At 50.8% G+C, this 115,343-nt stretch carries 104 protein-coding genes, 6 tRNA genes and 1 other RNA gene (2 of these 111 running past the window's edge); 81 read left to right on the forward strand and 30 right to left on the reverse strand.

What is annotated here, in order from left to right; all coding sequences use genetic code 11:
* On the forward strand, positions 1-28 hold the 3' portion of the coding sequence (locus M2371_RS01085) for a YfcL family protein (RefSeq protein WP_172893555.1). The gene continues 248 nt to the left of window position 1, outside the view; the window shows 28 of its 276 coding nt (coding positions 249-276); its start codon lies beyond the left edge, outside the window; the stop codon is at positions 26-28.
* A 100-nt stretch (positions 29-128) separates the two neighbouring features.
* Here M2371_RS01085 and mnmC read toward each other — a convergent pair whose 3' ends face one another.
* Entirely contained in the window at positions 129-2,129 is a 2,001-nt protein-coding gene (gene mnmC, locus M2371_RS01090; protein WP_259266673.1) for a bifunctional tRNA (5-methylaminomethyl-2-thiouridine)(34)-methyltransferase MnmD/FAD-dependent 5-carboxymethylaminomethyl-2-thiouridine(34) oxidoreductase MnmC, read from the reverse strand.
* 157 nt (positions 2,130-2,286) lie between these two features.
* Here mnmC and fabB point away from each other — a divergent pair, with 157 nt between their 5' ends.
* Positions 2,287-3,504, forward strand: coding sequence for a beta-ketoacyl-ACP synthase I (gene fabB, locus M2371_RS01095; protein WP_172893557.1), 1,218 nt, complete (start codon positions 2,287-2,289; stop codon positions 3,502-3,504).
* 79 nt (positions 3,505-3,583) lie between these two features.
* Entirely contained in the window at positions 3,584-4,765 is a 1,182-nt protein-coding gene (locus M2371_RS01100; RefSeq protein ID WP_034497305.1) for an MFS transporter, read from the forward strand.
* Positions 4,766-4,798: 33 nt separating this feature from the next.
* Here M2371_RS01100 and flk read toward each other — a convergent pair whose 3' ends face one another.
* Entirely contained in the window at positions 4,799-5,803 is a 1,005-nt protein-coding gene (gene flk, locus M2371_RS01105) for a flagella biosynthesis regulator Flk (RefSeq protein WP_259266674.1), read from the reverse strand.
* A gap of 101 nt (positions 5,804-5,904) precedes the next feature.
* On the opposite strand from flk, the gene pdxB reads away from it, so the two are divergent.
* The 15 genes from pdxB to hisP all read left to right on the forward strand — a co-directional run bounded on the left by pdxB (position 5,905) and on the right by hisP (position 20,045).
* Positions 5,905-7,041 carry a 4-phosphoerythronate dehydrogenase PdxB gene (gene pdxB / locus M2371_RS01110; protein WP_259266675.1) on the forward strand — a complete coding sequence of 379 codons (1,137 nt, stop codon included), beginning with the start codon at positions 5,905-5,907 and terminating at the stop codon, positions 7,039-7,041.
* Between the two features lie 70 nt (positions 7,042-7,111).
* Entirely contained in the window at positions 7,112-8,125 is a 1,014-nt protein-coding gene (locus M2371_RS01115) for an aspartate-semialdehyde dehydrogenase (RefSeq protein WP_259266676.1), read from the forward strand.
* A complete protein-coding gene (truA, locus tag M2371_RS01120; RefSeq protein ID WP_259266677.1) occupies positions 8,125-8,940 on the forward strand; it encodes a tRNA pseudouridine(38-40) synthase TruA in 816 nt (271 codons plus the stop codon). The genes M2371_RS01115 and truA overlap by 1 nt, the downstream gene beginning before the upstream one ends.
* Before the next feature lie 26 nt (positions 8,941-8,966).
* A complete protein-coding gene (locus M2371_RS01125) occupies positions 8,967-9,626 on the forward strand; it encodes a DedA family protein (RefSeq protein ID WP_034497296.1) in 660 nt (219 codons plus the stop codon).
* Positions 9,627-9,764: 138 nt separating this feature from the next.
* Complete coding sequence (gene accD / locus M2371_RS01130; RefSeq protein WP_034497292.1) at positions 9,765-10,685, forward strand: acetyl-CoA carboxylase, carboxyltransferase subunit beta; 921 nt, start codon at positions 9,765-9,767, stop codon at positions 10,683-10,685.
* Between the two features lie 66 nt (positions 10,686-10,751).
* Positions 10,752-12,020, forward strand: a complete 1,269-nt coding sequence (gene folC, locus M2371_RS01135) for a bifunctional tetrahydrofolate synthase/dihydrofolate synthase (RefSeq protein ID WP_259266678.1) — start codon at positions 10,752-10,754, stop codon at positions 12,018-12,020.
* Positions 12,010-12,738 (forward strand): cell division protein DedD, encoded by a 729-nt coding sequence (gene dedD / locus M2371_RS01140; RefSeq protein ID WP_034497287.1) that lies wholly within the window; start codon positions 12,010-12,012, stop codon positions 12,736-12,738. The genes folC and dedD overlap by 11 nt, the downstream gene beginning before the upstream one ends.
* A gap of 165 nt (positions 12,739-12,903) precedes the next feature.
* Positions 12,904-13,392 (forward strand): colicin V production protein, encoded by a 489-nt coding sequence (cvpA, locus tag M2371_RS01145; RefSeq protein ID WP_034458856.1) that lies wholly within the window; start codon positions 12,904-12,906, stop codon positions 13,390-13,392.
* A 34-nt stretch (positions 13,393-13,426) separates the two neighbouring features.
* Positions 13,427-14,944, forward strand: coding sequence for an amidophosphoribosyltransferase (gene purF, locus M2371_RS01150; RefSeq protein WP_034497284.1), 1,518 nt, complete (start codon positions 13,427-13,429; stop codon positions 14,942-14,944).
* A gap of 111 nt (positions 14,945-15,055) precedes the next feature.
* The gene (locus M2371_RS01155) at positions 15,056-15,625 is read left to right on the forward strand and encodes a UbiX family flavin prenyltransferase (protein WP_034497282.1); all 570 of its coding nucleotides are present in this window, start codon (positions 15,056-15,058) and stop codon (positions 15,623-15,625) included.
* A 300-nt stretch (positions 15,626-15,925) separates the two neighbouring features.
* Positions 15,926-16,708, forward strand: a complete 783-nt coding sequence (argT, locus tag M2371_RS01160) for a lysine/arginine/ornithine ABC transporter substrate-binding protein ArgT (RefSeq protein WP_115627721.1) — start codon at positions 15,926-15,928, stop codon at positions 16,706-16,708.
* Between the two features lie 296 nt (positions 16,709-17,004).
* A complete protein-coding gene (hisJ, locus tag M2371_RS01165; RefSeq protein WP_172893564.1) occupies positions 17,005-17,787 on the forward strand; it encodes a histidine ABC transporter substrate-binding protein HisJ in 783 nt (260 codons plus the stop codon).
* A gap of 74 nt (positions 17,788-17,861) precedes the next feature.
* The gene (locus tag M2371_RS01170) at positions 17,862-18,548 is read left to right on the forward strand and encodes a histidine ABC transporter permease HisQ (RefSeq protein ID WP_115627722.1); all 687 of its coding nucleotides are present in this window, start codon (positions 17,862-17,864) and stop codon (positions 18,546-18,548) included.
* Positions 18,545-19,261, forward strand: a complete 717-nt coding sequence (locus M2371_RS01175; RefSeq protein ID WP_259266679.1) for an ABC transporter permease — start codon at positions 18,545-18,547, stop codon at positions 19,259-19,261. The genes M2371_RS01170 and M2371_RS01175 overlap by 4 nt, the downstream gene beginning before the upstream one ends.
* Before the next feature lie 10 nt (positions 19,262-19,271).
* Entirely contained in the window at positions 19,272-20,045 is a 774-nt protein-coding gene (gene hisP / locus M2371_RS01180; RefSeq protein WP_064560078.1) for a histidine ABC transporter ATP-binding protein HisP, read from the forward strand.
* Between the two features lie 36 nt (positions 20,046-20,081).
* On the opposite strand, the gene M2371_RS01185 is transcribed toward hisP, so the two are convergent.
* From M2371_RS01185 to yfcG, 3 genes are all read right to left on the reverse strand, one after another.
* Complete coding sequence (locus M2371_RS01185; protein WP_259266680.1) at positions 20,082-20,975, reverse strand: TIGR01777 family oxidoreductase; 894 nt, start codon at positions 20,973-20,975, stop codon at positions 20,082-20,084.
* A gap of 22 nt (positions 20,976-20,997) precedes the next feature.
* Positions 20,998-21,357 carry a dihydroneopterin triphosphate 2'-epimerase gene (folX, locus tag M2371_RS01190; RefSeq protein ID WP_259266681.1) on the reverse strand — a complete coding sequence of 120 codons (360 nt, stop codon included), beginning with the start codon at positions 21,355-21,357 and terminating at the stop codon, positions 20,998-21,000.
* 101 nt (positions 21,358-21,458) lie between these two features.
* Positions 21,459-22,088 (reverse strand): GSH-dependent disulfide bond oxidoreductase, encoded by a 630-nt coding sequence (yfcG, locus tag M2371_RS01195; protein ID WP_172893566.1) that lies wholly within the window; start codon positions 22,086-22,088, stop codon positions 21,459-21,461.
* A gap of 151 nt (positions 22,089-22,239) precedes the next feature.
* Here yfcG and yfcF point away from each other — a divergent pair, with 151 nt between their 5' ends.
* The 3 genes from yfcF to yfcD are packed head-to-tail and all read left to right on the forward strand — an operon-like array spanning position 22,240 to position 24,094.
* The gene (gene yfcF, locus M2371_RS01200) at positions 22,240-22,884 is read left to right on the forward strand and encodes a glutathione transferase (protein WP_259266682.1); all 645 of its coding nucleotides are present in this window, start codon (positions 22,240-22,242) and stop codon (positions 22,882-22,884) included.
* A gap of 56 nt (positions 22,885-22,940) precedes the next feature.
* Positions 22,941-23,492: a phosphodiesterase gene (gene yfcE, locus M2371_RS01205; RefSeq protein ID WP_259266683.1), complete on the forward strand. Its 552-nt coding sequence runs from the start codon at positions 22,941-22,943 to the stop codon at positions 23,490-23,492.
* A 56-nt stretch (positions 23,493-23,548) separates the two neighbouring features.
* Positions 23,549-24,094, forward strand: coding sequence for an NUDIX hydrolase YfcD (yfcD, locus tag M2371_RS01210; RefSeq protein WP_034497261.1), 546 nt, complete (start codon positions 23,549-23,551; stop codon positions 24,092-24,094).
* An 81-nt stretch (positions 24,095-24,175) separates the two neighbouring features.
* Here the strand turns inward: yfcD and pta are convergent, their stop codons facing one another.
* Complete coding sequence (gene pta, locus M2371_RS01215; RefSeq protein ID WP_034497259.1) at positions 24,176-26,317, reverse strand: phosphate acetyltransferase; 2,142 nt, start codon at positions 26,315-26,317, stop codon at positions 24,176-24,178.
* Between the two features lie 81 nt (positions 26,318-26,398).
* Positions 26,399-27,601, reverse strand: coding sequence for an acetate kinase (gene ackA, locus M2371_RS01220; protein WP_034497257.1), 1,203 nt, complete (start codon positions 27,599-27,601; stop codon positions 26,399-26,401).
* Positions 27,602-27,936: 335 nt separating this feature from the next.
* Here ackA and yfbV point away from each other — a divergent pair, with 335 nt between their 5' ends.
* The 4 genes from yfbV (at position 27,937) to M2371_RS01240 (ending at position 31,549) form a co-directional block, all read left to right on the forward strand.
* Positions 27,937-28,392 (forward strand): terminus macrodomain insulation protein YfbV, encoded by a 456-nt coding sequence (gene yfbV / locus M2371_RS01225; RefSeq protein ID WP_034497254.1) that lies wholly within the window; start codon positions 27,937-27,939, stop codon positions 28,390-28,392.
* Positions 28,393-28,468: 76 nt separating this feature from the next.
* Complete coding sequence (locus tag M2371_RS01230; RefSeq protein ID WP_034497251.1) at positions 28,469-28,963, forward strand: YfbU family protein; 495 nt, start codon at positions 28,469-28,471, stop codon at positions 28,961-28,963.
* On the forward strand, positions 28,956-29,636 hold the full coding sequence (locus M2371_RS01235; protein ID WP_115627728.1) for a sugar phosphatase: 681 nt from the start codon (positions 28,956-28,958) through the stop codon (positions 29,634-29,636). Before M2371_RS01230 ends, M2371_RS01235 begins: the two co-directional genes overlap by 8 nt.
* 80 nt (positions 29,637-29,716) lie before the next feature.
* Positions 29,717-31,549, forward strand: coding sequence for an SLC13 family permease (locus M2371_RS01240; protein ID WP_172893569.1), 1,833 nt, complete (start codon positions 29,717-29,719; stop codon positions 31,547-31,549).
* 126 nt (positions 31,550-31,675) lie between these two features.
* Here the strand turns inward: M2371_RS01240 and yfbR are convergent, their stop codons facing one another.
* Entirely contained in the window at positions 31,676-32,275 is a 600-nt protein-coding gene (gene yfbR / locus M2371_RS01245; protein WP_034497235.1) for a 5'-deoxynucleotidase, read from the reverse strand.
* Between the two features lie 79 nt (positions 32,276-32,354).
* Complete coding sequence (gene alaA, locus M2371_RS01250) at positions 32,355-33,569, reverse strand: alanine transaminase AlaA (protein ID WP_034497233.1); 1,215 nt, start codon at positions 33,567-33,569, stop codon at positions 32,355-32,357.
* Positions 33,570-34,580: 1,011 nt separating this feature from the next.
* Here alaA and lrhA point away from each other — a divergent pair.
* From lrhA to M2371_RS01350, 20 genes are all read left to right on the forward strand, one after another.
* Complete coding sequence (gene lrhA / locus M2371_RS01255; protein WP_034497231.1) at positions 34,581-35,516, forward strand: transcriptional regulator LrhA; 936 nt, start codon at positions 34,581-34,583, stop codon at positions 35,514-35,516.
* 629 nt (positions 35,517-36,145) lie between these two features.
* On the forward strand, positions 36,146-36,589 hold the full coding sequence (nuoA, locus tag M2371_RS01260; RefSeq protein WP_034497229.1) for an NADH-quinone oxidoreductase subunit NuoA: 444 nt from the start codon (positions 36,146-36,148) through the stop codon (positions 36,587-36,589).
* A gap of 15 nt (positions 36,590-36,604) precedes the next feature.
* The gene (nuoB, locus tag M2371_RS01265; RefSeq protein ID WP_034458804.1) at positions 36,605-37,279 is read left to right on the forward strand and encodes an NADH-quinone oxidoreductase subunit NuoB; all 675 of its coding nucleotides are present in this window, start codon (positions 36,605-36,607) and stop codon (positions 37,277-37,279) included.
* A 90-nt stretch (positions 37,280-37,369) separates the two neighbouring features.
* Entirely contained in the window at positions 37,370-39,181 is a 1,812-nt protein-coding gene (nuoC, locus tag M2371_RS01270; RefSeq protein ID WP_115627733.1) for an NADH-quinone oxidoreductase subunit C/D, read from the forward strand.
* A gap of 2 nt (positions 39,182-39,183) precedes the next feature.
* Positions 39,184-39,684 (forward strand): NADH-quinone oxidoreductase subunit NuoE, encoded by a 501-nt coding sequence (gene nuoE, locus M2371_RS01275; RefSeq protein ID WP_172893572.1) that lies wholly within the window; start codon positions 39,184-39,186, stop codon positions 39,682-39,684.
* Complete coding sequence (nuoF, locus tag M2371_RS01280; RefSeq protein WP_034497222.1) at positions 39,681-41,021, forward strand: NADH-quinone oxidoreductase subunit NuoF; 1,341 nt, start codon at positions 39,681-39,683, stop codon at positions 41,019-41,021. The genes nuoE and nuoF overlap by 4 nt, the downstream gene beginning before the upstream one ends.
* A 62-nt stretch (positions 41,022-41,083) precedes the next feature.
* Positions 41,084-43,807 (forward strand): NADH-quinone oxidoreductase subunit NuoG, encoded by a 2,724-nt coding sequence (gene nuoG, locus M2371_RS01285; RefSeq protein WP_259266684.1) that lies wholly within the window; start codon positions 41,084-41,086, stop codon positions 43,805-43,807.
* Positions 43,804-44,781 carry an NADH-quinone oxidoreductase subunit NuoH gene (nuoH, locus tag M2371_RS01290; protein ID WP_172893574.1) on the forward strand — a complete coding sequence of 326 codons (978 nt, stop codon included), beginning with the start codon at positions 43,804-43,806 and terminating at the stop codon, positions 44,779-44,781. Before nuoG ends, nuoH begins: the two co-directional genes overlap by 4 nt.
* 14 nt (positions 44,782-44,795) lie before the next feature.
* The gene (nuoI, locus tag M2371_RS01295; RefSeq protein ID WP_034458795.1) at positions 44,796-45,338 is read left to right on the forward strand and encodes an NADH-quinone oxidoreductase subunit NuoI; all 543 of its coding nucleotides are present in this window, start codon (positions 44,796-44,798) and stop codon (positions 45,336-45,338) included.
* Between the two features lie 12 nt (positions 45,339-45,350).
* Positions 45,351-45,908 carry an NADH-quinone oxidoreductase subunit J gene (gene nuoJ / locus M2371_RS01300; RefSeq protein WP_172893575.1) on the forward strand — a complete coding sequence of 186 codons (558 nt, stop codon included), beginning with the start codon at positions 45,351-45,353 and terminating at the stop codon, positions 45,906-45,908.
* Positions 45,905-46,207 (forward strand): NADH-quinone oxidoreductase subunit NuoK, encoded by a 303-nt coding sequence (nuoK, locus tag M2371_RS01305; RefSeq protein ID WP_034458791.1) that lies wholly within the window; start codon positions 45,905-45,907, stop codon positions 46,205-46,207. The genes nuoJ and nuoK overlap by 4 nt, the downstream gene beginning before the upstream one ends.
* The gene (nuoL, locus tag M2371_RS01310; RefSeq protein WP_259266685.1) at positions 46,204-48,045 is read left to right on the forward strand and encodes an NADH-quinone oxidoreductase subunit L; all 1,842 of its coding nucleotides are present in this window, start codon (positions 46,204-46,206) and stop codon (positions 48,043-48,045) included. Before nuoK ends, nuoL begins: the two co-directional genes overlap by 4 nt.
* 79 nt (positions 48,046-48,124) lie before the next feature.
* Positions 48,125-49,654 carry an NADH-quinone oxidoreductase subunit M gene (gene nuoM, locus M2371_RS01315; protein ID WP_172893577.1) on the forward strand — a complete coding sequence of 510 codons (1,530 nt, stop codon included), beginning with the start codon at positions 48,125-48,127 and terminating at the stop codon, positions 49,652-49,654.
* A gap of 6 nt (positions 49,655-49,660) precedes the next feature.
* On the forward strand, positions 49,661-51,118 hold the full coding sequence (gene nuoN, locus M2371_RS01320) for an NADH-quinone oxidoreductase subunit NuoN (protein WP_034497210.1): 1,458 nt from the start codon (positions 49,661-49,663) through the stop codon (positions 51,116-51,118).
* Positions 51,119-51,249: 131 nt separating this feature from the next.
* Positions 51,250-52,668, forward strand: coding sequence for a deoxyribodipyrimidine photo-lyase (phrB, locus tag M2371_RS01325; protein WP_259266686.1), 1,419 nt, complete (start codon positions 51,250-51,252; stop codon positions 52,666-52,668).
* Positions 52,669-52,678: 10 nt separating this feature from the next.
* Positions 52,679-53,422: a type 2 GTP cyclohydrolase I gene (locus M2371_RS01330; RefSeq protein ID WP_172893579.1), complete on the forward strand. Its 744-nt coding sequence runs from the start codon at positions 52,679-52,681 to the stop codon at positions 53,420-53,422.
* A gap of 20 nt (positions 53,423-53,442) precedes the next feature.
* Positions 53,443-54,099, forward strand: coding sequence for a 5-oxoprolinase subunit PxpB (pxpB, locus tag M2371_RS01335; RefSeq protein WP_259266687.1), 657 nt, complete (start codon positions 53,443-53,445; stop codon positions 54,097-54,099).
* Entirely contained in the window at positions 54,093-55,025 is a 933-nt protein-coding gene (gene pxpC, locus M2371_RS01340) for a 5-oxoprolinase subunit PxpC (protein ID WP_259266688.1), read from the forward strand. Before pxpB ends, pxpC begins: the two co-directional genes overlap by 7 nt.
* A gap of 17 nt (positions 55,026-55,042) precedes the next feature.
* Positions 55,043-55,834: an endonuclease VIII gene (gene nei, locus M2371_RS01345; RefSeq protein ID WP_259266689.1), complete on the forward strand. Its 792-nt coding sequence runs from the start codon at positions 55,043-55,045 to the stop codon at positions 55,832-55,834.
* A gap of 92 nt (positions 55,835-55,926) precedes the next feature.
* The gene (locus M2371_RS01350) at positions 55,927-56,559 is read left to right on the forward strand and encodes a hypothetical protein (protein WP_259266690.1); all 633 of its coding nucleotides are present in this window, start codon (positions 55,927-55,929) and stop codon (positions 56,557-56,559) included.
* 78 nt (positions 56,560-56,637) lie between these two features.
* Here the strand turns inward: M2371_RS01350 and M2371_RS01355 are convergent, their stop codons facing one another.
* Positions 56,638-57,924: a citrate synthase gene (locus M2371_RS01355; RefSeq protein ID WP_034497193.1), complete on the reverse strand. Its 1,287-nt coding sequence runs from the start codon at positions 57,922-57,924 to the stop codon at positions 56,638-56,640.
* A 643-nt stretch (positions 57,925-58,567) separates the two neighbouring features.
* Between M2371_RS01355 and sdhC the strand changes: the two genes are divergently transcribed.
* From sdhC to sucD, 8 genes are all read left to right on the forward strand, one after another.
* Positions 58,568-58,972 (forward strand): succinate dehydrogenase cytochrome b556 subunit, encoded by a 405-nt coding sequence (gene sdhC / locus M2371_RS01360; RefSeq protein WP_034497190.1) that lies wholly within the window; start codon positions 58,568-58,570, stop codon positions 58,970-58,972.
* The gene (sdhD, locus tag M2371_RS01365) at positions 58,966-59,313 is read left to right on the forward strand and encodes a succinate dehydrogenase membrane anchor subunit (protein ID WP_120066215.1); all 348 of its coding nucleotides are present in this window, start codon (positions 58,966-58,968) and stop codon (positions 59,311-59,313) included. Before sdhC ends, sdhD begins: the two co-directional genes overlap by 7 nt.
* Positions 59,313-61,079, forward strand: coding sequence for a succinate dehydrogenase flavoprotein subunit (sdhA, locus tag M2371_RS01370; protein ID WP_259266691.1), 1,767 nt, complete (start codon positions 59,313-59,315; stop codon positions 61,077-61,079). The genes sdhD and sdhA overlap by 1 nt, the downstream gene beginning before the upstream one ends.
* A gap of 15 nt (positions 61,080-61,094) precedes the next feature.
* Entirely contained in the window at positions 61,095-61,811 is a 717-nt protein-coding gene (locus tag M2371_RS01375; RefSeq protein ID WP_034497183.1) for a succinate dehydrogenase iron-sulfur subunit, read from the forward strand.
* A 205-nt stretch (positions 61,812-62,016) separates the two neighbouring features.
* On the forward strand, positions 62,017-64,824 hold the full coding sequence (gene sucA, locus M2371_RS01380) for a 2-oxoglutarate dehydrogenase E1 component (RefSeq protein ID WP_172893584.1): 2,808 nt from the start codon (positions 62,017-62,019) through the stop codon (positions 64,822-64,824).
* Between the two features lie 14 nt (positions 64,825-64,838).
* Complete coding sequence (gene odhB / locus M2371_RS01385; protein WP_115627746.1) at positions 64,839-66,065, forward strand: 2-oxoglutarate dehydrogenase complex dihydrolipoyllysine-residue succinyltransferase; 1,227 nt, start codon at positions 64,839-64,841, stop codon at positions 66,063-66,065.
* A 110-nt stretch (positions 66,066-66,175) separates the two neighbouring features.
* Complete coding sequence (sucC, locus tag M2371_RS01390; protein ID WP_034497176.1) at positions 66,176-67,342, forward strand: ADP-forming succinate--CoA ligase subunit beta; 1,167 nt, start codon at positions 66,176-66,178, stop codon at positions 67,340-67,342.
* Positions 67,342-68,214, forward strand: coding sequence for a succinate--CoA ligase subunit alpha (gene sucD / locus M2371_RS01395; protein WP_259266692.1), 873 nt, complete (start codon positions 67,342-67,344; stop codon positions 68,212-68,214). The genes sucC and sucD overlap by 1 nt, the downstream gene beginning before the upstream one ends.
* A gap of 108 nt (positions 68,215-68,322) precedes the next feature.
* Here sucD and M2371_RS01400 read toward each other — a convergent pair whose 3' ends face one another.
* The 4 genes from M2371_RS01400 to M2371_RS01415 all read right to left on the reverse strand — a co-directional run bounded on the left by M2371_RS01400 (position 68,323) and on the right by M2371_RS01415 (position 74,167).
* The gene (locus M2371_RS01400) at positions 68,323-68,865 is read right to left on the reverse strand and encodes a hypothetical protein (RefSeq protein ID WP_172893585.1); all 543 of its coding nucleotides are present in this window, start codon (positions 68,863-68,865) and stop codon (positions 68,323-68,325) included.
* A 15-nt stretch (positions 68,866-68,880) separates the two neighbouring features.
* On the reverse strand, positions 68,881-70,929 hold the full coding sequence (locus M2371_RS01405; protein ID WP_259266693.1) for a M23 family metallopeptidase: 2,049 nt from the start codon (positions 70,927-70,929) through the stop codon (positions 68,881-68,883).
* 43 nt (positions 70,930-70,972) lie between these two features.
* A complete protein-coding gene (tssI, locus tag M2371_RS01410; RefSeq protein ID WP_259266694.1) occupies positions 70,973-73,177 on the reverse strand; it encodes a type VI secretion system tip protein TssI/VgrG in 2,205 nt (734 codons plus the stop codon).
* 273 nt (positions 73,178-73,450) lie between these two features.
* Positions 73,451-74,167, reverse strand: a complete 717-nt coding sequence (locus M2371_RS01415; protein ID WP_259266695.1) for a GntR family transcriptional regulator — start codon at positions 74,165-74,167, stop codon at positions 73,451-73,453.
* A gap of 184 nt (positions 74,168-74,351) precedes the next feature.
* Here M2371_RS01415 and mngA point away from each other — a divergent pair, with 184 nt between their 5' ends.
* The 21 genes from mngA to pnuC all read left to right on the forward strand — a co-directional run bounded on the left by mngA (position 74,352) and on the right by pnuC (position 91,318).
* Positions 74,352-76,271 (forward strand): PTS 2-O-a-mannosyl-D-glycerate transporter subunit IIABC, encoded by a 1,920-nt coding sequence (gene mngA, locus M2371_RS01420; protein ID WP_259267248.1) that lies wholly within the window; start codon positions 74,352-74,354, stop codon positions 76,269-76,271.
* Between the two features lie 25 nt (positions 76,272-76,296).
* A complete protein-coding gene (mngB, locus tag M2371_RS01425; RefSeq protein ID WP_259266696.1) occupies positions 76,297-78,939 on the forward strand; it encodes a mannosylglycerate hydrolase in 2,643 nt (880 codons plus the stop codon).
* A 712-nt stretch (positions 78,940-79,651) separates the two neighbouring features.
* Positions 79,652-81,220, forward strand: a complete 1,569-nt coding sequence (gene cydA / locus M2371_RS01430) for a cytochrome ubiquinol oxidase subunit I (protein WP_259266697.1) — start codon at positions 79,652-79,654, stop codon at positions 81,218-81,220.
* Positions 81,221-81,235: 15 nt separating this feature from the next.
* Positions 81,236-82,375 (forward strand): cytochrome d ubiquinol oxidase subunit II, encoded by a 1,140-nt coding sequence (gene cydB, locus M2371_RS01435; RefSeq protein ID WP_034497152.1) that lies wholly within the window; start codon positions 81,236-81,238, stop codon positions 82,373-82,375.
* Between the two features lie 14 nt (positions 82,376-82,389).
* Positions 82,390-82,503, forward strand: a complete 114-nt coding sequence (gene cydX, locus M2371_RS01440) for a cytochrome bd-I oxidase subunit CydX (protein ID WP_064512614.1) — start codon at positions 82,390-82,392, stop codon at positions 82,501-82,503.
* Positions 82,503-82,796 carry a cyd operon protein YbgE gene (gene ybgE / locus M2371_RS01445; protein ID WP_034497148.1) on the forward strand — a complete coding sequence of 98 codons (294 nt, stop codon included), beginning with the start codon at positions 82,503-82,505 and terminating at the stop codon, positions 82,794-82,796. The genes cydX and ybgE overlap by 1 nt, the downstream gene beginning before the upstream one ends.
* 147 nt (positions 82,797-82,943) lie before the next feature.
* Positions 82,944-83,348: a tol-pal system-associated acyl-CoA thioesterase gene (ybgC, locus tag M2371_RS01450; RefSeq protein WP_034497145.1), complete on the forward strand. Its 405-nt coding sequence runs from the start codon at positions 82,944-82,946 to the stop codon at positions 83,346-83,348.
* Complete coding sequence (gene tolQ, locus M2371_RS01455; protein ID WP_072009447.1) at positions 83,345-84,031, forward strand: Tol-Pal system protein TolQ; 687 nt, start codon at positions 83,345-83,347, stop codon at positions 84,029-84,031. The genes ybgC and tolQ overlap by 4 nt, the downstream gene beginning before the upstream one ends.
* 10 nt (positions 84,032-84,041) lie before the next feature.
* Positions 84,042-84,473: a colicin uptake protein TolR gene (gene tolR / locus M2371_RS01460; protein ID WP_034497142.1), complete on the forward strand. Its 432-nt coding sequence runs from the start codon at positions 84,042-84,044 to the stop codon at positions 84,471-84,473.
* 28 nt (positions 84,474-84,501) lie between these two features.
* The gene (tolA, locus tag M2371_RS01465; protein WP_259266698.1) at positions 84,502-85,752 is read left to right on the forward strand and encodes a cell envelope integrity protein TolA; all 1,251 of its coding nucleotides are present in this window, start codon (positions 84,502-84,504) and stop codon (positions 85,750-85,752) included.
* A 127-nt stretch (positions 85,753-85,879) separates the two neighbouring features.
* Positions 85,880-87,172 carry a Tol-Pal system beta propeller repeat protein TolB gene (gene tolB, locus M2371_RS01470; RefSeq protein ID WP_034497136.1) on the forward strand — a complete coding sequence of 431 codons (1,293 nt, stop codon included), beginning with the start codon at positions 85,880-85,882 and terminating at the stop codon, positions 87,170-87,172.
* Positions 87,173-87,198: 26 nt separating this feature from the next.
* Positions 87,199-87,720, forward strand: coding sequence for a peptidoglycan-associated lipoprotein Pal (gene pal / locus M2371_RS01475; RefSeq protein WP_034497134.1), 522 nt, complete (start codon positions 87,199-87,201; stop codon positions 87,718-87,720).
* A gap of 9 nt (positions 87,721-87,729) precedes the next feature.
* A complete protein-coding gene (gene cpoB / locus M2371_RS01480) occupies positions 87,730-88,521 on the forward strand; it encodes a cell division protein CpoB (RefSeq protein WP_259266699.1) in 792 nt (263 codons plus the stop codon).
* 164 nt (positions 88,522-88,685) lie between these two features.
* Positions 88,686-88,761: transfer RNA gene (locus tag M2371_RS01485), tRNA-Lys, on the forward strand.
* 44 nt (positions 88,762-88,805) lie between these two features.
* Positions 88,806-88,881 (forward strand) — tRNA-Lys (locus M2371_RS01490).
* A 45-nt stretch (positions 88,882-88,926) separates the two neighbouring features.
* Positions 88,927-89,002, forward strand: a tRNA-Lys gene (locus M2371_RS01495).
* 14 nt (positions 89,003-89,016) lie between these two features.
* Positions 89,017-89,142: non-coding RNA, RtT sRNA (locus M2371_RS01500), on the forward strand.
* 34 nt (positions 89,143-89,176) lie between these two features.
* Positions 89,177-89,252: transfer RNA gene (locus M2371_RS01505), tRNA-Val, on the forward strand.
* Between the two features lie 3 nt (positions 89,253-89,255).
* Positions 89,256-89,331, forward strand: a tRNA-Lys gene (locus M2371_RS01510).
* A 185-nt stretch (positions 89,332-89,516) separates the two neighbouring features.
* Positions 89,517-90,578: a quinolinate synthase NadA gene (gene nadA, locus M2371_RS01515; RefSeq protein ID WP_034497112.1), complete on the forward strand. Its 1,062-nt coding sequence runs from the start codon at positions 89,517-89,519 to the stop codon at positions 90,576-90,578.
* A gap of 23 nt (positions 90,579-90,601) precedes the next feature.
* The gene (gene pnuC / locus M2371_RS01520) at positions 90,602-91,318 is read left to right on the forward strand and encodes a nicotinamide riboside transporter PnuC (protein WP_115627750.1); all 717 of its coding nucleotides are present in this window, start codon (positions 90,602-90,604) and stop codon (positions 91,316-91,318) included.
* On the opposite strand, the gene zitB is transcribed toward pnuC, so the two are convergent.
* Entirely contained in the window at positions 91,319-92,251 is a 933-nt protein-coding gene (zitB, locus tag M2371_RS01525; RefSeq protein ID WP_259266700.1) for a CDF family zinc transporter ZitB, read from the reverse strand.
* Positions 92,252-92,374: 123 nt separating this feature from the next.
* Positions 92,375-92,752, reverse strand: coding sequence for a YbgS-like family protein (locus M2371_RS01530; RefSeq protein WP_034497105.1), 378 nt, complete (start codon positions 92,750-92,752; stop codon positions 92,375-92,377).
* 320 nt (positions 92,753-93,072) lie between these two features.
* Here M2371_RS01530 and aroG point away from each other — a divergent pair, with 320 nt between their 5' ends.
* Positions 93,073-94,125, forward strand: a complete 1,053-nt coding sequence (gene aroG, locus M2371_RS01535; protein ID WP_259266701.1) for a 3-deoxy-7-phosphoheptulonate synthase AroG — start codon at positions 93,073-93,075, stop codon at positions 94,123-94,125.
* A gap of 63 nt (positions 94,126-94,188) precedes the next feature.
* Here aroG and gpmA read toward each other — a convergent pair whose 3' ends face one another.
* From gpmA to modE, 7 genes are all read right to left on the reverse strand, one after another.
* The gene (gene gpmA, locus M2371_RS01540) at positions 94,189-94,941 is read right to left on the reverse strand and encodes a 2,3-diphosphoglycerate-dependent phosphoglycerate mutase (protein ID WP_034497101.1); all 753 of its coding nucleotides are present in this window, start codon (positions 94,939-94,941) and stop codon (positions 94,189-94,191) included.
* 209 nt (positions 94,942-95,150) lie between these two features.
* On the reverse strand, positions 95,151-96,191 hold the full coding sequence (galM, locus tag M2371_RS01545) for a galactose-1-epimerase (RefSeq protein ID WP_259266702.1): 1,041 nt from the start codon (positions 96,189-96,191) through the stop codon (positions 95,151-95,153).
* Positions 96,185-97,333 (reverse strand): galactokinase, encoded by a 1,149-nt coding sequence (galK, locus tag M2371_RS01550; RefSeq protein WP_259266703.1) that lies wholly within the window; start codon positions 97,331-97,333, stop codon positions 96,185-96,187. Before galK ends, galM begins: the two co-directional genes overlap by 7 nt.
* Positions 97,334-97,336: 3 nt before the next feature.
* Positions 97,337-98,383 carry a galactose-1-phosphate uridylyltransferase gene (gene galT, locus M2371_RS01555; RefSeq protein ID WP_259266704.1) on the reverse strand — a complete coding sequence of 349 codons (1,047 nt, stop codon included), beginning with the start codon at positions 98,381-98,383 and terminating at the stop codon, positions 97,337-97,339.
* Between the two features lie 9 nt (positions 98,384-98,392).
* Positions 98,393-99,409: a UDP-glucose 4-epimerase GalE gene (galE, locus tag M2371_RS01560; protein WP_259266705.1), complete on the reverse strand. Its 1,017-nt coding sequence runs from the start codon at positions 99,407-99,409 to the stop codon at positions 98,393-98,395.
* Between the two features lie 212 nt (positions 99,410-99,621).
* Positions 99,622-101,103 (reverse strand): molybdate ABC transporter ATP-binding protein ModF, encoded by a 1,482-nt coding sequence (modF, locus tag M2371_RS01565; protein ID WP_259266706.1) that lies wholly within the window; start codon positions 101,101-101,103, stop codon positions 99,622-99,624.
* Positions 101,104-101,179: 76 nt separating this feature from the next.
* Positions 101,180-101,971 (reverse strand): molybdenum-dependent transcriptional regulator, encoded by a 792-nt coding sequence (gene modE, locus M2371_RS01570; protein ID WP_259266707.1) that lies wholly within the window; start codon positions 101,969-101,971, stop codon positions 101,180-101,182.
* Positions 101,972-102,099: 128 nt separating this feature from the next.
* On the opposite strand from modE, the gene M2371_RS01575 reads away from it, so the two are divergent.
* Complete coding sequence (locus M2371_RS01575; protein WP_034497082.1) at positions 102,100-102,249, forward strand: AcrZ family multidrug efflux pump-associated protein; 150 nt, start codon at positions 102,100-102,102, stop codon at positions 102,247-102,249.
* Positions 102,250-102,295: 46 nt separating this feature from the next.
* Here the strand turns inward: M2371_RS01575 and M2371_RS01580 are convergent, their stop codons facing one another.
* Positions 102,296-103,576, reverse strand: a complete 1,281-nt coding sequence (locus M2371_RS01580; protein ID WP_034497080.1) for a DUF445 domain-containing protein — start codon at positions 103,574-103,576, stop codon at positions 102,296-102,298.
* Between the two features lie 246 nt (positions 103,577-103,822).
* Here M2371_RS01580 and umuD point away from each other — a divergent pair, with 246 nt between their 5' ends.
* Together umuD and M2371_RS01590 are read left to right on the forward strand one after the other, a co-directional pair.
* Entirely contained in the window at positions 103,823-104,176 is a 354-nt protein-coding gene (gene umuD / locus M2371_RS01585) for a translesion error-prone DNA polymerase V autoproteolytic subunit (protein ID WP_051873723.1), read from the forward strand.
* A 2-nt stretch (positions 104,177-104,178) separates the two neighbouring features.
* Positions 104,179-105,459 carry a Y-family DNA polymerase gene (locus M2371_RS01590; RefSeq protein WP_172893598.1) on the forward strand — a complete coding sequence of 427 codons (1,281 nt, stop codon included), beginning with the start codon at positions 104,179-104,181 and terminating at the stop codon, positions 105,457-105,459.
* On the opposite strand, the gene M2371_RS01595 is transcribed toward M2371_RS01590, so the two are convergent.
* The 4 genes from M2371_RS01595 to M2371_RS01610 all read right to left on the reverse strand — a co-directional run bounded on the left by M2371_RS01595 (position 105,424) and on the right by M2371_RS01610 (position 110,215).
* Positions 105,424-107,532 (reverse strand): EAL domain-containing protein, encoded by a 2,109-nt coding sequence (locus tag M2371_RS01595; RefSeq protein ID WP_259266708.1) that lies wholly within the window; start codon positions 107,530-107,532, stop codon positions 105,424-105,426. The genes M2371_RS01590 and M2371_RS01595 overlap by 36 nt on opposite strands.
* A 518-nt stretch (positions 107,533-108,050) precedes the next feature.
* Positions 108,051-108,127 (reverse strand) — tRNA-Pro (locus M2371_RS01600).
* A 77-nt stretch (positions 108,128-108,204) separates the two neighbouring features.
* A complete protein-coding gene (gene yejM / locus M2371_RS01605) occupies positions 108,205-109,968 on the reverse strand; it encodes an LPS biosynthesis-modulating metalloenzyme YejM (RefSeq protein WP_034497073.1) in 1,764 nt (587 codons plus the stop codon).
* A 19-nt stretch (positions 109,969-109,987) separates the two neighbouring features.
* Entirely contained in the window at positions 109,988-110,215 is a 228-nt protein-coding gene (locus M2371_RS01610; RefSeq protein WP_034458713.1) for a YejL family protein, read from the reverse strand.
* A 138-nt stretch (positions 110,216-110,353) separates the two neighbouring features.
* Here M2371_RS01610 and yejK point away from each other — a divergent pair, with 138 nt between their 5' ends.
* Complete coding sequence (gene yejK / locus M2371_RS01615) at positions 110,354-111,361, forward strand: nucleoid-associated protein YejK (RefSeq protein ID WP_115627764.1); 1,008 nt, start codon at positions 110,354-110,356, stop codon at positions 111,359-111,361.
* Between the two features lie 49 nt (positions 111,362-111,410).
* Here the strand turns inward: yejK and rplY are convergent, their stop codons facing one another.
* The gene (rplY, locus tag M2371_RS01620; protein ID WP_034497069.1) at positions 111,411-111,695 is read right to left on the reverse strand and encodes a 50S ribosomal protein L25; all 285 of its coding nucleotides are present in this window, start codon (positions 111,693-111,695) and stop codon (positions 111,411-111,413) included.
* 126 nt (positions 111,696-111,821) lie between these two features.
* Positions 111,822-113,582 (reverse strand): DEAD/DEAH box helicase, encoded by a 1,761-nt coding sequence (locus M2371_RS01625; protein WP_259266709.1) that lies wholly within the window; start codon positions 113,580-113,582, stop codon positions 111,822-111,824.
* Positions 113,583-113,768: 186 nt separating this feature from the next.
* Between M2371_RS01625 and rsuA the strand changes: the two genes are divergently transcribed.
* Positions 113,769-114,476 carry a 16S rRNA pseudouridine(516) synthase RsuA gene (gene rsuA / locus M2371_RS01630; RefSeq protein WP_259266710.1) on the forward strand — a complete coding sequence of 236 codons (708 nt, stop codon included), beginning with the start codon at positions 113,769-113,771 and terminating at the stop codon, positions 114,474-114,476.
* A 15-nt stretch (positions 114,477-114,491) separates the two neighbouring features.
* A protein-coding gene (locus M2371_RS01635) for a Bcr/CflA family multidrug efflux MFS transporter (protein ID WP_259266711.1) crosses the window boundary here: on the forward strand, positions 114,492-115,343 show its 5' portion. Its footprint extends 345 nt past the window's final position; 852 of the gene's 1,197 nt are visible here — the first part of the coding sequence; its start codon is at positions 114,492-114,494; the stop codon falls past the right edge of the window.

Here is a 115,343-nt window from a genome sequence, read left to right on the forward strand (position 1 = left end):
CAACTTGTACCAGAAAGCGCAATTCTAAGTTACCCCCTCACCCTAACCCTCTCCCCAAGGAGAGGGGACTGTTCGGTGTTCTCCCTCTCCCATGGGAGAGGGCTGGGGTGAGGGCGTTAAACCCTCATCTATTTAACTTCTTTCCCCTTCAGCAGCTTCCGCACCCAGAATCGATTCGGATTCAGAGCCGCCAGCGTTTCGCCATCCATGGGAACAGGTTCATCGCATATCTGCGCTGCCAGAATTTCTGCCGCCAGTGGTGCACTGCATAACCCTCTTGAACCCAACGCCGCCAACATAAACAGATTGGGATAGACCGGTGCAGCTTCGGCATTTTCACGGTTTTCGCAAAGTGTCGCATAGGCTTCAAGCGTGGCGTCATAGCGCGGAACGCTGCCGATAATCGGTATGTGATCGCGTGTCGCACATCGCACTCCACACCGGGCCTCACCCGCTGAGACATCGACTTCCTTCGGCCATTCCACATCCGGCAGACAATTCAACAAACGTTGACGGTTATACTGCTGATCTTCATCGTTATAGCGCATTTCTTCCACGCCACGATGATAGCTTGCACCGATACAATGCTGCTGATTGTGTGGATTTTGCGGCGTCAGATAACCGTCGTAACACAGCACCTGGCGTAATTCAGAAAGCGACGGGCGGGTTGGAATATGGCTCACCTGGCCGCCAACAGCGGAGAACGGCAGTTTAGCGGTTTGCGCGAATTTACTGATTTTGAAACCGTTGGCCATGACCACAATCGCATGGCGCTTTGCTTCCTGTTCAGCAAACGCTAATTCCCATCCTTCAGGTGTTTGCGTCAGTTCTTCGACATGATGCTGGTAATGGGTTTTAAGCCCCATTTGTTCTGCCAGCGCCAGCACGCCTGCGGTCAATTGCGCGGGGCACAACCAGCCTCCGAGCGGATAGGTTGCGCCACCATGCCCGGTTTCCAGGCCACAAAGTTTTGCAGCAGTTTGTGCATCAACGGCATGAACCAGTCGCTCAGGAAATTCGAGGCTCAGCATCTGTTCGATTTTATGCTGACTCTTCTCATCCCAACCCAGTTGCGTCACGCCACACCACTCGTGATCAAACTCAACAGGCAACGAGTCGTATAAACGACGGGCAAAGGTGAACGCCGCGCTGAAAAAGTTTGTTAGCGAAGCGTCGTGCGTATTCAGCAAGGGATACAACGCGCCCTGACGATTACCGGAAGCGCCAAGTGCCGGGGCGATATCTTCGCAGTAAAGCGTGACCTGCCAGCCACGGCGTAGCAAGGCGAGTGAGAGCAGGGCGCTGGCTACGCCGCCGCCAACAATAGCGACCTCTTGCCCTTGCGCTGCTGGTCGGGCATACCACGGAGCGAGTGCTGGCGTTTCAAGCGCTCGTTCCATTACACCCGTCAGCATTTCGCGCTTGCGTCCAAAACCTTTCGTTTTGGTCATAGTGAAACCCGCATCAATCAGGCCACGACGCACAAATCCGGCGCAGGTGAATGTCGCCAGCGTGGCGCCAGGTCTCGCCAGTTTTGCCATGGTGTTAAACAGGTTTTGCGTCCACATGTCCGGGTTTTTTGACGGCGCAAAACCGTCAAGGAACCAGGCATCGACCTGATTATTTAATGTGTCATCTAATTGCGGGATCAGTTCGTTAATATCCCCGAACCACAGGTCGAGAGTCACGCGTCCATCAGCGAGTAAAATACGGTGGCAACCGGCAATCGGAAGTGGCCACTGTTGCTGAAGTTGCTGCGCAAAATCGGCCAGTTCGGGCCAATGCGCATGAGCGGCGTGTAAATCTTCGGCAGTGAGAGGGAATTTTTCAAAACTAATAAAGTGCAGGCGCTTGAGCGTGGCTTGAGGCTGGTTTTTGCAAAAATCTTCAAAAGCTTGCCATAAAGTCAGGAAGTTAAGTCCGGTGCCAAAACCGCTTTCACCAACGATAAATAGCGAGCGATCGTGGGTTATGAAGCGTTCCGATAATCGGTTCCCACCAAGAAAGACATAACGAGTTTCCTCCAGTCCATTATCATTAGAGAAGTACACATCGTCGAATTCTCGGGATACAGGTGTACCCTCTTCGTTAAAGCCAAGGTTGGCAGATTGTATAGGGGACGGTTTCACGTAAGTTACTCGTCTGGCAGGCGGTGAAACGATCATAACGATGTGTGCGAAGCGGCGCAAATTTCAGACTGAATTGGCTGATCGGACTTGTTCGGCGTACAACTGTACGCTATTGTGCCATTCGAAATCCTAAATAGTGTAGTGAAAGAGGTATTGAATGAAACGTGCAGTGATTACTGGTCTGGGCATTGTTTCCAGCATCGGTAACAACCAGCAGGAAGTCCTGGCATCTCTGCGTGAAGGTCGCTCGGGGATCACTTTCTCTCAAGAATTCAAAGATTCTGGAATGCGCAGCCACGTGTGGGGTAACGTTAAACTGGACACCACCGGCCTGATTGACCGTAAAGTGGTCCGTTTCATGAACGATGCCTCTGTCTATGCTTACCTTTCAATGCAGCAAGCTATTGAAGATGCTGGTTTGAAAGAAGAAGTTTATCAAAGCAACCCGCGTGTGGGCCTGATTGCAGGTTCCGGTGGGTCGTCTAAATCTCAGGTATTCGGTGCAGACGCAATGCGTAGCCCGCGCGGCCTGAAAGCGGTGGGTCCTTACGTTGTGACCAAAGCGATGGGTTCTGCGGTTTCCGCATGCCTCGCGACTCCGTTCAAAATTCACGGCGTGAACTACTCGATCAGCTCCGCATGTGCGACTTCTGCGCACTGTATCGGTAATGCTGTTGAGCAAATTCAGCTGGGCAAACAGGACATCGTTTTTGCTGGTGGCGGCGAAGAGCTGTGCTGGGAAATGGCCTGTGAGTTCGATGCCATGGGCGCGCTGTCTACTAAATACAACGAAACGCCGGACAAAGCATCCCGTACCTATGATGCGAGCCGTGACGGTTTCGTTATCGCAGGCGGCGGCGGTATGGTTGTGGTCGAAGAACTGGAGCACGCTCTGGCTCGTGGCGCACACATCTACGCTGAAATCGTTGGCTACGGCGCAACTTCTGATGGCGCAGACATGGTTGCACCATCTGGTGAAGGCGCAGTACGTTGCATGAAGATGGCAATGCACGGTGTTGATACTCCGATTGACTACCTGAACACACACGGGACTTCCACACCAGTTGGTGATGTGAAAGAACTGGGCGCAATCAAAGAAGTCTTCGGTAACCACTCACCGTCGATGTCTGCGACCAAAGCAATGACGGGTCACTCTCTGGGTGCCGCTGGCGTTCAGGAAGCCATCTACTCTCTGCTGATGCTGGAGCACGGTTTCATCGCGCCAAGCATTAACATCGAAGAGCTGGATGAGCAGGCTGCTGGCCTGAACATCGTGACTGAAACTACCGAGCGTCAACTGAACACTGTTATGTCTAACAGCTTCGGTTTCGGTGGGACTAACGCCACACTGGTGATGCGTAAAGTTAAAGCTTAATTCCGGTGAAGTTAATAAACGGGGTGCCTTGTGCGCCCCGTTTTTTTTTGCATAATGACGACTGCCAAGGAGTAGCAGTATGTCCTCAATAAATGATTCTCAGCTTCAAAACAATAAATCTGAAAATAAGTCCCTATTTAGCCTGACCTTTGCGGTGTTCCTCACCTATATGACGGTGGGTCTCCCGCTGCCAGTGATTCCACTTTTTGTCCATCACGAGCTTGGCTTCGGCAATACCATGGTAGGGATCGCTGTTGGGATCCAGTTCCTCGCGACGGTTTTGACCCGAGGTTATGCCGGGCGTCTGGCCGACCAGCAAGGTGCGAAACGCTCGACCATGCAAGGGATGTGCGCCTGTGCTTTCGCTGGGGTGGCCTATTTGCTGGCTGCGTTGTTGCCCGTTGATGCGATGGCAAAATTCGGTTTACTGATAGTGGGGCGTTTGATTCTTGGCTTTGGCGAAAGCCAATTACTGACCGGAAATCTGACCTGGGGTTTAGGCCTGGTTGGCCCGACTCGCTCCGGCAAAGTGATGTCCTGGACCGGGATGGCGATTTATGGCGCATTAGCGGCGGGGGCACCCATTGGCTTGCTGTTAAACAGCCAATGGGGATTCGTGGCGCTGGGCGTATCAACTATCGCGTTGCCTTTGGTGGCGTGGGCGTTTAACGGACGCGTTCGCGCAGTGCCTGCGCATAAAGGCGAGCGTCCTTCTCTGTTTGCCGTGATTGGCCTTATCTGGAAACCAGGGCTCGGACTTGCATTGCAGGGCGTGGGTTTTGCGGTAATCGGCACCTTTGTCTCACTCTACTTTGCGTCGAACGGCTGGGCGTGGGCGGGCTTTACGCTCACCGCATTTGGCGGCGCGTTTGTGCTGATGCGTGTTCTGTTTGGCTGGATGCCGGACCGTTTTGGTGGTGTGCGAGTCGCGTTAGTGTCACTGGCGATTGAAACCATCGGGCTGGTTTTGCTGTGGCAAGCACCGGGCGCAGGTATTGCGTTAATAGGCGCTGCGTTAACCGGCTGCGGTTGTTCGCTGATTTTCCCGGCGCTGGGAGTTGAAGTGGTTAAACGCGTTCCGGCACAAGTGCGCGGTACGGCACTTGGCGGATATGCGGCGTTTCAGGATATCTCGTACGGTGTCGCCGGGCCACTGACCGGGCTGCTGGCAACTTCGATGGGATACCCATCTGTATTTTTAGCTGGGGCGATTTCGGCGGGCGTGGGGATTGTTGTTACGCTAATCGCTTTTCGCAAGTAACCTTCAATTGCCACCCGTCGCGGGTGGCAAATTTCATATCACTATCCACAACAAAAGCATCACCACAACCAGCGCGATAAGCGCTAATCCTGGTCGCGCACTTATCGCTTTCATCGGCTCGATAAACGGTGCCCAGATTGGGCTGGCTATCGGCTGAATGTGATGCACTTCAAGCGCTGATGGCTGGCGTTCGGCGCGTTTTAATAACACCTGATTCAAAATATCCTGCACCTGCGCGGTGGTCAGTAACGTTTGCGGTGTAGCCTGAAAACGTTGCTGCGAATAGTCCGTTATCTCTTTCCATTCAGCGGGTTCGAGCGGCTGCTTTAAAGCCGCCTGAATAGTATGTAGCGTCGGCGTATTTTGCTGACTTAATGTCTGGCGTGCCTGCAACCAGGTGGTTAGCAGCGCGAAATGCCTGGCCGGGATCAGCTCACCCGTTTTCACTCCTGAAAGCTCAAGCATTGACTGCCAGATTAACTTACTGGACTCGCCAGTTGCGGCAGCGAGTTTAGCGACCTGTTTATTTAGTGAATTATGTTCAGCGGGCAACAATGGGCGATCGGTTGCCTGGCGCTGTTGCGGTTGCGGAATAGCCAACTGGTTATTTTGCAACAGCGTGAGTACGCTTTTTAATTGTTCTGGCGTGAGCTGGCTGAGGGCCGTCTGCCCAAAATTCTGGCGAATATAATCGCTTACGGCCTGGCGGTTATTCCCCTGGGACAGAAGCTCACTGAGCTGCTGAACAACCTGGCGCGTGCCGTGAGTCGTTTGGGCATTATTCAGGCGCTGATTAAGATTTTGTTCAGCTGCGGGGAAGTGGCGCGACAGTAAAGGCGTTTCGCTTTTTAGCCCGAGGTCGTGTTTCAGACCCGCCCACACTTCGGCGCTTTGCTGCTGATTTAGCGCAACAATACGGGTAATCAAACGTTCCAGTACGGTACGTTGCTGAGTGGAAAGCGGAAACTCGCCTGCCGCAGAATGTGTGGAGGGCGGTTCCCCCGGAGGACGCGCAGTCGCCCCCTGAATGGGTTGCATAGTCTTAATCCTTTGTCAGCCCCCGGCTCAAGTATGCCAGGACGCCAGATTATGGCACACTATCGGGCTTATTCTCGACGATTAACCAACAGGTAACTAACGTGAAAATCCTCGTTGACGAAAATATGCCTTATGCACGCGAATTGTTCAGCCGTCTTGGCGATGTCACCGCCGTTCCTGGGCGCCCAATTCCCGTGTCTGAACTGGCCGATGCCGATGCATTAATGGTGCGCTCAGTGACTAAAGTGAATGCTGATTTACTCGATGGTAAAGCAATCAAGTTTGTTGGTACGGCGACGGCGGGCTGTGACCACGTTGACGAAACTTATCTTGAGAGCGCGGGTATCGCTTTTTCAGCAGCACCGGGTTGCAACGCTATCGCGGTAGTTGAATACGTCTTTTCTTCGCTATTAATGCTCGCAGAACGTGATGGTTTCCAGTTGACTGGCCGCACGGTGGGCATTGTTGGTGTGGGTAACGTGGGTTCGCGTTTGCAGGCGCGTTTAGAAGCCTTTGGTGTGCGTACGCTGCTTTGCGATCCCCCTCGCAGCGATCGTGGTGAACCCGGTGATTTCCAGCCGCTGGAAACACTGGTTCGTGAAGCCGATGTGTTGACCTTCCACACGCCGCTGTTTAAAGACGGCCCGTACAAATCGCTGCATTTAGCCGATGAAAAACTCATCTCCAGCCTCAAGCCTGGCTCAATTCTGATTAACGCTTGCCGTGGCCCGGTGGTTGATAACGCCGCGTTGCTGAAATGCCTGGAGAACGGCCAGGATCTGAGTGTTGTGCTCGATGTCTGGGAACCGGAGCCTGAGCTCAACGTCGCATTGCTCGATAAAGTGGATATCGGTACCGCTCACATTGCGGGTTATACGCTGGAAGGTAAAGCGCGTGGCACCACGCAAGTGTTCGAAGCATTCAGTGAATTTATCGGTCAGAAGCAGCAAGTGGCTTTAGACACGTTGCTGCCTGCACCTGAATTTGGCCGTATTACCCTGCATGGCCCGCTCGATCAAGCGACACTCAAAAGACTGGTTCATCTGGTGTATGATGTGCGCCGCGATGATGCACCGCTGCGTAAAGTCGCGGGTATTCCTGGTGAGTTTGACAAGTTACGCAAAAACTATCAGGAACGTCGTGAATGGTCGTCGCTCTATATTCAGTGTGATGATGAAGCGGCAGCAACAATGCTGCAAAAGCTAGGCTTTGGCGCTATCTATCACGCGGCGCGTTAAAACAATCCTTCTCATCTTCCCGGTGCTGCTATCGGGGAGATACTGCTATTTAAGTCTGGAGTAAACCAACATGTCTGAAGGCTGGAATATTGCCGTTTTAGGTGCCACGGGTGCCGTAGGCGCAGCTGTGATTGAACTGCTTGCTGAGCGCCAGTTCCCGGTTGGTGAATTGCATGCCCTCGCACGTAATGAAAGTGCGGGCGAAAATATTCGTTATGAAGGCAAAACCGTGATGGTTCAGGATGCTGAATCATTTGACTGGACTCAGGTTCAGCTCGCTTTCTTTGTGGCGGGTGCAGAAGCGTCAGCGCGTTATGTCGAAGAAGCGACTAACGCCGGTTGCCTGGTTATCGACTCAAGTGGCTTGTTCGCCATGGAACACGACGTACCATTGGTGGTGCCAGATGTGAACCCATTCGTGCTGGGTGAATACCGCAATCGCAATCTGGTGGCCGTGGCTGACAGCCTGACCAGCCAGTTGTTGACCGCATTGAAACCGCTTATCGAACAAGGTGGTTTATCCCGTATTCAGGTCACTAATTTACTGGCCGCTTCTGGTCGTGGCAAAAGTGCAGTCGATGCGCTGGCCGGGCAGAGCGCTCGTCTACTGAACGGTTTGCCAATTGAAGACGCCGATTTGTTTGGTCGCCAATTAGCGTTCAACATGCTGCCGTTAATGCCTGATGCAGAAGGCAGCATTCCTGTCGAACGCCGCTTAGTGAACGAAGTGCGCAAAGTCTTGCAGGATGAAGGCGTGATCATTTCTGCAAGCTTCGTCCAGGCGCCTGTGTTTTACGGCCACGCGCAAATGGTGAACTTTGAAGCTATGCGCCCGCTTGCCTCTGAAGAAGCGCGTGACGCATATATTCAATTTGAAGATATCGAACTTTCTGAAGAGGGCGATTTCCCGACTCAGGTTTCCGATGCTTCCGGCAGCTCGCACCTTTCCATCGGCTGTATCCACAACGATTACGGTATGCCAGAACAAATTCAATTCTGGTCTGTTGCCGATAACGTTCGCTTTGGCGGCGCACTGATGGCAGTGAAAACAGCTGAAAAATTAGTGCAGGAGTATATGTACTAATGTCCGACGAGTTGCTGCAAACCCCGCTTCGCAGAATTGCACTTGGCATTGAATACGACGGCAGTAAGTATTACGGCTGGCAGCGCCAGAACGAAGTGCGCAGCGTGCAGGAAAAGCTTGAAAAGGCGCTTTCGAAAGTGGCGGATGAGCCAATCAACGTATTCTGTGCCGGACGAACCGACGCAGGCGTTCATGCCACCGGCCAGGTTGTGCATTTCGAAACGCGTATGGATCGTAAAGACGCGGCATGGACGCTGGGTGTAAATGCGAATTTACCTGGCGACATTGCCGTGCGTTGGGTTAAAAATGTGCCCGATGATTTTCATGCCCGCTTTAGTGCAACGGCGCGCCGTTATCGTTATGTCATTTATAACCAGCGTCTGCGCCCGGCTGTGATGTCTCAAGGTGTCACGCATTTTTACCATCCGCTGGATGCCGATCGTATGCATCGGGCGGCGCAATGCTTGCTGGGCGAGAATGACTTTACCTCGTTCCGCGCAGTGCAATGCCAGTCGCGCACGCCGTGGCGTAACCTGATGCACATCAACGTGACCCGTTACGGTGCTTACGTGGTGGTGGATATCAAAGCCAATGCGTTTGTTCATCATATGGTACGAAACATTGTCGGCAGCCTGATGGAAATCGGCTGTGGCAATCAGGCAGAAAACTGGATGGCGGAATTACTGGCAGCAAAAGATCGCAAGCTGGCAGCTGCAACCGGTAAAGCAGAAGGCTTGTACTTAGTTTCTGTGGACTACCCTGAACATTTTGAGTTGCCTAAACCCCCAATGGGACCCCTTTTTTTGGCAGACTGACGCCAGACGAAATAGGTAGATAGCATATGGAATTTATCCGCTTCATTATTGATTTTATTTTGCACATTGATGTGCATTTGGCGGAGTTGGTAGCGCAGTATGGTGTCTGGGTTTATGCCATTCTGTTTTTGATTTTGTTCTGTGAAACCGGTCTGGTTGTCACACCGTTCCTGCCGGGTGATTCATTGTTGTTTGTGGCAGGTGCGCTGGCGGCGTTGCCAACTAACGATCTGAATGTTCACACCATGGTGATTTTGATGGTTATCGCCGCGATTATTGGCGATGCGGTGAACTACACTATTGGGCGGCTTTTTGGCGAAAAGCTATTCAGTAACCCGAACTCTAAAATCTTCCGCCGTAGTTATCTTGATAAAACACACGCTTTTTACGAGCGTCATGGCGGAAAAACGATTATCCTCGCGCGCTTCGTACCGATTGTGCGAACTTTCGCACCGTTTGTCGCAGGCATGGGGCATATGTCTTATCGCCATTTTGCGATGTATAACGTTGCCGGTGCGTTGCTGTGGGTACTGCTGTTTACCTACGCAGGCTACCTGTTCGGCGATTTGCCGATTGTGCAGGAAAACCTGAAATTACTGATTGTGGCGATTATTGTATTGTCGGTATTGCCGGGCGTGGTTGAGATTATTCGCCACAAACGTGCGGCCAAACGCCTGCAAAAGTAACCCCATCGCGCGGTTCGACCACTTTTTTATCCAAAGTCGCGGGCCGTTATGTTTTAATGAGCACCATTTATGGTCTGGGGCAGCTAGTTCTGCCACAGAAAAACTGGCATCGACCAGGTTCAAGCAGAAAGGTCATCAATGAGCTGGATTGAACGAATTCTCAATAAGAGCAATATCACCCCTACCCGTAAGGCGAGTATCCCTGAAGGGGTGTGGACGAAATGCGACAGCTGTGGCCAGGTTCTGTACCGTGCCGAACTGGAACGCAATCTCGAAGTCTGCCCAAAATGCGATCACCACATGCGTATGTCTGCGCGCGATCGCTTGCACAGCCTGTTAGATGAAGGCTCGATGTTTGAATTGGGTAGTGAGCTTGAGCCAAAAGATATCCTCAAGTTCAAAGACTCTAAAAAATATAAAGACCGTCTGGCATCTGCTCAGAAAGAAACCGGCGAGAAAGACGCGCTGGTGGTCATGAAAGGTACGCTCTACAACATGCCAGTTGTGGCTGTGGCGTTTGAGTTTGCTTTCATGGGCGGTTCCATGGGTTCTGTTGTGGGCGCGCGTTTTGTTCGTGCTGTGGAACAGGCTCTGGAAGATAACTGCCCAATGATCTGCTTCTCCGCTTCCGGTGGCGCACGTATGCAAGAAGCGCTGATGTCACTGATGCAGATGGCGAAAACCAGTGCTGCGTTGGCAAAAATGCAGGAACGCGGTCTGCCGTATATTTCGGTTCTGACTGACCCAACAATGGGTGGCGTTTCGGCAAGCTTCGCGATGCTGGGCGATCTGAACATTGCTGAACCAAAAGCTCTGATCGGCTTCGCGGGTCCACGTGTTATCGAGCAAACCGTTCGTGAAAAACTGCCGCCGGGCTTCCAGCGCAGTGAGTTCCTGATTGAAAAAGGGGCGATCGACATGATCGTTCGCCGCCCGGAAATGCGCCTGAAACTGGCAAGCATTCTGGCAAAACTGACAAATCAGCCAGCGCCGAATCCGGAAGAGCCGCGTGAACCGATTGTGGTTCCGGCCGCACCGGAAGAAGGTCACGAGGCCTGATAGTTAATAAGGGCAGGCCAAACAGGTCCTGCCCTTTTTCTTGAACCGTAGCGTAGAGCGGGCATCATGGAAAAAACTCAAACTCCTCAAGCCACGTCGCCCCTGGCCACGTGGCTTTGTTATCTGGAAAACCTCCATTCTAAAACCATCGAGCTTGGCCTTGAGCGCGTAAAAAAAGTTGCCGCAACGCTTGATGTGCTGAACCCCGCGCCAACGGTGTTTACCGTGGCGGGAACCAACGGCAAAGGCACAACCTGCCGTACCCTGGAAAGGGTGTTGATGGCGGCTGGTTACAGCGTCGGTGTTTATAGCTCGCCGCATCTGGTGCGTTACACCGAGCGTGTGCGCGTGCAAAGTGAAGAGCTGGACGAGGCATACCACACGGCGGCATTTGCACAAATTGAAGCCGCGCGTGGCGAGACATCGCTGACCTATTTTGAGTACAGCACCTTGTCGGCGCTACTGTTGTTTAAGCAACTGGCGGTGGATGTGGTGATCCTTGAAGTGGGTCTGGGCGGGCGTCTTGATGCCACCAATATTATCGATGCCGATGTGGCGGTAGTGACCAGTATCGCGCTGGACCACACCGACTGGCTGGGGCCAGATCGTGAAAGCATAGGACGTGAAAAAGCGGGTGTGTTCCGTGGCGGGAAACCAGCAATCGTCGGTGAGCCTGATATGCCGCATACCATTGCCGATGTGGCGACGGAGAAGGGCGCTCAATTGCTGCGCCGTGGCGTGGACTGGTCTTATCACGTTGGTGAGAATAGCTGGAGCTTCAAGGACAGCCAGGGCGAACTGAGCGGATTACCGTTGCCGTTAGTTCCGCAGCCGAATGCGGCGACGGCACTGGCGGCGTTGCGTGCCAGCGAGCTAAATGTCAGCAATGAGGCTATTATTCAAGGCATTAAAGAAGCGACGTTACCGGGGCGATTCCAGGTGATTTCGCGTGAGCCGTTGGTGATCCTTGATGTGGCGCACAACCCTCATGCGGCGGCGTATTTGGCCGGGCGTCTGGAGCAACTTCCAAAACGCGGGCGCGTGTTGGCCGTTATCGGGATGCTGCATGACAAAGACATCGCGGGCACGTTGGCATGTTTGTCGCCTCAGGTTGATAGCTGGTATTGTGCTCCATTAGAAGGCCCACGCGGTGCCACGGCGGAACAACTGATTGAACATCTCGGTCAGGGCGAAGTCTATGGCAGTGTGGAGCAAGCCTGGCGTGCCGCAATGAAGGCCGCCACAGAAAATGATACCGTGCTGGTGTGTGGTTCATTTCATACAGTAGCCCACGTAATGGAAGCGTTGGACGCGGAGAAAGCAGGTGGCGAGTAAGTTTCAAAATCGATTAGTCGGAACCATTATTCTGGTCGCACTGGGGGTCATTATCCTGCCAGGGCTGCTTGATGGTCAGAAAAAGCATTATCAGGACGAGTTTGCAGCGATTCCTTTGGTTCCAAAACCGGGTGACACCGATGAGCCAGACATGCTGCCTGCCGCGACTCAGGCACTGCCTTCGCAACCCCCTGAAGGGGCGGCCGAAGAGGTGAGAGCAGGCACAGCGGCAGCACCTGGACTTGATATCGCTTCTTTGCCTGGGGACGGAGCTGCGGGTATTGATGAAGTGCCTGTCAGCCGTGAGCAGCCGAAGCCAAAACCTGTGGCTGAGAAACCAAAACCTAAGCCGGTTGAAAAACCACAGAGCAAAGCTTCCGTTGATCAAACCGAAGAACGTCTGGCAATGATGAACGAACAGCCTCCGGAGCCTGCAAAACCAGCGAAGCAAGAAACTGCCGAGCAAGCACCGACCGGCAAAGCTTACGTCGTGCAACTGGGTGCCTTGAAGAATGCCGACAAAGTGAATGAAATTGTTGGTAAACTACGCGGCGCTGGGTTCCGTGCTTATACCTCACCGTCAACGCCAGTTCAGGGTAAAGTCACCCGAATTCTGGTAGGGCCGGATGCCTCGAAAGACAAACTTAAGTCTTCATTGGGCGAGCTAAATTCGCTTTCCGGGCTGAATGGTGTGGTGATGACTTACACGGCCAGATAAACCCGCATAGGCGGGATTTAGGGCAAATTTTTAATGGCGTTGAGCATTTTTTCAACGCCATTATTTATTTACGCGAGGGAAGGAAATCCCTACGCAAACGTTTTCTTTTTCTGTTAGAATGCGCCCCGAACTGGACGTCAGGGCGATTTGTCGTGGGATTTGTTCATGGTTTGGATAGATTACGCCATCATTGCGGTCATCGGCTTTTCGGCTCTGATTAGTGTTATTCGTGGGTTTGTGCGTGAAGCGTTATCGCTAGTAACCTGGGGCTGTGCTTTCTTTGTCGCCAGTCATTACTACACTTACCTTTCTGTCTGGTTCACTGGCTTTGAAGACGAACTGGTACGTAATGGAATAGCTATCGCGATACTGTTTATCGCGACACTCATCGTCGGTGCGATAGTCAATTATGTGATTAGCGCGCTGGTTGAGAAAACCGGCCTGTCGGGTACAGACAGGGTGTTGGGGATTTGCTTTGGTGCGTTACGTGGAGCACTGATCGTCGCCGCCATTCTGTTCTTTCTTGATACGTTCACTGGTTTTTCCAAGAGTGACGACTGGCAAAAGTCGCAGCTTATCCCGCAATTCAGTTTCATCATCAGATGGTTTTTTGACTATCTGCAAAGCTCGTCAAGTTTCTTGCCCCGGCCATAAGGCAGGGGTTGTGGCTTAATGAGGAAAAGACAACATGTGCGGTATTGTCGGTATCGCCGGTTTTATGCCGGTAAACCAGTCTATCTATGACGCGTTAACGGTGCTTCAACACCGTGGGCAGGATGCCGCAGGCATCGTCACCATTGATGCCTTAAATTGTTTTCGTCTGCGTAAAGCCAATGGGCTGGTGAGCGATGTGTTCGGTGCCATTCACATGCAACGCTTGCAGGGAAACATGGGTATCGGCCACGTACGTTACCCGACTGCGGGTAGCTCTAGCGCTTCTGAAGCCCAACCTTTCTACGTTAACTCTCCGTACGGCATTACTCTTGCACACAACGGCAATCTGACTAACGCCCACGAACTGCGCCAAAAGTTGTTCGAAGAAAAGCGTCGTCACATTAACACCACTTCCGATTCTGAAATCCTGCTCAATGTTTTTGCCAGCGAGCTGGATAACTTCCGCAACTATCCGCTGGAAGCAGACAACATTTTCGCCGCGATTGCCGCAACCAACCGCCAGATTCGTGGTGCGTACGCTTGTGTCGCGATGATTATCGGCCACGGTATGGTGGCGTTCCGCGACCCTAACGGTATTCGTCCGTTGGTGATGGGCAAGCGCGATTTGAATGATGGCCGCACCGAATATATGGTGGCCTCCGAAAGCGTCGCCCTTGATACGCTGGGCTTTGAGTTCCTGCGCGATGTTGCGCCGGGCGAAGCGGTGTACATCACCGAAAAAGGCCAGTTGTTCACACGCCAGTGTGCTGACAACCCGACCAGCAATCCATGCCTGTTCGAGTACGTTTACTTTGCGCGCCCGGACTCGTTCATCGACAAAATTTCCGTTTACAGCGCCCGCGTTGAAATGGGTAAAAAGCTCGGTGAGAAAATTGCTCGCGAATGGGAAGATTTGGATATCGACGTGGTTATCCCGATTCCAGAAACATCCTGCGATATCGCGCTGGAAATCGCCCGTATTCTCGACAAGCCGTACCGTCAGGGTTTTGTGAAAAACCGCTACGTAGGCCGCACGTTCATCATGCCAGGCCAGCAACTGCGTCGTAAATCTGTGCGTCGTAAACTGAATGCTAACCGCGCTGAGTTCCGCGATAAGAACGTGCTGCTGGTGGATGACTCCATCGTGCGCGGCACCACTTCTGAGCAAATTATCGAGATGGCACGTGAGGCCGGTGCGAAGAAAGTTTACCTCGCGTCAGCGGCACCGGAAATTCGTTTCCCGAATGTGTACGGCATCGATATGCCAAGTGCTAACGAACTGATTGCTCATGGCCGTGAAGTTGACGAGATCCGTCAGTTGATTGGTGCCGATGGTCTGATTTTCCAGGATCTGAACGATCTGATTGAAGCGGTTCGCGTTGAGAATCCGGATATCACGCAGTTTGAATGCTCGGTGTTCAACGGTATCTATGTGACCAAAGATGTGGATCACGAATACCTTGAGTATCTTGAGTCACTGCGTAATGACGATTCACAAGCGATTGCCCGTCAGAACGAAGTTGAAAACTTAGAGATGCACAACGAGGGTTAAAGCCATCCTCACCGTAACCCTCTCCCGGAAGGAGAGGGTTACCATTTCTTGCATCCCTGCCCATCTTGCGGCAAAGTCAGCCCAGATAAACTCCTCGGGCGAATGAAAAATATGAAACGGTTAATTGTTGGGATTTCAGGTGCCAGTGGCGCAACTTACGGTGTGCGACTGCTTCAGGTACTGCAACAATTACCGGACATCGAAACGCATCTTATCCTGAGCAATGCAGCCCGCCAGACACTCGCGCTGGAAACCGATATTTCCTTACGAGAAGTTCAGGCCTTTGCCGATGTGGTTCACGACTCGCGTGATATCGCCGCCAGCCTTTCTTCTGGCTCTTTTAAGACACACGGCATGGTGATATTGCCTTGTTCAATCAAAACCCTTTCTGGCATTGTTCACAGCTATACAGATGGCTTGTTAACGCGTGCAGCGGATGTCGTGCTCAAAGAGCGTCGCCCGTTGGTGCTTTGCGTGCGTGAAACGCCGCTGCATCTTGGGCATTTGCGCCTGATGACCCAGGCTGCAGAAATGGGCGCAGTGATAATGCCCCCGATGCCTGCGTTTTATCATCGGCCACAAAGCGTGCAGGACATTATCGACCAGACGGTGAACCGGGTCATCGATCAGTTCGATATTGAGTTACCACAAGATTTGTTTACTCGCTGGAGCGGCGCATAAGCGTGATGCGCCAGTGTGGTGCATCACAAAACCCTGCGCCTCATTATGAGGCGTTTTTGTAACCCCGATCACTTCCAGAACATTTATCCGCTATTTTCCACCGCGAATGCTTTTTCCTCATACCAGACCTGCTATCTTTCATTCTTGTGACAGAGTTGTAACTTTTATTTAACACGATATTGCCCACTTTCTTTCACGCAAGAAAAAGTGGCATGAGAACTGCAACTCTTAAACAGCTACACAAAACAAATACAACACGACGTTACACATAATAAGATAAGTCAAACTTGGGAGTTACGTATGAAAAAGCAAGTTCTCGCTCTGTCTTTACTGCTTGGCCTGAGCGCCACCGCAAGCGTCTTCGCAGCACTTCCGCAGAGTATTCGTCTTGGAACGGACACGACCTACGCGCCGTTTTCTTCTAAAGATGCGAAAGGGGATTTTGTTGGTTTCGATATCGATCTTGGTAATGAGCTGTGTAAGCGCATTAATACTAAATGTACCTGGGTCGCAAGTGACTTCGATGCACTGATTCCTTCACTTAAAGCGAAGAAAATTGACGGTATCATTTCCTCGCTTTCCATCACTGAAAAACGCCAGAAAGAGATTGCCTTCTCAGACAAACTTTATGCTGCTGATTCGCGCCTGATTGCTGTTAAAGGCTCCCCGGTTAAACCGACTCTGGATTCCCTCAAAGGTAAACACATCGGTGTACTGCAAGGATCGACACAAGAAGCGTATGCCAACGCTGAATGGCGCAGTAAAGGTGTCGATGTGGTGCCTTACGCAAACCAGGATCTGATCTATTCCGATCTGGCTGCTGGCCGCCTGGATGCTGCATTCCAGGATGAAACTGCAGCAAGCGAAGGCTTCCTGAAACTGCCTGCGGGTAAAGGCTATGAGTTTGCAGGCCCATCGGTAAAAAACAAACAGTACTTTGGCGACGGCACCGGTATTGGCTTGCGTAAAGACGACGCTGAACTGAAAGCGGCCTTTGATAAAGCGCTGGCAGATATGCGCAAAGACGGTACTTACGACAAATTTGCGAAGAAGTACTTCGATTTTAATGTTTACGGTGAATAAGTTTATCCCGTAGTCTGTAGCCCGGTTATGCTTTGGCGCAACCGGGCTGAATAGAATTGCAATCCAGTTTAAGTTGTCTGCACCCGTTTAGTGCAGTAATTTATCTCTGCACCAAAATGGTGGTTTGCTTGCATCTTGTTGGTGCAGCGTGTTTTTCCTGTTTTGAGACGCGTGGCAATGCTGCGCCATAATGGGGGAAAAAACATTATATTGAGATGCATAACCTGGCATGGAACATGCAATTTTATCCGGTTGAAAAGCAATCGCGCATAAAAACAGTGACTTCGAGGATAATTATGAACAAGCAGATCATCGCTCTTTCTTTGGTACTGGCATTTTCCAGTGTTTCCACAGCATTCGCCGCTATTCCCAAGAATTTACGTATTGGTACTGACCCAACTTACGCCCCGTTTGAGTCGAAAAACGCTCAAGGGGAATTAGTGGGTTTTGATATCGATTTGGCAAAAGAACTCTGCAAACGCATCGAAACTAATTGTACCTTCGTGGAAAACCCACTGGATGCGCTGATCCCTTCGTTGAAAGCGAAAAAAATTGACGCGATTATGTCGTCACTTTCCATCACTGAAAAGCGCCAGCAAGAGATTGCCTTCACCGACAAACTGTACGCAGCAGATTCCCGTTTAGTGGTCGCGAAAGGCTCCCCAATTCAACCTACCCTTGAATCCCTCAAAGGTAAGCGTGTCGGCGTTCTGCAAGGCACAACTCAAGAAACCTTTGGTAATGAGCACTGGGCACCTAAAGGTATCGAAATTGTTTCTTACCAGGGGCAGGATTCAATCTATGCGGACCTGACTGCGGGTCGTATTGACGCAGCATTTCAGGACGAAGTTGCCGCCAGCGAAGGTTTTCTGAAGCAACCTGTCGGCGCGAATTACCAGTTTGGTGGCCCGTCAATCAAAGACGAAAAGCTCTTTGGTGTTGGCACCGGTATGGGGCTGCGTAAAGACGATACCGAATTACGTGCAGCGCTCAATAAAGCGTTTGCCGAAATGCGTAAAGACGGAACTTACGAGAAGTTAGCGAAGAAATACTTCGATTTCGATGTTTACGGTGGTTAACAGTCACCAGTGGTTAAACCTGCCCTGAATGGGCAGGTTAAGTTTGTGCAGACACTGACGACAGGATACGCACCATGTTGTACGGTTTTTCTGAAGTAATATTTAAAGGGGCGCTCGTCACGCTGGAACTGGCGTTAAGCTCCGTTATCCTCGCCGTTATTATTGGCCTGGCTGGAGCCGGTGCTAAATTATCCAAAAACCGCCCGTTAGCCATATTGTTTGAAGGCTACACCACGCTGATTCGCGGCGTGCCTGACCTGGTGCTGATGCTGCTGATTTTCTATGGTCTGCAAATGGCGCTTAATGTCTTAACCGATTCGCTAGGCGTTGCCCAGTTTGATATCGACCCAATGGTTGCCGGTATCATTACGCTTGGTTTTATCTACGGTGCCTATTTTACCGAAACCTTCCGCGGTGCTTTTATGGCTGTGCCGAGAGGGCATATTGAAGCGGCAACCGCCTTCGGATTTACCGGCTCGCAAACTTTCCGCCGCATTCTCTTCCCGGCCATGATGCGTTATGCGTTACCGGGTATTGGGAACAACTGGCAGGTTATTTTGAAAGCCACCGCGCTGGTTTCTCTTTTAGGCCTTGAAGATGTGGTGAAAGCGACACAGCTTGCCGGGAAAAGCACCTGGCAGCCATTCTACTTTGCGATTGTTGCCGGGATCATCTACCTGTTCTTTACCACGGTATCGAATGGCGTATTGCTCTGGCTTGAACGCCGTTATTCCGTTGGCGTTAAAAGGGCGGAGCTATGATAGAAATCATTCAGGAATACTGGAAAGCCTTGCTGTGGACTGACGGATACCGCTTTACCGGCGTGGCAATCACACTCTGGTTGCTGATTTCGTCGGTGGTGATGGGGGGCATTCTGGCGCTATTTTTGGCTATCGGACGGGTGTCGAGCAACAAATATATCGCTTTCCCAATCTGGCTGTTTACCTACATTTTCCGTGGTACGCCGTTGTATGTCCAGTTGCTGGTTTTCTATTCCGGTATGTACACGCTGGAAGTGGTGAAAGGCACTGTGCTGCTCAATGAGTTTTTCCGCAGTGGCCTGAACTGCACCGTGTTGGCGTTGACGTTAAACACTTGTGCGTACACTACAGAAATTTTTGCCGGAGCGATTCGTGCCGTTCCATACGGTGAAATTGAAGCCGGTCGCGCTTACGGTTTCTCGCCATTCAAAATGTATCGCTGCATTATTTTGCCTTCCGCGCTGCGTATTGCGCTGCCTGCGTACAGCAACGAAGTGATTTTGATGCTGCACTCCACGGCGCTGGCATTCACCGCTACCGTACCGGATCTGCTGAAGATCGCCCGTGATATCAACTCCGCAACCTACCAGCCGTTTACCGCCTTCGGGATTGCTGCGGTGTTGTACCTGTGTATTTCTTATGTGCTGATTAGATTGTTCCGCAAGGCTGAGCAACGCTGGTTGCAGCATATTAAACCAAGCTCAACACATTGAGTGTGCAATGATGACTGATAAAAAATTAAGCGTTACCGACCTGCACAAGCGTTATGGCCAACATGAAGTGCTGAAAGGCGTCTCTTTACAGGCCAATGCTGGCGATGTGATTAGCATTATTGGTTCTTCCGGTTCAGGGAAAAGTACCTTTTTGCGCTGCATTAACTTCCTCGAAAAACCGAGTGAAGGGACGATTGTTGTCAATAACCAGAACATTAATCTGGTGCGTGATACCGATGGGCAGCTCAAAGTTGCCGATAAAAACCAGCTCCGTTTACTGCGCACGCGCCTGACGATGGTATTCCAGCATTTCAACTTGTGGAGCCACATGACGGTACTGGAAAACGTCATGGAAGCGCCGATTCAGGTGCTGGGCCTGAGCAAGCAAGAAGCGAAAGAGCGTGCGATTAAGTATCTGGCGAAAGTGGGCATTGACGAGCGTCAGCAGGTGAAATATCCGGTGCATCTTTCCGGCGGGCAGCAACAGCGCGTGTCTATCGCCCGTGCATTGGCGATGGAACCAGAAGTATTACTGTTTGATGAACCGACTTCCGCGCTCGACCCTGAGCTGGTGGGTGAGGTGCTGCGTATCATGCAAAAACTCGCGGAAGAAGGGAAAACCATGGTGGTGGTGACGCATGAGATGGACTTTGCGCGCCACGTTTCAAACCATGTGATTTTCCTGCATCAGGGGTTAATCGAGGAAGAAGGGACGCCGGAAGAGTTGTTTGGTAACCCGAAAAGCGCCCGTTTACAGCAGTTCCTGTCGGGATCGCTTAAGTAACACCGAAAGTCCCGCCGTTGCGGCGGGACTTAAATTTCACCGCACCACATCCCCAAGCGCCTCTTCCAGATCATACCAACGGAAGCCAAACCCGGACTCTTCGAGCCGTTTAGGCAGTGCTCGTTGCCCGCCTAACACCAACACCGAAGATTCACCCATCATCAGTCTGACCGCCGTAGCAGGTGCGCGCATAAACGCCGGCCGTTTCAGCACATGGCCCAGCGCGTGAGAGAATTGTTCGTTGCGAACCGGGTAGGGCGAAACCATATTGAACGGCCCGCGCAAATCGTTATCCAGCAGCCACAAAATGCCATTCACCATATCATCGATATGAATCCACGCCAGATACTGTCGTCCGTCGCCCATCGGGCCGCCGAGACCCAGGCGGAATATCGGTAATAGTTTACCCAAAATCCCGCCTTTGGGTGCTAACACCACGCCAGTGCGCAGCAAGCAGACACGAGTATGCTCGCTCTGTGCGCCGCAGGCGATTTGCTCCCAGCGGGCGCAAAGCTTATGGGTAAATTCATTGTGCGGTGGTTCATCTTCGTTGACGACCACTTCGCCGAGGTCGCCGTAATATCCAGCGGCAGACCCGGAGATAAATACCGCAGGCGGCGTCTGGCTTGCTTTAAACATCTCGACCAGGCGTTCGGTGATTTGCCAGCGGCTTTGGCAAAGGCGCTGTTTTTGTGATTCCGTCCAACGCTTGTCGGCAATCGGTTCACCTGCGAGATTGATTACCGCGCCAAAACCATCAAGATTGTTATGCTCACTCAATCCTTTCCACAGCGTGACTTTGGGATCAAATAACACCCTGGCTTTGTCGGGGGTGCGAGTCACAACGGTCACTTCGTGCCCCAATTCCAACAAACGCGGTATCAGATGGCTGCCAATCAAGCCGGTTCCGCCGGTAATCAGTATCTGCATGCTCGTCTCCAGCTGTTTTTGACTACCTCCGCCAGCTCATGGTCATAGAGACCGAATCGGCGTAACGCAGTGCGTGAAGTTTATCGATTTCTACTTCAGCATAAGATACCCACGGATGATCGCATGCGATGTCGAGCACATCCTGAGTTAATTTTTCCAGCAACGAGAAGCGATGATTCTCAATCAACTGGATGATTTGTTTAGTGATGGTGCGGTAATTCAGCGCATCGTTGATGTCTTCACTGGCGCGGGCTTTGTCTGCCGGGTAGTGAATCGCGACGTTAACGACGATATCCTGACGGTTGGCAATTTCTTCTTCTTTGATGCCGATGAAAGTGCGCAGGCGTAAGTTTTTGATTCGAATAATTGCGTCTGGCGACATTGCAGGTTTCCTTCAAGTATCTATTTCTGGTTATTTCCTGTTGCAGACTATACCCAAAAGAGATGAGGAAAAACATTGCGCCCATAGCGGGCGCACAGATGTTAGCTTTTCTGAGCCTGCTCATAGGCCCGTTCGGTTGCCGGGCGCGAACGAATACGTTCAAACCAGTTTTGCACCGCCGGGAAATTCGCCAGATTAATGCGCTGGCGCTCATGAGAAACCGTCCACGGGTAAGTGGCGATATCGGCAATACTGTATTCATTACCGCCCAGCCATGGGGTTTTCTCGAGCTGTTTGTTGAGGACACCATACAGACGCTGAGTTTCCACCTGGTAACGTTCAATGGCGTAAGGAACAGGCTGGGGTGCAAAATGATTAAAGTGATGATTTTGGCCGAGCATTGGGCCAAACCCTCCTACTTGCCAGAATAACCATTGCAGCGTGTGGGTGCGTTCACGCAGATCTTTGCTTAATAGCTCGTTGGTCTTTTCTGCCAGATAAAGCAGGATTTCGCCTGATTCAAAGATACTCAGTGGGCCGCCGCCGTCTGCCGGATGGTGGTCGATTATCGCCGGGATTTTATTGTTCGGTGAAATCGCCAAAAAGGCGGGCTGAAACTGATCTCCTTTGCCAATATCTATACGGTGAAGGGTGTAATCCAGCCCCGTTTCTTCCAGAAAAAGCGTGATTTTGTGGCCGTTTGGTGTCGGTGCATAGTAAAGGTCAATCATGTTATGCCCATCCTGATGTCAGCATTTTTCGTAAACCTATGGAGTATAGACTTTTTGAAAAACTTGCCGGGTGGATGAGTTTTGTTCAAGTGACAGAATTCATCTTCCGCTATATGTTCAATAACCTGGAAAGCTAAATTATGGGGATGTTATGAGCCAGCCGACAATCACACTTTGGTCCGATGCTAACTTTTTTAGTCCGTATGTCATGTCCGTTTATGTTGCACTGAAAGAGAAAGGTCTGAGCTTTACTCTGCAAACGGTTGATTTAAATAGCGGGCAAAATCTGCAACCAGGCTGGAAAGGTTATGACCTTACGCGACGCGTTCCGGTGCTAGCGGTCGATGACTTTTTGCTGACTGAATCCTCCGCTATTGCTGAGTATCTTGAAGACCGTTTCGCGCCTCCTACCTGGGAGCGTATTTATCCCCATGATCTCGAAAAACGCGCTCGGGCCAGACAAATTCAGGCGTGGTTACGCAGCGACTTAATGCCTATTCGTGAAGAGCGTTCCACCGACGTGGTTTTTGCCGGCGTGAAGAAAACCCATCTGACCGAGAAAGGGCAGGCGGCGGCGCAAAAACTCATCGCGGCGGTAGAAAATTTACTCCCCGTCGGCCAGCAAAATCTTTTTGGCGAATGGTCGATTGCTGATACCGATTTGGCACTGATGCTAAATCGCTTGATTCTCAATGGCGATGAGGTCCCGGAGCGTTTGCAGGAATATGCCGCGTTCCAGTGGCAGCGAGCATCCGTACAGCGTTTTCTGGCACTTTCCGCAAAGCATTCTGGCTGATTAGCCCCATAATTCGTTATGATAATTTTGCTTATCACTAACAGGAATGTGGTTTTATGAAGCTGATGTTTGCCTCAGATATTCATGGTTCGCTGCCTGCAACCGAGCAGGTGCTGGCTCATTTTGAACGCAGCGGTGCTAAATGGCTGATATTACTGGGCGATATGTTAAATCACGGGCCAAGAAATGCTTTGCCGGTGGGTTACAATCCTGGTGCCGTTGCGGAGCGCTTTAACAGCATTGCCGATAAAATTATTGCAGTGCGCGGCAACTGTGACAGCGAAGTGGATCAGATGCTGCTACATTTTCCGATTACAGCCCCATGGCAACAAATATTGATGGCCGAGCAGCGTTTATTTATCACCCACGGCCATTTATACAACCCGGATAAACTGCCGCCGCTGGCAGAAAATGATGTGTTGGTTTTTGGTCACACTCATCTGCCATTGGCTGAAAAGCAAGACTCGATTTATCTGTTCAATCCTGGCTCCGTGAGTATCCCAAAAGGTGGGTTTGAAGCGAGTTACGGGATGCTAAACGATGGTGTTCTGAGCGTTCACGCACTGAATAACGATGGGGTTATTGCACAGGTAGAGATTACCCCGTAACTTACCGCTTGTTGAACATAACGCGCCATAAGAGCGCCCTGAATAAGGTTTCCCCAATGGCGGAACAGAGTCATTTTGTTGGCATGGAATGGGTAGACATTGTCAGTGAAGACAATGAAGTCATCGCGCAGGCAAGTCGTGAGCAAATGCGTGCGCAGCGCTTGCGCCATCGCGCGACTTATATCGTCGTGCACGACGGTATGGGTAAAATCTTGGTGCAACGTCGCACTGAGACAAAAGATTTTTTACCGGGCATGCTCGACGCAACTGCGGGTGGCGTGGTTCAGGCTGATGAACAGTTACTGGACTCAGCTCGTCGCGAGGCAGAAGAAGAGTTGGGCATTGCCGGTGTGCCGTTCGCAGAGCATGGGCAGTTCTACTTTGAGGATGCCAACTGCCGCGTTTGGGGAAGCTTGTTTAGCTGCGTATCACACGGCCCGTTTGCGTTGCAGGAAGATGAAGTCAGCGAAGTGTGCTGGATGTCCCCTGAAGAAATTACCGCACGTTGTGATGACTTCACGCCTGACTCTCTGAAAGCCCTGGCATTGTGGATGACACGCAACGCTAAAAATGAATCCCAACATGCCGCTGCTGCGGAGTAATTGATTCGATTTTTCTCGGAACATCGCCAATAAAAAAGGCCGCTAATGCAAATTAGCGGCCTTTTTGCTTCTCAGCAGAACTTAGTCTTGTTGAGAAGACTGAATCGCAGTCAGAGCGATGGTGTAAACGATATCGTCTACCAGTGCGCCACGAGACAGGTCGTTAACGGGTTTACGCATACCTTGCAGCATTGGCCCGATGGAGATCAGGTCTGCTGAGCGCTGTACCGCTTTATAGGTGGTGTTACCGGTGTTCAGGTCTGGGAAGATGAACACGGTAGCGCGACCCGCAACCGGTGAGTTTGGCGCTTTGGATTTAGCAACGTCAGCCATAACCGCGGCGTCGTACTGCAACGGACCGTCGATGACCAGGTCAGGACGTTTTTCTTGAGCAATACGCGTAGCTTCACGTACTTTCTCAACGTCGCTACCCGCACCAGAAGTACCGGTGGAGTAAGACAGCATTGCAACGCGTGGGTCGATACCGAATGCAGCAGCGGAATCCGCAGACTGAATAGCGATTTCTGCCAGTTGCTCAGCAGTTGGATCCGGGTTGATCGCGCAGTCACCGTAAACATAAACCTGTTCTGGCAGCAGCATGAAGAACACAGAAGAAACCAGAGAGCTACCTGGTGCAGTTTTGATCAGCTGTAACGGAGGACGAATGGTGTTCGCAGTGGTGTGAACCGCACCGGAAACCAGGCCGTCAACTTCGTCTTGCTCAAGCATCAAAGTACCCAGCACCACGTTGTCTTCCAGTTGCTCACGCGCAACGGCTTCGGTCATGCCTTTGCTCTTACGCAGCTCAACCAGACGTGCAACGTAGCTCTCGCGAACCACTTCTGGATCAACGATTTCGATGCCAGCACTCAGTTCAACGCCTTGCGCAGCAGCAACGCGGGTGATTTCATCCGGGTTACCCAACAGCACGCAAGTTGCGATACCACGTTCAGCGCAGATAGATGCCGCTTTCACGGTACGTGGCTCTTCGCCTTCTGGCAGCACAACACGTTTGCCGGCTTTACGAGCAAGCTCGGTCAGCTGGTAGCGGAATGCTGGCGGAGACAGACGACGGCTGCGCTCGGAAGTTGCAGTCAGAGATTCAATCCAGTTTGCATCAATGTGGCTAGCCACATATTCCTGCACTTTCTCGATACGCTGATGGTCGTCAGTTGGGACTTCCAGGTTGAAGCTTTGCAGGCTCAGGGAGGTCTGCCAGGTGTTGGTATCAACCATGAACAGCGGCAGGCCGGTGGCGAATGCACGCTCACACAGTTTGCTCACGCGTGGGTCCATTTCGTAACCACCGGTCAGCAGAACGGCACCGATATCCACGCCATTCATTGCTGCCAGGCACGCTGCAACCAGCACATCTGGACGGTCTGCGGAAGTCACCAGCAAAGAACCTGGACGGAAGTGTTCCAGCATGTGCGGAATGCTACGTGCACAGAAGGTCACAGACTTCACGCGACGGGTTTTGATGTCGCCTTCGTTGATGATGGTTGCGTTCAGGTGACGCGCCATATCAATCGCGCGAGTGGCAATCAGATCAAAGCTCCATGGCACACAGCCCAGAACTGGCAGCGGGCTGTCAGCGAACAGTGCTTTAGGATCGATGTTCGCGATGCTCGCTTTAGTGGAGTCATCGAAAATTTCAGACAGATCAGGACGGGTACGACCCTGCTCATCAACTGGGGCATTCAGTTTGTTAATGATAACGCCAGTGATGTTGGTATTTTTGCTACCACCGAAACTGCTACGAGCCAGTTCAATACGTTCTTTCATCTGCTCTGGGGAGTTGTTACCCAGGGACATCACGAAGACGATTTCAGCGTTCAGCGTTTTAGCGATTTCATAGTTCAAAGACTGAGCAAACTGGTGCTTACGAGTCGGAACCAAACCTTCTACCAGAACCACTTCAGCGTCTTTGCTGCTGGCGTGGAAGTTGGCGATGATCTCTTCCATCAGCACGTCTTGTTGGTTGCTCGACAGCAGCGACTCAACGTGGTTCATGTGCAGTGGCTCAGCAGTAGGGATGCTGGAGTTAGCACGAACGATGCTGGTGGTTTGATCTGGAGTATCGTCACCCGTGCGTGGTTGAGCGATAGGTTTGAAAACGCTTAGGCGAACGCCTTTTTGTTCCATAGCACGGATAACACCCAGGCTGACGCTAGTCAGGCCGACGCTAGTTCCGGTAGGGATCAACATAATTGTACGGGACACGGTATAACCTCTTTGTTGCACAAGCGGGGCTTGTGAGACTCAGAAAACAACACCGCCAGCGAAGGCTGGCGGTAAGGAGAATCAAGCGGTCAGGCGAGATGCATCCTGAGCGATAACCAGTTCTTCGTTGGTCGGAATGACCACCGCAGCACGGGTACCCTCTTTGTTGATGAAGCCTGATTTGCCAAAGCGTGCAGCCAGGTTGCGTTCGTGGTCAACTTCGAAGCCCAGAACACCCAGTTTGCCCAGAGACAGTTCACGTACCATTGCTGCGTTTTCACCGATACCACCAGTGAACACAACTGCATCCAGACGACCGTCCATCAGCGCAGTATAAGAGCCGATGTATTTAGCCAGACGGTGACAGAACACGTCCATAGCACGTTTAGCATCTTCTTTAGTGGTGTAGTTGTCTTCAACATAACGGCAGTCGCTGGTGACTTCAGTCAGACCCAACAGACCAGATTCTTTGGTCAGCATTTTGTTGATGTCATCAACGCTCATGCCCAAAGAGTCATGCAGGTGGAAGATAATCGCAGGATCGATGTCACCAGAACGGGTGCCCATTACCAGGCCTTCCAGTGGAGTCAGACCCATAGAGGTGTCTACACACTTGCCGTTACGAATAGCAGAAACGGAACCGCCGTTGCCCAGGTGGCAAGTGATAATATTCACTTCTTCCACTGGCTTGTTCAGCATTTTCGCGGCTTCTTGAGTCACATAGTAGTGGCTGGTGCCGTGTGCGCCGTAGCGACGAACGCCGTGCTCTCTGTACAGTTTGTACGGCAGAGCATAGAGATAAGATTCTTCTGGCATGGTCTGATGGAACGCGGTGTCAAACACAGCAACGTTTTTATCAGCCAGTTTAGGGAAAGATTTCAATGCTTCAGCAATACCGATCAGGTGTGCCGGGTTATGCAGAGGTGCAAAAGAAGCAGTATCTTTGATACCCTGAATCACGGTCTCGTCGATAACGACGGAGCTGGTGTACTTCTCGCCGCCGTGAACAACACGGTGGCCGATAGCAGTCAGCTGCTCGGACAATTCAGGTTTTTGTGCCAAAATGGTATTAACCATAAAGTTCAGAGCTTCGCTGTGAGCGGCGCCTGCACCCAAAGCCGCTTCTTGTTTACCGCCATCCATTTTCCACTTGATACGTGCTTCAGGAAGATGGAAACATTCGGCTAAACCAGAGAGGTACTCGTCACCGTTTACAGCATCAATAATTGCGAATTTCAGTGAAGAGCTACCGCAGTTCAGAACCAGTACTAGCTTACTCGACATGGAAGTACCTACTTTTATACGTGGCTAAAAAAACGTCATTTAGTCTCTCAGCGTAGCGCATGATGAGACAGACATTTATGATTAACGTCATGCCGAAAGCGTTTTTTTGGCATGACGAAGAAATACTCTAGAGTTTACGCCATATTGCGTGATATTTCGGCATTGGCGAACTGAGCAAAAAATTGACAACCTGCGGTTTCCCTTCTACGGCCATCAAGGCCGGCACAGGATACCTGATTGCGATGGTTAAAGACAAAAGATTTTGAACCATGTAATTTAGAGTTGTTAAATTGCACAAAAATTTTATTTTTTATATGTGAAGTTGAGGTAACGTCATGTCGACACCCCAAAACAGCCACGCAAGCTGGTTCAGTATGTTCAGTCGCGGGCAGCATTATTCTAAGACCTGGCCTGTCGATAAACGCCTCGCGCCGATCTTCGTTGAAAACCGCGTTATCCGCGCCACGCGCTTCGCCATCCGCTTTATGCCTCCGCTCGCTGTCTTTACGCTGACCTGGCAAATTGCCCTTGGTGGCCAACTTGGCCCCGCCGTCGCTACCGCGTTGTTCGCCTGTAGCCTGCCGATGCAAGGTCTGTGGTGGTTAGGAAAACGTTCCGTCACCCCACTGCCGCCATCCATCCTTAATTGGTTTTACGAAGTGCGTGGCAAACTACAGGAAGCCGGACAGGCGTTATCGCCGATTGAAGGCAAGCCTGATTACCAGGCGCTGGCCGAAGTTCTTAAACGTGCGTTCAAGCAGTTGGATAAAACTTTTCTTGATGATTTGTAAAATCCCTGCCGTTTCGCATATATAGAAAGGATTATTTTTCGTAGGGCAATCTACCCTGCGCAACAGGAGCTAAGAAATGGAAATGACTAACGCCCAGCGACTGATTTTATCTAATCAGTACAAAATGATGACCATGCTCGATGCGGACAACGCCGAGCGTTATCGTCGGCTGCAAACGATCATTGAGCGTGGCTATGGCCTACAAATGCGTGAGCTGGACAGGGAGTTTGGCGAGCTGACGGAAGAAACCTGCCGCACGGTTATCGACATCATGGAGATGTACCACGCGCTGCACGTTTCCTGGACCAACCTGAAAGACAACCAGCAAATCGACGAACGCCGCGTCACCTTCCTCGGTTTTGATGCGGCCACAGAAGCACGTTTCCTGGGTTACGTTCGTTTCATGGTGAATATTGAAGGCCGTTACGCGCATTTTGATGCGGGTACGCACGGCTTTAACGCGCAGACCCCAATGTGGGAAAAATACCAACGGATGTTGAAAGTGTGGCAATCCTGCCCACGTCAGTATCATTTGAGTGCGAACGAGATCGCGCAAATTATTAATGCCTGAGGGGAGACTTGTCGTGAAGTGCAAAGGTTTCTTGTTTGATTTGGATGGGACTCTGGTTGATTCCCTGCCAGCAGTCGAGCGTGCATGGATTAACTGGGCAAAGCGTTTCGATATTTCGCCGCAAGAAGTATTGGGCTTCATTCATGGCAAACAGGCGATTACTTCGCTGCGTCACTTTATGGCGGGTGCCTCTGAAGAAGAGATCCAGCAAGAATTCTTGCGTCTGGAAAAAATTGAATCCGAAGACACCGACGGTATTGTCGCTTTGCCTGGCGCTGTTGAACTGTTGACTCACCTGAACGAAGCAGGCATTCCATGGGCAATTGTGACGTCGGGCTCGTTACCGGTCGCCTCTGCTCGCCGTGCTGCGGGTGGGCTACCGGCACCAGAAGTGTTGGTGACGGCTGAACGTGTAGCGCGTGGAAAACCAGAGCCAGATGCTTACCTGCTCGGTGCGCAATTACTTGAGCTTGAGCCTGAAGAGTGCGTGGTGGTGGAAGATGCCCCAGCGGGTGTGCTTTCTGGTCTTGCGGCGGGTTGCCACGTCATTGCGGTCAACGCCCCGGCAGATACGCCACGCCTTGCGCATGTTGATTATGCATTGCACTCGTTAACTGAGTTGCTGGTGCAGAAGTTGCCAGACGGTACAGTTGAAGTGCTTAGAAAACACTAAACACATGATTTAGCCCCGCGATAGCGGGGCTTTTTTATGGCAAGATTTTTACCCCCTGAGACAACCACAAAGGAATTGTTTTGAACTCAGAATTGATTTGGGTCTTATCGCTATTAGCGATTGCGGTAGTGTTATTCGCCACCGGCAAAGTGCGTATGGATGCGGTTGCTTTGCTTGTCATCATTGCATTTGTCCTCAGCGGTACACTGACTCTTAGCGAAGCCTTTTCTGGTTTTAGCGACCCCAATGTTATTTTGATTGCAGCGCTTTTTATCATTGGCGATGGACTCGTTCGAACCGGCGTTGCCTCAAAAATGGGCTCCTGGTTGGTGGATGTCGCAGGCAGCAGTGAAACAAAAATGTTGGTTTTGCTGATGTTAACGGTGGCGGGCCTCGGCGCGTTCATGAGTTCAACGGGCGTGGTAGCAATATTTATTCCCGTGGTTCTCAGTGTGTCCATGCGCATGAAAACGTCACCATCACGCCTGATGATGCCGCTGAGTTTTGCCGGGTTGATTAGCGGCATGATGACGCTTGTCGCCACGCCACCAAACCTGGTGGTAAACAGTGAACTGCTACGCGAAGGTTTACAGGGTTTCCACTTCTTTAGCGTGACGCCAATTGGCCTGGTCATTTTGCTGCTGGGTATCGGCTATATGCTGATCGCGCGGTTTGCATTAAACGGGCAGAAAAAAGATGACGGCAGACAAGACTGGAGACGCCGAACTTTCCGCGACCTGATCAAAGATTATCGGCTTACGGGGCGTGCGCGTCGTCTGGCGATTCGCCCTGGTTCGCCAATGGTGGGTCGCCGTCTTGATGATTTAAAACTGCGTGAGCGTTATGGTGCCAATGTAATTGGCCTTGAGCGTTGGCGTAAATTCAGACGGGTTATCGTCAATGTTACGGGCGTCACTGAATTTCGCGCGCGCGACGTGCTGTTGATTGATATGTCTGCTTCTGAAGTCGATCTGCGCGAGTTTTGTAGCGAACAGATGCTTGAGCCGATGGTGCTGCGCGGTGAATATTTTTCAGACCAGGCGCTGGATGTGGGGATGGCGGAAGTCTCGCTGATCCCTGAGTCTGAGTTAATCGGGCAAACGCTGCGCGAAATCGGCTTCCGTACGCGCTACGGCCTGAATGTCGTCGGGTTACGCCGTAATGGCGAAGCGATGGAAGGCTTGCTGGTGGATGAAGCCTTACAGCTTGGCGATATCTTGCTGGTGGTTGGCGACTGGAAACTGATCAGCCAATTGCAACTCAAAGGCCGCGATTTCCTGGTGCTTAACTTACCTGTGGAAGAGGGTGAAGCCTCGCCTGCGCATAGTCAGGCTCCGCACGCTATTTTCTGCCTGGCGTTGATGGTGGCGCTGATGCTGACCGATGAAATCCCCAATACTATTGCCGCTATTATTGCCTGTTTGCTGATGGGTAAATTCCGCTGTATCGATATGGAAAGTGCTTATAAAGCGGTGCATTGGCCAAGCATCATCTTGATTGTCGGCATGATGCCGTTTGCGCTTGCGCTGCAAAAAACGGGTGGGGTGAACTTGATTGTGGATGGTTTGATGCGTCTTGGGGGCGGCTACGGCCCGCACATGATGCTGATCTGCCTGTTCGTGATGTGCGCCGCAATTGGGCTATTCATCTCCAATACCGCCACCGCCGTGTTAATGGCGCCTATCGCGCTGGCGGCGGCAAAATCAATGGGGGTTTCGCCTTATCCCTTTGCGATGATTGTCGCACTTGCCGCCTCTGCTGCGTTTATGACTCCGGTATCTTCACCGGTTAATACGCTCGTTCTGGGGCCGGGAAATTATAAGTTCAGCGATTTTGTGAAGATGGGTGTGCCATTTACGGTGATTGTGATGGTAGTAAGCGTGGTGATGGTGCCGATGCTGTTCCCATTCTAATACCCCTCATACTTGAAGCCGCATCTTTGTTGGCTGCGTTCACAAACCCCAGTCACTTACTTTTGTAAGCTCCTGGGTTTTGCTCTCTTGCCGCCTTGATGCAACTCCAATTATTTTGGGTATAGACTAAAGCGGTGAATCCTGGCTAATCTCATCGAGTGACAGCTGGAAGCTCGGTACAAACACCTTCATGAAATAGTCCATTTCTTCGCTGTGGCGGTCCGCCAGGGTTTTTTCGAGTCGGCTTTTCGCCAGCAAAAACTCGTTATTCCCGGCAGACAGTTCTTCAAGACATTTCAGGTAGGCGCATAGCGCATCAGCTTGTTTCACAATCGCTCTTTCTTCATCGCTACTGCGATGCTCATCGATAAGCGGCGCCCAGATATCACGTAACTCTTCCGGCACCATATCAATGAGTTTCTGCTGTGCAATTTTCTCGATGGCTTTGTATTCGTGGGCAATCTGTGAGTTGAAATATTTTACGGGAGTGGGCAAATCTCCGGTTAAAACTTCGCTGGCGTCGTGATACATCGCCAACAGCGCAACATGTTCGGCGTTAATTTTCCCGTTAAATTTACGGTTTTTAATCACTGCCAGGGCATGAGCGACCATCGCGACTTGTAAGCTATGCTCCGAAACATTTTCGGTACGCACATTACGCATCAGCGGCCAACGATTGATTAATTTCAGACGTGAAAGATGGGCGAAGAAATGGCTCTGGCTCATAGGTACACTCGGTGTCTACTACAAAGAAAACCATTGTGCAGGGGGGTAGGGGAAGATGCAAACATCTCCCCCTCAAGGTTTACTGGTGGTAGTGCCCCAGGAAACGGCCAAATTTATTGATTGCCATTTCCAGTTCGTCAACGCGCGGTAAAGTCACAATACGCACGTGATCCGGCCACGGCCAGTTAAATGCAGTTCCCTGAACCAACAGCACTTTTTCTTGCAGCAAGAAATCCAGCACCATTTTTTGGTCATCATGGATGTTAAAACGTTTCGCATCGATTTTCGGGAACATATACAGCGCACCGCGTGGCTTCACACACGAGACACCCGGGATATCGTTAATCAATTCCCATGCGCGATTGCGTTGCTCATACAGACGCCCGCCAGGCGCGATAAATTCACTGATACTCTGATAGCCGCCAAGTGCCGTCTGGATCGCATGTTGAGCCGGAACGTTGGCGCACAGACGCATCGACGCCAGCATTTCCAGACCTTCAATATAACCTTTAGCGTGTTTTTTCGGTCCGTTCAGTACCATCCAGCCCTGACGGAAGCCCGCGACGCGGTAAGTTTTGGACAAACCATTAAAGGTGACAGTCAGCAAATCAGGTGCGAGAGCAGCAATCGAATGGTGTTGGGCTTCGTCGTAAAGAATCTTGTCGTAAATTTCATCAGCAAAAATAATTAAATTATGCTGACGAGCGATCTCCACGATTTCCAGTAGCAGTTCTTTAGAGTAGACCGCGCCGGTTGGGTTGTTCGGGTTAATAATCACAATCCCGCGTGTACGAGGTGTGATTTTAGCTCGAATATCATCAAGATCCGGGAACCAATCGGAAGACTCATCACATAAATAATGAACAGCTTTACCGCTGGAAAGTGAAACTGCAGCCGTCCATAAAGGATAATCCGGAGCAGGAACCAGCATCTCATCGCCGCTATTGAGCAAGGCTTGCATGGATTGCACAATCAGCTCAGATACACCGTTCCCGATATAGATGTCTTCAACCGTCACATCCCGCATGTCACGTGCCTGATAGTGCTGCATGATTGCTTTGCGTGCGGAGTAAAGTCCTTTTGAGTCGCAGTAACCTTGCGCTGTAGGCAGGTTACGAATCACATCGACAAGAATTTCATCCGGTGCATCAAAACCAAATGGCGCAGGGTTGCCGATATTCAGTTTGAGGACTTTATTCCCTTCTTCTTCAAGGCGTTTTGCCTCTTTGAGCACGGGGCCACGGATGTCATAACAGACGTTATCAAGTTTGCTGGATTTTTCGATAGGGGACATGAACCTGACCTTAAATGTTAGCGTCACTTCCTGCCGTGGAAGCGACCAGGCATCAATGTACTCCTGCCACGCGCAGATTTGAAGGTGGGCGAAGCGCTGAACTGTAATTAATCTTCTGAATTTTTGAGATAGTGATAAAGCCAGGTGAATGATGTTTTTGTAGTGTTATGTGTCGTAATATGTGCATTTATCAATTAAAAATATAATAAAATGAGGTGTTTTCAAGTCTATTAACTACCTATGTGTGTGAGGTTTCAGCAGGTAATGCTGTGTCAATTGCGAATTTAATTGAGTAATAGTTAAGGAAAATTGAATATTCATGCTTAAGGTTAAAATGAATACATTAGAGTGAGTTAATAATATGTATAAAAAAATAACAACCGATATTATTAATATAAATAGTTAATAGAGTTGAATTTCTTCTCATTTACCTTGAAAGAAAATGTCCAATTTTGGTAATAATCGGTAGAAGAAAGAATTAAAAAAGAGAATGAGATCAGATAATTCGCAACAAAAGTTATGAGATGGGACGATTTGCGGTAAGATATCCTACAGTTAATGGTGGGTGTTTCTTGTTGAATATTACGCAACTCTATGTTTTGTTGTGGGTTAGTGTGCGGTCATCACACCCGGCTAATTACCCTTGTTGTGTGGTAACATTAAGAAGATTTTCATCAGTCATACACTCGTTGATGTTGTGCATCGAATAAATAAAACTCATTATTGAAGTGGATTTACAATAATTACTCAGTTTTAATTTACGCGACTAGTACGTTAAGACGAATGTTTGTATGTTGTTTACGCCAGTATAATAACTCCCGGAATACGCGCTGCACATTATTGGTGCGTGTCACCCAGGGTTAGTGAAAATAAAAAAGTCAGAGCGACTGTCAGGATGATGGTGCAGCCCTACGGGGACGTTCTGTAAAAGGGAATTGCTTTATCTTTTTGATAAATCACAGCAATAAAACTAAGGCAGACTCGTAAGAGCAACCTACTAGTGAAAAAATTATGATTAACGCAAATCGTCCGATATTAAATCTCGACCTCGATCTGCTAAGGACTTTTGTTGCCGTAGCGGATCTCAATACCTTTGCTGCGGCGGCAGTTGCGGTGTGCCGTACTCAATCGGCAGTAAGCCAGCAGATGCAGCGTCTTGAACAGTTAGTAGGGAAAGAGCTTTTTGCACGTCATGGCCGTAATAAGCTGCTGACAGAGCATGGAATCCAGCTTCTGGGCTATGCGCGAAAAATTCTGCGTTTCAATGATGAAGCTTGTACCTCGCTGATGTTTAGTAATTTGCAGGGCGTGCTGACCATCGGCGCCTCTGATGAAACAGCGGATACTATTCTTCCATTCCTGCTTAATCGGATAAGTTCCGTTTATCCAAAGCTTGCGTTGGACGTGCGGGTTAAACGTAATCCGTTCATGATTGAAATGCTCAACCAGCAGGAAGTTGACTTAGTTGTTACGACAGCGAAGCCCGCGCATTTTGAATCCATTGTTTTACGCACTTCACCGACATTATGGTATTGCGCGGCAGATTATGTCTTCCAGAAAGGTGAAACCGTGCCTCTAGTGATGCTCGACGATCCGAGTCCTTACCGGGATATGATGCTGGAGCATTTGAATGCAGAGCGCATTCCGTGGCGTATTGCTTACGTTGCTTCAACGCTTTCAGCGGTACGTGCGGCCGTTAAAGCAGGTCTGGGTGTTACTGCTCGCCCTGTTGAAATGATGAGTCCTGAGCTGCGCGTACTCGGTAGTGCTGATGGCTTACCCGTGATGCCAGAGACCCAATATCTGTTGTGCCGCAATATGCAAACGACCAATGATTTGGCACAGGCTATTTTTAGTGCGCTGGAATCCAACCCAAACCCCTATCGGTATTTGGCTTCATCAGATGAAGATGATGGCACCGTGTTAATGGAACGCGATTTCGAGTAACGCATGGCAGGTTGTTGGTAACAAAATATGAAATTCGAAAACAGGTCACTGAGTTTGTTTTTAAGCTCAGTGGCTTGTTTTTTAATCAACGCAAGATAAGTTTATTGCTATTTTGTAAAAACATGTTTTAAAACAAACCACTCCGCACCTCCCTCACTGACTGCCTTCATCCACCGTCTTCTGAATCAACTCGTGTTTAAATGTTAAAAAATAGGCCGCAATGTTGTTGGTTTTTGATATGGATTAACAAAAGCGTGTCTCAGATCAAGAAAATACTCCCTATAGGGGGGATGAATAGTTGAGATTTCCTGCCAAAATAGAACAGTAGTTATTTTTTTCCACGATTACGGACACGATTCACCATCAATAATACCGAGTTAATCACTCGGGGTTACTAACGTTTAAGGCACTAAATGTTAATGAAGGTGGTGTCATGTAAATTAATGTGTGGATACTTTTGTTAAAGTTGACAAAAGGTTATAGAAAGGAGTAAAAAACCCCATCAATTTGCTGGTAAAGTTTTGATTCCAGCAGTTATTGTAAGGTTTATTGTTCCTCCCCATGAATCGATGTGGTGTTCATCTGCCAGCAAGAGCAGAGACTTTGGCGCCACTTTTGATGAGTAAGCAATGAGTATGTCAACATCCACTGAAGTTATCGCTCACCATTGGGCGTTCGCAGTTTTTCTTATTGTTGCCATTGGCCTGTGTTGCGTAATGCTTCTCGGGGCCTGGTTCCTTGGCGGGAGAGCTAAGGGTCGGCACAAAAACACTCCCTTCGAGTCAGGTATCGACTCAGTTGGTACAGCGCGCTTACGTCTATCCGCCAAGTTTTACCTGGTCGCCATGTTCTTCGTCATCTTCGACGTGGAAGCCTTGTATCTCTATGCGTGGTCAGTGTCCATCCGTGAAAGTGGATGGGTAGGCTTCGTCGAGGCCGCAATTTTCATTTTAGTGTTACTGGCAGGCCTGGTGTATCTGGTGCGTATTGGCGCGCTTGACTGGACACCTGCGCGTTCGCGCCGTGCCCAAATCAACCCGGAAACCGACAGTATCACTAACCGTCAGCAGTAACAGCGAGGCAATAAGATGGACTATACGCTCACCCGCATAGACCCCGACGGTGAGAACGACCGTTACCCCCTGCAAAAACAGGAGATCGTAACCGATCCTCTTGACCAAGAAATCAACCGTAGCGTGTACATGGGCAAGCTCGAACATGCCATGCACGATATGGTGAACTGGGGTCGTAAAAACTCAATTTGGCCTTATAACTTTGGCCTTTCTTGCTGCTACGTTGAGATGGTGACCTCGTTTACCGCCGTGCATGACGTGGCACGTTTTGGTGCCGAAGTATTGCGTGCTTCTCCGCGTCAGGCTGACCTGATGGTGATTGCAGGAACCTGCTTTACCAAAATGGCTCCCGTCATCCAGCGTCTTTATGACCAAATGCTCGAACCAAAATGGGTCATCTCAATGGGTGCCTGCGCCAACTCCGGCGGCATGTACGACATCTATTCTGTGGTGCAGGGTGTGGATAAATTCCTGCCGGTTGATGTTTACATCCCTGGCTGCCCACCGCGTCCGGAAGCTTACATGCAGGCTCTGATGCTGCTGCAAGAATCTATTGGTAAAGAACGTCGTCCGCTCTCGTGGGTAGTTGGCGATCAAGGTGTGTATCGCGCCAATATGCAATCCGAGCGCGAACGTAAACGTGGTGAGCGTATTGCTGTCACCAACTTGCGGACGCCAGACGAGATTTAATTTGCGCCTGTGGTCGGCGTGAGTTTACTTCGCATATCAATAATATTAGCGCGAAGCCGCTGACCAACAGTCACCACAGTACCATTTGCAATGGTGAGAATTATGACCGATTTAACTGCGCATGATGCCAACCAGCAAGCCTGGCAAACCCGTGACCATCTTGATGATCCGGTTATTGGCGAACTGCGTAACCGTTTTGGGCCGGATGCCTTCACTGTTCAGCCAACCCGCACTGGTGTTCCGGTGGCCTGGGTTAAGCGTGAACAATTACTGGAAGTTGTCGATTTCCTGAAAAGACTGCCAAAACCTTACGTCATGCTGTTCGACTTGCATGGTATGGATGAGCGTCTTCGTACTCACCGCGACGGTTTACCGGCTGCGGATTTTTCCGTTTTCTACCACCTGATTTCTATCGATCGCAATCGCGACATCATGCTCAAGGTGGCGCTGTCTGAAAACGACCTGAACGTGCCAACGATAACCAAACTGTTCCCTAACGCTAACTGGTATGAGCGTGAAACATGGGAAATGTTTGGCATTACCTTTAATGGACACCCGCACCTGACGCGCATCATGATGCCGCCAACGTGGGAAGGCCATCCGCTGCGTAAAGACTACCCGGCGCGTGCCACCGAGTTCGATCCGTTTGAATTGACCAAACAGAAAGAAGACCTCGAGATGGAAGCGTTGACCTTCAAGCCTGAAGATTGGGGCATGAAGCGCAGCAGTGAACATGAAGACTTCATGTTCCTGAACCTCGGTCCTAACCACCCATCTGCTCACGGTGCATTCCGTATTGTCCTGCAACTCGACGGTGAAGAAATTGTCGATTGCGTTCCGGATATCGGCTATCACCACCGTGGCGCTGAGAAAATGGGTGAGCGCCAGTCCTGGCACAGCTACATTCCCTACACCGACCGTATCGAGTACCTCGGCGGCTGCGTAAACGAAATGCCCTACGTGCTGGCGGTTGAAAAACTGGCGGGTATCAAGGTTCCTGAACGCGTAGACGTTATCCGCGTCATGCTGTCCGAACTGTTCCGTATCAACAGCCACTTGCTGTACATCTCTACGTTTATTCAGGACGTGGGCGCGATGACGCCAGTGTTCTTCGCCTTTACCGACCGTCAGAAAATCTATGACCTGGTCGAAGCGATTACCGGTTTCCGTATGCACCCGGCCTGGTTCCGTATCGGCGGTGTGGCACATGACTTGCCAAACGGTTGGGAGCGCTTGCTTAAAGAGTTCCTCGACTGGATGCCGAAACGACTGGATTCCTACGAGAAAGCTGCGCTGCGCAACACCATCCTTAAAGGCCGTTCTCAGGGCGTTGCTGCTTATGGCAAGAAAGAAGCGCTGGAGTGGGGCACTACCGGTGCTGGCCTGCGTGCTACCGGTGTCGATTTCGATATCCGTAAAGCTCGCCCTTACTCTGGTTATGAAAACTTCGACTTCGAAATCCCGGTCGGCGGTGGCATCAGTGACTGCTACACCCGCGTGATGTTGAAAGTTGAAGAACTTCGCCAGAGCTTGCGCATTCTTGATCAGTGCCTGAAAAACATGCCTGCTGGCCCGTTCAAAGCTGACCATCCGCTGACAACGCCGCCGCCGAAAGAGCGCACGCTGCAACATATCGAGACCCTGATCACTCACTTCCTGCAGGTTTCGTGGGGCCCGGTTATGCCGGCTAACGAATCCTTCCAGATGATTGAGGCGACGAAAGGGATTAACAGTTACTACCTGACCAGCGACGGCAGCACCATGAGCTACCGTACCCGCATCCGCACCCCGAGCTTTGCGCACTTGCAGCAAATCCCGTCGGCGATTCGTGGCAGCCTGGTTTCTGACCTGATTGTCTATCTGGGTAGTATCGATTTTGTAATGTCTGATGTGGATCGCTAACTATGCACGATAAACAACAACCCCAGGCTGAAGCTTTTGAACTGAGTGCGGCCGAGCGTGATGCGATTGAGCACGAAAAACATCATTATGAAGATGCTCGCGCAGCGTCTATCGAAGCGCTGAAAATTGTACAGAAACAGCGTGGCTGGGTGCCCGACGGCGCTATTTATGCCATCGCTGACGTGCTGGGCATTCCTGCCAGTGACGTAGAAGGTGTTGCGACATTCTATAGCCAGATTTTCCGCCAGCCGGTGGGCCGCCACGTTATCCGCTATTGCGATAGCGTGGTTTGCCATATTACGGGCTATCAGGGTATTCAGTCGGCTATCGAAGCAAAACTAAACATCAAACCGGGTCAAACCACGTTTGATGGTCGCTTTACCCTGCTGCCAACTTGCTGTCTGGGCAACTGCGACAAAGGGCCGACCATGATGATTGATGAGGACACTCACAGCCATCTGACGCCGGAAGCGATCCCTGATTTGCTGGAGCAGTACAAATGAAAACCGTTATTCGTACTGCCGAAACCCATCCGCTGACATGGCGGTTGCGCGATGACAAACAGCCAGTCTGGCTGGATGAATATCGCAGCAAAAACGGCTACGAAGGTGCTCGTCTTGCGTTGACTGGCCTTGCACCAGATGAAGTCGTTAACCGTGTTAAAGACGCTGGCCTGAAAGGGCGCGGCGGCGCAGGCTTCTCCACGGGTTTAAAGTGGAGCCTGATGCCAAAAGACGAGTCCATGAACATCCGTTACCTGCTGTGTAACGCCGATGAAATGGAACCCGGTACTTATAAAGACCGCTTGCTGATGGAGCAACTGCCGCACCTTTTGGTTGAAGGCATGTTGATTTCTGCTTTCGCTCTCAAAGCGTATCGCGGATACATCTTCCTGCGTGGCGAATACATTGAAGCGGCGGTGCATCTGCGCCGTGCGATTGCAGAAGCCACCGAAGCGGGCCTGCTTGGCAAAAATATTCTCGGTTCTGGTTTTGATTTTGAGCTGATCGTACACACCGGTGCCGGGCGTTATATCTGTGGTGAAGAAACCGCATTGATTAACTCCCTGGAAGGGCGTCGTGCAAACCCACGTTCAAAACCACCATTCCCTGCGTCAAGCGGCGTGTGGGGTAAACCGACCTGCGTCAACAACGTTGAAACGCTGTGTAACGTCCCGGCGATTCTGGCGGATGGCGTTGAGTGGTACCAGGGCATTTCTACCAGCAAAGACGCTGGTACTAAGCTGATGGGCTTCTCGGGTCGTGTGAAAAACCCTGGCGTTTGGGAATTACCGTTCGGCACCACGGCACGTGAAATCCTCGAGGATTACGCGGGCGGTATGCGCGATGGACTGAAATTCAAAGCCTGGCAGCCGGGTGGGGCAGGGACTGACTTCCTGACCGAATCACACCTCGATTTACCGATGGAATTCGAAAGCATCGGCAAAGCAGGCAGCCGTTTGGGTACTGCACTGGCGATGGCCGTAGACCATGAAATTGGTATGGTTCCGCTGGTTCGTAACCTGGAAGAGTTCTTTGCCCGCGAATCTTGCGGCTGGTGTACACCGTGCCGTGATGGTTTGCCGTGGAGCGTAAAAATTCTGCGTGCGCTGGAGCGTGGCGAAGGCCAGCCAGGGGATATCGAAACACTTGAGCAACTGTGTCGATTCCTTGGTCCAGGTAAAACCTTCTGTGCGCATGCGCCAGGTGCGGTTGAGCCATTGCAGAGCGCGATTAAATATTTCCGCGAAGAATTCGAAGCAGGCATTGCCAAACAAGATTTCGGTAACACCCGTGCCATTAGTGGCATTCAGCCGAACTTGTTAAAAGCACGCTGGTGATATCTGCGCCGATAAAGGTGCAGGTAAGAAAAATTTTATAATTAACTGGAAGCATGCTGACTATGGCTACGATTCATGTAGACGGCAAAGAATATGAGGTAAACGGGTCAGACAACCTGCTACAAGCATGTCTGTCACTCGGCCTCGATATTCCTTATTTTTGCTGGCACCCGGCGCTAGGCAGCGTCGGTGCTTGCCGCCAGTGCGCGGTGAAGCAATATCAGAACGCAGAAGATCTTCGTGGCCGCCTGGTGATGTCTTGTATGACACCGGCCTCGGACGGCACGTTCATCTCTATTGATGACGGTGAAGCAAAAGAATTCCGTGAAAGCGTCGTGGAATGGTTGATGACCAACCACCCACACGACTGCCCGGTTTGTGAAGAAGGCGGCAACTGCCACTTGCAGGATATGACGGTCATGACCGGTCATAGCTTCCGTCGCTATCGCTTCACCAAACGTACTCACCGTAATCAGGATCTCGGCCCGTTCATCTCTCACGAAATGAACCGCTGTATCGCCTGTTACCGCTGCGTGCGTTATTACAAAGATTACGCTGACGGCACCGACCTGGGTGTTTATGGCGCGCACGATAACGTCTACTTCGGTCGCCCGGAAGACGGTACGCTTGAGAGCGAATTCTCCGGTAACCTGGTAGAAATCTGCCCGACCGGCGTGTTCACGGACAAAACTCACTCCGAGCGTTACAACCGTAAGTGGGATATGCAGTTCGCGCCGAGCATTTGCCAGCAGTGCAGCATCGGGTGTAACACCAGCCCGGGTGAGCGCTACGGTGAATTGCGTCGTATCGAAAATCGCTATAACGGTACCGTGAACCACTACTTCCTGTGTGACCGTGGCCGCTTCGGTTATGGCTACGTCAACCTGAAGGATCGTCCACGTCAGCCGATCCAACGTCGTGGCGACGATCTGATCACCCTGAACGCAGAACAAGCGATGCAGGGCGCGGCAGATATTCTGCGCCAGTCGAAGAAAGTGATCGGTATCGGATCCCCACGTGCCAGCGTAGAAAGCAACTTTGCGCTGCGCGAGCTGGTTGGTGCGGACAACTTCTACACCGGTATCGCAACCGGTGAACAAGCACGTTTGCAACTGATGCTCAAAGTGCTGCAAGAGAGCGGCATTCATACTCCGGCACTGCGTGAAATCGAATCATACGATGCGGTTCTGGTGCTGGGCGAAGACATTACCCAAACCGGTGCACGTGTTGCGCTGGCTGTGCGTCAGGCCGTGAAAGGCAAAGCGCGTGAAATGGCAGCAGCGCAGAAAGTGGCTGACTGGCAGATTGCCGCAATCCTGAACATTGGTCAGCACGCCAAACACCCACTGTTTGTCACCAACATCGACAGCACTCGTCTGGACGACATCGCCGCATGGACTTACCGTGCGCCGGTTGAAGATCAGGCGCGTCTGGGCTTCGCAATCGCCAACGCGCTGGACAGCAGTTCTCCAGCAGTTGAATTGGATCGCGACCTGAAAAACAAAGTCGACGTTATCGTGCAAGCGCTGGCGGGTGCGAAAAAACCATTGATCGTATCCGGTACTAACGCCGGTAGCGAAGCGGTGATTCAGGCGGCAGCCAACGTGGCTAAAGCACTGAAAGGCCGTGGTGCCGATGTCGGTATCACTATGGTCGCTCGCGCGGTTAACAGCTTAGGCCTCGGCATGATTGGCGGCGGCTCGCTGGAAGAAGCGTTAAGTGAACTGGAAAGCGGTGCGGCCGATGCGGTCGTGGTGCTGGAAAACGATCTGCATCGTCATGCTTCTGCGGCGCGTGTTGACGCAGCACTGAGCAAAGCTCCGTTGGTGATGGTTATTGACCATCAACGCACGGCGATTATGGACAAAGCCCACCTGGTGCTGTCCACCGCAAGCTTTGCTGAAAGTGACGGAACAGTGATTAACAACGAAGGCCGCGCACAGCGTTTCTTCCAGGTTTATGACCCGTCTTACTACGACCATTCAGTGGTGATGCTCGAAAGCTGGCGCTGGTTGCACTCTCTGCACAGCACGGTTCAAAGCCGTGAAGTGGACTGGACGCAACTCGACCACGTTATCGACGCGTGCGTGAAAGCGCTGCCGCAACTGGCCGGAATTAAAGATGCGGCACCAGATGCCAGCTTCCGTATTCGTGGTCAGAAACTGTCGCGTTCTCCAATCCGCTCCAGTGGTCGTACGGCGATGCGTGCGAACATCAGCGTGCATGAACCGCGCCAGCCGCAGGATAAAGACACCATGTTTGCCTTCTCTATGGAAGGGAACAACAGCCCGTCGGCTAACCGCCAGCAAATTCCATTTGCGTGGGCGCCAGGCTGGAACTCACCGCAGGCATGGAACAAATTCCAGGCCGAAGTGGGTGGCAAACTGCGTCATGGTGACCCGGGTGTACGTCTGATTGAAGCGTCCGAAACAGGGATTGATTACTTCACTGACGTGCCGGAAATCTTCCATGCCGAAGAAGGGAAATGGCGTATCGCGCCTTACTACCATCTGTTTGGCAGCGATGAAATGTCCCAACGTTCTCCGATATTCCAGAGCCGCATGGCCGAGCCGTATATCAAGCTCAATCCGGCAGACGCTGCAAAACTGGGCGTGAATGCGGGAAGCCTGATTTCGTTTAGTTACGAAGGCCAGACGTTGAGTCTGCCGCTGCAACTTTCCGAGGGTCTGGCAGCAGGGCAGGTTGGTTTACCGATGGGGATGCCTGGCATTGCTCCGGTACTGGCAGGTGCTCGTCTTGAAAATCTCCAGGAGGCTGGCCAATGAGTTGGTTAACACCGGATGTTATCGACATTCTGCTGAGCATTCTTAAAGCGGTCGTAATCCTGCTGGTAGTAGTGACTTGCGGCGCGTTCATGAGCTTTGGTGAACGTCGTTTGCTGGGCCTGTTCCAGAACCGTTACGGACCGAACCGTGTTGGCTGGGGCGGCTCGCTCCAGTTAGTCGCGGACATGATCAAGATGTTCTTTAAAGAAGACTGGACCCCGCGCTTTGCGGACCGTGTCATCTTTACCCTGGCACCGATGATTGCCTTCACCTCGATGCTGCTGGCCTTTGCGATTGTGCCGGTCAGCCCGAACTGGGTGGTTGCCGACCTGAACATTGGTATTTTGTTCTTCCTGATGCTGGCAGGCCTCGCGGTTTACGCGGTGCTGTTCGCTGGCTGGTCAAGTAACAACAAATACTCACTGTTGGGCGCAATGCGTGCTTCTGCGCAGACACTGAGCTACGAAGTGTTCCTCGGTCTTTCCCTGATGGGCGTTGTTGCGCAGGCGGGATCGTTCAATATGGGCGATATCGTTGATAACCAGGCGAATCTGTGGAACGTGATTCCGCAGTTCTTTGGCTTTATCACCTTTGCCATCGCAGGCGTTGCGGTATGCCACCGTCACCCGTTTGACCAACCGGAAGCGGAGCAAGAACTGGCAGATGGTTACCACATCGAATATTCAGGCATGAAGTTCGGCCTGTTCTTTGTGGGTGAGTACATCGGCATCGTTACCGTTTCAGCCCTGATCGTCACCCTGTTCTTTGGTGGCTGGCATGGCCCATGGTTACCACCGTTCATCTGGTTCGCGCTGAAAACCGCGTTCTTCATGATGATGTTCATTTTGATCCGTGCATCGTTGCCTCGTCCGCGTTATGACCAGGTAATGTCATTTGGCTGGAAAATTTGCCTGCCGCTGACGCTGATCAATCTGCTGGTGACCGCCGCGGTCATTCTCTATCAGGCACCATAAGGGGTGAAAAAACCATGACATTGAAAGAGTTAGCGGTTGGTTTCGGCACCCAGGTACGCAGTATCTGGATGATCGGTCTGCACGCGTTTGCCAAACGTGAAACGCAGATGTATCCGGAAGAGCCAGTCTATTTACCGCCGCGCTACCGTGGCCGCATCGTGCTGACGCGCGATCCGGACGGCTCCGAGCGTTGCGTAGCCTGTAACCTGTGTGCGGTAGCCTGCCCGGTAGCCTGTATCTCTTTGCAAAAAGCAGAAACAAAAGATGGCCGCTGGTATCCAGAATTCTTCCGCATTAACTTCTCGCGCTGCATTTTCTGTGGCCTGTGCGAAGAAGCGTGCCCAACCACCGCGATTCAGCTCACCCCAGATTTCGAACTGGGCGAGTTTAAGCGCCAGGATTTGGTGTACGAAAAAGAGGACCTGCTGATCTCCGGTCCGGGCAAATACCCGGAATATAACTTCTACCGGATGGCAGGTATGGCAATCGACGGCAAAGATAAGGGCGAAGCGGAAAACGAAGCCAAGCCTATCGACGTCAAAGGCCTATTACCTTAAAGGAGCAAGGCAATGGAATTCGCTTTTTATATTTGCGCAATCATCGCGGTTGGGACCACCTTACGGGTGATCACGCATACCAATCCGGTGCATGCCTTGCTGTATCTGATCATCTCACTGCTGGCGATCTCCGGGGTGTTCTTCTCCCTGGGGGCGTACTTTGCCGCAGCGCTTGAGATCATCGTTTACGCCGGTGCCATCATGGTGCTGTTCGTCTTTGTGGTCATGATGCTAAACCTCGGCGGCGCGGTTGTAGAACAAGAGCGCCAGTGGCTGAAGCCGCAGTTGTGGATTGGCCCTGGTATTTTGTCCGCCGTACTGTTGGCGGTGCTGGTTTACGCGATTCTCGGTCTGAATGACCAGGGTATCGACGGCACCTCAGTGAGTGCAAAAGCGGTAGGTATCGCGCTGTTCGGACCGTACGTTCTGGCAGTGGAATTAGCCTCAATGCTGTTGTTAGCGGGTCTGGTTGTAGCCTTCCACCTGGGTCGTGAAGACCGCCCTGGTGAAGTGCTGAGCAACCGTCAGGCTGACCAGGCTGTGAAAAGAAAAACGGAGGAGCACGTATGATTCCGCTGCAACATGGACTAATCCTTGCTGCCATTTTGTTCGTTCTTGGGCTGACTGGCCTGGTGATTCGTCGCAACCTGCTTTTCATGTTGATTAGCCTGGAAGTGATGATTAACGCAGCGGCGCTCGCGTTTGTGGTCGCCGGGAGTTATTGGGGCCAGGCTGACGGCCAGGTGATGTATATTCTCGCGATTAGCTTAGCTGCCGCCGAAGCCAGTATTGGCCTCGCGCTGTTATTGCAGCTCCATCGTCGTCGCCAGAGCCTGAATATCGATTCAGTAAGTGAGATGCGTGGATGAACCTTCTCTGGTTAACCATTCTATTGCCTTTTATTGGCTTTTTATTGTTGGCGTTCTCTCGTGGCCGCTGGTCAGAAAACCTTTCTGCCACGGTTGGGGTCGGCTCAATCGGCCTTGCGGCGTTAGTCACCGCGATTGTTGGGGTTGATTTCTTTAACAACGGAAGAGAAGCGTTTACCCAGCCATTATGGACCTGGATGTCAGTCGGCGATTTCAATATCGGCTTTAATCTGATCCTCGACGGTTTGTCGCTGACCATGCTTTCTGTGGTCACAGGCGTTGGCTTCTTGATCCACATGTACGCCTCCTGGTATATGCGTGGGGAAGAGGGCTACTCCCGCTTCTTCGCCTACACCAACTTGTTTATTGCGAGCATGGTCGTTCTGGTGCTTGGCGATAACCTGCTGCTGATGTATCTCGGTTGGGAAGGCGTGGGCCTGTGCTCGTATCTGCTGATTGGTTTCTACTACACCGATCCGAAGAACGGCGCGGCGGCCATGAAAGCGTTCGTTGTGACCCGCGTGGGCGACGTGTTCCTCGCTTTCGCACTGTTCATTCTTTACAACGAACTGGGCACGCTGAACTTCCGCGAAATGGTTGAACTGGCACCGCAGCACTTTGCGGCTGGCAACCAAATGCTGATGTGGGCAACCCTGATGCTGTTAGGCGGCGCGGTAGGTAAATCTGCGCAGTTGCCTTTACAGACCTGGCTTGCAGATGCGATGGCTGGCCCAACGCCGGTTTCAGCGCTGATCCACGCGGCCACCATGGTTACCGCGGGTGTCTACCTGATTGCTCGTACTCACGGCCTGTTCCTGTTAACGCCTGAAGTGCTGCATTTAGTGGGAATCGTAGGTGCGGTGACGCTGGTCATGGCAGGCTTTGCGGCACTGGTGCAAACCGATATCAAACGTGTGCTCGCGTACTCGACCATGAGCCAGATTGGCTACATGTTCCTGGCGCTGGGCGTACAAGCGTGGGATGCGGCGATTTTCCACCTGATGACGCACGCTTTCTTCAAAGCGTTGCTGTTCCTGTCGTCCGGTTCGGTGATTCTTGCCTGCCATCACGAACAAAACATCTTCAAAATGGGTGGCCTGCGTAAGTCCATTCCGCTGGTGTATATCTGCTTCCTGGTCGGCGGTGCCGCGTTGTCTGCGTTGCCACTCATTACTGCGGGCTTCTTCAGTAAAGATGAGATTCTGGCCGGTGCGATGGCAAATGGTCATATGAACCTGATGGTTGCAGGCCTGGTCGGTGCGTTTATGACCTCGCTGTATACCTTCCGTATGATCTTTATCGTCTTCCACGGTAAAGAGCAGATTCACGCGCATGCGCTTAAAGGCATTACTCACCACCTGCCGCTGATTGTGCTGCTGGTGTTGTCCACTTTCGTGGGGGCAATGATTGTTCCGCCATTAGCGGGCGTCCTGCCAGCAACCACAGAGCTTGCGCACGGTAGCGTGCTGACACTGGAGATCACTTCTGGTGTGGTCGCCATCGCGGGCATCCTGATTGCAGCATGGCTGTGGCTGGGCAAACGCACTCTGGTGACCTCCATTGCTAACAGCGCACCGGGCCGCTTCTTCGGCACCTGGTGGTTCCATGCCTGGGGCTTCGATTGGCTTTACGACAAAGTCTTTGTCAAGCCATTCCTCGGTATCGCCTGGTTGATTAAGAGCGATCCGCTGAATTCACTGATGAATATTCCGGCAGTTCTTTCCCGCTTTGCAGGTCGCGGCCTGTTGGTGAGCGAGAACGGTTATCTTCGCTGGTATGTGGCATCAATGAGTATCGGCGCAGTGGTTGTTCTGGGCTTGCTGCTGGTCTTGCGCTAATTCAACGCTCCCTCCTCTGAATAAGGGGAGGGAATGTGAGTGATGTTTTGGTTTATTTTGACTTAGGGACACAAATGCCATGCTATTACCCTGGCTGATACTCATCCCCTTTATTGGCGGCTTCTTCTGCTGGCAGACTGAACGTTTCGGCGTAAAAGTGCCGCGTTGGATCGCGCTGGTAACGATGGGACTGACACTGGCTCTCTCTTTGCAACTGTGGTTAGCCGGTGGCTACACACTGACGCAATCCGCAGGTTTGCCGCAGTGGCAGTCTGAATTTGTTTTGCCGTGGATCCCACGCTTTGGGATTGAAATCCATCTGGCGTTGGATGGCCTGTCACTGCTGATGGTGGTCCTGACCGGTCTGCTCGGCGTGCTGGCGGTACTCTGTTCCTGGAATGAAATCGAAAAATATCAGGGCTTCTTCCACCTCAACCTGATGTGGATCCTCGGTGGCGTTATCGGCGTGTTCCTTGCCATCGACATGTTCCTGTTCTTCTTCTTCTGGGAAATGATGCTGGTGCCGATGTACTTCCTGATTGCACTGTGGGGCCACAAAGCCTCCGACGGGAAGACGCGTATCACCGCTGCGACCAAGTTCTTCATCTACACCCAGGCAAGCGGCCTGGTGATGTTGATTGCCATTCTTGGTCTGGTGTTCGTGCATTACAACTCAACCGGCGTCTGGACATTTAACTACGAGCAATTGCTGCACACTGAAATGTCCAGCAGCGTTCAATGGTTGCTGATGCTGGGCTTCTTCATTGCGTTTGCGGTGAAAATGCCAGTGGTTCCCTTGCACGGTTGGCTACCCGATGCGCACTCCCAGGCACCGACAGCAGGTTCTGTTGACCTCGCAGGTATCTTGCTGAAAACCGCGGCCTATGGTCTGCTGCGTTTCGCACTGCCGCTGTTCCCGGAAGCATCTGCTGAATTTGCACCTATCGCGATGTGGCTGGGTGTTATCGGTATCTTCTACGGCGCGTGGATGGCCTTCGCACAAACCGATATCAAACGCCTGATTGCTTATACCTCCGTTTCTCACATGGGCTTCGTGTTGATTGCCATTTATACCGGCAGCCAACTGGCTTACCAGGGTGCGGTGATTCAGATGATTGCTCACGGTCTCTCTGCGGCCGGTATGTTCATCATCTGTGGTCAGATTTACGAGCGTCTGCACACTCGTGATATGCGTCTGATGGGCGGCCTGTGGAACAAAATTAAATGGCTGCCAGGTCTGTCACTGTTCTTTGCAGTGGCAACGCTGGGTATGCCGGGTACCGGTAACTTCGTTGGCGAATTTATGATTCTGTTCGGCAGCTACCGTGTCGTGCCAGTGATTACCATTATCTCGACTTTCGGTCTGGTCTTTGCCTCTGTTTATTCTCTGGCGATGATTCATCGTGCTTACTTCGGTAAAGCGAAAAGTGAAATCAGTGATAAACAACTGGCAGGCATGTCGCTGCGCGAGTTCTTTATCATCCTGTTGCTGGTGGTGTTGTTAGTCCTGTTGGGCTTCTACCCGCAGCCAATTCTGGATACTTCGCATTCCGCGATGAGCAATATTCAGCAGTGGTTTACCAGTTCAATTCCAACTACAAGGCCGTAATTCGCCATGACTATAACTCCTCAACAATTGATCGCGCTGCTACCGCTGCTCGTCGTCGGATTGACGGTGGTGGTTGTGATGCTCTCCATAGCGTGGCGACGCGACCATTTTGTCAATGCAACACTGGCAGTAATCGGCCTGAACGCCGCACTCGTTTCACTGTGGTTTGTTGGCCAGGCTGGCGCAATGGACGTCACGCCGCTGATGCGCGTTGATGGCTATGCGATGCTTTACACCGGTTTGGTTTTGCTGGCGAGCCTTGCGACTTGTACGTTTGCTTATCCGTGGCTGCAAGGTTATACCGACAACCGCGAAGAGTTTTACTTACTGGTCTTGATTGCCGCTCTCGGCGGTATTCTGTTGGCTAACGCAAACCACCTGGCAGCGTTGTTCCTCGGTATCGAGCTGATTTCTCTGCCGTTGTTCGGTTTGATTGGTTACGCTTTCCGCCAGAAACGTTCGCTGGAAGCCAGTATCAAATACACTATTCTGTCTGCCGCAGCGTCTTCATTCCTGCTGTTCGGTATGGCGCTGGTGTATGCGGAATCTGGCGACCTGTCGTTTGTGAGCCTCGGTAAGAGCCTCGCCGATAACATGCTGCATGAACCGCTGCTGCTGGCGGGTCTGGGTCTGATGATTGTTGGCCTTGGCTTTAAACTGTCACTGGTTCCATTCCACCTGTGGACACCAGACGTTTACCAGGGCGCACCAGCTCCGGTTTCCACCTTCCTGGCCACCGCCAGCAAAATCGCCATATTTGGTGTGGTGATGCGTCTGTTCCTCTACGCGCCAGTTGGCGATAGCGAAGCAGTGCGTGTGGTGCTGGGTATTATCGCCTTCGCTTCCATCATCGTCGGTAACCTGATGGCGTTAAGCCAGACCAACATCAAACGCCTGCTGGGTTATTCGTCTATCGCGCACCTGGGTTATCTGCTGGTGGCACTGATTGCGTTGCAAAGCGGCGATATGTCGATGGAATCCGTTGGCGTGTATCTGGCCGGTTATCTGTTCAGCAGCCTTGGCGCGTTCGGTGTTGTCAGCCTGATGTCCAGCCCGTACCGTGGACCGGATGCTGATTCGCTGTACTCCTACCGTGGTCTGTTCTGGCATAAGCCGATTCTGTCTGCGGTGATGACCGTGATGATGTTGTCTCTGGCGGGTATCCCAATGACCCTGGGCTTCATCGGTAAGTTCTACATCATCGCCGTCGGTGTGCAGTCTCACCTGTGGTGGCTGACCGGTGCTGTGGTACTGGGTAGTGCGATTGGTCTTTACTACTATTTGCGTGTGACGGTGAGTTTGTACCTGAACGCACCGCAACAGCCAGGCCGTGATGCGCCAACAAACTGGGCATTTACTGCGGGCGGCGTTGTCGTGCTGATCTCCGCTGTGCTGGTGTTGTTGCTGGGTGTTTACCCGCAACCGCTGATTACGCTGGTGCGTATGGCGACACCGATGATGTAGTTCCAACCCGACCTGTGAAAGGGCTGCCCAACAGGGTGGCCCTTTTTGTTTTATGGGCTTGCTACACTTAAGCGAGCATTTTCAAACGTGCGGAAGCATATCTTGCGCCAGGTAATTAAATATGGAGTTTTATGACCACGCATCTGGTCTGGTTTCGCAATGATTTACGGGTAAATGATAACCTGGCTTTAGCAGCCGCATGTCGTGATCCCCACGCTCGTGTCGTCGGTCTTTTTATTGCCACACCAGGGCAATGGCGGCAGCACGATATGGCCCCGCGTCAGGCCGAGTTTATCTGGCAACACGTGCAAAGTTTGTCTCACGCACTTGCCCAGCGCGGCATTGAGTTGCGGGTTCATGAAGTGGCTGATTTTAATGCCTGCGCTGAATACCTGAAGAGTTTCTGCGAACAGCAGCACATCGACGCCCTGTTTTATAACTATCAATACGAACTTAATGAACGCCAGCGTGATGCAGCGGTTGAGAAGGCGCTGGGTCGGGATGTGGTTTGTCAGGGTTTTGATGACAGCGTATTACTGCCGCCCGGCAGCGTCACAACGGGCAATAACGAGATGTACAAAGTCTTCACGCCTTTTAGCAAAGCGTTTATCAAACGTTTGCACGAAGGTTTACCGGAATGTGTTCCGGCGCCGAAAGCACGTGAAATCGCATTGCCTGAGCCAGAAATACTCCGCGAATTTGATTATTCCCGCCAGCCAATAGATGAAAGTTTGTTCCCCATCGGCGAACAGCAGGCGATTAACCAACTGCGCCAGTTTTGCCGCCAGCCGGTTGCCGATTACGAGCAACAACGGGATTTCCCCGCCATCGACGGGACCAGCCGCTTATCGGCATATCTGGCGACTGGTGTGTTGTCCCCACGCCAGTGTTTACATCGTCTGCTAAAAGAACATCCCCAGGCGCTGGATGGGGGAAGTGGGAGTGTCTGGCTAAACGAATTAATCTGGCGTGAGTTTTATCGCCATTTGCTGGTGGCGTATCCGAAACTTTGTCGCCATCAGCCATTTATCTCATGGACAGACAACGTTGTCTGGCGACAAGATGAATCGCAGTTTATCGCCTGGCAGCAAGGGAAAACAGGTTTCCCGATTGTGGATGCGGCCATGCGTCAGCTCAACACCACAGGCTGGATGCACAACCGTTTACGGATGGTGGTGGCGAGTTTTCTGGTCAAAGATTTATTGTGTGACTGGCGGCGTGGTGAACGCTACTTTATGTCACAGCTCATTGATGGGGATCTCGCCGCAAACAATGGCGGCTGGCAATGGGCAGCCTCCACAGGCACCGACGCGGCACCTTATTTTCGCATCTTCAACCCGACCACACAGGGTGAGCGTTTTGATGCGCAAGGGGAATTTATCCGACAGTGGTTGCCAGAGCTGAGTGATGTGCCGGATAAATATATTCAAACGCCCTGGATTTGGGCAGAAAAACAACAATTGAAGCTGGACTATCCACATCCAATTCTTGAACATAAACAAGCACGTATCGCGACACTCGCCGCTTATGAAGCGGCCCGGAAATCTTGAGAGAAAGAAGATGAAAAATAGCGAACTCGAACGTCTGATTAACGAGAAGCTCAACAGTGCTGCGATAAGCGATTACGCACCGAATGGTTTGCAGGTTGAAGGGCGCGAAGAGATTCGCAAAATTGTGACCGGCGTGACCGCAAGCCAGGCGCTGATTGATGAGGCGATACGCCAACAGGCAGACGCCATCATCGTTCACCATGGCTATTTCTGGAAAGGTGAATCGCCGGTGATTCGCGGCATGAAACGTAATCGCCTCAAAGCACTTCTGGCTAACGATATCAATCTGTTTGGTTGGCACCTGCCGCTTGATGCCCATCCGCAACTCGGGAATAACGCGCAGCTTGGTGCGTTGCTGGGCATTGAAACCAAAGGTGAAATTGAGCCGCTGGTGCCCTGGGGAGAGTTCCCAACGCCACTTTCAGGCGTTGAACTGGCGTCATGGATTGAAATGCGTCTGGGGCGCACACCACTATGGTGTGGCGATACCGGCCCGGAACACATTCGTCGTGTGGCCTGGTGTACGGGCGGTGGGCAAAGCTTTATTGATAGCGCGGCCCGTTTTGGCGTCGATGCTTTCATTACCGGCGAAGTTTCAGAACAAACTATTCACTCGGCGCGTGAACAAGGTCTGCATTTCTATGCGGCTGGCCACCACGCCACTGAACGCGGCGGCATCCAGGCATTGAGCGACTGGCTGAACAGCGAAACCGATTTAGACGTGACCTTCATTGATATTCCGAACCCGGCATAACGCAAGACCGAGGAGAAAAAGTGCAAAGAGCACGCTGTTATCTATTAGGCGAAAGCGCAGTGGTTCTCGAACTGGAGCCGCCATTATCATTGGAAAGTCAGCAACGTATCTGGGGATTGACCCAACGATTGCTGGAAGCGCCTTCCGTGTCGGAAGTCATCCCTGGGATGAACAATATCACCGTCGTATTACGTGAGCCGCAGAGCCTGGCGCTGGATGGCATTGAACGCATCCAACGCTGGTGGGAAGAGAGTGAAGCCATGATACCCGCCTCGCGCTGCGTGGAAATCCCGGTAATTTACGGTGGCAGCCACGGGCCAGATTTAGCCGAAGTCGCCGAACACTGCGGGTTAACCGTAAGTCAGGTGGTGGAGCAACATTCAGCCGCGCAATACGTCGTCTATTTCCTCGGCTTCCAGCCGGGCTTTGCTTATCTTGCAGGGCTTGCGCCGACGCTTGTCACGCCGCGACGTGCGGAACCGCGTTTGATGGTTCCGGCAGGGTCGGTTGGGATTGGCGGGAGCCAGACCGGAATTTACCCGCTGGCAACGCCGGGCGGTTGGCAGATTATTGGTCAGACGTCGTTGAAATTATTCAATCCGGCAGCAGAGAAACCGACATTATTAACTCCGGGTGATACCGTGCGCTTTGTGCCTCAAAAGGAGGGCGTGTGCTGAAAATTATTCGTGCCGGGATGCACATGTCAGTGCAAGACACCGGGCGCTATGGCTATCGTCAATTAGGCGTGAGCCGCTGCGGTGCGCTTGATGCACCAGCGTTACAAATCGCTAATTTGTTGGTAGGAAATGCTCCGGAAAGCGCGGCGCTGGAAATCACGCTTGGTCATTGCGTCGTTGAATTTACTCAAGATGGCTGGTTTGCCTTAACCGGCGCGGGTTGCCATGCCGAACTGGACGGTCGCGCGGTGTGGACGGGCTGGCGGCTGCCGGTCAAAGCGGGGCAGCAGCTTAAGCTCAAAAAACCTGAACGCGGGATGCGCAGCTATCTTGCGGTGGCGGGCGGCCTGGATGTGCCGGAGGTTTTAGGCTCGTACAGTACCGATCTCAAAGCGCAGGTCGGTGGCGTCGAAGGGCGTTTACTCAAAGATGGCGATGAAATCCCATTGTTGCCTTCAACACGCCAGTTCCGCGAGGCGCGGGGCGTGAAGCAGCTGTTATGGGGAAATCGCATTCGCGCGCTGGCAGGGCCGGAATACCACGAATTTACCCAAACTTCACAGGATGAATTCTGGCGTCTGCCGTGGCAGTTAAGCCCGCAGAGCAACCGTATGGGCTATCGCCTGCAGGGGCAACGCCTCGAGCGCACTACCGACCGCGAGCTGCTGTCCCACGGTTTATTACCGGGCGTGGTACAGGTGCCGCACAACGGGCAGCCTATTGTGCTGATGAACGATGCTCAGACAACCGGCGGCTATCCGAGAATCGCCTGCGTAATTGAAGCCGATATGTTTAACCTGGCGCAAATACGACTCGGTGAACCCGTGCATTTTGTGCAATGCACGCTTGAGGAAGCGCTGAAAGCGCGTCGCGAGCAGCATATTTATCTCGAGCAACTGGCCTGGCGGTTGAATAACGAAGACTGATTTTCAGGGATAATGTGATGCCAGAAGGCCCGGAAATACGACGAGCGGCGGATAAACTCGAAGCCGCGGTTTTAGGTAAACCTTTAACTGCGGCGTGGTTCGCCTTTCCTGAATTAAAAGCGTTTGAACAGGCGCTTGTGGGGCAAAAAGTTGAGCGAATCGAAACGCGCGGCAAAGCGCTGCTGACGCATTTTTCTGGCGGATTAACCCTTTATAGCCACAACCAGCTTTATGGCGTGTGGCGCGTGGTCAACGCCGGGGAAATGCCGGAAACCACGCGAGTACTGCGCGTGAAATTGCAGACAGCCGATAAAGCCATTTTGCTCTATAGCGCTTCGGATATTGAAATGCTCGATGCAGACGGTCTGGCGAAACATCCATTTTTGTTGCGCGTCGGGCCGGATGTTTTGGATCTCACACTGAGCGCTGAACAGGTGAAAGAGCGTTTGTTGTCGACGAGATTTCGCAAGCGGCAGTTCAGCGGTCTGCTGTTGGATCAGGCATTTCTGGCAGGATTAGGAAACTATCTGCGCGTTGAAATTCTTTGGGCGGTGGGGTTGCTGGCGCAGCATAAAGCACAGGATTTAACCCCCGAGCAACTCGACAAACTGTCGCATGCACTGCTGGATATTCCACGACATTCCTACAATACGCGTGGGAATGTTGATGAAAATAAGCATCATGGGGCGATTTTTAGCTTTAAGGTGTTTCATCGGGCGGGGCAGAAGTGCGAACGCTGCGGCGGCATAATCGAGAAAACAATGCTTTCATCCAGGCCATTTTATTGGTGCCCGGGCTGTCAGCATTAAACAATCCTGAATATTGCGTTTATCTCATCGGGCAGAGATCGGGTATATTGGGACGCAGGTCACAAAAAAATCTTAAAGGAAGACGTTGTACTATGAGTTATCGTTTCGCCCTGACTGCCATGGCAGCCGTTTTAGCCCTCACGGGATGCACAAAATCGAAAACAGCCGACCAGGCTCCGGCTTTCGATTTCGGCTCCTCGCGGGTGACTGTGACGCATATCCCGACTAAAACTGACGATGGCACTGCAATTTACGTGACCATTGATAGCAAGGATGCCGGTAAGCTGGGGACGAGTGAGAGTCTCGAGGTTCAACTGCCAGAGGGCAAGCATAAAGTCGGCGGCTACGCCCGGACGCTGATTGGTCGCGTGACCATCGCGCCTGTCGAAGTATCGACATCGAGCGATGTGATCAGCCATGTGACCTATTCTGTGGCGAACGGCAAGCCGACATTTATCGTCCGTGCATCAACTCCAGTTCCGAAACCGAAGTCAGAATCGATTCCGGCAGAACCCATTCCGATGATACCGAAACAAATTGAAGAGCCTGCCGCCACCGAGCAGACGCAGGCTGAAGCACCTGCCGCGCCAGTCGCAACGCCGGAAACACAGGAACCGCCGAAAGTCACCGAGTTGACGCCAACCATTCAGTCGCCGACGGAGACGCAAACGTCGACACCGCAGGGCGTGAGCATCACTAATCTGACGGATACACCGCAGGCATAACAATGCGCAGGGTTCAGGAGCTGTTTCAGATATAAAAAAACGCGCCATTTGGCGCGTTTTTACTTTCCAGAAACGAACTTATTTTTTCAAATCAGATTTGAAATCACGCTGTTCGTAGCCAGTGTACAGCTGACGTGGACGGGCAATTTTGATGCCGTCGTCGTGCATTTCGTTCCAGTGCGCAATCCAGCCCACGGTACGCGCCATCGCGAAGATAACGGTAAACATGGAAGATGGAATTCCCATCGCTTTCAGGATGATACCGGAGTAGAAGTCCACGTTCGGGTAGAGTTTCTTCTCGATGAAGTACGGGTCGTTAAGCGCAATGTGCTCAAGTTCCATCGCCACTTCCAGCAGGCTGTTATCTTTCAGATTCAGCTCTTTCAGCACTTCATGACAGGTTTCACGCATCACAGTGGCACGCGGGTCGTAGTTTTTGTAGACGCGGTGACCAAAGCCCATCAGACGGAAAGAGTCGTTCTTGTCTTTCGCACGACGGATGAACTCAGGAATGTGTTCAACGCTGCTGATTTCTTCGAGCATCTTCAATGCCGCTTCGTTAGCACCACCGTGCGCAGGTCCCCACAGGGATGCGATACCGGCTGCGATACAGGCGAACGGGTTAGCACCAGAAGAACCGGCGGTACGCACTGTAGAGGTTGAAGCGTTTTGCTCGTGGTCGGCGTGCAGGATCAGAATACGGTCCATTGCGCGTTCCAGAATTGGGTTCACCACGTACTCTTCGCATGGTGTGGAGAACATCATATTCAGGAAATTGCCCGCGTAAGAGAGGTCGTTACGTGGGTAAACGAACGGCTGGCCGATGGAATATTTGTAACACATCGCTGCCATCGTTGGCATTTTGGACAGCAGACGGAAGGCTGCAATCTCGCGGTGACGTGGGTTATTCACGTCCATGGAGTCATGGTAAAACGCTGCCAACGCACCGGTCACGCCGCACATAACAGCCATCGGGTGAGAGTCACGACGGAAACCGTGGAACAAACGGGTGATTTGTTCGTGGATCATGGTGTGACGGGTAACGGTGGTTTTGAATTCTTCGTATTGTTCCTGAGTCGGTTTTTCACCGTTTAGCAGGATATAGCAGACTTCGAGATAATTGGAATGGGTTGCCAGTTGATCGATCGGGAAACCACGGTGCAACAAGATGCCTTCATCACCGTCGATAAAGGTGATTTTTGATTCGCATGATGCGGTAGAGGTGAAACCCGGGTCAAAAGTAAACACACCTTTAGAACCAAGACTACGGATATCAATTACATCCTGACCGAGCGTGCCCTTTAGCACATCCAGTTCGATAGCATCATCACCATTGTAGGTGAGAGTTGCTTTTTTATCAGCCATTTACGGTCTCCTTAGCGCCTAATTTATCAGACTGCGGGATGCCCGACTTGCTTTCAAACCAACCGTGACGCTTACCCGTTTTTTTATATGCTCGTGGCTCTGTTTTGATTGTGTACAGCAAGGGTACAGAGCGAAGGGCGCTTGCAGGTAACATATGCCACGCAGGCGAAAAATCAGCAAATCAGAGCGTTAGCAGTCCATATCATTCAAACCTGTATACCACTAATAACTGTCCTGATTGATTGGGTCAATACCGATACACTGTTACATAACTTATTCTCAGGTGAAAGGCAGACCCTATAACTTTTACGAATTATACGGCTTTTCTGGCTCTGTTTGTAACAAGAATGTTTAAGTTTTGTCAAATCAGATGATTAAAATTTAAAATAATGTTGTTATCGTGATCCTGCTCACTGTTCCGACCAAAACCCTTCAAACTATATGTAGGTTAATTGTAATGAATTTGTGAAGCGCCTATACTGCCGCCAGGTCTCCGGAATACCCTGCCACCGGGCGCCACCCAGCGTTGTAGCCAGTTTTTTGGCATCTGGATGTAGCTGTTTTTGCATGACGCACAGTTATAGAAAGTTCACGCTGTCTGACCCCGCCTGCAGATCCGGAGGAAGGAAACTATAAGAACAGCATGTGGGCGCTATTCATGATAAAAAATGCGAAAAAACAAAGACCTGTAAACCTCGATCTGACAACGATGAGGTTCCCCGTCACTGCGATCGCTTCCATCCTCCATCGTGTATCCGGCGTGATCACCTTTGTGGCTGTTGGCATTCTACTGTGGTTGTTAGGCCAGTCACTCTCTTCTCCAGAAGGCTTCCTCGTTGCTTCATCCATAATGAGTAGCTTCTTTGTTAAATTCATCATGTGGGGCATCCTCACCGCGTTGGCATACCACGTTGTTGTGGGTATTCGCCACATCCTGATGGACACCGGCTTACTGGAAGAAACCCTTATAGCGGGCAAACGATCCGCAATGATTTCCTTTGTTATTACTGTCGTGCTTTCACTTCTCGCAGGAGTCCTCGTATGGTAAGCAATGCCTCCGCATTAGGTCGCAATGGTGTGCATGACTATATTCTGGTTCGTGCCTCCGCCATCGTAATCACCCTGTACATCATCTATATGATTGGGTTCTTCGCCACCTCCGGCGAGTTAACCTATGAGATCTGGAGTGGTTTCTTCGGCTCTGCCTTCACCAAAGTGTTCACCCTGCTGACATTGTTCTCAATTTTGATCCATGCCTGGATTGGCATGTGGCAGGTGTTGACCGACTACGTTAAACCAGTGGCGATTCGTCTTGGGCTGCAACTTGTTATTGTTGTTGCACTGCTGGTTTACGTCATTTATGGATTCGTTGTGGTGTGGGGTGTGTAATGAGTTTACCAGTCAGAGAGTTTGATGCAGTTGTCATCGGTGCTGGTGGTGCAGGTATGCGCGCCGCACTGCAAATTTCACAAGGTGGCCAGACTTGCGCCTTGCTGTCTAAAGTTTTCCCAACCCGTTCCCATACCGTGTCTGCGCAGGGTGGTATCACCGTAGCGCTGGGTAATACCCACGAAGACAACTGGGAATGGCATATGTATGACACGGTAAAAGGTTCCGACTATATCGGTGACCAGGACGCCATTGAATATATGTGTAAAACCGGCCCGGAAGCGATTCTGGAACTGGAGCACATGGGTCTGCCGTTCTCCCGTCTTGATGATGGCACTATTTATCAGCGTCCGTTTGGCGGCCAGTCGAAGAACTTCGGTGGCGAACAAGCGGCACGTACTGCGGCAGCGGCTGACCGTACCGGTCACGCATTGTTGCACACGCTGTACCAACAAAACCTGAAAAACAAAACCACGATCTTCTCCGAATGGTATGCGCTGGATCTGGTGAAAAACGCCGATGGCGCCGTGGTGGGTACTACCGCGCTGTGTATCGAAACCGGCGAAGTGGTTTACTTCAAAGCGAAAGCGACCATTCTGGCAACCGGTGGTGCGGGCCGTATTTATCAGTCTACAACTAACGCACACATTAATACCGGCGACGGTGTTGGCATGGCGCTGCGCGCTGGCGTGCCTGTACAAGATATGGAAATGTGGCAGTTCCACCCAACCGGCATTGCGGGTGCGGGTGTGCTGGTTACAGAAGGTTGTCGTGGTGAGGGCGGTTATCTGCTGAACAAACACGGTGAGCGCTTCATGGAGCGTTACGCGCCAAACGCGAAAGATCTGGCGGGCCGTGACGTTGTTGCGCGTTCCATCATGATTGAAATCCGCGAAGGCCGTGGCTGTGACGGCCCATGGGGTCCACACGCGAAACTGAAACTTGACCACCTTGGCAAAGAAGTTCTCGAATCCCGTCTGCCGGGCATCCTCGAACTGTCTCGTACCTTTGCCCATGTTGACCCGGTTAAAGAGCCAATCCCGGTTATCCCAACTTGCCACTATATGATGGGCGGCATCCCGACCAAAGTCACTGGCCAGGCGCTGACCGTGAATGCGCAGGGCGAAGACGTTCTGATTCCTGGTCTGTTTGCTGTCGGTGAAATCGCTTGTGTATCCGTTCACGGTGCAAACCGTCTGGGCGGTAACTCACTGCTGGATCTGGTGGTATTTGGCCGCGCTGCGGGCATGCATCTGCTGGAGTCTATCGCAGAGCAGGGCGAACTGCGTGACGCGACCGAAGACGAAATTAATGCCGCACTCGAGCGCCTGAACCGCTGGAACGGTAACCGTAACGGCGAAGATCCGGTGCAAATCCGCAAAGCGCTTCAGGAATGTATGCAGCACAACTTCTCGGTATTCCGTGAAGGTGATGCGATGGCAAAAGGTCTTGAGCAACTGAAAGAAATCCGCGAGCGCCTGAAAAACGCCCGTCTGGATGATACTTCAAGCGAGTTCAACACCCAGCGCGTTGAGTGCCTCGAGCTTGATAACCTGATGGAAACTGCTTTTGCGACCGCTGTTTCCGCTAACTTCCGCACCGAAAGCCGTGGCGCGCATAGCCGCTTCGACTATCCGGAACGTGACGATGCAAACTGGCTGTGTCACAGCCTGTATCTGCCTGAGTCGGAAAGCATGACTCGCCGTGAGGTGAACATGCAGCCGAAACTGCGTCCGGCATTCCCGCCGAAAGTGCGTACTTATTAATAGCGGAGCAAAGTGATGAAACTCGAATTCTCTATTTATCGCTACAACCCGGATGTTGACGATGCTCCGCGTATGCAGGAGTACACCCTGGAAGGGGAAGAAGGGCGCGACATGATGTTGCTTGACGCGCTGATGCAACTGAAAGAAAAAGATCCGACGCTCTCTTTCCGTCGCTCGTGCCGTGAAGGGGTCTGTGGCTCCGATGGCGTGAACATGAACGGTAAAAATGGCCTGGCTTGTATCACCCCGATCTCCGCGTTGGGCAATGGAAAGCAGAAGATTGTGATCCGTCCACTGCCTGGATTGCCGGTTGTGCGCGATCTGGTTGTAGACATGGGGCAATTCTATGCTCAATATGAGAAGATTAAGCCTTACCTATTGAATAATGGGCAAAATCCACCGGCTCGTGAGCATTTACAATCACCCGAGCAGCGTGAGAAATTGGATGGATTGTACGAGTGTATTCTGTGTGCGTGCTGCTCGACTTCCTGCCCATCGTTCTGGTGGAACCCGGATAAGTTCATCGGCCCGGCAGGTTTACTGGCAGCATATCGCTTCCTGATTGACAGCCGTGATACTGAAACCGCAAGTCGTCTTGACGGAATCAGTGATGCTTTCAGCGTATTCCGCTGCCATGGCATCATGAATTGCGTCAGTGTTTGTCCTAAGGGATTGAACCCGACGAAAGCCATCGGCCACATTAAGTCGATGTTGCTGCAAAAGAGTGCCTAGCTTTTAGTTCCCTCTCCTTCGGGAGAGGGGAAAATTTGCAGGAAACCTTTAAAAACTGCCCTGTTGCGACAGTTTTTAAAGGTTCCTTCTCGAGCCGCCTGGAAAGGAAAAAGGCTCGTAGTTGTGAACCCCGGTAATGTGTACCACATGTGTACGCAATAGTTATTCACGGCGAAATAAGCATATAAATGCTTAAGGGATCACGATGCAGAACGGCGAAATGAAAGCCTGGCTGGATTCCTCTTACCTGGCAGGTGCAAACCAGTCCTGGATAGAGCAGCTCTATGAAGACTTCTTAACCGATCCTGACTCTGTTGATGCGCACTGGCGCTCAATGTTCCAGCAATTACCTGGAACCGGGGCCAGACCGGATCAATTCCATTCCAAAACACGTGATTATTTCCGTCGTCTGGCGAAGGATGCCTCACGTTATTCCACCGCAATTACCGACCCTGACACTGACGTCAAGCAAGTCAAAGTGTTGCAGCTGATCAACGCCTGGCGTTTCCGTGGCCATCAGGCTGCAAACCTTGATCCACTTGGTTTGTGGAAACAGGACGCGGTTCCCGATCTTGATCCGGCCTTCCATAATCTGACTGACGCCGATCTTCAGGAAACTTTCAATGTGGGTTCTTTTGCCAGCGGCAAAGAAACCATGAAGTTGTCCGACTTGATCAGTGCGCTGAAGCAGACTTACGGCGGATCTATCGGTGCGGAATATATGCACATCACCAACACCGAAGAAAAACGCTGGATTCAGCAGCGCATTGAATCGGTAGTGGGTCACTCAACATTTACTGTTGATGAGAAAAAACGCTTCCTGCAGGAGCTGACCGCAGCAGAAGGCCTTGAGCGTTACCTGGGTGCGAAATTCCCAGGCGCAAAACGCTTCTCGCTGGAAGGCGGTGATGCACTGGTGCCAATGCTTAAAGAGATGATCCGCCATGCGGGCAAGAGCGGCACACGTGAAGTGGTTCTGGGCATGGCGCACCGTGGCCGCCTGAACGTACTGATCAACGTATTAGGTAAGAAACCGCAGGAACTGTTTGACGAGTTCGCCGGTAAGCATAAAGAACACCTCGGCACCGGTGATGTGAAGTACCACATGGGCTTCTCATCTGACGTTGAAACCGAAGGCGGCCTGGTTCACCTGGCGCTGGCGTTTAACCCGTCACACCTCGAAATCGTTAGCCCGGTGGTTATCGGTTCTGTGCGCGCGCGTCTGGACCGTCTGGAAAAACCAGGCATTAACCAGGTTCTGCCAATCACTATTCATGGTGACGCCGCGGTGGCCGGGCAGGGCGTGGTTCAGGAAACCCTGAACATGTCCAAAGCGCGTGGTTACGAAGTGGGCGGTACCGTTCGCATTGTTATCAACAACCAGATTGGTTTCACCACCTCTAACCCGCTGGATGCGCGTTCTACGCCGTACTGTACCGATATCGGTAAGATGGTGATGGCACCAATTTTCCACGTGAATGCAGATGATCCGGAAGCGGTAGCATTTGTGACTCGTCTGGCGCTGGACTTCCGTAACACCTTTAAGCGCGACGTGTTTATCGATCTGGTTTGCTACCGTCGCCATGGTCATAACGAAGCTGATGAGCCAAGCGCAACTCAGCCAGTGATGTACCAGAAAATTAAGAAACACCCGACGCCGCGTAAGATCTACGCAGACCGTCTGGAGCAGCAAAAACTGGCAACGCTTGAAGATGCCACCGAAATGGTGAATCTCTATCGTGACGCGCTGGATGCTGGCGAATGTGTGGTTGAAGAATACCGCCCAATGAACATGCATTCATTTACCTGGTCGCCATACCTCAACCACGAGTGGGATGAGAGCTATCCGAACAAGGTAGAGATGAAGCGTTTGCAGGAGCTGGCGAAGCGTATTAGCAGCGCCCCTGAAACCGTTGAGATGCAGTCACGCGTAGCGAAAATCTACAGCGACCGCATGGAAATGGCGAACGGCGCGAAGAAATTCGACTGGGGCGCGGCTGAAAATCTGGCGTATGCAACTCTGGTTGATGAAGGCGTATCTGTGCGTTTGTCGGGTGAAGACGTGGGACGTGGGACATTCTTCCACCGCCACGCTGTGATTCACAACCAGACTAACGGTTCAACTTACACGCCGCTGCAACACGTTCACAACAGCCAGGGTGAGTTCAAAGTCTGGGACTCCGTGCTGTCTGAAGAAGCGGTACTGGCGTTCGAATACGGTTATGCCACTGCTGAACCTCGCACGCTGACTATCTGGGAAGCTCAGTTCGGCGACTTCGCCAACGGCGCTCAGGTTGTTATCGACCAGTTCATCAGTTCCGGCGAGCAGAAATGGGGCCGTATGTGTGGCCTGGTGATGTTGCTGCCGCACGGTTACGAAGGCCAGGGCCCGGAGCACTCCTCCGCACGTCTGGAACGTTACCTCCAACTGTGTGCTGAACAAAACATGCAGGTTTGTGTGCCTTCTACTCCAGCGCAGGTTTATCACATGCTGCGTCGCCAGGCGCTGCGCGGTATGCGTCGTCCGCTGGTGGTGATGTCACCTAAATCTCTGTTGCGTCACCCGCTGGCCGTTTCCACCATGGAAGAACTGGCTAACGGCACCTTCTTACCTGCCATTGGCGAAGTTGACGAGCTTGATCCTAAAGCGGTGAAACGCGTCGTCCTGTGTTCTGGTAAGGTTTATTACGATTTGCTGGAACAGCGTCGTAAGAACGATCAAAAAGATGTGGCAATTGTGCGCATCGAACAGTTGTATCCGTTCCCGCACCAGGCGGTGCAGGAAGCATTGAAACCATTTGCTCACGTACATGATTTTGTGTGGTGCCAGGAAGAGCCGCTTAACCAGGGCGCTTGGTACTGTAGCCAGCACCATTTCCGTGAAGTGATTCCATTTGGATCAGCCCTGCGTTATGCAGGTCGTCCAGCCTCCGCATCACCTGCGGTAGGGTACTTGTCCGTTCACCAGAAACAGCAGCAAGATCTGGTTAATGACGCGCTGAACGTCGATTAATTAAAGGATAAAAAATGAGTAGCGTAGATATTCTAGTTCCTGACCTGCCTGAGTCCGTTGCCGATGCGACTGTTGCAACCTGGCATAAAAAACCGGGTGACACCGTGACCCGTGACGAAGTGCTGGTGGAAATCGAAACTGACAAAGTGGTACTGGAAGTACCGGCGTCTGCAGATGGTATTCTGGATGCTGTACTGGAAGATGAAGGCACCACCGTAACTTCTCGTCAAATCCTGGGTCGCCTGCGTGAAGGCAACAGCTCTGGTAAAGAGACTTCTGCGAAAGCAGAAAGCAAAGAGTCTACTCCGGCACAGCGCCAGCAGGCTTCTTTGGAAGAGCAGAGCAATGACGCTCTCAGTCCGGCTATTCGCCGCCTGATTGCAGAGCATTCTCTGGATGCTAATGCCATTAAAGGCAGCGGTGTTGGCGGTCGTATCACCCGTGAAGATGTGGATAAGCATCTGACTCAGGCGAAAGCGGCTCAACCTGCTCAAGCTAAAGCGGCAGAAGAATCCAAAGCTCCGGTTGCGCCACTGGCTGGCCGTAGCGAAAAACGCGTTCCAATGACTCGCCTGCGCAAACGTGTTGCTGAACGTCTGCTGGAAGCGAAAAATTCCACCGCCATGCTCACGACGTTTAACGAAGTGAACATGAAGCCAATCATGGAACTGCGTAAGCAGTACGGTGAATCTTTTGAGAAACGCCACGGTGTACGTCTGGGCTTCATGTCCTTCTACATCAAAGCGGTAGTTGAAGCGCTGAAACGCTATCCGGAAGTGAACGCTTCTATCGATGGCGAAGACGTGGTTTATCACAACTACTTCGACGTGAGCATCGCGGTTTCTACCCCACGCGGCCTGGTGACTCCGGTACTGCGTGATGTTGATACCCTGGGTATGGCTGACATCGAAAAACGCATCAAAGAACTGGCAGTGAAAGGCCGTGACGGCAAGCTGACAGTTGAGGATTTGACTGGCGGTAACTTCACCATCACCAACGGTGGTGTGTTTGGTTCCCTGATGTCAACGCCGATCATCAACCCGCCGCAGAGCGCGATCCTCGGCATGCACGCTATCAAAGACCGTCCGATGGCGGTTGACGGTAAAGTTGAGATCCTGCCAATGATGTATCTGGCGCTGTCTTACGATCACCGTTTGATCGATGGCCGTGAATCAGTGGGTTATCTGGTAGCAATCAAAGAATTGCTCGAAGACCCGACTCGTCTGCTGCTGGACGTTTAGTTTAAAAGCATCACCTGCACTGTAGGCCGAAAGCTGCGCGCCATCCGGCACGAAAACCGCACCGGTCTACAGGTTTGAATAACGATTACCCTGAAGGATGGATAGAACTCATGAACTTACACGAGTATCAGGCGAAACAGTTGTTTGCTCGATATGGCCTGCCGGCTCCAGTCGGTTACGCCTGCAACACTCCACGTGAAGCGGAAGAAGCAGCCTCTAAAATTGGCGCAGGTCCGTGGGTGGTAAAATGTCAGGTTCATGCTGGTGGCCGCGGTAAAGCGGGCGGCGTGAAAGTGGTTAACAGCAAAGAAGACATCCGTGCTTTTGCTGAACACTGGCTGGGCAAACGCCTGGTAACCTACCAGACAGACGCCAATGGCCAGCCGGTTCACCAGATTCTGGTTGAAGCTGCGACTGACATTGATAAAGAATTGTATCTCGGCGCGGTGGTTGATCGTAGCTCCCGTCGCGTCGTGTTTATGGCGTCCACAGAAGGTGGCGTTGAAATTGAAAAAGTTGCGGAAGAAACCCCGCATCTGATCCACAAAGTTGCTCTGGATCCATTGGCAGGCCCAATGCCTTATCAAGGCCGTGAACTGGCGTTCAAACTGGGTCTGGAAGGTAAACAGGTTCAGCAGTTCACCAAGATCTTTATGGGGCTGGCGAACATCTTCCTGGATCGTGACCTGGCGCTGATCGAAATCAACCCGCTGGTTATCACTAAGCAGGGCGATCTGGTATGCCTCGATGGCAAACTGGGCGCTGATGGCAACGCATTGTTCCGCCAGCCAGAACTGCGCGAAATGCGTGACCCAAGCCAGGAAGATGCACGTGAATCTCAGGCTGCTCAGTGGGAACTGAACTACGTTGCGCTTGATGGCAACATCGGTTGCATGGTTAACGGTGCGGGCCTGGCAATGGGCACCATGGACATCGTGAAACTGCACGGCGGCGAACCAGCAAACTTCCTGGACGTTGGCGGCGGTGCAACCAAAGAACGCGTAACCGAAGCATTCAAAATCATTCTGTCTGATGACAAAGTGAAAGCGGTTCTGGTGAACATTTTCGGCGGTATCGTACGATGTGACCTGATTGCAGACGGCATCATCGGTGCGGTTGCAGAAGTGGGTGTTAACGTTCCAGTGGTTGTTCGTCTGGAAGGTAACAATGCGGAACTGGGTGCGAAGAAACTGGCTGACAGCGGCCTGAATATTATTGCAGCGAAAAGTCTGACGGATGCAGCACAGCAGGTTGTTGCTGCCGTGGAGGGGAAATAATGTCCATTTTGATCGATAAAAACACCAAGGTGATTTGCCAGGGTTTCACCGGCAGCCAGGGGACTTTCCACTCCGAGCAGGCGATTGCATACGGTACGCAAATGGTTGGCGGTGTTACGCCAGGCAAAGGCGGCACTGAGCACCTCGGTCTGCCAGTATTTAACACTGTGCGCGAAGCCGTAGAAGCAACAGGCGCTACGGCTTCTGTTATCTACGTTCCGGCACCGTTCTGCAAAGACTCCATTCTGGAAGCAATCGACGCAGGCATTAAGCTGATTATCACCATCACCGAAGGTATCCCGACGCTGGATATGCTGACTGTGAAAGTGAAACTGGACGAAGCAGGCGTGCGCATGATTGGGCCAAACTGCCCAGGCGTTATCACCCCGGGCGAGTGCAAAATCGGTATCATGCCAGGCCACATTCACCTGCCAGGCAAAGTGGGCATCGTTTCCCGCTCCGGTACGCTGACCTATGAAGCCGTTAAACAGACTACCGATATCGGTCTGGGCCAGTCTACTTGTGTAGGCATTGGCGGTGACCCGATCCCAGGCTCTAACTTCATCGATATCCTGAAGATGTTCCAGGAAGATCCGAAGACTGAAGCAATCGTGATGATCGGTGAGATCGGCGGTAGCGCTGAAGAAGAAGCCGCCGCCTACATTAAAGAGCATGTCACCAAGCCAGTAGTGGGTTACATCGCGGGTGTGACTGCGCCGAAAGGCAAGCGTATGGGCCATGCGGGCGCCATCATTGCAGGTGGTAAAGGCACAGCGGATGAGAAATTCGCAGCGCTGGAAGCCGCAGGCGTGAAAACCGTTCGCAGCCTGGCTGACATCGGTGAAGCACTGAAAGCTATTTTGCCTCAGTAAGCAGAACTAATAATAAATGTTCGACATGGTTGGCCGCTCTTTTGAGCGGCCTTTTTTATGGATGGTATATTTTATTTATGAAAATCTGTTATTGAAAATTTGTATTTTTTAATTAATAATACGGTCTTGAATGTTTTTAGGGAAATGATTTATACATTCTTTATCTTTTGTTTTATTAACTATAAAATGAAACGTTTCACCTGCATTATCAATATAAGCTACATTGTCTGACATGCTATCTTTTTTAATTTTAGTAAGTTGCTTTTCAGAGTGAAAAAGGCCTCCAAGTACTTTGTTTTTATTACTCATGTAAGTGACTGTGTCTGTTGGTATGTTATTGTTAATTGTTATAACAGATAAGGCATCTAATATTAAAATGTTTATATTCATTATATACATGTGCCCTGCTATGGTTGCGCGATTATCTCCTGTTATATAATTAATATCATCGGAATTATAAGATAGTAGTATGTATGAGTGATCATCAGTATGCTTTATTTTAAATAGATCAAACAAGTCATCAATTGCTCGTGTGGCAATTTTGGCACAATAAGTATAATTCTCTTGTTTCTTATCCATATCATCGGCATGCGCTTTTATAGCAAGCAGGATGGAAAAAATAAGAGCGTATACTTTATAATTATGTTTCATAAATCCTCGATGTTTTTATTTAATAGGGCGGAAATCACTCGGGAGGATAATGTCATCGTTTAATGCATACCATGCATGAACAAAAGCAGGCCACCGAACCGTTATAAATCCATCTCGACCAGGATTTATCCTTCCTGTAACTTCCGATGCATCGCTTTGACTACTTCCTTTATCAGCCCAAAAGTTCACACTCAGTTTTCCAATGGGTTGAAGTATTACTGAATACTTCTGCTTGCTAATCCAATAATATGCGCCTGCATCACAAGAGTAATATGAATCAGTGGAAGGGAGGATATTGTTAGGCTCTAATGTAAAATAATTAGAGGTACGGCCAAATCTATATTTACTATAGTTAGTATAATTACCTCTGCCAGTTAGGTGCACTGTCCCTCGACCTTTGAATTTTGCACCATCACCTACTTGAGTGTTACCTAATTTAATCCCTTGATTTGTTCCGGGTTCATACATATTAAAGTAATTTAAGTCACCATTCTCAACAAAAGATTTAAATCGCCCTGTCTCTCTTGCCATTTGCCCCATAAAATGAGCCATTCGCAATGGTGTAACGATAAGATATTTTGTTAGGATTTTTGATAAATTAACGCTTACATTTACAGGGCGGATTATCTCTCCTGATTGTTTTCTTCCTTCGGTAGTAAGCCAATTAGTTAGTTCTAACCTCATTAACTCTGGTTGTAATGAAGAGGACTCATTGCGGCGAACAATTCGTATATAATCCTCTAGTCCCAACCACCCACACTTCCTGAAATGAGCAACAAAAGCTCTCGGCTCAAAATGCCATACCCGTCCGGAAGGTAATGGATTTTCTTCCAGGCAAAGCGCTTTCCCGTGCTCAGTCAGCAATTTCAGGTCACATTCCTCCATCGGTTTACTCATCACATCGTTAGGCGATTTCAGCCATTCAAACCTGGAGTCCACCGTAGCGTTGTCCCATTCCAGCGGGAAATGACAAACCATCCTGCTTAAGTCACTGCGGGTGGTGCACAGAATTGTCGGTGAATTGCACTGGCTGTTAGTGTCTGTATCATCATCCACCAGTTTCCAACCCATCCAGTGGGGAAAGTCGCCGTCACTGTAGACTTTGATGTCACTGGCGCCCAGGTTAACAAAACCTCTCCCTCCAGGAATATTCACCGTCCGCCACAGCGGCGCATCTGCCGGGGTCAGCGTTTCGTATTCTGTATTGACAATCCGTCCAAAACGCAGCAGTTCATACCCCGCACTCGGACTTTCCGGGTAAAGTCTCAGTGCACTGGAATAGAGATTGTATTCATAGTCCTCTCCATCCGCATTGACCAAAGGTTCACCCACCTCGGAATAATTATCGGGTAATGCGGCGTCCTGTTGGCGAGTCACCATCGTACAACTGCCTTTATTGAAACTCATGGTGACATATAACGGTACTACGGTGGTCTGCACCGTGCTGTTGTTCACCAGTGAGTTAGTTTCCGGCATGGATTCGTAACACCTGGTTCCGGCAGGCAAATAAAAATGCATATCGCCGTAAACCACATCAAGCCGTCCGTTTTTTGTCAGGTCGGTATCAGGCGATGTTCTTCCCGTGATTTTCTGAATATTTTCATCGTCACAGAAAATCTGAAAATGAAGCGCCTTTTTGCCATCGACCAGACCAGTCGTACCGATCGGTGCTTTGCGATACAGCGTTTCCCCGGGTACTACACTGCTGTCAATCGTGTTCAGGTGTATATACAGCGAGTACCAGACAATCTTGCCTGCTTCGCCGCTACCGATTTCTGTTTCATGTTTCAGAAGTACGTAGCCGTTATCTGTGGCGCCGTTGTAATTTAAGGGCTGTATCTCGCGTGCTGTCGGGTCGGGCTGGCGAAGGGAAATGATTTTGCCATCGGCAACGCATCGCACAGAATCTGATGAGCTGGAGGTCAGGTGAATACCGCCATGCCAGGACTGGCCCTCATTGACGGGAAAATTTCTCTGCGGGTCAGCAGGCATCATTCTGTTAACCCAGTCAGCGTCGTTTTCAGTATCAGTACGTTCTGCCAGTAACGGTGGGCTGATTATCATTTTTATAATCCTTTATATAGAGAATGGATGATGTTGACTTCAGTTATGAAAAGACGAATCTGACAGGTGGGGCTTCATCTTCCGGCTCATCCTGCTCACCTGAGTTATCGCCACCACTGGAGCCACCACTTCCGTCCTCATCTTCCGGCGGCTCAGATCCTGAACCCCCCTCATCACTCAGACGGCTCAGTATCGCCGGCTGCAGGGTCTTGACCGCTGTTCCCGGACTTCCCCCGCCGTTGAGATTGATTTTCAGCCCGGTGATGTCCACGCCGCCGGGGTGGATGATGATGAACGAACTGCCCATTTTTAGCGTGATTTTGCTGTTGCTCTGCAACACGATATCGCCCTGCGCATCCACACCCAGCGCACCCGCCACTTTCTGTGCCAGGTCGCCTTTCACTTCCAGGCTGTGATGGCCCTTCACCAGGCTGATATGGTCTTTTGTGGTGTTGTGTTCCTGATTGCCTTTTACCGTGACTTTGCGGTCGCGCTCCACGTACAGGTTGTCATCGCGGCCGCTGTTTACCGTCCGGTCGCGGGTGACTTTCAGCGTCTGGTCATTGTGTACGGTGATGCTGCGGTCGTGCGCCACGGTGATTTTCTGGTCGTGTCCGGCGGCATTTTCCTTGCCGACTTTTACCGTCTGCCCCAGGCCGACCGTGACCTGCTGGTTATTGCCGATGGTTTCGCTATGGTCGACTTTCACATTCGTATCGCGGTTATTGAGCACCACCGTCTTCATATCCTTCTGGGCATGCATCGACAGCAGCTCCTGGCCGGTCTGGTCCTCAAACATCAGTTCGTTGTATCCATTACCCTTATACGTCTGCGAGCGTATCGCCATCTGGGTTTTAGTCCCCGGCAGGTCGCCCGGTGCACGGTTGGCGGCGTGATAGGTGCGCCCGGTGATAATCGGCTGGTCCGGGTCGCCGTTGAGAAAATCGACAATCACTTCCTGGCCGACGCGGGGGATGGCGATGTTGCCGAATCCGGTGCCCGCCCACGCCTGGGAGACGCGTACCCAGCACGAGCTTTCTTCGTTGCTTTTGTTGTAGCGGTCCCAGGCAAATTTCACCGTCACGCGCCCGTGCTCGTCGCAGTAGATTTCTTCCCCGGCAGGACCGGTGACAATCCCGATTTGCGGGCCGTCCACCAGCGGTTTCGGCAACGGCGCCGGGCGCCAGGTTTGTGTGGCCGGGATAACATGAAAACTGTTGGTGAGCGTGGTGCCCTGGCCTGAACTGCCGATATGCGCCTGCGGCTGGCTGCCGGTCATCTCGCACGACACCACCTGCCACGGGCTGTTTAAATCTTCACGCGGATGGTCGGTGAGGGTGAACCAGCGCCCCGGCTGTAACTGCGGGCAATTACTGGTGCCACTGGCAAAATCGACGTTATTGCGCCAGCCGTCCATCTGATATTTCGCAAAATCAGCCCCGTGCTGTTCATCCTTAAAACGCCCCGGATAGTCAAAGATTTCGTAGTCCGGGCGCTGATACGACAGGTCTGCGCCTTCTTCCTGGTACTGTGCCTGCCAGCCGGGGGCAGTGAAGGTGTAATCCTGGGTAGTGACTTTCGCCGGGCGGATTTGCGCGCTGCGGCGAAAGGTGTTGATGCAGTAGGTCGAGGATTCCGAGGCGGCATTCGGGTTATACGGAAAAGCCCCGAGGCCGCGCAGGTTGCTGCGGTCATCGGTGAAGGTCAGCTTCTGGTCTCTGTCATCGAGATATTCATCCTCGAAGAAAAAAATGCCTTCTTCGGCGGCGAGGCGGGCGATGAAATCATAGTCCGACTCCATAAACTGGACGCAGAATTCACGCGCCGGATGCGGGCGACGGAACAGGGCGTCATGCGTGCGGATACGCATTTCTTTCAGCAGTTTGGCAAAAATATACTGGATGTCGTAGTTCTGAAAGCTGCGGCAGTTCTGCCGTTGTGAACTGCGCCAGAACTCCGGGCGCACCGTCATGCGGTAGAGCGTCTGGTGTTTGCCGCTGTCGCCCTGCTCGCAGAAGGTGACGATACCGCGCACCCGGCGCTTAATCACTTCGCCCTGCCAGATGGTGAGAACCCCGTATTCATCGAGGATTTTTTGAAAGCCAATCGCCGGGTCATTACAGGACACTGTGATATCCAGGCTGAACAGGGAGGAGAGGGACTGTTTAAGCTTAAAGTTCACCACCGCAAAGGTGTCGGCCGGTGTACGCCCGGCGGTGAAGGTAAAGCGAGTGCCGTCTGAGGCCATGAGGGAAGTCCTTTCCTGTTCGTGGAGTTATTGACAGAATGCATAGTCTGAACTGAATCATAATTCTGATAAATATAATAAAATCAATAAATTATAGGTTTTAGAAGATAAGGTGAGTCAAGAAGGTTGGTTGTGATGTTGATCACAATTAAGAAAATAAGAAAACGGACAGATCAATGCTTTAGATCTTAGAGATTGATGTTCATAGCACCATTCTGGTTGGTAACTTCAATGATGCTATGAGCGCAGTAAGGGGAGGGATTTATGACAGATTTAATGCTTACGCCGCGCCACCAACGTAAATTTGTAATCGTCGCTTTTAAAGATATTGCGGCTGAATTCAAACACCCGCCCATCCTTAAGATAGCCGCATGAAACCTTCTCAATAATCGGTTTGCTGGCATCAATTCCTAACGCTTTAACGACCTCTTCTGAGGGCATCACCGGAATGATTTCTTGTTCGCTGCGGTCGATGACCATTTTCTTCACGTTCTCAATAAAGTGATATTTCGAGTTTTCCATCACTTCCCAGGTCAGGTCAGGGAACAGTGAGAGCGGCATCCAGGTTTCTTCCAGAGTGACGGGCTTTTGCTTGATAAAACGCACGCGTTTTACATGCCAGACTTTGTCATCCGTGGTGAGTTGTAAACGGGCGGCCAAAAGCTCATCGGCCTTGGTCACTTCAAAAATTTGCACTTCGCTGTGGGTTTCGACGTTTCGGTCAGCCAGTTTTTCGTAGAAGCTGGTCAGTTGATAAATATCGTAATTGACCTTTTCTTCCTTAACGTATGAACCGCTGCCCTGAATGCTCTCAATGATTTGCTGCTCGGTAAGCTGTTTTAGCGCCTGGCGTACGGTGACACGACTGACCGCAAACAGAGCCTGCAACGCTGATTCAGTCGGCAGCGCATCACCAGGTTTCAGTTCACCGTTTTCAACCTGCTGGCGGATAGCATCGGCAATCTGACGGTACATCGGTTTCTTAGCCACCACGTAGTCCCCTGAGAACATTAAAAATCATGGCGAATCATAGCGCCATTCATCACGACTGTTAACTGATAAGTATTAATACAAATTTAATACAAATATTCTTTACAGTGAAATTGATCACATAAAGGTATTGTTTTGCTGTGTAAGCTTACGGCAACTGGAACCGACTCCTTACGAGGGAATGATGAACCTGACGGCGTTGACTCACCCTGATTTAGTCACACTGCAAACGACGTTTGCCAGTCGTGATGAAGCGATACACACAATGGCGAAGCAACTGGCTGCGGTTGGAAAACTACATAGTCTGGAACAATTTCTGGCTGAAGTTTTTTCACGTGAAGCGCAGGGGCCAACTGCTCTCGGTGAAGGGTTGGCAGTGCCGCATGGTAAAACAAATGCGGTAAAAGAAGCGGCATTTGCGGCCGCGACGCTTAAAACGCCTGTTGAGTGGGAAGGTGTAGACGGGCCGGAAGCGGTGCGGATGATCTTCTTGCTGGCCATTCCTGAAGGCGAAGCCGGTTCAACTCATATGCAGCTTTTGACTTCTCTGACTACCGCACTGGTTGATGAAGAAGTACGCGAAAAAGTGATGCATGCAACATCGGTCGACGAGTTTCTGGCGTTGTTAAACAACGAGCCACAAAGTGTCGTGGTTGAAGAAGATGCTTCTCGCCCGACTATCGTTTGTGTCACGGCATGCCCGGCTGGGATCGCCCACACTTATATGGCGGCGGAATATCTGGAAAAAGCCGGGCGCAAACTAGGTATTAATGTCTATGTCGAAAAGCAAGGGGCGAATGGTATTGAGGGGCGTTTAACTGCGCGGCAAATCAATCAGGCGCATGCATGTATATTTGCCGCCGAAGTCGCTATCAAGGATGTCGAGCGCTTCAAAGGCATCCCGTCAATTACGACACCGGTTGCTGAACCCATCAAACATGCCGAGCGTATTTTGCAGCAGGCGCTGGCGTTGAGAGCGTCATCTGATGAACACGTGGAGCAGCAAGATACGGCGCAATCTGCACCAGGTTTTAAAACCGAATTAAAGCAGGCGTTACTGAGCGGAATTTCCTTTGCCGTTCCGCTGATTGTCGCGGGCGGAACAGTGTTAGCTGTAGCCGTTTTGCTGGCGCAGATTTTTGGTTTGCAGCATTTGTTCGATCTTGAAAATTCGTGGTTGTGGATGTACCGCAAACTTGGTGGTGGAATGCTCGGCACGCTGATGGTGCCGGTTCTGGCTGCATATACGGCTTATTCCCTTGCCGATAAGCCTGCACTTGGTCCTGGTTTTGCTGCAGGGCTTGCGGCAAACATGATTGGCTCGGGTTTTCTCGGCGGGGTGGTGGCCGGTTTAATCGCGGGCTATTTAATGCGTTGGGTGAAAAAGCACATACGCCTCAGCCCCAACTTCAATGGTTTTCTTACTTTCTACCTTTATCCCGTGATTGGCACGCTTGTCGCCGGCAGTCTAATGCTGTTTGTGATTGGTGAACCCGTCGCGTGGATCAACACCTCTTTAACTCATTGGCTTAATGGTTTATCCGGCAGCAACGCATTGTTGCTGGGCGCGATTCTGGGCTTTATGTGTTCGTTTGATCTGGGAGGCCCAGTCAATAAAGCCTCTTACGCATTTTGCCTCGGGGCGATGGCGAACGGTGTGTATGGCCCATACGCCATCTTCGCCTCGGTCAAAATGGTTTCAGCTTTTACGGTTACGGCTTCCACATTGATCGCTCCAAAACTGTTCAAAGATTTTGAAATTGAAACGGGTAAATCGACCTGGTTGCTCGGTCTTGCCGGGATCACGGAAGGAGCGATCCCGATGGCGATTGAAGATCCTATTCGTGTGATTGGTTCATTCCTCGTGGGATCGGTTGTTACGGGGGTAATGGTGGGCGCAATGAATATCGGTTTATCGACACCGGGAGCAGGTATTTTCTCTTTATTTTTACTTCATCCTGGCGGTCATAGCGGCATGGCTGCGGCGGCTGGGTGGTTTGGTGCAGCGCTGGTCGGCACCATTATTTCAACCCTGATACTGATTTTGTGGCGTAAACGCGCGGTTAAGCAGGGCAAATATTCAACTGAAAGCGTTTTATCGTAATCACTCAGAAGTAAGGCAAACAAGAATGAAAGCTGTATCTCGTGTTCATATAACTCCCCATATGCATTGGGACCGTGAATGGTATTTCACGACCGAAGAGTCTCGTATCCTTTTGATAAATAATATGGAGGAGATACTGACTCGCCTTGAGTGTGATCCTGAATATAAATATTACGTACTCGACGGGCAGACGGCGGTACTGGAAGATTACTTTGCGATTAAACCGGAAAATAAATCTCGTGTGAAAGCGTTGGTCGAGGCGGGCAAGCTGATCATCGGACCGTGGTATACGCAAACAGACACCACTATTGTTTCCGGCGAGTCCATCGTGCGCAACCTGATGTACGGGATGCGGGATTGCCTGGCATTTGGGGAGCCGATGAAAATTGGTTATCTGCCGGACTCGTTTGGGATGTCTGCACAATTGCCGCATATATTTAACGGTTTTGGAATCAAGCGCACAATGTTCTGGCGCGGTTGTTCAGAACGCCACGGCACGGACAGAACCGAATTTTTGTGGCACAGCAACGATGGTAGTGAAGTTGTCGCCCAGGTGCTGCCGTTGGGTTACGCCATTGGTAAATATTTGCCTGATGATGAGGCCGGGTTGCGTAAGCGCCTCGACAACTATTTTGAAGTGTTAGAAAAGGCTTCTGCGACTCAGGAAATTTTGCTGCCAAACGGGCATGATCAAATGCCGCTACAACAAAATATTTTCACGGTCATTGATAAATTGCGCGAGATTTACCCTCAGCGTGAGTTTGTGATGAGCCGTTTTGAGGAAGTATTCGAGAAAATTGAAGCATTGCGCGAGAAGCTTGCCACGCTAAAAGGTGAGTTTATCGACGGCAAGTACATGCGAGTGCACCGCACCATCAGCTCGACACGCATGGACATTAAAATCGCTCATGCGCAGATTGAAAACAAAATCGTCAATATTCTGGAGCCGCTGGCGTCTATCGCGTGGTCGCTAGGTTTTGAATATCACCACGGTCTGCTGGAAAAAATGTGGAAAGAGATCCTGAAAAACCATGCCCATGACAGCATCGGTTGCTGTTGTAGCGACAAAGTTCACCAGGAGATCATGACCCGTTTTGTACTTGCAGACGATATGGCTGAAAATCTGATTCGTTTTTACATGCGTAAAATTGTCGACAATATGCCTGCTACAGATTCCGACAAACTGACGTTTTTCAATATGATGCCCTATCCGCGTGAAGAGGTAATCAACACGACTATTCGCATCCGCGCCAGCCAGTTCACGCTTAAAGATGGACAGGGTAACGAAGTGGAATATTTCATTCGCGAGGCGCGGGAAATCGACCCAGGTTTGGTTGACCGGCAAATTGTGCATTACGGCAATTATGACCCGTTCATGGAATACGATATTCAGCTCAGTCAGGTTCTGCCCGCGATGGGTTATTGCACGCTGTATGTCGAAGGGAAGAAGCCTGGCGTGCAACGTAGTGTAACGGTGCCGACGCAAGCTCTGTTGGAAAACAATTTCTATCATATCGCCCTCAACCAGAACGGCACGCTACGTATTACTGATAAATACACTGGCCTGAGTTATGACCAGGTTCTGCAACTGGAAGACGGTTCCGATGACGGCGATGAATATGATTATTCCCCAGCTAAAGCCGAATGGTTGATTTACTCGACTTCGAGCGCGCATGTTTGTGAAGTGAAACACGAAGCCTGGCAAAGCATGGCGACATTGAAGCTGCGCATGGCGTTACCTGAGAATTTACAACAGCGGGGAGTGCGCGAGACGAGTGGTTATCTGGACGCTGAATGTCATGTCACGCTTGCGCGCAATAGCCGTCGCATTGATATCGAAATACAACTCGATAACCAGGCTAACGATCACCGGGTGAGGGTGTTGATACCGACGCCATTCGCATCGACAACGGTGTTGGCAGATAACCAGTTTGGGACCATTACACGCCCGGTCGAAGATACGGCGATGGAAAACTGGCAGGAGGAAGGTTGGAAAGAAGCCCCGATTCCGGTATGGAACTTACTGAATTACGCCGCATTGCATGATGGTAAACAAGGTCTGGCGCTGTTTACCGACGGGTTGCGTGAGTTTGAAATCATCGGTGAGAAAAAAGACACTTTTGCGCTGACGCTTTTCCGTTCGATTGGTGTTTTGGGCAAAGAAGAATTGGTGTTACGTCCGGGACGACCATCCGGCATCAAATTGCCAACCCCTGATTCTCAACTACGCGGAAAGTTGAGTTGTCGTTTTAGCCTGATGGCATTTAGCGGTTCGCCGACGGCGGCAGGAATTGCACAACATGCCCGCGCATGGCTGACACCGGTTCAGTGCTACAACAAAATTCCATTTGATGCGATGAAACTCAATCGGGCAGATTTTGAAACGCCGGGTACATTTAGCTTGCTTACGATGCCTTCGGTAGGATGTATGCTCAGTGCCCTTAAAAAGGCGGAAGACCGTGATGAAGTGATTATTCGCATCTTTAACCCCGACGAACAACACCCTGGAGAGGGAATGGTGACTAGCACGCTGCCTATTACTGGCTGGCAGGAGACGGGAATGGATGAAAAACCGTTGTTACAACAATCAGAAAGGGTGGGGCAGTTTGCTGTGGTTAAGCCTTGCCAGTCGCGGACATTTAGCCTTGCGATAGACCGTTTCAGATAGCGTTACTGTTTCAGTCTTTTTCTCTGGCCACGTTTTTACGTGGCCTTTCTGTTTTTCAGCCCACAGCAACATTTTGCTAACCATATCAAAAATAATGACTTGTTAAATACTTTATCATTAAAAGTAAATAATTTGTTAATTATGAGCAAAAAAAGAAATGAACCGCAGAAAATACCGTGAGGTGATTAATGCGGTGCGTCATTAATGCGGAGGATTTAATTTCCGGGCCTGGCTTCAAATAAATAACTTTTGTTTATAGATATCATTCATGCATTAACGAAAATGACTTTTGCAAAACATATCATTAACAACAAGTTCATCATTCATTGTTATGAGGAACTAAATTAACAAATAGGGAATAAATTGCGCTAGATCAATATCTAAAACTAGCCAGTAGGGTGCAAAAGCGCGTAAATTGTTGCAGATCAAGATGGCGGTTAGTGGACATTTTCGCTATAAATTGATCACTGTCTAGAAACGTAAATAAGCCTTAGCAATTACCTATTTATCGTAAGGGATTTGCAGGGTAATATATTTGCGGATTATTTTTGGGTTTTTATTAACGTGTTTGTAACCTTTCATCTTCTTCATTACATACAAATAATGAGAGGGTGGAGTTTGGAAGCCAATGTTTTTGTATTAGGGCATGCGTTGTGGTGAACCATCGGGTGAACCACGGTCGGAGTCTTCATGCGAAGAGCAAGGAGTCAAGATGTTTGATATTGTCGAACTGTCGCGCTTACAGTTTGCCTTGACCGCGATGTACCACTTTCTTTTTGTGCCACTAACGCTCGGTATGGCGTTCTTGTTGGCCATCATGGAAACGGTGTACGTTCTGTCAGGTAAGCAAATTTATAAAGATATGACCAAGTTCTGGGGCAAGTTGTTTGGTATCAACTTTGCTTTGGGCGTGGCCACCGGTTTAACCATGGAGTTCCAGTTCGGCACAAACTGGTCTTATTACTCGCATTACGTGGGTGATATCTTTGGTGCCCCTCTGGCCATCGAAGGCCTGATGGCATTCTTCCTTGAATCCACATTCGTGGGTCTGTTCTTCTTCGGTTGGGATCGCCTTGGCAAAGTCCAACACATGGCGGTAACCTGGCTGGTGGCACTTGGCTCCAACCTTTCCGCGCTGTGGATTCTGGTGGCGAACGGCTGGATGCAGAACCCAATTGCCTCCGACTTCAACTTCGAAACCATGCGTATGGAGATGGTCAGCTTCTCCGAATTGGTGTTGAACCCTGTTGCACAGGTGAAATTCGTTCACACAGTGGCTTCTGGCTACGTATGTGGTGCGATGTTCATCTTAGGTGTTAGCTCCTACTACCTGCTTAAAGGCCGTGACGTTGCATTTGCTAAACGTTCATTTGCCGTCGCTGCAAGCTTTGGTATGGCGGCTATCCTGTCTGTCATCGTGCTGGGTGATGAATCCGGTTACGAAATGGGTGACGTGCAGAAAACCAAACTGGCTGCCATTGAAGCTGAGTGGGAAACACAACCTGCTCCTGCCGCCTTTACGCTGTTTGGTATTCCTGACCAGGATAAGCAAGAAAATAGCTATGCGATTCAAATTCCATATGCGCTTGGCATCATCGCCACCCGCTCTGTGGATAAGCAAGTTATTGGTCTGAAAGACCTGATGGTGCAGCACGAAGAACGTATTCGTAACGGCATGAAGGCTTATAGCCTGCTGGAACAGTTACGTGCAGGTTCGAAAGATCAGGCGGTTCGCGATAACTTTGAATCTGTTAAGAAAGACCTGGGTTACGGTCTGTTGCTGAAACGCTATACGCCGAACGTCGCCGACGCGACGGAAGAGCAAATTCAGAAGGCAACTAAAGACTCTATCCCACGCGTTGCTCCGCTGTACTTTGCGTTCCGTATCATGGTCGGTTGTGGCTTCCTGATGCTGTTTATCATCGCGGCTTCGTTCTGGACCGTAACACGTAATGCAATCGGCTCGAAAAAATGGCTGTTGCGTGCGGCGCTCTATGGCATCCCGCTGCCATGGATTGCGATTGAATCTGGCTGGTTTGTTGCTGAATACGGTCGTCAACCATGGGCTGTGGGTGAGGTATTGCCAACCGCGGTTGCTAACTCCTCGCTGACCGTGGGCGATCTGATCTTCTCCATGGTACTGATTTGCGGCCTTTACACGCTGTTTATGGTGGCGGAATTGTTCCTGATGTTCAAATTTGCTCGCCTTGGGCCGAGCAGTCTGAAAACAGGCCGCTATCACTTTGAGCAGTCCAATGTGGCTTCTCAGCCGGCACGCTAAGACAGGAGTCGTCAAATGATCGATTATGAAGTATTGCGCTTTATCTGGTGGCTGCTGGTTGGCATTTTGCTGATTGGTTTTGCAGTCACCGACGGCTTTGACATGGGCGTGGGCATGTTGTCTCGCATCATTGGCAAATCTGACGTTGAACGCCGCATTATGGTGAATTCCATCGCTCCGCACTGGGATGGTAACCAGGTGTGGCTCATCACTGCTGGTGGTGCGCTGTTTGCTGCCTGGCCGATGGTTTACGCTGCAGCGTTCTCCGGCTTCTATGTAGCGATGATTCTGGTACTGGCTTCTTTGTTCTTCCGTCCGGTAGGTTTTGATTACCGCTCGAAGATTGAAGACATGCGCTGGCGCAACATGTGGGACTGGGGCATTTTCATCGGTAGCTTCGTGCCACCGTTAGTCATTGGTGTGGCGTTCGGTAACCTGCTGCAAGGCGTGCCGTTCCACGTTGATGAGTATCTGCGCCTGTACTACACCGGTAACTTCTTCCAGTTGCTGAACCCGTTTGGCCTGCTGGCTGGTGTCGTGAGCGTATCCATGATCCTTGCTCAAGGTGCTACTTACCTGCAAATGCGTACTGTGGGTGAACTGCATCTGCGTGCCAAAGCCGCTGCGCAAATTTCAGCGCTGGTGATGATGGTGTGCTTCGCATTGGCTGGTGTTTGGGTTATCTACGGGATTGACGGCTATGTTGTGACTTCAGAATTGAATCACCATGCAGCTTCTAACCCGCTGACCAAAGAAGTCGCTCGTCAGGCAGGTGCATGGATGGTGAACTTCAACAATATGCCTATCCTGTGGCTCATCCCTGCATTGGGCGTGGTTCTGCCGCTGCTGACTGTGTTGATGTCGCGTCTGGAGAAAGGTGCCATGGCATTCCTGTTCTCTTCACTGACTCTGGCTTGTGTGATTCTGACTGCTGGTGTGGCGATGTTCCCGTTCGTCATGCCTTCAAGCACCATGCTGAACGCGAGTCTGACCATGTGGGATGCCACATCCAGCCAGCTGACGCTGAACGTGATGACCTTTGTTGCTGCGGTATTTGTGCCGATCGTTCTCATCTACACCATCTGGTGTTACTGGAAAATGTTCGGTCGAATCACCAAAGAGCATATCGAAAGCAACACCCACTCTCTGTACTAAGTAAGGAGCTGATTATGTGGTACTTTGCATGGATTCTGGGGACGCTTCTTGCCTGTGCTTTTGGCATCATTACCGCCCTGGCACTTGAGCACGTAGAAGCTGCTAAAGCTGGTAAAGAAGAAATTTGATGGAAGGAATTATCGCAAAGCTGTATGCGGTAATGGATAAGAGCCCTTTAAGGGCTCTTTCCTTGATCATGGCACTTATCCTGGCCGGGTGTATGTTTTGGGACCCGTCCCGCTTTGCGGCAAAAACCAGTGACCTGGCAATCTGGCACGGTTTTTTGTTGATGTGGGCTGTTTGCACCGGCGTGATACATGGTGTGGGTTTTCGTCCACGTAAAGTGCTGTGGCAGGGCGTTTTTAGTCCGTTGCCTGCGCTATTAGTCCTGCTGGCAGGGCTGGCTATTTTCTTCTTCTGATGCTTCTTTAAGCTTGAAGATTTTTACACACATTTTATGGGCTTTAACAAGCCCATAAATATTTACCTAACGTTTAATGCAACCCATTCCCAACCCCCATCCTCTTGCGTATAGTAGCAACGTTTAATTGCATTACCGGGATGTAAAGTGAGTACAACGCTGTTTCGATGGCCGGTTCGTGTCTACTACGAAGATACCGATGCCGGTGGTGTGGTTTACCATGCCAGTTATGTTGCTTTTTATGAAAGAGCACGCACAGAGATGCTGCGCCATCACAACTTCAACCAGCAAGATTTGTTGGCGGAGCGCGTCGCCTTTGTTGTTCGCAGAATGACAGTGGATTATCTGGCGCCGGCCAGACTCGACGATTTACTCGAAATCCAAAGTGAAATTACATCGATGCGTGGTACCTCTATGGTATTTACACAGCGAATCGTCAATGCCGATAACCAGGTACTCAACGAAGCTGAGGTCCTGATTGTCTGTGTTGATCCACACCTAATGAAGCCTCGTGCGCTTCCCAAGTCTATTGTCGCGGAGTTCAAGCAGTGACTGACATGAATATCCTTGATTTGTTCCTGAAGGCAAGCCTTCTGGTCAAATTTATCATGTTGATTTTGATTGGTTTTTCCATTGCATCATGGGCAATCATTATTCAGCGTACGCGCATCCTCAATGCTGCTACTCGTGAAGCAGAAGCATTTGAAGATAAGTTCTGGTCGGGCATTGAATTGTCCCGTCTCTATCAGGAAAGCCAGGGCCGCCGTGACAATCTTGCTGGCTCTGAACAAATTTTCTATTCAGGCTTTAAAGAGTTTGCCCGACTGCATCGTGCTAACACGCACGCACCTGAAGCAGTTGTTGAAGGGGCATCTCGCGCCATGCGTATTTCCATGAGCCGTGAGCTGGAAACGCTGGAAACTCATATTCCTTTCCTCGGAACCGTGGGTTCAATCAGTCCGTATATCGGTCTGTTTGGTACGGTTTGGGGGATTATGCACGCCTTTATCGCACTCGGTGCGGTCAAACAAGCGACATTGCAGATGGTTGCACCCGGTATCGCAGAAGCACTGATTGCAACTGCAATCGGTCTGTTCGCTGCAATCCCTGCGGTTATGGCGTATAACCGCCTGAATCAACGTGTGAACAAACTGGAATTGAATTACGACAACTTCATGGAAGAGTTCACGGCTATCCTGCACCGTCAGGCTTTTACCAGCAGCGATAAGCAGTAAGGGGTAAGTCATGGCCAGACGTGGACGTGGGCGTGGTCGTCGGGAATTAAAGTCCGAAATTAACATCGTTCCTCTGCTGGACGTACTGTTGGTGTTGCTGCTTATTTTTATGGCAACAGCTCCAATCATTACACAGAGCGTTGAGGTTGATTTGCCGGATGCGACAGATTCGCAGACGGTGAGTAGTAACGATGAACCACCGGTTATTATTGAAGTTTCCGGGGTAGGGCAGTACAGCGTGGTGGTTGAGAAAGACCGTATGGACCAGTTGCCATCTGAACAGGTTATTGCGGAAGCACAGCGTCGTTTGCAGGCAAACCCGAAAACGGTCTTTTTGATCGGTGGTGCGAAAGATGTTCCTTACGAGGAAATCATCAAAGCACTTAACATGCTGCATAGCGCAGGTGTGAAATCCGTCGGTTTGATGACGCAGCCAATCTGATCCATCTCGCGATATTTGGGAACCGATAGTGTCAAAGGCAACCATAGAAAACGATAAGCTCAAGCGCGCGATAATCGTCTCAGTGATCCTGCATATCATTTTGATTGCAGTCCTGATTTGGAGTTCGTTTGACGAGCACATCGACGCCAGTGCTGGCGGCGGTGGAGGTTCGGCTATTGACGCGGTCATGGTCGACCCTGGTGCTGTTGTTCAGCAGTACAATCGTCAGCAACAGCAGCAGGCGAGTAGTAAACGTGCTGCCGAGCAACGCGAGAAACAAGCGCAACAACAGGCTGAAGAACTCCAGGAAAAACAGGCTGCTGAACAACAGCGTCTGAAAGCTCTGGAGAAAGAACGCCTCGACGCGCAAGAACAAGCGAAGCAACAAGCAGACCAGCAGAAACAGGCGCAAGAAGCAGCTAAAGAAGCGCAAGAGCAACAAAAGCAAGCTGAAGCAGCCGCGGCGAAAGCCAAAGCAGATGCTAAAGCGCAAGCTGATGCTCAGGCGAAGGCTGCAGAAGAAGCGGCGAAGAAAGCTGCTGCGGATGCACAAAAGAAAGCGACTGAAGAAGCAGCTAAAAAAGCAGCTGATGCAGAGAAAAAGGCTGCTGCCGAAGCTGCCGCTGCGGCGAAAAAAGCTCAGCAGGAAGCCGAAAAGAAAGCTGCAGATGCTGCTGCCAAGAAAGCTGCCGATGCTGAGAAGAAAGCTACGGCTGAAGCTGCCAAAAAAGCTGCTGCAAAAGAAGCTGCTGAGACTGCTGCGGCAGAAAAAGCGGCTTCTGATAAGGCTGCGGCTGCAAAAGCTGCTGGCGATAAGAAAGCGGCAGCAGATGCGAAGAAAAAGGCTGCTGCTGATAAAGCTGCTGCCGATAAGGCCGCCGCTGCGGGCGTTGACGATCTATTTGGCGACCTAAGCTCTGGTAAGAATGCACCGAAAACGGGTGCGGGAGCGAAAGGTAACGGTCAGCCTGCTAAAGATAGTGGTACAAGTGGGGCTAATGGTGGTGCGACGGGTTCAGATATAAGTGCATATGCTGCTCAAATCCGGAGTGCCATACAGAGTCGCTTGTATGATGCCAGTCTTTATCAAGGGCAAACTTGTGTTTTACACATCAAGTTAGCTCCCGATGGACTCTTGCTATCTGCGACTCCTGAGGGCGGAGATTCTGCTCTATGTCAGGCCGCGTTGACAGCAGCAAAAACTGCCAAGATTCCTAAACCGCCTAGCCAGGCAGTTTATGAAAAAGTAAAAGATGCCAAACTAGACTTTAAACTGTGATTTTTCCTCTATGAAAATAGGGAAAGCCTACTACTGTAGTCACAGGGTTTTGGTAGTTTTGTGTATTTGAGTTTGTTAACATTCTGCTAAATTATCGTGGGCTTTGGGTCCAGATAAGGGAGATATGATGAAGCAGGCATTTCGAGTTGCATTAAGTTTTTTAATGCTGTGGGCAGCAGTGCTGCACGCAGAAGTTCGTATTGAGATCACCCAAGGGGTGGACTCAGCACGTCCAATTGGTGTGGCGCCGTTTAAATGGGCAGGCCCAGGTGCAGCACCAGAAGATATTGGTGGCATCGTTGCCGCTGATTTACGTAACAGTGGCAAATTCAATCCACTCGATCGTTCACGTTTACCGCAGCAACCTGGCTCCGCTCAGGAAGTGCAACCGGCCGCGTGGACCGCTCTGGGTATTGATGCTGTTGTTGTTGGCCAGGTCACACCGAATGGTGATGGCAGCTATACCGTGGCTTACCAGTTGGTTGATACCTCTGGCGCCCCAGGTACTGTGCTGGCGCAAAATTCCTACAAAGTGAACAAACAGTGGCTTCGCTATGCCGGTCATACCGCCAGCGATGAAGTGTTTGAGAAGCTGACAGGTATCAAAGGTGCGTTCCGTACACGTATTGCTTACGTCGTGCAGACCAATGGCGGTCAGTTCCCGTATGAACTGCGCGTTTCTGATTACGATGGCTACAACCAGTTTGTGGTACACCGTTCTCCGCAGCCGTTGATGTCACCAGCCTGGTCTCCAGACGGTAGCAAACTGGCTTACGTAACGTTTGAAAGCGGTCGTTCAGCGCTGGTTATCCAGACTCTGGCGAATGGTGCGGTGCAGCAGGTGGCTTCTTTCCCTCGTCACAACGGCGCGCCTACCTTCTCTCCAGACGGCAGCAAGCTAGCCTTCGCATTGTCGAAAACCGGTAGCCTGAACCTGTATGTGATGGATATTGGCTCTGGTCAGATTCGTCAGGTGACGGATGGTCGCAGCAACAACACTGAACCGACCTGGTTCCCGGATAGCCAGAACCTGGCGTACACCTCCGATCAGGCTGGTCGTCCGCAGATTTATAAAGTGAATGTGAATGGCGGTGCTCCACAACGTATTTCCTGGGAAGGTTCTCAGAACCAGGATTCCGATGTGAGTTCCGACGGTAAGTTTATGGTGATGGTGAGCTCGAACGGTGGGCAACAACATATCGCCAAACAGGATCTGGTAGCGGGTGGCGTACAAACTTTATCGTCAACGTTCCTGGATGAAACGCCAAGTCTGGCACCTAACGGCACGATGGTAATCTACAGCTCTTCTCAGGGGATGGGATCTGTGCTGAATCTGGTCTCAACAGATGGGCGTTTCAAAGCGCGTCTTCCGGCAACCGATGGTCAGGTTAAATTCCCTGCCTGGTCGCCGTATCTGTGATAATAAAATATTAAAGGATCAAAGAAATGCAACTGAACAAAGTGCTGAAAGGGCTGATGCTGGTATTGCCTGTTATGGCAATTGCTGCGTGTAGTTCTAACAAGAGCGCCAACAACGAGAGCGGCGAAGGTATGCTGGGCGCCGGCACTGGTATGGACGCTAACGGTAGCAATGGCAACATGTCATCTGAAGAACAGGCTCGCCTGCAGATGCAACAGCTGCAACAGAACAACATCGTATACTTCGGTCTGGACAAATATGATGTTTCTTCTGAATTCGCTGCAATGCTGGATGCGCACGCTAACTTCCTGCGTAGCAACCCATCTTACAAAGTGACTGTAGAAGGTCATGCGGACGAACGTGGTACTCCGGAATACAACATTTCCCTGGGTGAGCGTCGTGCTAGCGCTGTTAAGATGTACCTGCAAGGTAAAGGCGTTTCTGCAGACCAGATCTCCATCGTTTCTTACGGTAAAGAAAAACCAGCAGTTCTGGGTCATGACGAAGCGGCTTACGCTAAAAACCGTCGTGCCGTTCTGGTTTACTAAGAGAACAGTATGAACAGTAACCTCAGACATCACTTGTTGAGTCTGTCGTTACTGGTTGGCATAGCGGCCCCCTGGGCCGCTACTGCTCAGGCGCCAATCAGTAGTGTCGGCTCAGGCTCGGTCGAAGACCGTGTCACTCAACTCGAGCGTATTTCTAACGCTCACAGTCAACTCTTAACCCAACTTCAACAACAACTCTCTGATAACCAAAATGATATTGATTCCCTTCGTGGTCAAATCCAGGAAAGCCAATATCAGTTGAATCAGGTTGTTGAGCGTCAGAAGCAAATTTTATTGCAGATAGACAGCCTCGGTAGCGGCGCTGCTGCAGGGCAAGCTGCTGGTGCAACCGATCAGGGCGCTGCTGCGACAGCAGCACCTGATGCTGGTGCGTCAGCCAGCACTCCGGCTGCTCCTGTGCAGGGGGGCGATGCCAACAGCGACTACAATGCCGCTATTGCCATGGTGCAGGATAAGTCCCGTCAGGACGAAGCCATCGCTGCATTTCAGAGTTTTATCAAGAAGTACCCAGATTCAACTTACCAGCCAAATGCTAATTACTGGCTGGGGCAGCTGAATTACAACAAAGGGAAAAAGGATGATGCGGCGTTTTATTTTGCCTCTGTGGTGAAAAATTACCCGAAATCTCCAAAAGCCCCGGACGCAATGTTTAAAGTCGGTGTGATCATGCAAGACAAAGGCGATACCGCAAAAGCGAAAGCTGTGTATCAACAAGTGATCAAACAATTTCCAAATACCGACGGCGCAAAGCAGGCACAAAAACGTCTGAATGCGATGTAGTGAGTGCGGCCTGACCAGATATTGCTGTTTTTCTGGTCAAGCCGAACGAAACGCGAGCCATTAGGTGATCTTGATCGAAATTCTTGTTGCGTCAAAATCTTAAATCAGTAATATATGCCGCCGTTGCCAAGGGATATCAAACAAACCCGAAGTGACTCGAAATTGGGTCGTTAGCTCAGTTGGTAGAGCAGTTGACTTTTAATCAATTGGTCGCAGGTTCGAATCCTGCACGACCCACCAATTTCGAAGCAGTCAGTATTTGAAGAAGCAGTAAACCGCATTGCGGGGCGTTAGCTCAGTTGGTAGAGCAGTTGACTTTTAATCAATTGGTCGCAGGTTCGAATCCTGCACGCCCCACCAATTACGGATGTAGTGAGTTTTTGAAGAAGTAGTAAACCGCATTGCGGGGCGTTAGCTCAGTTGGTAGAGCAGTTGACTTTTAATCAATTGGTCGCAGGTTCGAATCCTGCACGCCCCACCAATATTTAAGTATTCTGTGCAAGTGAGTCGTGAAGGGTTTGAACCTGCTGCAGGTTCGAGTTGAGCGTAAGCGAAACAGCGTTGCGTAGCAACGACCCGAAGGGTGAGGCCAAAGGCCGAATCATCCTGCACGCCCCACCAATTATGAATGTAGTGCGAAGTAGTACGGAAGTTTGGGTGATTAGCTCAGTTGGTAGAGCACCTCCTTTACACGGAGGGGGTCGGCGGTTCGAGCCCGTCATCACCCACCATTCGGGGCGTTAGCTCAGTTGGTAGAGCAGTTGACTTTTAATCAATTGGTCGCAGGTTCGAATCCTGCACGCCCCACCAATGTAGAAAGGCGCCCTAAAGGCGCCTTTTTGCTATCTGCAATTCTTGGTTGAAATTAAATTCCTCACGACAATCCCGCCATAATTCGCTATCTTGTTTAGCATACAAAACAACCCTAGCCATTTCTGGTACATTCACGCCGGAATAGTGCTAATTTGGTTAAGTCAGTCAAACGAGAAAGCACTATGAGCGTAATGTTCGATCCAGAAGCAGCGATTTATCCTTTCCCACCTAAGCCACAGCCTTTGAGCGCGGACGAAAAGCAGTTTTACCGCGAGAAAATCAAGCGTCTGCTGAAAGAGCGGAATGCTGTCATGGTGGCTCACTACTACACCGACCCCGAAATTCAGGCTCTGGCGGAGGAGACTGGCGGCTGTATCTCTGATTCTCTCGAGATGGCACGTTTTGGGGCAAATCATCCAGCCACTACGCTCCTGGTGGCAGGCGTACGCTTTATGGGTGAAACATCGAAGATCCTGAGTCCGGAAAAAACCGTTCTGATGCCTACGCTTAATGCAGAATGTTCTCTGGATCTCGGTTGCCCAATCGAGGAGTTTAACGCCTTTTGCGATAAGCATCCCGATCGCACCGTGGTGGTCTATGCTAATACTTCCGCTGCGGTGAAAGCCCGTGCGGATTGGGTTGTGACATCCAGTATCGCCGTTGAATTGATTGAACATCTCGATAGCCTGGGCGAGAAAATCATCTGGGCACCGGATCGTCATCTCGGGAATTATGTACAAAAGCAAACCGGCGCTGATGTGCTGTGCTGGCAGGGTGCATGTATCGTACATGACGAGTTCAAAACTCAGGCGTTAACGCGTATGAAAGCGCTTTATCCGGATGCTGCGGTATTAGTTCACCCGGAATCGCCACAGGCCATCGTTGATTTGGCCGATGCAGTAGGCTCCACCAGTCAGCTTATTGCTGCGGCAAAAACGTTGCCCCACAAGAAACTGATTGTGGCGACCGACCGCGGGATTTTTTACAAAATGCAGCAGGCGTGCCCGGATAAAGAGTTGTTCGAAGCACCGACAGCTGGTGAAGGGGCAACGTGTCGTACCTGTGCTCATTGCCCATGGATGGCGATGAACGGCCTTAAAGCTATCGCTGAGGGGTTGGAGCAGGGCGGAGCGGCGCATGAGATTCATGTTGACGCTGCACTCCGTGAGGGCGCTCTGGTGCCTTTAAATCGAATGTTAGCTTTTGCCGCTGAATTACGACGGAATATTAAAGGCAACGCATAAGGATCTTATGCTCAGGAGCGAATATGGATTTTTTTAGCACGCAGAATATTTTGGTTCATATCCCCATCGGCGCTGGTGGGTATGATTTATCATGGATAGAAGCTATTGGAACCGTGGCGGGCTTACTGTGCATCTGGTTGGCGAGCCTTGAAAAGATCAGCAATTACGCATTCGGCTTAATTAACGTCACGCTCTTTGCGGTAATTTTCTTTCAGATTCAACTTTACGCGAGCCTGTTGCTTCAGCTTTTCTTCTTTGCGGCCAATATTTACGGTTGGTATGCATGGTCACGGCAGACAAACGATAATCAGGCCGCTCTCCAGATTCGCTGGTTACCTTTGCCCAAAGCCCTCGCCTGGATTGCGGTATGTGTTGGGGCGATTGGTTTAATGACCGTGTTTATCGATCCGGTATTTGCATTCCTGACCCGAATAGCGGTTTCTGTCATGCAGGGACTGGGGCTGAATGTGACAATGCCAGTGCTTCAGCCTGATGCCTTCCCGTTCTGGGACTCTTGCATGATGGTGTTGTCGATTGTGGCGATGATTCTGATGACCCGTAAGTACGTCGAAAACTGGTTGCTATGGGTGATCATTAACGTGATTAGCGTGGTGATTTTCGCCCTACAAGGTGTCTATGCGATGTCGCTCGAATATATGATTCTGACGTTTATCGCGCTCAATGGCAGCCGCATGTGGATCAAAAGTGCGCGTGAACGTGGCTCACGCGCCTTGTCTTAATCAATGATGATGATGAGCATGGTCGTGCTGACCATGCTCATTTAAATCACAATCTTGCCCATGGCAAAGCTGATACTCCATCTGCACCGTCGCATGTTCAATCTGATACTCATCTTTTAGAAAATGATGGATGCGCTCTAACAGGGCGTCGTGGTCGTGTGGTGGTACCACTTGCACATGCATTGTCATTAATGGTTTTTCGCCAACCAGCCAGATGTGTACGTGGTGAACATTACGAACTTCTGGGATTGTTCTGGCTAATTTCCGCTTCAAAACAGAGATATCAATGGAGTGAGGTGCGCCTTCGAGCAGCTCGTTGACACTCTCTTTAAGTAAATTCCACGCACTGCGCAGCACCAGGCACGAAACCAAAATAGAAAGGATCGGGTCAATGGGCCTCCATCCCGTCCACAGAATGATCAGTGCCGCAGCAATCGCGCCTACAGAACCCAGTAAATCCCCCAGAACATGCAGTGCCGCAGCGCGCACGTTAATATTCTTTTCTTCATTTCCGCGATGCAAAATCCAGAAAGAAAACAAATTCGCCATCAATCCTGCAAACGCAATAATCAGCATTGTCCAGCCGGCGATCGGTTGCGGATGATAAAAACGGCTTATCGCTTCCCAGACAATCAATACGGTAATGACCACAAGAGCAATAGCATTCACAAACGCAGCAAGCGTGGTCAGCCTTAACCATCCGAAGGTATGACGGGCATTGGGTGGACGCCGGGCAAACTGCACCGCCAGCAACGCGACTAACAACGCTGCGGCATCTGTGAGCATGTGGCCTGCATCGGCAAGCAAAGCCAGCGACCCAGAAATAATCCCTCCGATGACTTCTGCCACCATAAAGAGAGCCGTGATGACAAACGCCCAAAGCAGGCGTCTGGAATTGGTATCACCGGAGGAATGTTGATGTGTATGCGCCATGGTTTCTTCTGTTTTCGCAAAACGACGATGCGCTAATTATAACCACTAATGCTGATTAACTTATTGAATAAAGCTCATAAAAAAGGAGAGCCTTAGCTCCCCTCTTGTTTAGCGGTGTTTCAATTACTGTGAAGTGCCGTCCACTTTCGTGTTCACGTCATCACCGCTACCGGTTTCAACCTTTTGGTTGGTATCCGGGCATTTACCGTCTTTACACATCGAATTTTTATGGATTTCATCTTTGCTCATCCCGTCGCTGGTCATACCGCTACTGCTGGTTGAGCCATTTGGATGAAGCATAGTGCCGCCATTATTGATATTGCTATTATCAACGCCTTTAGGCGCAAGGTTCTGATTCGCATCCGGTGCGACCTGGCCTGCTGATGCAGCGGCGTTTGCCTGGCCATTATTGTCACCGCTAGTATCTGCGGCCATTGCCAGACCACTGGCGACTGAAAGGGTTGCTGTCAGGAAAAGTGCGGTTAATTTTTTCATCATCATGCTCCTGTTCTGGTTGTTATTGCTGGATAACTTCTTCCAACAGTGCACTTGCTTTATTCTGAGCTTGTGCCATTTATCGACTAAATATGTCACTGATTAACATCACGTCAGAATACAATTTTGCTAAAGGACTACTTTTTAGTGTTAACAATTAAAAATTGTAGCGGTAAACCGGGGTTTTACCATTTTTTGACGCTTTTTAGGTCGTTTCCAGGAATATTCCGCCTGAAGTGTAAAAGCCCGTTTACACTTCAGGCTTGAAGCGATAGATTGAAGGGATTGCAACTAAGCTAAATCTCAAGGCCATTCCCGGACATATCATGAATTATCAGAACGACGACTTACGCATCAAAGAAATCAACGAACTGTTACCGCCAGTAGCGCTGCTCGAAAAATTCCCTGCCACAGAAAAAGCCGCCGCCACCGTATCTGGCGCGCGCAAAGCGATTCATAAAATCCTGAAAGGAAATGACGATCGTCTGCTGGTGGTTATTGGCCCTTGCTCCATTCACGACGTTAAAGCGGCGAAAGAATATGGCGCACGTTTGCTTGAGCTGCGTGAAGAGTTGCAAGGTGAGCTGGAAATCGTAATGCGCGTTTATTTTGAAAAACCGCGCACCACGGTTGGCTGGAAAGGTTTGATCAACGATCCTGAAATGGATAACAGCTATAAAATCAACGATGGCCTGCGCATTGCTCGTAAGCTGTTGTTAGACATCAACGACTCTGGCCTGCCTGCTGCGGGTGAGTTTTTAGATATGATTACCCCGCAGTATCTGGCGGACTTGATGAGCTGGGGTGCTATCGGTGCACGTACTACAGAATCTCAGGTTCACCGTGAACTCGCCTCTGGCCTGTCTTGCCCGGTGGGTTTCAAAAATGGTACTGACGGCACCATGAAGGTTGCCATTGATGCGATCAATGCGGCTGGCGCGCCTCACAGCTTCCTGTCTGTGACCAAATGGGGTCACTCAGCTATCGTCACCACCAGTGGGAATGGCGATTGCCATATCATTCTGCGTGGCGGTAAAGAGCCAAATTACAGCGCTACTCATGTTGCTCAGGTTAAGACTGACTTGCAAAAAGCGGGTCTGCCAGCGCAGGTGATGATCGATTTCAGCCATGCGAATAGCAGCAAGCAATTCAAGAAGCAGATTGAAGTTTGTGCCGATGTTTGCCAGCAAATTACGAGTGGCGATGCCGCTATTACCGGCGTGATGATTGAAAGTCACCTGGTAGAAGGCAATCAGAGCCTCGAGAGTGGCGAACCGCTGGTTTACGGCAAAAGCGTTACCGATGCGTGTATCGGCTGGGAAGATACTGAAACTGTTCTGCGTCAGTTGGCAGATGCGGTTAAAGTTCGCCGTGGCTAATTAGCAGCACTGTTGCATAAAAAAAGGCGTGGTGAAAACCACGCCTTTTTCACATCTAACGAATTACTTCGCTTTACCCTGGTTTGCTACCGCTGCGGCTTTTGCTGCGATTTCATCAGCATTGCCCAGATAGTAACGTTTCAGTGGTTTGAAGTTCTCGTCGAACTCATAAACCAATGGCACGCCAGTTGGGATATTCAGCTCAAGAATTTCTTCTTCGCTCAGGTTATCAAGGAATTTAACCAGTGCACGCAGGGAGTTACCGTGAGCGGCAACAATGACGCGCTCGCCGCTTTTCATGCGTGGCAGAATGGTTTCGTTCCAGTAAGGAATAACACGATCGATGGTCAGTGCCAGGCTTTCAGTCGTTGGCAGTTCTTTGTCGGTCAGACTTGCATAACGCGGGTCATGGCCTGGGAAACGCTCATCATCGCGAGTTAATTCTGGTGGAGTCACAGCAAAACCACGACGCCATTGTTTAACTTGCTCGTCACCGTATTTCTCTGCGGTTTCAGCTTTGTTCAGACCCTGCAACGCACCGTAGTGACGCTCATTCAGCTTCCATGATTTCTCAACTGGCAGCCAGGCCTGATCCAGTTCATCGAGGATATTCCACAGTGTGTGGATGGCACGTTTCAGCACAGAAGTGTAAGCAAAGTCGAAGGAGTAGCCTTCGTCTTTCAGCAATTTACCTGCAGCTTTCGCTTCGGTTTGACCTTTCTCAGACAGATCAACGTCATACCAACCAGTGAAGCGGTTTTCGTTGTTCCACTGGCTTTCACCGTGACGAACCAGAACCAGCTTAGTAACAGCCATAGTTTACTCCTTAATAAGCCTGCGATTAATGATAACGATTATCATTATATTGCCGCAAAGGGGCCAGCGGCAATGCTAAACGTTTAACATAGCGAAAAAGAGTGTGGAGTGTAAGGTGGATGTGAACGGTTGTTATATTTTTGTCGCTAAATGGCGGGAAATCCAGCGATCTGAATAATAATCGCCCTCCGTGAAGGAGGGCGAAAAACTTAGAGTGGAGTAAATTCGTACTCTGTAATGCTCAGATATTCATCATCGGGCTGTAACCAGCAATCGGGTTGTGGCCATTCAGGGTGGTTTGGGCTATCTGGCAGAAACTCACTTTCCAGTGCCAGACCCTGGTATGCGCTGTAAGTACCTTGTTCCCGTGCAGGCGTGCCATCAAGGTAATTACCACTGTAAAATTGCAACGCTGGTGCCGTGGTGTAGACCGTCATTTGCAGTTTATTGTCGCTCGACCAGACGTGTGCTGCGGGCAGGCTGGCATCGCCTTGCGCCTGTAGTAAGAAAGCATGATCGTAGCCTTTCACCAGCACCTGATCGTCATCACTCAAGAAATCATCAGCGATAGTTTTTGGTGTGCGGAAATCAAAGCTGGTGCCATCCACATCTTTAAGCCCGGCTTGCGGAATACCGCTGCTGTCGACGGGCAAATAGCTGTCAGCCAACAATTGCAGACGATGCTGGCGAATATCATTCTGCTGACCATCAAGGTTGAAATATGCATGATTGGTCAGATTCACTGGGCACGGCTTGCTGGTTTTTGCACGGAACTCAACAGTAATGCAGTTATCTTCGGTTAACGCATAACGCGCCGTAGCGCGTAACTCACCAGGGAAACCCTGGTCGCCATCGTGCGAATCAAGCGTGTACAGCACTTCATGCTCGTTCTGACGCACAATGCGCCAGCGGCGGGTATCAAACCCGTCCGGGCCACCATGCAACTGGTGCGCGCCCTGATTAGCAGTGACGTTTACGGTAACACCGTCACGCTCAAACTGGCTGTTAGCAATGCGGTTGGCATAACGTCCTACGGTTGCGCCCAGATAAGCCGACTGATTCAGATAATCTTCCGGCGTTTCGCAGCCGAGCAGCGTTTCACGCACGCTGCCATCTTTCATCGGTACGCGGCATGACAGCAAAGTTGCGCCCCAGTCCATCACGGTGACAACCAGCCCCGCGCTATTGCGCAGGGTGGAGATGCGGAAAGGTTGCCCGTCTGGTGCGAGCTGTGGAGTCTCTTTTAGCATTGGCCAGCGCCCTCCGAAGGTTTGCAAACGTAGAAGGTTTCTTTGATACCAGTTTTCGCTTCGTACTGTTTTTCGACCGCTTGTTTAACCGCTGGAACCAAATCTTCCGGGATAAGCGCCACGATGCAACCGCCGAAGCCGCCACCCGTCATACGTACACCGCCTTTATCGCCGATAGTCGCTTTCACGATTTCAACCAGCGTATCGATTTGCGGTACGGTGATTTCAAAATCGTCGCGCATCGATGCGTGAGATTCAGCCATCAGCACGCCCATTCGCAGCAAGTCACCTTTTGCCAGCGCGTCAGCGGCTTCAACGGTGCGGATGTTTTCAGTCAGAACATGGCGCACGCGTTTGGCCACAACCGGGTCAAGCTCATGAGCCACTTCATTGAATTTGGACAGTTGCACGTCACGCAGCGCCTTCTGGCTGAAGAAACGTGCGCCCGTTTCGCATTGCTCGCGGCGGGTGTTGTATTCGCTACCGACCAGCGTGCGTTTGAAATTACTGTTGATGATGACAACTGCCACGCCTTTTGGCATCGAAACAGCTTTGGTGCCCAGCGTGCGGCAGTCGATCAGTAATGCGTGATCTTTCTTGCCTAACGCTGAAATCAGCTGATCCATAATTCCACAGTTACAGCCGACGAACTGGTTCTCTGCTTCCTGTCCATTCAACGCAATTTGTGAACCATCAAGGGACAGATGATAAAGCTTCTGGAACACCGTACCGACCGCTACTTCCAAAGAGGCTGATGAACTCAAACCCGCGCCCTGGGGTACGTTGCCGCTGATCACTAAATCAGCGCCACCAAAGTTCTTGTCACGTTTTTGCAGATGCTTAACGACACCGCGCACGTAGTTAGACCATTGCTGTGTATCGTGGCTCAGAATGGGTTTATCCAGTGAAAACTCATCCACTTGATTGTCATAATCCGCAGCGATGACACGCACCATGCGGTCGTCACGTTTCGCGCAGCTGATTACTGTCTGGTAGTCGATTGCGCAAGGCAGTACGAAGCCGTCGTTGTAATCGGTATGTTCGCCAATCAGGTTTACGCGCCCCGGAGCCTGAATGGTGTGGGTCGCCGGATAGCCAAATTTCTCGGCAAAGATGTGTTGGGTATTATCTTTCAGACTCATTTTTTATTCTCCGGATTGGCGAAAGTGGATATCGGACACTGCACGCAAGCGTTCTGCGGCTTGCTCTGCGGTTAAATCACGTTGAGTTTCAGCCAGCATTTCATAGCCGACCATAAATTTACGCACCGTCGCACTTCGCAGCAATGGCGGATAGAAGTGGGCATGCAGTTGCCAGTGACTGTTTTCTTCACCAGTAAACGGTGCGCCGTGCCAGCCCATAGAATAGGGGAATGAGCACTGGAACAGGTTGTCATAACGGCTGGTCAGCTTTTTCAGCGCGACGGCTAAATCACTGCGTTGTTCTGCCGTTAAATCGGTGATGCGCAGGATATGCGTTTTTGGCAGCAGCAGCGTTTCGAACGGCCAGGCAGCCCAGTAAGGCACCACAGCAATCCAGTGTTCGGTTTCAACAACCGTGCGGCTGCCATCTTTAAGCTCGCGCTGTGCGTAATCGACCAGCATTGGCGAGCCATTTTCAGCAAAGTATTCGCGCTGCAATGCATCTTCACGCGCCACTTCATTGGGCAGGAAACTATTTGCCCAAACCTGGCCGTGCGGATGCGGGTTGGAGCAACCCATCGCCGCGCCTTTATTTTCAAAAACCTGCACCCACGGGTAGGTTTGGCCTAAGTCCGCAGTCTGTTCTTGCCAGGTTTTCACCACTTCTTCCAACGCGGTGACAGAAAGCTGCGGCAGCGTTTTACTGTGGTCGGGTGAAAAGCAGATAACCCGGCTGGTACCGCGTGCGCTTTCACAACGTAACAGAGGATCGCTGCTTTCAGGCGCATCCGGGGTGTCGGTCATCAGCGCAGCAAAGTCGTTAGTAAAAACAAACGTGCCGGTATATTGCGGATTTTTATCGCCCGTTACGCGCGTATTACCAGGACACAAGAAACAATCCGGATCGTGCGTCGGTAAGGTTTCTTGGGACGGTGTTTCCTGCGCCCCTTGCCATGGGCGTTTAGCCCGATGCGGGGAAACCAGGATCCATTGTCCGGTCAATGGGTTGTAACGACGATGTGGATGATCCACCGGGTTAAACTGCTCCATCACATTTCCTTAGTCTGGATAACCTTGAGGATGGCGAGATTGCCAGCGCCAGGTATCATCTGCCATTTCTTGCAGAGTCCGGCTGACACGCCAGTTAAGTTCTTGGTCGGCTTTGGTGGCATCTGCCCAGTAAGCGGGGAGATCGCCTTCACGGCGCGGGGCGAAGTGATAATTCACCGGCTTGCCGCAAGCGGTACTGAAAGCGTTGATCACATCCAGCACGCTGCTACCAACACCTGCACCGAGGTTATAGATATGCACGCCAGGCTTACCTTGTAGCGTTTGCATAGCAGCAACATGACCATCGGCTAAATCCATCACATGAATATAGTCGCGGACACCTGTGCCATCTTCGGTTGGGTAATCATTACCAAACACCGCCAGCGAATCGCGGCGCCCGACGGCAACCTGCGCGATATACGGCATCAGGTTGTTTGGAATACCTTGCGGGTCTTCGCCCATATCCCCTGACGGATGCGCGCCGACCGGGTTGAAGTAACGCAGTAAAGCCACGCTCCAGCTTGGCTGGGCTTTTTGTAAATCAGCCAGAATCTGTTCAACCATCAGCTTGCTGCGGCCATATGGACTTGCAGGCGTACCGGTCGGGAAGCTTTCAACGTAAGGGATTTGTGGCTGATCGCCATAAACGGTGGCGGAAGAGCTGAATATGAAGTTGGTGACGTTGGCGGCACGCATCGCAGAAATCAGGCGCAAAGTACCGGTGACGTTGTTGTCGTAATATTCCAGCGGCTTGTTAACCGACTCGCCTACGGCTTTAAGCCCGGCAAAATGGATAACAGCATCAATTTGATGATCGTGGAAAATTTCAGCCAGTAAGGCTTCATCACGAATATCGCCGTCAATAAACAGCGGGTGTTTTCCGCCAAGACGTTCAATCACCGGCAGCACACTGCGTTTACTGTTGCAGAGGTTATCCAGAATGACGACATCGTGGCCATTTTGCAGCAGTTGCACACAAGCGTGACTGCCAATGTAACCGCTACCACCTGTTACCAATACTCTCATTTTTCGCTCCATTGCGCGTATGGTATGTAATAAACATAGCATAACAGAGATGCGAAAAGTGTGACACGGGCTAAATTAGTGGAATCGTTTACACTAATGTTTCAGGCGCACTCAAAAGCCAGAAAAGTGATTATAAAACAAATAGGTGTCGTAGGGATGTTGCGGGTTGTCTGAAAGTAGGGTGGATAAAATTCACCCTACCGATGAAGTGTTTAACGCGCGGCGGGTAAATCTTCAAACTGATAACGATAAGCGTCGCCGTCAGCCACGAAAGTTAACCGTCTGGTGATGCATTGCGGTGCGTCTTCCGCATGGTGAGAAACAAACAGCAACTGGGTTTCTCCTTCGCCAATCAAGATATCAATGAAACGGCGCACCAGCTGACGATTCAGTGGATCAAGCCCTTGCAGCGGTTCATCGAGAATCAGCAGTGTTGGGTGTTTCACCAGTGCACGCGCAATCAATGCAAGACGCTGTTGGCCCCATGAAAGACTGTGGAAGGGCGCATCTGCAATCGCGTTGTCCATGCCGAGCATGTTCAGCCATTCACGGGCAAGTTTTTGTTGGCGATCGGAAACTGCCTGATAGATGCCAATCGAATCAAAATAGCCTGAAAGCACCACGTTTCGCACCGTTGTACTGACGCGGTAATCCAGATGCAAATTACTGCTGACGTAGCCAATATGCTTTTTGATATCCCAGATGGTTTCGCCGCTGCCACGACGACGACCAAACAGCGTCAGATCGTTGCTGTATCCCTGGGGATGATCGCCCGTGACCAGACTTAATAACGTCGATTTCCCTGCACCGTTCGGGCCGACGATTTGCCAGTGTTCCCCAGGGTTTACCGTCCAGGAAAGTTTGTGCAGGATAGGCCGGTCATTGTATTCCACCACACCATCGCGCAGCACAATACGTGGCTGGTTTTCAGGCAACGTATAGCGTGCACTCGGATCGTCAGCTTCCGGCAGCGCTACGCCTGCCAGTTTTTCGCTGTGAGCCAGTTGTGCAATCAGCGCTTGTTCCAATAGCTTTTGTTTTTCACCGACTTCAATCAGCGCACAATCTGCCAGCACGCCAGCGTTTTGTATAAAATCAGGGATCTCATCAAAGCGGTTAAGCACTAATACGACGGTGTAGCCCTGCGTACTCAACTCACCTAATAATGCGGCGAGTTGCTCGCGGGATTTCACATCCAGCCCGTCAAATGGCTCATCAAAAATAAGCAAATCAGGCTGCGGCATCAGCGCCTGGCAGAGCAGTGCCTTGCGCGTTTCACCTGTGGAAAGGTATTTAAAACGGCGAGTTAATAACGATGTGATGCCGAAAAGCTCCGCTAACTTTTGGCAGCGGGCTTCATCTTTGATTTCATCCTGAATAATTTCCGCCGTGGTGCGACCGGTATCGTCTTCATCAGGACTCAATAAATCGGTGTTATTGCGCTGCCATTCATCGCTGACTAACTTTTGCAGTTGCTCAAAAGAAAGGTGGGCAATCCGGGTGAATGTGCACTGGCGCTCGCCTTTTTGCAGGGGGAGTGAACCGGCTAATGCCCGGGCAAGGGCTGATTTACCGCTGCCGTTGGCACCCACAAACGCCCAGCTTTCACCGGCGTTAATGGCTAAATCATTGAGGGCAAGAGTTCGGGTGTCGCTAAGGTGAAAGACTCCTTGCGAAATTTGCAACGTCGACATAAACCATCCCATTTTTTGCAGTGACTAAGCCCAGATTTACGGATTGCCTGCGGTGTTGTCAATTCGCTGCGCGGTTTTAGCACAGAGTGGCGATAATCACGCGATCGGCATTAAAAAATGTTATGACTTCAGCACCTTCTACCAGTTTCTGGATTTCCACTACAGTGTTCGGCACGGTAGCGCACAGCGTTTGCCCGTCAGGCAATTGCACCAACACTTCGCTTTGCTCAGCCCCTTGCTGAATATTGCTGATAATACCGGGGAGCTGGTTGTCTGCACCGCTGGCACGTTTGGCATCAGTGGTAATTTCCACCCACGGCGCTTTAATCAGTACCAGAACTTCTTTGCCTTCGCTTAAACCCAGGCGTTCTGCGCTCTGGCGCGTAATGGCTGCCTGCAAACGCGTTGAGCCATCAGCCAATAAAATATCAACGTGTTGCTGCACTTGTTCTCTATCACGCCGTAAAACGGTGCCGAAAAGCTGGTTGCGAGCGCTGGTTTGCAGAGAAAAACGAGAAATTGCAGCGAGCAAACTATCGAGCGGTAGCGCGTCATCACGCAGCACATCGAAGGCTTTTTGTTGGATTTGCGCGAGCAATTCATAAAGCTGAATCAGACGTTCACCGTAATGCGTAAGAACCGCGCCACCGCCGCCTTTGCCGCCTGTTGCTCTATCAACTAACGTCTCATCGCTCAGTTGATTCATCTCATTGATGGCGTCCCAGGCACTTTTGTAGCTAATGCCCGCAAGTTTTGCGCCCTGGCTAATTGAGCCGGTATGTTGTATTTGTTTAAGTAGCGCGATACGACGTGGATCGGCGAACAGCCGCTGCTGGAGTTTCAGCGTCAGTAGAATTTCAGCTTGCATAACCTCTCCGCAATAAAGAAAACGCCATTTTCCTCTATTGCGTGGGGTTGGGCAAATCGCACAAAAGGAGAGTGCGTTTTTCTGTCAGGTCGTTAGAATAGCCGCTCTCACTTTTGTTGGAGGCATCCATGTTAGAGTTATTGAAAAGCTTGGTGTTTGCCGTGGTCATGGTGCCAATCGTAATGGCGGTGATTCTCGGTCTTATCTATGGATTGGGTGAAGTCTTTAACGTCTTCTCAAAAGTCGGTCACAACGACCAACCGAAAAAAAACCATTGATTTCCTAACGCCCGCATCAGCGGGCGTTGCATTTCTTCTCTTCCCTTCAGAAATTCAGCAACGGCAATACTGCCGGGATCTGCGAAAGCAGGTACAGCACCAGTCCGATAGAGCCACCAACCAGCGTGCCGTTTATGCGGATAAACTGTAAATCTTTGCCTATATTCAGCTCGATTTGCCGCGACATATCCTGTGCATCCCAGCTTTTGACCGTATCGCTAATATGGCGAGTCAGGAAAGTGGCAAACTCAGGTGCCATTTTCTGCACCGCTAGCTCCAGATGTTCATTGAGTGATGCGCGCAGTGCACTATCGGCAACCAGCGTCTCTCCCAACCACTGCCCAGCCTCTGCAATGCGCTTTTTCATGCGCGAATCTTCAGAATTAACATCCACTTTCAACCATTCGCGCAAATCGCCCCACAGTTCGCCCAGATAGCGGTTAAAAGCCTCATCCTCTTTCAAATAACTTTTTATGCTGTCGGCTTTTTCAGCCATTTGCGGCGAGTTTTTAAGATTGTCGATGAGCTTTAACGTCGCGCGATCAAAAGCCTGACGGATCTGGTGCCCCTGATCGTGGCTGACGTCATCCAGAAACGAATTGACCGCACTGGAAACCAAATCGGCGCTGTGCTCCCCCAGCCATTCGGTGGGTAATACTTTGGCCTTGCGTGGATGCTCTGTTTCCAGCCAGCGGACAATCTGACGGGCGATAAAAGCCCGCGTGCTTTCACGTTTTATCAGCGCCAGCATCTGGGCAATGACGGAGTCGAGTAACTCCTGATGGCGGTTATTTTTAGTCAGACTTTCCAGCAGCAGAGCACTGGAATGGGTCAAATCGACCTTATCGATGGCCTTGTGAACCGCCTGGCGGATTAAGCGTTGGATGCGCGTATCGTCAGTTAAGTCTAAAAATGCGCTCATCACCTGCAACAGATGTTGCCCGACGCGCTGCGCATTGTCGGGCTTGCTGAACCACTGGCCAATCATGTGCGCCGGTTCGTGGCGGCGAATTAAGGCAATCAGGGACTGGGTATCAAGAAACTTCTCCTGCACAAAAATGCCCAGGTTTTCACCAATGCGATCTTTATTGCGCGGAATAATCGCCGTATGACGAGAGATGAAGGGAATCGGTACGCGATGAAACAGCGCTGCCACGGCAAACCAGTCAGCGAGCGCACCCACCATTGCGGCTTCGGCGATAGCTTTTAAGCCGCTCACCCAGAAACCCGGTGGTAAAAAGAGGGTAGTCACAAACGTTACAGCGGCAACCAGCAGTAGGGACAGCGCAAGGCGCTTGGTGCGTTTTAGTTCAGCTATTTTCTCCATTAACTAAGCATAGAACGGCACGCAGCGGATCGGTAGAACAAATTTGCGTTGCGATTAATCTCGCTCTATTTCGATTAACTAAATTTTCCACACCTTCAAATCGTTATAAGAATCTTCCTGTAATCGACTTGCCTGGAGCACACATTTAACGATACTGTATATATATACAGTTATTGTTTGTGAGGATTTTATGGCACCGCTAACTCTTTTTATTTTCTGTTCATCAACAGGTTACGGAGCGTAACTATGGGCGCATTTCCATCACCTGCGCAGGATTATGCAGAAAAGAGCGTCGATATTCGTCAATTAGTGGATGAACATCCGACTGCCACATACTACATGCGGGCATCGGACGATTCGATGATTGAAGGGGGTATCAGCAATGGCGATTTGCTGGTGGTTAATAGCGCAAAAACGGCGGTCCATAACGATATTGTGATTGCGGCGGTGAATGGCGAATTCGTCGTCAGACAATTGCAACTCAGACCCGTTATTCAGCTCATGCCGCTTAATCGCGCCTGCAAACCTATTCATCTCGGTTCAGATGAGGCGCTTGAGGTGTTTGGCGTGGTGACTTATATCGTGAAATCAACGAGGTAATTATGTTTGCCCTGGTTGATGTAAACAGTTTTTACGCAAGTTGCGAAACCATATTCAGGCCTGACCTGAAAGGCAAACCGGTAGTGGTTTTAAGTAACAATGATGGTTGCGTGATTGCACGAAACGCCGAGGCAAAGAACTGTGGTGTGCAAATGGGCGGTCCGTATTTCAAGCAGAAAGATCTCTTCCGCCAACAAGGCGTGACCGCTTTTAGCAGTAATTACGAGTTATATGCTGATATGTCACATCGCGTCATGATGACGCTGGAGGAAATTTGCCCGCGGGTTGAGATCTATTCAATCGATGAGGCTTTTTGTGATTTTTCTGGCGTGAGTCATTGCCGAAATCTGAAAGATCTTGGCCGGGAAATCCGTTCTACTCTTTCGCAGCGCACGCATTTAACGGTAGGCGTGGGGATTGCCCAGACAAAAACCTTAGCCAAACTCGCTAATCACGCAGCAAAACAGTGGCCGCTGGAATCGGGTGGCGTTGTCGACCTGTCTGGCCGTGAGCGGCAACGCCAATTAATGGCAGCGTTCCCGGTTGGCGAAGTATGGGGAATTGGTCGTCGAATCAGTAAAAAGCTTGAAGCGATGGGGATTAAAACGACTCTGCAACTGGCTGATGCGGATATCCGTTTTATACGTAAACATTTCAGTGTCGTGCTCGAGCGCACGGTTCGTGAACTGCGTGGGGAATCTTGTCTGGGATTTGAAGAGTTTGCTCCCACGAAACAGGAAATCATCTGCTCGCGCTCATTTGGGGAGCGGCTGACTGAGTATGAACATATGCGTCAGGCTATTTGCAGCTATGCGGCACGTGCCGCAGAAAAGCTCAGGGGTGAACACCAGTATTGTCGTCATATTTCTGCTTTTGTTAAAACATCCCCTTTCACGGTGAATGAACCTTACTACGGCAACCAGGCGATGGTGAAACTCCTTACCCCAACGCAGGACACCAGAGATATTATTGATGCGGCGACACGCTGCCTGAACACCATCTGGAGAGGTGGGCACCACTATCAAAAAGCAGGGGTGATGCTTTGTGACTTTTTCAGCCAGGGTATTGCACAGCTCAATCTCTTTGATGAAAACCCGCCGCGAGCCAACAGCGAAATGCTGATGCAGGTGATAGACGATATTAATAAGAAGAAAGGCAAAGGGACGATTTATTTTGTGGGGCAGGGGATTGAGCAGCCGTGGCAGATGAAAAGAGCGATGTTGTCACCGCGTTATACGACCCGGCTTTCAGATTTGTTGAGGGTTAAATCGGGGAGCATGTGAGAGGCTCATTTTCTTATGCTGTTCCGTTAACAGCTGGCACACCACATTGCCAGGTAATGGGCGATGGAAAAAATAACCCTGGCAAAACTCAATACCCGCCATTTGCACTTGAGCTAATTCGTCTTGCGTTTCAACGCCTTCAATAAGAATTTCACATTTAACTACCATACATAACTTCACCACTTGTCGCAGGAAGTTAAATCCATCGGGTTTAGCGAGGCCCAACACCATTGATCTATCTAATTTTATTTTATCCAGAGGATAACGAGTCAGATAATGCAGGGTTGAATAGCCAGAGCCAAAATCATCCAGCGCGATTTTAATACCCAAACTTCGCATCTTTTCCAGAACCTCTGCGACACGCACCGGCTCCTGCACCTTTTGTGATTCAGTAATCTCAAATTCGAGCTGCCATCCCGTGGGGAGTGGCTTTGCTAACACTTTGCGAACCACATTCAGCAATCTGTAATCGACCAGTGTCTGAGGTGAAATATTGACGGACAGCGTCATATTTTCTGCATCAGACATATTCTCCCGAACATAATCTAATGCATGTTCCATTACCCAGAAGTCCATCTCCGGCATCAACCCTGTTCTTTCATAATATTTGAGGAAAACAGGCGGCGTTATTTTTCCGCTATCGCTTTGATGGCGAATCAGAACCTCAAGGGCAACGATTTTATGATCGGATAAACGCACCTGTGGCTGAAAATAGAGAATGAACTGGCCGCTGTTTTGCAGCTTCTCAATTTGTCTTTGGGCTTCAATGTAGCTGTTCCCTTCAACAATATGGCTGTAATTCGGCACCATCTCAAAATCTGTCGGTTGAGTCATATTCATCTCACCCGTGAGTAAATCCAGGTCGGGATTGTCGGGAACCGATTGTTTAAGTGAAGTGGTAACGAAGGGGCGATAAATAACGACCCCAAGGCTAATAATCAGAAGATACAAAAACACAGCGCTCACAGAGTGGCCGCTGGCTAGCCAGACTTTGACTGGAGAAGGCGTTGACCAACTGACTATTTCGGAAATCCGCGGAACCATGTCCAGATAAGTTGCGCCGTATGCAACCAGGTAAGACATTAAGGGGACAAGGACAAACGGGATAATCATGACGGGGTTCAGGACAATCGGATAACCAAAAATGAGAGGCTCATTGATATTAAAAATTGCCATGGGTGCCGCTACGCCTAACAAGCGGCGATGGGGGTTTTTGGCTTCCATGAAAATACAAATTATCAAACTCACGGTATTACCCGTTCCGCCAGCATTGCACCACATATCGTAGAATACAGGGCTAAGGATATTCAGCGGGTGATGAAGAGTATGCCAGTCATTGATATTTATTTTTTGTGCCGCAGTAAAAGCAACATCAATATCCAAAAATAGGTAATAACCGTGAAGGCCAAAGAACCATGGCACCGTACGCAAGAGAACATATGAAATGCCATGTAAAAAATCTTTTGGATAAAAATACATGGACAAATTACTGAGAAAATCCATCCCGCTTTTCAGCCAAATGGCAGCACCCAGTTTAATGGCACAACTAAAGAGCGCAATAATACCCAGCGTGGCAAAAAAAGAGATGATATTCGTATAGCTATTGTCTTTCCATGAGCGGAGTTTTAGCAGATTCTCGCTCACCACTTCTTGTAAGTAATTGCCGAAGACTCCAGAAGCCAGCGCTAGGGGGATACTGATGTCTAAGAAGAACTGTGCATTATCATCAAGGATTCGGCGGAAGATCATCAAGGTGCTGATGCTTAGTGCAATACAGTAAATCTGTGAGAGACGGTTTCTGACAGCCCAGTGAACCGCGACATAGATGTTCATCACCAACGGTGCCAGCGCTAAAAAACCAACCTGGAGCTGCATGAACCAGATGGCAGCATTATTAAATCCGGTGGTATCACAGATGACTGATGCAGTAATGACGAGTCCCCGGACGATTGATAAAGGGACAATTGCCATGGTGCTGGCAATAATGGCATGAGCAAATCGATTGTTTAATAAACGACTTTGACTGTTATGCAGACGATGCAGCAGATTGTTGTACAGCCACAGTTTTCTCACAAAGTTACCTGAAATATGTATGCTTATTGATAATTGTATTTAAATGGACAATTGCATGACTAAAAAATGGAATAAATGATATTTACTTCATAATTGAATAATTAAATGCCGTTTCAATTTATTGTTTAAATACACTTCGATAACAAAGAGACATCTGTGGTTTAACTATTACACCCTCTCATAAAAGCAACGACGAGAATGGTACCAATAACAAAGGTAGCCAGTACCTTCGATACTAATCCGGTTATAAAGAAGACAGACCCCAGCACAAGAAAAATAACAAATGCCTTACAATAGTTTGATAACATCTTTAATAACCTGCTAACCCCAGTCAAAAATATTAAACCCCCACTGTTCTGGGGGTATATTTAATCTAGGGTAACAATATTTGTACTGCTAAGTAACTCTGGTAAATGTTCAAAATTACGCATTCAGGTGTGATTATCTGTACACCTTATAGAAGTTAAATTACAGGCAATAAAAAAGCAGCCATAACAGGCTGCTTTCGAAGGGGATGTTGGTCGGCACGGAGAGATTTGAACTCTCGACCCTCGCCACCCCATGACGATGCGCTACCAGGCTGCGCTACGTGCCGAGATCGTGCAAATAATACTACCTTTTTCGCGATCGTTTGCAAGACAGCTTTTTGCTAACTGGTTCATAAATAAACAATCAGTTAGCAATGAAACGCTTCTCGTCGGTTAGCACCTGGAGCAACAACCCAAGTTGAGGCTTGGTTTCTTTGATGCGTTCACCCTGCAAATCGTACATCCGATAGTTACCATTATTATCAAGCACTAACGTCATGTCAGGAAGAGTGACCGCGAGGCTGTTGTTATCCGCACCCACAACCCAGTTATTGCGACGTGTCGCGGCAAACAAGTCTTCACCTTGTGAATACTCGTTGGCTGGATTTTTAACGTGCAACAGGCGCTGCATCAGGGTTGTCATGACATCTTGATGGTCAGTGAGCTTGGTGATGGTTTGTGCTGGTGTGCCAGGCCAATGGATAACTAATGGCACCTCAATACGTGAGCGTGACCATGCAAAGGATTCCTGCTCTTTACCCAGCGGCACGCCATGACCTGCGGTAATAATCACCACCGTATTCTGGAGCTTACCGGAAGCTTCCAGCGCATCAAGCACACGTTTGATTTGCTCATCAACACTAACCGCTGCGCGAGCATAGCGACGAGCAAAGGCCTGCTGATTGGTGTCTGCTGTAATATTGGTGCCATTAAAAGCAACCCAGGAGAACCAGCGGTTATCTTCGGACGCGTATTGGTTTAGCCAGTTAACCCATTGCGTCGCTGTTTGCTCGTCAGACTGGCTTTTTGCAGAAGGTAAAGAGAAGTCTGATAGCAGGGCCTGGCGATACATGGACGAGTCAAAACCATCGGAGGCGAACAGCCCCAGTTGATAGCCTTGCTGGTTCAATGCAGTAATTAAAGCTGCAGGAATTCGGGCGGATAACACGCCATCCATGTAGGCTGGCGAAATGCCGTAGAACAGGCCAAAGATACCGTTATCGGTCCCGTTGCCCGCACTCATATGTTGCGTAAAGTTGATATTGCCCGCCGCAAACTCGCTCAGGTTCGGCAAATCTTTCTGCGTATGTTCAGCATTCAGGCCGTCGACCGTAATCAGCAATACGTTGTGCCCGGTGCCCATATCACGGAATTGGAGGTCGCTCAGTGGATACTGCACCGATACCGCTTCAGGACTACCTTGTTCCACGAGGCGGCGTTGGTACTCTTTTGCATCCAACAGGCCATGTTTTTCGAGGAAGCGGCGGGCCGTCATCGGGTAAGACAGCGGCAGGTTGGCGCGCTGCATGGTTATCGGGCGATAGAAATTCGCATCGGCCCAGATATACATAATATGGCTACTGAAGAAGGCGACGAAGAACAGCACAACCACAGGTTTTGCATAGTGTTTGCGCCGCCCCAGGCTGCGCAGTTTCTGCCAGCTCCAGGTCGCAAACAGCATTTCAATTAATAAAATCACCGGCACGCTGATAAACATCAGTTGCCAGTCGCGCGCCATCTCACTCTGGTCGGGGTTAATCACCAGTTCCCAGACAATCGGATTAAGGTGGAGATGGAAGCGAGTAAAGACTTCGCTGTCGATAAGCAACAACGTCATGCCTGCGGTAGCGAGCGCTGCCGAGACAAAGCGCATCAGGCGTTGTGACATCACAACGAACGTTAGCGGGAAGAGAATCAGCAAGTAGGTGGCGAACACCACAAAGCTAAAATGACCGATAACACTCAGCCAGGAATAAATACGACCTGTGAGCGTTGTCGGCCAGTCGGCGACAAACAAATAGCGGCTACCCAGCAGTGTTGCCAGCAGGATATTGAACAAGGCGAACCAATGTCCCCAACTGACCATCTGGGAAACTTTTTCGCGGTAGCGCTGACGGTTAGTCACCATAACGTGTAACTACGATCCCTTAATGAGCTTTGTCTTCGCTCACGGAGGCTTGCAACGCCTCAGCGAAAGAGCGAGCCAACGAGCGGCGTTGAGCAGAAGCTACGCTGGTATTAATCAAGTTGGTGACCATGTTTCCCAGTACCATCAGGGAAAGATCGGTTGGCGTTTGGTGCTTTTCCAGCACGCTTGCCAGTTCACTCAACAGTTCTTCGACGCGTTCGTCACTATAACGGGATATTTGTGGCATAAATTAACAATCAATTAGATTCAGGAAAGGGCGTTATCTTACCGTAGCAGGACCTATTTTTCTTGAATTATTTAGGTGATGTTGCACATGGCTTCAGGCAATGGTTGAATACCGCCGAGTCTAAAAGGAGAGTTTATCATGAGTCTGGATATCGACCAGATTGCCTTACACCAGTTAATCAAGCGCGGCGAGCAGACACTTGAAGTTGTGTTGCGCGATTCTCTGTTGGCAACGAACGGCGCCGTAGAAGAGATGATGGCTGAATTGCATCGCGTCTACAGCGCAAAAAATAAAGCCTATGGTCTGTTCAGCGAAGAGAGTGAATTGGCGCAAGCGCTACGCTCGCAGCGTAAAGGCGATGAAGATTTCCTCGCATTCAGCCGCGCAGCCACTGGCCGACTGCGTGATGAACTGGCGAAATATCCATTTGCGGATGGCGGCATTGTGCTGTTTTGCCAATATCGTTACCTGGCTGTGGAATATTTGCTGGTGGCGGTGCTGAATAATTTAAGCAGTATGCGCGTCAACGAGGAGCTGGATATCAGTTCTACGCATCACCTGGATATCAACCACGCCGATATCGTGGCGCGTATTGATCTGACCGAATGGGAAACCAATCCAGAATCCACGCGTTATCTGACGTTCCTGAAAGGACGAGTAGGGCGCAAAGTTTCTGACTTCTTTATGGATTTCCTCGGTGCCAGCGAAGGTTTAAACGCCAAAGCGCAGAACAAAGGCTTGTTGCAAGCGTTGGACGACTTCACCAACGAAGCTCAACTGGATAAAAATGAGCGTCAGGCCGCGCGTCAGCAGGTTTATGCATACTGCAACGAGCAACTCCAGTCTGGGGAAGAGATTGAGCTTTCTTCGCTGGCTGATGAGCTACCTTGGGCGGTTGACGACAAAAACTTCCAGCAGTTTACAGCTGATAAAGGCTATGAACTTGAAGAGAGCTTCCCGGCTGACCGTGGCACATTGCGCCAGTTAACCAAGTTCGCCGGTAGCGGTGGTGGGTTAACGATTAGCTTTGACGCCATGTTATTAGGCGAGCGTATTTACTGGGATCCAGCGACTGACACGCTGACTATTAAGGGCACGCCACCGAATCTGCGCGACCAGTTACAACGCCGCAGTTCTGGAAAATAGCCATAAAAAAACCCGCCGAAGCGGGTTTTTTTTCGAGCTAAATTCGCGATTAAGCGCGAACGAAGTCGATGTGGCTCAGTTTTGGCTTGAACGGGTGACGCTGAACAGCCTGAACTTTAACCTTAACTTCTTTACCGTCTACAACCAGAGTCAGAACTTCTTCGTAGAAACCTGGTTTAGCTTGCAGGTTCATTACGTTGTCGTGATCCAGTTCGATAGAGATCGCAGCTTCGGAACCACCATAGATGATTGCCGGGAATTTGTTAGCTGCACGCAGGCGGCGGCTCGCACCCTTGCCCTGCTCTTTGCGTTCTACTGCATTGATAGTAAACATTAACTGTTTCTCTCTTAAATAATCCTGTTACAGGCGACCCAGCAACAGGTAAGTGATCTGCTTTGCGGATGCAAAAGCGGGCGGGATTATAGCCATATCTGGCCTCGGCTTCAATGAAAAGAACCTTTAACCGCGCAATTCATTCGCGCGGCGGAAGCGGCCTTCGTAATCAAATACCTTTTCCCGCACGTTCCAGAAGTTGCCATTTTTGCGTGCAACGACAAAATCCGGATGGCGCAGTGCCGATTGCTGGGCGACGACATCGGCGGCGTTTATCCAGCGCAGCGGCACGCCTGGCGCTCGGCTGTGCGGTCGAATAAACAGCTGTTCAAACGCCATGCGCTGGGCGGGTGTTTGTAGGCGGAACCGTTCGCTGACATCTGCACCATCTTCATCAAAATAGGTAATCTTCAGCCAGTCGCCTTTATCGTCGCCCCCGTGTTGCAGCGTCATTCCCCCGCAGCGTAGAACCAGGGCGTCTTTTAATTTCAGCGCGGCTTTTAACATATCGTCAGGATCGACCAGAACGTGATCGCACTGGTGGCAGCGACGTGCCGCGATATCGTTTTCAGCATGACATTGCGGGCAATTTTTGAAGCGGAAACGGTAATCGCACTGCTCCCTGGAGCCATCGTCATCTTCAAACCAGCCCTGGCAACGGCGGCCAAAGTGTTCAATTAATTTGCCGTCGCTGGTGGTTTTGCCCCAAAAAGTATTCGCAAAACCACAGGAGGGGCAAAAGACTTGCACGGGCACGTTGTCACTTTTGCCTTTTGCTGCGCCGACTTCGGGGGTGAACAAATCATGGGGGTTACCGGCATAGTCGAGGATTAAACAATCTTTTTTGCCAGGAGCCAGGCGCAAACCGCGACCCACAATTTGCTGATAAAGGCTCACGGATTCCGTCGGGCGTAAAATTGCAATCAGATCGACGTGTGGCGCATCAAATCCGGTGGTGAGCACCGAAACGTTCACCAGGAAACGGAATTGCTGATTTTTGAAGGCTTCAATTAATGTATCGCGCGCCGGTCCTGGGGTATCAGCCGTAATCAACGCGGCATCGTTAGAGGGCAGCAGCGCGGTGACTTCTTTAGCGTGTTCAACGGTGGCGGCAAAAATCATTACGCCGCGCCTGTCGGCGGCAAACTCAACAATCTGGCTGATGATATGCGGGGTAATGCGTTTTTGCTGTTTCAGCTCGCGGTTAAGATCCGCTTCGCTAAACAGGCCATTGGATTGCGCCTGCAAGCGGCTGAAATCGTACTGCACTACCGGCATGTCCAGCCGTTCTGGCGGTGTTAAATAGCCGTGCTTAATCATGTACCGCAGCGGTAATTCGTAAATACAGTCCCGGAATAGGGCGTTTTCGTTGCCGCGCACTATGCCGTGATAGTGAAAATGGTAAATCCAGCCTTTTCCTAAACGATAAGGCGTGGCAGTCAGACCTAACAGGCGCAGCTTCGGAGTCGCAGAGCGTAGATGGGCAAGGATTTGCTGATATTGGCTGTCGTCGGAATCGCCGATACGGTGGCATTCATCGACTATCAGTAATGAAAACTCGCCCTTGAATTGCTCAAGATTACGTGCAACAGACTGCACGCTGCCAAAAACCACTTTGCCGTTGCTCTCTTTACGTTGCAGCCCGGCGGCAAAAATATCGGCTTCCAGCCCGAGCGCACAATATTTCGCATGGTTTTGCGCCACGAGTTCTTTGACGTGTGCCAGCACCAGCACCCGTCCGCGAGCCACTCGGGCAAGTTCGGCAATCACCAGGCTTTTCCCCGCACCCGTTGGCAACACAATGACTGCTGGCGTGATGTGCTTGCGGAAATGGGCGAGCGTGGCGTCCACGGCTTCTTGTTGGTAGGGGCGTAAAATAAAGGACATTATTGATCAGGTCTATGAAACATCAGCGTCGATTATGCCATGAAACAGGGTTTTAGCTTGAGAGAGTTTTCTATCCCGCTATACTGGCAAACTAATTAACAGGCAAATCAATTTTTCCTTATAAAATGGGCGAATGCCCTGCTGGCCATTTGGTGCTGGCTCCTCTTTGAAACAGGCAATATTTTAATGCGACTCGATAAATTTATCTCTCAGCAACTTGGCGTGAGCCGCGCTATTTCTGGCCGTGAAATCCGTGCCAGCCGTGTCACCATTGATGGTGAAGTAGTGCGTGACGCCTCTTTTAAACTGAACCCGGAACATCAGGTTGAGTTTGATGGCCGTTCGTTGACTCAGGAAAATGGCCCTCGCTACTTTATGCTTAATAAGCCGCAGGGTTATGTCTGTTCCACCGAAGATCCGGATCACCCGACCGTGCTCTATTTCCTGGATGAGCCGATGGCGCACAAACTGCATGCTGCAGGGCGCCTGGATATCGATACCACTGGGCTGGTGCTGATGACCGATGATGGGCAATGGTCGCATCGCATTACTTCTCCGCGCCATCATTGTGAAAAAACCTATCTGGTGACGCTGGAAAATCCGGTGTCCGATGACACGGCAGAACAATTCGCCGCAGGCGTTCAATTGCATAATGAAAAAGATCTGACGTTACCGGCGGTTATGGAGGTCATCACGCCGTTTGAGGTGCGTTTGACCATCAAAGAAGGGCGTTATCACCAGGTAAAACGCATGTTCGCCGCAGTGGGGAACCATGTTGTAGGCCTGCATCGTGAGCGTATTGGCGCTGTTGCAATGGACGCCAGTCTCGCACCAGGTGAATATCGCCGCTTAACCGAAGAAGAAATTGCAAGCTTTGGCATGCCGCCACGTTAATCCCCGGAGGATGTGTTGAGTAGTAAGCAAAACTCGTCAATTGGTATTGTGGTGATACTTGGCCTGTTGGCCATGTTAATGCCGCTGTCCATCGATATGTATTTACCGGCTCTGCCGGTTATTGCCTCGGAATTTGGCGTGCCGGCTGGCAGCGCGCAAATGACGCTAAGCACCTATATTCTCGGTTTCGCTATTGGCCAGCTATTTTATGGACCGATGGCTGACAGCATTGGTCGTAAGCCTGTGGTGCTCGGGGGGACGCTCATCTTTGCCGCGGCGGCAATTGCTTGTGCGCTTTCACAGACGATTGATCACCTGATTGCGATGCGTTTTCTTCACGGCCTGTCGGCTGCCGCTGCAAGTGTCGTGATCAACGCCCTGATGCGCGATATTTATCCGAAAGAAGAGTTCTCACGCATGATGTCGTTCGTCATGCTGATAACAACCATTGCGCCGCTGGTTGCGCCAATGGTTGGGGGCGCAGTGCTGGTGTGGTTTAGCTGGCACGCCATCTTCTGGATTCTGGCACTGGCAGCCCTGCTGGCTTCAGGGATGATTTTCTTCCTGATCCACGAAACGCTACCGGTTGAGCGTCGCCAGAAGTTTCATTTGCGTACGACGATCGGTAACTTCGCCACATTGTTCCGCCACAAACGTGTGTTGAGTTATATGCTGGCGAGCGGTTTCAGCTTTGCGGCAATGTTCTCATTTTTGAGCGCTGGGCCGTTTGTTTACATTGAACTGAATCATGTCGCGCCGCAGCATTTCGGCTACTACTTCGCGCTTAACATTGTCTTCTTGATCATCATGACGCTGATTAACAGTCGCTTTGTGCGCCATTTTGGCCCACTGGCAATGTTCCGCTTC

It is taken from the genome of Buttiauxella sp. BIGb0471 (assembly GCF_024807715.1).
GTDB classification, from domain to species: Bacteria; Pseudomonadota; Gammaproteobacteria; order Enterobacterales; family Enterobacteriaceae; genus Buttiauxella; species Buttiauxella agrestis.

Coding starts and splice junctions, on each gene's coding strand:
- tssI (WP_259266694.1), bottom strand. CDS start 73,177: ATGGCCTCAGACGGCACTCGCTTTACCTTCACCGCCGGGCGTACACCG.
- nuoG (WP_259266684.1), top strand. CDS start 41,084: ATGGCTACGATTCATGTAGACGGCAAAGAATATGAGGTAAACGGGTCA.
- galK (WP_259266703.1), bottom strand. CDS start 97,333: ATGAGTCTGAAAGATAATACCCAACACATCTTTGCCGAGAAATTTGGC.
- M2371_RS01405 (WP_259266693.1), bottom strand. CDS start 70,929: ATGATAATCAGCCCACCGTTACTGGCAGAACGTACTGATACTGAAAAC.
- nuoJ (WP_172893575.1), top strand. CDS start 45,351: ATGGAATTCGCTTTTTATATTTGCGCAATCATCGCGGTTGGGACCACC.
- cydA (WP_259266697.1), top strand. CDS start 79,652: ATGTTTGATATTGTCGAACTGTCGCGCTTACAGTTTGCCTTGACCGCG.
- M2371_RS01175 (WP_259266679.1), top strand. CDS start 18,545: ATGATAGAAATCATTCAGGAATACTGGAAAGCCTTGCTGTGGACTGAC.
- M2371_RS01590 (WP_172893598.1), top strand. CDS start 104,179: ATGTTTGCCCTGGTTGATGTAAACAGTTTTTACGCAAGTTGCGAAACC.
- nuoI (WP_034458795.1), top strand. CDS start 44,796: ATGACATTGAAAGAGTTAGCGGTTGGTTTCGGCACCCAGGTACGCAGT.
- cydB (WP_034497152.1), top strand. CDS start 81,236: ATGATCGATTATGAAGTATTGCGCTTTATCTGGTGGCTGCTGGTTGGC.
- M2371_RS01330 (WP_172893579.1), top strand. CDS start 52,679: ATGAAAAATAGCGAACTCGAACGTCTGATTAACGAGAAGCTCAACAGT.
- fabB (WP_172893557.1), top strand. CDS start 2,287: ATGAAACGTGCAGTGATTACTGGTCTGGGCATTGTTTCCAGCATCGGT.
- odhB (WP_115627746.1), top strand. CDS start 64,839: ATGAGTAGCGTAGATATTCTAGTTCCTGACCTGCCTGAGTCCGTTGCC.
- cvpA (WP_034458856.1), top strand. CDS start 12,904: ATGGTTTGGATAGATTACGCCATCATTGCGGTCATCGGCTTTTCGGCT.
- folC (WP_259266678.1), top strand. CDS start 10,752: ATGGAAAAAACTCAAACTCCTCAAGCCACGTCGCCCCTGGCCACGTGG.
- purF (WP_034497284.1), top strand. CDS start 13,427: ATGTGCGGTATTGTCGGTATCGCCGGTTTTATGCCGGTAAACCAGTCT.
- truA (WP_259266677.1), top strand. CDS start 8,125: ATGTCCGACGAGTTGCTGCAAACCCCGCTTCGCAGAATTGCACTTGGC.
- umuD (WP_051873723.1), top strand. CDS start 103,823: ATGGGCGCATTTCCATCACCTGCGCAGGATTATGCAGAAAAGAGCGTC.
- M2371_RS01125 (WP_034497296.1), top strand. CDS start 8,967: ATGGAATTTATCCGCTTCATTATTGATTTTATTTTGCACATTGATGTG.
- nuoE (WP_172893572.1), top strand. CDS start 39,184: ATGCACGATAAACAACAACCCCAGGCTGAAGCTTTTGAACTGAGTGCG.
- M2371_RS01530 (WP_034497105.1), bottom strand. CDS start 92,752: ATGATGATGAAAAAATTAACCGCACTTTTCCTGACAGCAACCCTTTCA.
- sdhC (WP_034497190.1), top strand. CDS start 58,568: ATGTGGGCGCTATTCATGATAAAAAATGCGAAAAAACAAAGACCTGTA.
- yfcF (WP_259266682.1), top strand. CDS start 22,240: ATGAGCCAGCCGACAATCACACTTTGGTCCGATGCTAACTTTTTTAGT.
- yfbV (WP_034497254.1), top strand. CDS start 27,937: ATGTCGACACCCCAAAACAGCCACGCAAGCTGGTTCAGTATGTTCAGT.
- aroG (WP_259266701.1), top strand. CDS start 93,073: ATGAATTATCAGAACGACGACTTACGCATCAAAGAAATCAACGAACTG.
- yfcE (WP_259266683.1), top strand. CDS start 22,941: ATGAAGCTGATGTTTGCCTCAGATATTCATGGTTCGCTGCCTGCAACC.
- sdhD (WP_120066215.1), top strand. CDS start 58,966: ATGGTAAGCAATGCCTCCGCATTAGGTCGCAATGGTGTGCATGACTAT.
- sucC (WP_034497176.1), top strand. CDS start 66,176: ATGAACTTACACGAGTATCAGGCGAAACAGTTGTTTGCTCGATATGGC.
- M2371_RS01610 (WP_034458713.1), bottom strand. CDS start 110,215: ATGCCACAAATATCCCGTTATAGTGACGAACGCGTCGAAGAACTGTTG.
- hisJ (WP_172893564.1), top strand. CDS start 17,005: ATGAACAAGCAGATCATCGCTCTTTCTTTGGTACTGGCATTTTCCAGT.
- folX (WP_259266681.1), bottom strand. CDS start 21,357: ATGTCGCCAGACGCAATTATTCGAATCAAAAACTTACGCCTGCGCACT.
- cydX (WP_064512614.1), top strand. CDS start 82,390: ATGTGGTACTTTGCATGGATTCTGGGGACGCTTCTTGCCTGTGCTTTT.
- gpmA (WP_034497101.1), bottom strand. CDS start 94,941: ATGGCTGTTACTAAGCTGGTTCTGGTTCGTCACGGTGAAAGCCAGTGG.
- nuoF (WP_034497222.1), top strand. CDS start 39,681: ATGAAAACCGTTATTCGTACTGCCGAAACCCATCCGCTGACATGGCGG.
- M2371_RS01580 (WP_034497080.1), bottom strand. CDS start 103,576: ATGGAGAAAATAGCTGAACTAAAACGCACCAAGCGCCTTGCGCTGTCC.
- yejM (WP_034497073.1), bottom strand. CDS start 109,968: ATGGTGACTAACCGTCAGCGCTACCGCGAAAAAGTTTCCCAGATGGTC.
- M2371_RS01575 (WP_034497082.1), top strand. CDS start 102,100: ATGTTAGAGTTATTGAAAAGCTTGGTGTTTGCCGTGGTCATGGTGCCA.
- sucD (WP_259266692.1), top strand. CDS start 67,342: ATGTCCATTTTGATCGATAAAAACACCAAGGTGATTTGCCAGGGTTTC.
- sdhA (WP_259266691.1), top strand. CDS start 59,313: ATGAGTTTACCAGTCAGAGAGTTTGATGCAGTTGTCATCGGTGCTGGT.
- M2371_RS01625 (WP_259266709.1), bottom strand. CDS start 113,582: ATGTCCTTTATTTTACGCCCCTACCAACAAGAAGCCGTGGACGCCACG.
- accD (WP_034497292.1), top strand. CDS start 9,765: ATGAGCTGGATTGAACGAATTCTCAATAAGAGCAATATCACCCCTACC.
- phrB (WP_259266686.1), top strand. CDS start 51,250: ATGACCACGCATCTGGTCTGGTTTCGCAATGATTTACGGGTAAATGAT.
- sucA (WP_172893584.1), top strand. CDS start 62,017: ATGCAGAACGGCGAAATGAAAGCCTGGCTGGATTCCTCTTACCTGGCA.
- nei (WP_259266689.1), top strand. CDS start 55,043: ATGCCAGAAGGCCCGGAAATACGACGAGCGGCGGATAAACTCGAAGCC.
- M2371_RS01230 (WP_034497251.1), top strand. CDS start 28,469: ATGGAAATGACTAACGCCCAGCGACTGATTTTATCTAATCAGTACAAA.
- nuoH (WP_172893574.1), top strand. CDS start 43,804: ATGAGTTGGTTAACACCGGATGTTATCGACATTCTGCTGAGCATTCTT.
- galT (WP_259266704.1), bottom strand. CDS start 98,383: ATGGAGCAGTTTAACCCGGTGGATCATCCACATCGTCGTTACAACCCA.
- nuoC (WP_115627733.1), top strand. CDS start 37,370: ATGGTGAGAATTATGACCGATTTAACTGCGCATGATGCCAACCAGCAA.
- rsuA (WP_259266710.1), top strand. CDS start 113,769: ATGCGACTCGATAAATTTATCTCTCAGCAACTTGGCGTGAGCCGCGCT.
- M2371_RS01170 (WP_115627722.1), top strand. CDS start 17,862: ATGTTGTACGGTTTTTCTGAAGTAATATTTAAAGGGGCGCTCGTCACG.
- galE (WP_259266705.1), bottom strand. CDS start 99,409: ATGAGAGTATTGGTAACAGGTGGTAGCGGTTACATTGGCAGTCACGCT.
- M2371_RS01375 (WP_034497183.1), top strand. CDS start 61,095: ATGAAACTCGAATTCTCTATTTATCGCTACAACCCGGATGTTGACGAT.
- M2371_RS01115 (WP_259266676.1), top strand. CDS start 7,112: ATGTCTGAAGGCTGGAATATTGCCGTTTTAGGTGCCACGGGTGCCGTA.
- argT (WP_115627721.1), top strand. CDS start 15,926: ATGAAAAAGCAAGTTCTCGCTCTGTCTTTACTGCTTGGCCTGAGCGCC.
- tolB (WP_034497136.1), top strand. CDS start 85,880: ATGAAGCAGGCATTTCGAGTTGCATTAAGTTTTTTAATGCTGTGGGCA.
- M2371_RS01355 (WP_034497193.1), bottom strand. CDS start 57,924: ATGGCTGATAAAAAAGCAACTCTCACCTACAATGGTGATGATGCTATC.
- modE (WP_259266707.1), bottom strand. CDS start 101,971: ATGCAAGCTGAAATTCTACTGACGCTGAAACTCCAGCAGCGGCTGTTC.
- M2371_RS01185 (WP_259266680.1), bottom strand. CDS start 20,975: ATGCAGATACTGATTACCGGCGGAACCGGCTTGATTGGCAGCCATCTG.
- yfbR (WP_034497235.1), bottom strand. CDS start 32,275: ATGAGCCAGAGCCATTTCTTCGCCCATCTTTCACGTCTGAAATTAATC.
- nuoK (WP_034458791.1), top strand. CDS start 45,905: ATGATTCCGCTGCAACATGGACTAATCCTTGCTGCCATTTTGTTCGTT.
- M2371_RS01350 (WP_259266690.1), top strand. CDS start 55,927: ATGAGTTATCGTTTCGCCCTGACTGCCATGGCAGCCGTTTTAGCCCTC.
- nuoL (WP_259266685.1), top strand. CDS start 46,204: ATGAACCTTCTCTGGTTAACCATTCTATTGCCTTTTATTGGCTTTTTA.
- nuoB (WP_034458804.1), top strand. CDS start 36,605: ATGGACTATACGCTCACCCGCATAGACCCCGACGGTGAGAACGACCGT.
- M2371_RS01155 (WP_034497282.1), top strand. CDS start 15,056: ATGAAACGGTTAATTGTTGGGATTTCAGGTGCCAGTGGCGCAACTTAC.
- yfcD (WP_034497261.1), top strand. CDS start 23,549: ATGGCGGAACAGAGTCATTTTGTTGGCATGGAATGGGTAGACATTGTC.
- nuoN (WP_034497210.1), top strand. CDS start 49,661: ATGACTATAACTCCTCAACAATTGATCGCGCTGCTACCGCTGCTCGTC.
- nuoA (WP_034497229.1), top strand. CDS start 36,146: ATGAGTATGTCAACATCCACTGAAGTTATCGCTCACCATTGGGCGTTC.
- flk (WP_259266674.1), bottom strand. CDS start 5,803: ATGCAACCCATTCAGGGGGCGACTGCGCGTCCTCCGGGGGAACCGCCC.
- M2371_RS01235 (WP_115627728.1), top strand. CDS start 28,956: ATGCCTGAGGGGAGACTTGTCGTGAAGTGCAAAGGTTTCTTGTTTGAT.
- lrhA (WP_034497231.1), top strand. CDS start 34,581: ATGATTAACGCAAATCGTCCGATATTAAATCTCGACCTCGATCTGCTA.
- rplY (WP_034497069.1), bottom strand. CDS start 111,695: ATGTTTACTATCAATGCAGTAGAACGCAAAGAGCAGGGCAAGGGTGCG.
- pnuC (WP_115627750.1), top strand. CDS start 90,602: ATGGATTTTTTTAGCACGCAGAATATTTTGGTTCATATCCCCATCGGC.
- hisP (WP_064560078.1), top strand. CDS start 19,272: ATGACTGATAAAAAATTAAGCGTTACCGACCTGCACAAGCGTTATGGC.
- nadA (WP_034497112.1), top strand. CDS start 89,517: ATGAGCGTAATGTTCGATCCAGAAGCAGCGATTTATCCTTTCCCACCT.
- zitB (WP_259266700.1), bottom strand. CDS start 92,251: ATGGCGCATACACATCAACATTCCTCCGGTGATACCAATTCCAGACGC.
- mngA (WP_259267248.1), top strand. CDS start 74,352: ATGAACCTGACGGCGTTGACTCACCCTGATTTAGTCACACTGCAAACG.
- yejK (WP_115627764.1), top strand. CDS start 110,354: ATGAGTCTGGATATCGACCAGATTGCCTTACACCAGTTAATCAAGCGC.
- yfcG (WP_172893566.1), bottom strand. CDS start 22,088: ATGATTGACCTTTACTATGCACCGACACCAAACGGCCACAAAATCACG.
- M2371_RS01100 (WP_034497305.1), top strand. CDS start 3,584: ATGTCCTCAATAAATGATTCTCAGCTTCAAAACAATAAATCTGAAAAT.
- M2371_RS01400 (WP_172893585.1), bottom strand. CDS start 68,865: ATGAAACATAATTATAAAGTATACGCTCTTATTTTTTCCATCCTGCTT.
- nuoM (WP_172893577.1), top strand. CDS start 48,125: ATGCTATTACCCTGGCTGATACTCATCCCCTTTATTGGCGGCTTCTTC.
- mngB (WP_259266696.1), top strand. CDS start 76,297: ATGAAAGCTGTATCTCGTGTTCATATAACTCCCCATATGCATTGGGAC.
- pal (WP_034497134.1), top strand. CDS start 87,199: ATGCAACTGAACAAAGTGCTGAAAGGGCTGATGCTGGTATTGCCTGTT.
- ackA (WP_034497257.1), bottom strand. CDS start 27,601: ATGTCGAGTAAGCTAGTACTGGTTCTGAACTGCGGTAGCTCTTCACTG.
- modF (WP_259266706.1), bottom strand. CDS start 101,103: ATGTCGACGTTGCAAATTTCGCAAGGAGTCTTTCACCTTAGCGACACC.
- cpoB (WP_259266699.1), top strand. CDS start 87,730: ATGAACAGTAACCTCAGACATCACTTGTTGAGTCTGTCGTTACTGGTT.
- galM (WP_259266702.1), bottom strand. CDS start 96,191: ATGCTAAAAGAGACTCCACAGCTCGCACCAGACGGGCAACCTTTCCGC.
- alaA (WP_034497233.1), bottom strand. CDS start 33,569: ATGTCCCCTATCGAAAAATCCAGCAAACTTGATAACGTCTGTTATGAC.
- ybgE (WP_034497148.1), top strand. CDS start 82,503: ATGGAAGGAATTATCGCAAAGCTGTATGCGGTAATGGATAAGAGCCCT.
- tolR (WP_034497142.1), top strand. CDS start 84,042: ATGGCCAGACGTGGACGTGGGCGTGGTCGTCGGGAATTAAAGTCCGAA.